The organism is Streptomyces sp. NPDC058464, assembly GCF_042721035.1.
Taxonomy (GTDB): domain Bacteria; phylum Actinomycetota; class Actinomycetes; order Streptomycetales; family Streptomycetaceae; genus Streptomyces.
Window position 1 is genome coordinate 283,538 of record NZ_JBHXMA010000004.1, and the last position, 105,509, is coordinate 389,046.

General features: G+C 71.3%; 96 protein-coding genes (1 of these 96 cut by a window edge). 43 read left to right on the plus strand and 53 right to left on the minus strand.

Features of this window, described 5'->3' with window-relative positions; translation table 11 throughout:
* Positions 1-1,350, minus strand: the 5' portion of a protein-coding gene (locus tag ACFWPQ_RS08310; RefSeq protein ID WP_384031190.1) for a carboxyl transferase domain-containing protein. 267 nt of this gene lie to the left of the window's left edge; 1,350 of the gene's 1,617 nt are visible here — the first part of the coding sequence; it begins with the start codon at positions 1,348-1,350; its stop codon lies off the left edge, out of view.
* 86 nt (positions 1,351-1,436) lie between these two features.
* On the opposite strand from ACFWPQ_RS08310, the gene ACFWPQ_RS08315 reads away from it, so the two are divergent.
* From ACFWPQ_RS08315 to ACFWPQ_RS08335, 5 genes are all read left to right on the plus strand, one after another.
* Positions 1,437-2,036 carry a TetR/AcrR family transcriptional regulator gene (locus ACFWPQ_RS08315; protein WP_384031192.1) on the plus strand — a complete coding sequence of 200 codons (600 nt, stop codon included), beginning with the start codon at positions 1,437-1,439 and terminating at the stop codon, positions 2,034-2,036.
* A 438-nt stretch (positions 2,037-2,474) separates the two neighbouring features.
* Complete coding sequence (locus tag ACFWPQ_RS08320; protein WP_384031385.1) at positions 2,475-3,632, plus strand: acyl-CoA dehydrogenase family protein; 1,158 nt, start codon at positions 2,475-2,477, stop codon at positions 3,630-3,632.
* A 35-nt stretch (positions 3,633-3,667) separates the two neighbouring features.
* Positions 3,668-4,534 (plus strand): acyl-CoA thioesterase II, encoded by an 867-nt coding sequence (gene tesB / locus ACFWPQ_RS08325; protein ID WP_384031193.1) that lies wholly within the window; start codon positions 3,668-3,670, stop codon positions 4,532-4,534.
* A 9-nt stretch (positions 4,535-4,543) separates the two neighbouring features.
* Positions 4,544-5,527, plus strand: coding sequence for a cation diffusion facilitator family transporter (locus tag ACFWPQ_RS08330; RefSeq protein ID WP_384031195.1), 984 nt, complete (start codon positions 4,544-4,546; stop codon positions 5,525-5,527).
* A gap of 146 nt (positions 5,528-5,673) precedes the next feature.
* Positions 5,674-6,009 (plus strand): hypothetical protein, encoded by a 336-nt coding sequence (locus ACFWPQ_RS08335; protein WP_384031197.1) that lies wholly within the window; start codon positions 5,674-5,676, stop codon positions 6,007-6,009.
* Between the two features lie 88 nt (positions 6,010-6,097).
* On the opposite strand, the gene ACFWPQ_RS08340 is transcribed toward ACFWPQ_RS08335, so the two are convergent.
* Positions 6,098-6,886 (minus strand): phosphatase, encoded by a 789-nt coding sequence (locus ACFWPQ_RS08340; RefSeq protein WP_384031199.1) that lies wholly within the window; start codon positions 6,884-6,886, stop codon positions 6,098-6,100.
* 65 nt (positions 6,887-6,951) lie between these two features.
* Positions 6,952-8,502 (minus strand): PucR family transcriptional regulator ligand-binding domain-containing protein, encoded by a 1,551-nt coding sequence (locus ACFWPQ_RS08345; RefSeq protein WP_384031201.1) that lies wholly within the window; start codon positions 8,500-8,502, stop codon positions 6,952-6,954.
* A gap of 124 nt (positions 8,503-8,626) precedes the next feature.
* Between ACFWPQ_RS08345 and ACFWPQ_RS08350 the strand changes: the two genes are divergently transcribed.
* From ACFWPQ_RS08350 to ACFWPQ_RS08360, 3 genes are all read left to right on the plus strand, one after another.
* Positions 8,627-10,090 carry a sodium:solute symporter gene (locus ACFWPQ_RS08350; protein ID WP_384031202.1) on the plus strand — a complete coding sequence of 488 codons (1,464 nt, stop codon included), beginning with the start codon at positions 8,627-8,629 and terminating at the stop codon, positions 10,088-10,090.
* Between the two features lie 66 nt (positions 10,091-10,156).
* Positions 10,157-11,125: an agmatinase gene (gene speB, locus ACFWPQ_RS08355; RefSeq protein ID WP_384031204.1), complete on the plus strand. Its 969-nt coding sequence runs from the start codon at positions 10,157-10,159 to the stop codon at positions 11,123-11,125.
* On the plus strand, positions 11,122-12,807 hold the full coding sequence (locus ACFWPQ_RS08360; protein ID WP_384031205.1) for a thiamine pyrophosphate-binding protein: 1,686 nt from the start codon (positions 11,122-11,124) through the stop codon (positions 12,805-12,807). The genes speB and ACFWPQ_RS08360 overlap by 4 nt, the downstream gene beginning before the upstream one ends.
* A 7-nt stretch (positions 12,808-12,814) precedes the next feature.
* On the opposite strand, the gene ACFWPQ_RS08365 is transcribed toward ACFWPQ_RS08360, so the two are convergent.
* Positions 12,815-13,801 carry an ArsR/SmtB family transcription factor gene (locus ACFWPQ_RS08365; RefSeq protein ID WP_384031207.1) on the minus strand — a complete coding sequence of 329 codons (987 nt, stop codon included), beginning with the start codon at positions 13,799-13,801 and terminating at the stop codon, positions 12,815-12,817.
* A 273-nt stretch (positions 13,802-14,074) separates the two neighbouring features.
* Here ACFWPQ_RS08365 and ACFWPQ_RS08370 point away from each other — a divergent pair, with 273 nt between their 5' ends.
* Both ACFWPQ_RS08370 and ACFWPQ_RS08375 read left to right on the plus strand, forming a co-directional pair.
* Complete coding sequence (locus tag ACFWPQ_RS08370) at positions 14,075-14,527, plus strand: hypothetical protein (protein WP_384031209.1); 453 nt, start codon at positions 14,075-14,077, stop codon at positions 14,525-14,527.
* A 64-nt stretch (positions 14,528-14,591) separates the two neighbouring features.
* On the plus strand, positions 14,592-15,467 hold the full coding sequence (locus ACFWPQ_RS08375; protein ID WP_384031211.1) for a hypothetical protein: 876 nt from the start codon (positions 14,592-14,594) through the stop codon (positions 15,465-15,467).
* 25 nt (positions 15,468-15,492) lie between these two features.
* On the opposite strand, the gene ACFWPQ_RS08380 is transcribed toward ACFWPQ_RS08375, so the two are convergent.
* From ACFWPQ_RS08380 to ACFWPQ_RS08390, 3 genes are all read right to left on the minus strand, one after another.
* A complete protein-coding gene (locus ACFWPQ_RS08380; protein ID WP_384031213.1) occupies positions 15,493-15,846 on the minus strand; it encodes a peptidase inhibitor family I36 protein in 354 nt (117 codons plus the stop codon).
* 138 nt (positions 15,847-15,984) lie between these two features.
* On the minus strand, positions 15,985-16,791 hold the full coding sequence (locus ACFWPQ_RS08385) for an endonuclease (RefSeq protein WP_361288897.1): 807 nt from the start codon (positions 16,789-16,791) through the stop codon (positions 15,985-15,987).
* 134 nt (positions 16,792-16,925) lie between these two features.
* Positions 16,926-19,283 (minus strand): ArnT family glycosyltransferase, encoded by a 2,358-nt coding sequence (locus tag ACFWPQ_RS08390; protein ID WP_384031215.1) that lies wholly within the window; start codon positions 19,281-19,283, stop codon positions 16,926-16,928.
* Positions 19,284-19,476: 193 nt separating this feature from the next.
* Here ACFWPQ_RS08390 and ACFWPQ_RS08395 point away from each other — a divergent pair, with 193 nt between their 5' ends.
* Entirely contained in the window at positions 19,477-20,262 is a 786-nt protein-coding gene (locus tag ACFWPQ_RS08395) for a calcium-binding protein (protein ID WP_384031217.1), read from the plus strand.
* A 144-nt stretch (positions 20,263-20,406) separates the two neighbouring features.
* On the opposite strand, the gene ACFWPQ_RS08400 is transcribed toward ACFWPQ_RS08395, so the two are convergent.
* On the minus strand, positions 20,407-21,462 hold the full coding sequence (locus ACFWPQ_RS08400) for an esterase-like activity of phytase family protein (protein ID WP_384031219.1): 1,056 nt from the start codon (positions 21,460-21,462) through the stop codon (positions 20,407-20,409).
* Between the two features lie 89 nt (positions 21,463-21,551).
* Positions 21,552-22,397: a serine hydrolase gene (locus ACFWPQ_RS08405; protein WP_384031221.1), complete on the minus strand. Its 846-nt coding sequence runs from the start codon at positions 22,395-22,397 to the stop codon at positions 21,552-21,554.
* A 114-nt stretch (positions 22,398-22,511) separates the two neighbouring features.
* Between ACFWPQ_RS08405 and ACFWPQ_RS08410 the strand changes: the two genes are divergently transcribed.
* Positions 22,512-23,009 carry a hypothetical protein gene (locus tag ACFWPQ_RS08410; protein ID WP_384031223.1) on the plus strand — a complete coding sequence of 166 codons (498 nt, stop codon included), beginning with the start codon at positions 22,512-22,514 and terminating at the stop codon, positions 23,007-23,009.
* Here ACFWPQ_RS08410 and ACFWPQ_RS08415 read toward each other — a convergent pair.
* The 5 genes from ACFWPQ_RS08415 to ACFWPQ_RS08435 form a co-directional block, all read right to left on the minus strand.
* A complete protein-coding gene (locus tag ACFWPQ_RS08415) occupies positions 23,006-23,578 on the minus strand; it encodes a S1 RNA-binding domain-containing protein (protein WP_384031225.1) in 573 nt (190 codons plus the stop codon). The two genes, ACFWPQ_RS08410 and ACFWPQ_RS08415, sit on opposite strands and share 4 nt — an antisense overlap.
* Before the next feature lie 31 nt (positions 23,579-23,609).
* Entirely contained in the window at positions 23,610-23,870 is a 261-nt protein-coding gene (locus ACFWPQ_RS08420; protein ID WP_384031227.1) for a hypothetical protein, read from the minus strand.
* Complete coding sequence (locus ACFWPQ_RS08425) at positions 23,867-23,992, minus strand: hypothetical protein (RefSeq protein ID WP_384031229.1); 126 nt, start codon at positions 23,990-23,992, stop codon at positions 23,867-23,869. Before ACFWPQ_RS08425 ends, ACFWPQ_RS08420 begins: the two co-directional genes overlap by 4 nt.
* Positions 23,993-24,134: 142 nt before the next feature.
* Positions 24,135-25,853: an MOSC domain-containing protein gene (locus ACFWPQ_RS08430; RefSeq protein WP_384031230.1), complete on the minus strand. Its 1,719-nt coding sequence runs from the start codon at positions 25,851-25,853 to the stop codon at positions 24,135-24,137.
* A gap of 156 nt (positions 25,854-26,009) precedes the next feature.
* Entirely contained in the window at positions 26,010-27,020 is a 1,011-nt protein-coding gene (locus ACFWPQ_RS08435) for a helix-turn-helix transcriptional regulator (RefSeq protein WP_384031232.1), read from the minus strand.
* A gap of 119 nt (positions 27,021-27,139) precedes the next feature.
* Here ACFWPQ_RS08435 and ACFWPQ_RS08440 point away from each other — a divergent pair, with 119 nt between their 5' ends.
* On the plus strand, positions 27,140-27,583 hold the full coding sequence (locus ACFWPQ_RS08440) for a VOC family protein (protein ID WP_384031234.1): 444 nt from the start codon (positions 27,140-27,142) through the stop codon (positions 27,581-27,583).
* Positions 27,584-27,643: 60 nt separating this feature from the next.
* Positions 27,644-31,471, plus strand: coding sequence for an ABC transporter ATP-binding protein (locus ACFWPQ_RS08445; protein ID WP_384031236.1), 3,828 nt, complete (start codon positions 27,644-27,646; stop codon positions 31,469-31,471).
* Positions 31,472-31,477: 6 nt separating this feature from the next.
* Here ACFWPQ_RS08445 and ACFWPQ_RS08450 read toward each other — a convergent pair whose 3' ends face one another.
* The 4 genes from ACFWPQ_RS08450 to ACFWPQ_RS08465 are packed head-to-tail and all read right to left on the minus strand — an operon-like array spanning position 31,478 to position 35,604.
* A complete protein-coding gene (locus ACFWPQ_RS08450; RefSeq protein WP_384031238.1) occupies positions 31,478-32,272 on the minus strand; it encodes an MBL fold metallo-hydrolase in 795 nt (264 codons plus the stop codon).
* Positions 32,269-33,894, minus strand: coding sequence for a zinc-binding dehydrogenase (locus ACFWPQ_RS08455; protein WP_384031240.1), 1,626 nt, complete (start codon positions 33,892-33,894; stop codon positions 32,269-32,271). Before ACFWPQ_RS08455 ends, ACFWPQ_RS08450 begins: the two co-directional genes overlap by 4 nt.
* Before the next feature lie 26 nt (positions 33,895-33,920).
* Entirely contained in the window at positions 33,921-34,481 is a 561-nt protein-coding gene (locus tag ACFWPQ_RS08460) for an ester cyclase (RefSeq protein ID WP_384031242.1), read from the minus strand.
* Between the two features lie 10 nt (positions 34,482-34,491).
* Positions 34,492-35,604, minus strand: coding sequence for a hypothetical protein (locus ACFWPQ_RS08465; protein ID WP_384031244.1), 1,113 nt, complete (start codon positions 35,602-35,604; stop codon positions 34,492-34,494).
* A gap of 99 nt (positions 35,605-35,703) precedes the next feature.
* Between ACFWPQ_RS08465 and ACFWPQ_RS08470 the strand changes: the two genes are divergently transcribed.
* Both ACFWPQ_RS08470 and ACFWPQ_RS08475 read left to right on the plus strand, forming a co-directional pair.
* Complete coding sequence (locus tag ACFWPQ_RS08470; protein ID WP_384031246.1) at positions 35,704-36,378, plus strand: TetR/AcrR family transcriptional regulator; 675 nt, start codon at positions 35,704-35,706, stop codon at positions 36,376-36,378.
* 152 nt (positions 36,379-36,530) lie between these two features.
* On the plus strand, positions 36,531-36,923 hold the full coding sequence (locus tag ACFWPQ_RS08475; protein WP_384031248.1) for a hypothetical protein: 393 nt from the start codon (positions 36,531-36,533) through the stop codon (positions 36,921-36,923).
* Positions 36,924-36,963: 40 nt separating this feature from the next.
* Here ACFWPQ_RS08475 and ACFWPQ_RS08480 read toward each other — a convergent pair whose 3' ends face one another.
* A complete protein-coding gene (locus ACFWPQ_RS08480) occupies positions 36,964-37,581 on the minus strand; it encodes a hypothetical protein (protein WP_384031250.1) in 618 nt (205 codons plus the stop codon).
* 103 nt (positions 37,582-37,684) lie between these two features.
* A complete protein-coding gene (locus ACFWPQ_RS08485) occupies positions 37,685-39,493 on the minus strand; it encodes a glycoside hydrolase family 3 protein (RefSeq protein ID WP_384031251.1) in 1,809 nt (602 codons plus the stop codon).
* 383 nt (positions 39,494-39,876) lie between these two features.
* Between ACFWPQ_RS08485 and aroA the strand changes: the two genes are divergently transcribed.
* The gene (aroA, locus tag ACFWPQ_RS08490; RefSeq protein ID WP_384031253.1) at positions 39,877-41,127 is read left to right on the plus strand and encodes a 3-phosphoshikimate 1-carboxyvinyltransferase; all 1,251 of its coding nucleotides are present in this window, start codon (positions 39,877-39,879) and stop codon (positions 41,125-41,127) included.
* 9 nt (positions 41,128-41,136) lie between these two features.
* Here the strand turns inward: aroA and ACFWPQ_RS08495 are convergent, their stop codons facing one another.
* On the minus strand, positions 41,137-41,937 hold the full coding sequence (locus tag ACFWPQ_RS08495) for a sugar phosphate isomerase/epimerase family protein (protein ID WP_384031255.1): 801 nt from the start codon (positions 41,935-41,937) through the stop codon (positions 41,137-41,139).
* Between the two features lie 17 nt (positions 41,938-41,954).
* Positions 41,955-42,890: a GNAT family N-acetyltransferase gene (locus ACFWPQ_RS08500; protein WP_384031257.1), complete on the minus strand. Its 936-nt coding sequence runs from the start codon at positions 42,888-42,890 to the stop codon at positions 41,955-41,957.
* A gap of 373 nt (positions 42,891-43,263) precedes the next feature.
* Here ACFWPQ_RS08500 and ACFWPQ_RS08505 point away from each other — a divergent pair, with 373 nt between their 5' ends.
* Both ACFWPQ_RS08505 and ACFWPQ_RS08510 read left to right on the plus strand, forming a co-directional pair.
* Positions 43,264-43,698 carry a hypothetical protein gene (locus ACFWPQ_RS08505; RefSeq protein ID WP_384031259.1) on the plus strand — a complete coding sequence of 145 codons (435 nt, stop codon included), beginning with the start codon at positions 43,264-43,266 and terminating at the stop codon, positions 43,696-43,698.
* A 129-nt stretch (positions 43,699-43,827) separates the two neighbouring features.
* Entirely contained in the window at positions 43,828-45,060 is a 1,233-nt protein-coding gene (locus ACFWPQ_RS08510; RefSeq protein ID WP_384031261.1) for an FAD-dependent monooxygenase, read from the plus strand.
* A 225-nt stretch (positions 45,061-45,285) separates the two neighbouring features.
* Here ACFWPQ_RS08510 and ACFWPQ_RS08515 read toward each other — a convergent pair whose 3' ends face one another.
* Positions 45,286-46,332, minus strand: coding sequence for a LacI family DNA-binding transcriptional regulator (locus ACFWPQ_RS08515; protein ID WP_384031263.1), 1,047 nt, complete (start codon positions 46,330-46,332; stop codon positions 45,286-45,288).
* Positions 46,333-46,583: 251 nt separating this feature from the next.
* Between ACFWPQ_RS08515 and ACFWPQ_RS08520 the strand changes: the two genes are divergently transcribed.
* Genes ACFWPQ_RS08520 through ACFWPQ_RS08530 form a run of 3 tightly spaced genes read left to right on the plus strand, consistent with a single transcriptional unit; the run spans position 46,584 to position 49,722 of the window.
* Positions 46,584-47,741 carry a Gfo/Idh/MocA family protein gene (locus ACFWPQ_RS08520; RefSeq protein WP_384031265.1) on the plus strand — a complete coding sequence of 386 codons (1,158 nt, stop codon included), beginning with the start codon at positions 46,584-46,586 and terminating at the stop codon, positions 47,739-47,741.
* Positions 47,738-48,892: a dihydrodipicolinate synthase family protein gene (locus ACFWPQ_RS08525; protein ID WP_384031267.1), complete on the plus strand. Its 1,155-nt coding sequence runs from the start codon at positions 47,738-47,740 to the stop codon at positions 48,890-48,892. Before ACFWPQ_RS08520 ends, ACFWPQ_RS08525 begins: the two co-directional genes overlap by 4 nt.
* Positions 48,893-48,924: 32 nt before the next feature.
* Complete coding sequence (locus ACFWPQ_RS08530) at positions 48,925-49,722, plus strand: sugar phosphate isomerase/epimerase family protein (protein WP_384031387.1); 798 nt, start codon at positions 48,925-48,927, stop codon at positions 49,720-49,722.
* 116 nt (positions 49,723-49,838) lie between these two features.
* Here ACFWPQ_RS08530 and ACFWPQ_RS08535 read toward each other — a convergent pair whose 3' ends face one another.
* The 3 genes from ACFWPQ_RS08535 to ACFWPQ_RS08545 are packed head-to-tail and all read right to left on the minus strand — an operon-like array spanning position 49,839 to position 53,487.
* Positions 49,839-50,171 carry a hypothetical protein gene (locus ACFWPQ_RS08535; RefSeq protein ID WP_384031269.1) on the minus strand — a complete coding sequence of 111 codons (333 nt, stop codon included), beginning with the start codon at positions 50,169-50,171 and terminating at the stop codon, positions 49,839-49,841.
* Positions 50,162-51,193, minus strand: a complete 1,032-nt coding sequence (locus ACFWPQ_RS08540; RefSeq protein WP_384031271.1) for a hypothetical protein — start codon at positions 51,191-51,193, stop codon at positions 50,162-50,164. Before ACFWPQ_RS08540 ends, ACFWPQ_RS08535 begins: the two co-directional genes overlap by 10 nt.
* Positions 51,194-51,210: 17 nt before the next feature.
* Positions 51,211-53,487 carry a glycoside hydrolase domain-containing protein gene (locus ACFWPQ_RS08545; protein ID WP_384031273.1) on the minus strand — a complete coding sequence of 759 codons (2,277 nt, stop codon included), beginning with the start codon at positions 53,485-53,487 and terminating at the stop codon, positions 51,211-51,213.
* Positions 53,488-54,020: 533 nt separating this feature from the next.
* On the opposite strand from ACFWPQ_RS08545, the gene ACFWPQ_RS08550 reads away from it, so the two are divergent.
* Positions 54,021-55,103 carry a MerR family transcriptional regulator gene (locus tag ACFWPQ_RS08550; RefSeq protein WP_384031275.1) on the plus strand — a complete coding sequence of 361 codons (1,083 nt, stop codon included), beginning with the start codon at positions 54,021-54,023 and terminating at the stop codon, positions 55,101-55,103.
* A gap of 260 nt (positions 55,104-55,363) precedes the next feature.
* Complete coding sequence (locus ACFWPQ_RS08555; protein WP_384031389.1) at positions 55,364-55,714, plus strand: hypothetical protein; 351 nt, start codon at positions 55,364-55,366, stop codon at positions 55,712-55,714.
* A gap of 304 nt (positions 55,715-56,018) precedes the next feature.
* Here the strand turns inward: ACFWPQ_RS08555 and ACFWPQ_RS08560 are convergent, their stop codons facing one another.
* The 14 genes from ACFWPQ_RS08560 to ACFWPQ_RS08625 form a co-directional block, all read right to left on the minus strand.
* Positions 56,019-56,336 (minus strand): hypothetical protein, encoded by a 318-nt coding sequence (locus ACFWPQ_RS08560; RefSeq protein WP_384031277.1) that lies wholly within the window; start codon positions 56,334-56,336, stop codon positions 56,019-56,021.
* Positions 56,337-56,459: 123 nt separating this feature from the next.
* Entirely contained in the window at positions 56,460-57,080 is a 621-nt protein-coding gene (locus tag ACFWPQ_RS08565; protein ID WP_384031279.1) for a methylated-DNA--[protein]-cysteine S-methyltransferase, read from the minus strand.
* Positions 57,077-57,583, minus strand: coding sequence for an RNA polymerase sigma factor (locus ACFWPQ_RS08570; RefSeq protein WP_384031281.1), 507 nt, complete (start codon positions 57,581-57,583; stop codon positions 57,077-57,079). Before ACFWPQ_RS08570 ends, ACFWPQ_RS08565 begins: the two co-directional genes overlap by 4 nt.
* A 46-nt stretch (positions 57,584-57,629) precedes the next feature.
* Positions 57,630-58,154 carry a methylated-DNA--[protein]-cysteine S-methyltransferase gene (locus ACFWPQ_RS08575; protein ID WP_384031283.1) on the minus strand — a complete coding sequence of 175 codons (525 nt, stop codon included), beginning with the start codon at positions 58,152-58,154 and terminating at the stop codon, positions 57,630-57,632.
* A 285-nt stretch (positions 58,155-58,439) separates the two neighbouring features.
* Positions 58,440-59,387, minus strand: a complete 948-nt coding sequence (locus ACFWPQ_RS08580; protein ID WP_384031285.1) for an ArsR/SmtB family transcription factor — start codon at positions 59,385-59,387, stop codon at positions 58,440-58,442.
* 12 nt (positions 59,388-59,399) lie between these two features.
* On the minus strand, positions 59,400-59,789 hold the full coding sequence (rbsD, locus tag ACFWPQ_RS08585) for a D-ribose pyranase (RefSeq protein WP_384031287.1): 390 nt from the start codon (positions 59,787-59,789) through the stop codon (positions 59,400-59,402).
* Positions 59,786-60,688: a ribokinase gene (locus ACFWPQ_RS08590; RefSeq protein WP_384031289.1), complete on the minus strand. Its 903-nt coding sequence runs from the start codon at positions 60,686-60,688 to the stop codon at positions 59,786-59,788. The genes rbsD and ACFWPQ_RS08590 overlap by 4 nt, the downstream gene beginning before the upstream one ends.
* Positions 60,689-60,761: 73 nt before the next feature.
* On the minus strand, positions 60,762-62,708 hold the full coding sequence (locus ACFWPQ_RS08595) for a substrate-binding domain-containing protein (RefSeq protein ID WP_384031291.1): 1,947 nt from the start codon (positions 62,706-62,708) through the stop codon (positions 60,762-60,764).
* Entirely contained in the window at positions 62,698-64,266 is a 1,569-nt protein-coding gene (locus ACFWPQ_RS08600; RefSeq protein ID WP_384031293.1) for a sugar ABC transporter ATP-binding protein, read from the minus strand. The genes ACFWPQ_RS08595 and ACFWPQ_RS08600 overlap by 11 nt, the downstream gene beginning before the upstream one ends.
* The gene (locus tag ACFWPQ_RS08605) at positions 64,263-65,300 is read right to left on the minus strand and encodes a LacI family DNA-binding transcriptional regulator (protein ID WP_384031295.1); all 1,038 of its coding nucleotides are present in this window, start codon (positions 65,298-65,300) and stop codon (positions 64,263-64,265) included. The genes ACFWPQ_RS08600 and ACFWPQ_RS08605 overlap by 4 nt, the downstream gene beginning before the upstream one ends.
* A gap of 288 nt (positions 65,301-65,588) precedes the next feature.
* Positions 65,589-66,482, minus strand: coding sequence for an MBL fold metallo-hydrolase (locus ACFWPQ_RS08610; RefSeq protein ID WP_384031297.1), 894 nt, complete (start codon positions 66,480-66,482; stop codon positions 65,589-65,591).
* Positions 66,483-66,611: 129 nt separating this feature from the next.
* Positions 66,612-67,394, minus strand: a complete 783-nt coding sequence (locus ACFWPQ_RS08615) for a VOC family protein (protein WP_384031299.1) — start codon at positions 67,392-67,394, stop codon at positions 66,612-66,614.
* Positions 67,395-67,491: 97 nt separating this feature from the next.
* Positions 67,492-67,767, minus strand: a complete 276-nt coding sequence (locus tag ACFWPQ_RS08620; RefSeq protein WP_384031301.1) for a hypothetical protein — start codon at positions 67,765-67,767, stop codon at positions 67,492-67,494.
* On the minus strand, positions 67,764-68,075 hold the full coding sequence (locus tag ACFWPQ_RS08625) for a hypothetical protein (RefSeq protein ID WP_384031302.1): 312 nt from the start codon (positions 68,073-68,075) through the stop codon (positions 67,764-67,766). The genes ACFWPQ_RS08620 and ACFWPQ_RS08625 overlap by 4 nt, the downstream gene beginning before the upstream one ends.
* Before the next feature lie 318 nt (positions 68,076-68,393).
* On the opposite strand from ACFWPQ_RS08625, the gene ACFWPQ_RS08630 reads away from it, so the two are divergent.
* The 3 genes from ACFWPQ_RS08630 to ACFWPQ_RS08640 are packed head-to-tail and all read left to right on the plus strand — an operon-like array spanning position 68,394 to position 72,416.
* Positions 68,394-71,051 (plus strand): DNRLRE domain-containing protein, encoded by a 2,658-nt coding sequence (locus ACFWPQ_RS08630; protein ID WP_384031304.1) that lies wholly within the window; start codon positions 68,394-68,396, stop codon positions 71,049-71,051.
* A gap of 29 nt (positions 71,052-71,080) precedes the next feature.
* A complete protein-coding gene (locus tag ACFWPQ_RS08635; protein WP_384031306.1) occupies positions 71,081-71,611 on the plus strand; it encodes a hypothetical protein in 531 nt (176 codons plus the stop codon).
* A gap of 22 nt (positions 71,612-71,633) precedes the next feature.
* Entirely contained in the window at positions 71,634-72,416 is a 783-nt protein-coding gene (locus ACFWPQ_RS08640; RefSeq protein WP_384031308.1) for a S1 family peptidase, read from the plus strand.
* 9 nt (positions 72,417-72,425) lie between these two features.
* Here the strand turns inward: ACFWPQ_RS08640 and ACFWPQ_RS08645 are convergent, their stop codons facing one another.
* Positions 72,426-72,806, minus strand: coding sequence for a YybH family protein (locus ACFWPQ_RS08645; protein WP_384031310.1), 381 nt, complete (start codon positions 72,804-72,806; stop codon positions 72,426-72,428).
* A gap of 109 nt (positions 72,807-72,915) precedes the next feature.
* Between ACFWPQ_RS08645 and ACFWPQ_RS08650 the strand changes: the two genes are divergently transcribed.
* The gene (locus tag ACFWPQ_RS08650) at positions 72,916-73,812 is read left to right on the plus strand and encodes a LysR family transcriptional regulator (protein WP_384031312.1); all 897 of its coding nucleotides are present in this window, start codon (positions 72,916-72,918) and stop codon (positions 73,810-73,812) included.
* Positions 73,813-73,819: 7 nt separating this feature from the next.
* Here ACFWPQ_RS08650 and ACFWPQ_RS08655 read toward each other — a convergent pair whose 3' ends face one another.
* Together ACFWPQ_RS08655 and ACFWPQ_RS08660 are read right to left on the minus strand one after the other, a co-directional pair.
* The gene (locus ACFWPQ_RS08655; RefSeq protein ID WP_384031314.1) at positions 73,820-73,942 is read right to left on the minus strand and encodes a hypothetical protein; all 123 of its coding nucleotides are present in this window, start codon (positions 73,940-73,942) and stop codon (positions 73,820-73,822) included.
* A 66-nt stretch (positions 73,943-74,008) separates the two neighbouring features.
* Complete coding sequence (locus tag ACFWPQ_RS08660) at positions 74,009-75,310, minus strand: amidohydrolase family protein (protein ID WP_384031316.1); 1,302 nt, start codon at positions 75,308-75,310, stop codon at positions 74,009-74,011.
* A 169-nt stretch (positions 75,311-75,479) separates the two neighbouring features.
* Between ACFWPQ_RS08660 and ACFWPQ_RS08665 the strand changes: the two genes are divergently transcribed.
* Positions 75,480-75,917: an Lrp/AsnC family transcriptional regulator gene (locus tag ACFWPQ_RS08665; protein WP_217545708.1), complete on the plus strand. Its 438-nt coding sequence runs from the start codon at positions 75,480-75,482 to the stop codon at positions 75,915-75,917.
* A gap of 32 nt (positions 75,918-75,949) precedes the next feature.
* On the opposite strand, the gene ACFWPQ_RS08670 is transcribed toward ACFWPQ_RS08665, so the two are convergent.
* Both ACFWPQ_RS08670 and ACFWPQ_RS08675 read right to left on the minus strand, forming a co-directional pair.
* Positions 75,950-77,122, minus strand: a complete 1,173-nt coding sequence (locus ACFWPQ_RS08670) for a trans-sulfuration enzyme family protein (RefSeq protein WP_384031318.1) — start codon at positions 77,120-77,122, stop codon at positions 75,950-75,952.
* A gap of 154 nt (positions 77,123-77,276) precedes the next feature.
* The gene (locus tag ACFWPQ_RS08675) at positions 77,277-78,131 is read right to left on the minus strand and encodes a PhzF family phenazine biosynthesis protein (RefSeq protein WP_384031320.1); all 855 of its coding nucleotides are present in this window, start codon (positions 78,129-78,131) and stop codon (positions 77,277-77,279) included.
* A gap of 310 nt (positions 78,132-78,441) precedes the next feature.
* Between ACFWPQ_RS08675 and ACFWPQ_RS08680 the strand changes: the two genes are divergently transcribed.
* Positions 78,442-79,584, plus strand: coding sequence for a cytochrome P450 (locus tag ACFWPQ_RS08680; RefSeq protein WP_384031322.1), 1,143 nt, complete (start codon positions 78,442-78,444; stop codon positions 79,582-79,584).
* Positions 79,581-80,327: an SDR family NAD(P)-dependent oxidoreductase gene (locus tag ACFWPQ_RS08685; protein WP_384031325.1), complete on the plus strand. Its 747-nt coding sequence runs from the start codon at positions 79,581-79,583 to the stop codon at positions 80,325-80,327. Before ACFWPQ_RS08680 ends, ACFWPQ_RS08685 begins: the two co-directional genes overlap by 4 nt.
* Here the strand turns inward: ACFWPQ_RS08685 and ACFWPQ_RS08690 are convergent.
* The gene (locus ACFWPQ_RS08690; RefSeq protein ID WP_384031327.1) at positions 80,324-80,728 is read right to left on the minus strand and encodes an ATP-binding protein; all 405 of its coding nucleotides are present in this window, start codon (positions 80,726-80,728) and stop codon (positions 80,324-80,326) included. The two genes, ACFWPQ_RS08685 and ACFWPQ_RS08690, sit on opposite strands and share 4 nt — an antisense overlap.
* Positions 80,729-80,929: 201 nt before the next feature.
* Between ACFWPQ_RS08690 and ACFWPQ_RS08695 the strand changes: the two genes are divergently transcribed.
* Together ACFWPQ_RS08695 and ACFWPQ_RS08700 are read left to right on the plus strand one after the other, a co-directional pair.
* Complete coding sequence (locus ACFWPQ_RS08695; protein ID WP_384031329.1) at positions 80,930-81,781, plus strand: helix-turn-helix domain-containing protein; 852 nt, start codon at positions 80,930-80,932, stop codon at positions 81,779-81,781.
* An 8-nt stretch (positions 81,782-81,789) separates the two neighbouring features.
* Positions 81,790-82,050 carry a DUF397 domain-containing protein gene (locus tag ACFWPQ_RS08700; protein ID WP_384031331.1) on the plus strand — a complete coding sequence of 87 codons (261 nt, stop codon included), beginning with the start codon at positions 81,790-81,792 and terminating at the stop codon, positions 82,048-82,050.
* Here ACFWPQ_RS08700 and ACFWPQ_RS08705 read toward each other — a convergent pair.
* The gene (locus ACFWPQ_RS08705) at positions 82,031-82,567 is read right to left on the minus strand and encodes a DUF4232 domain-containing protein (RefSeq protein ID WP_361289047.1); all 537 of its coding nucleotides are present in this window, start codon (positions 82,565-82,567) and stop codon (positions 82,031-82,033) included. The genes ACFWPQ_RS08700 and ACFWPQ_RS08705 overlap by 20 nt on opposite strands.
* A gap of 400 nt (positions 82,568-82,967) precedes the next feature.
* Here ACFWPQ_RS08705 and ACFWPQ_RS08710 point away from each other — a divergent pair, with 400 nt between their 5' ends.
* Together ACFWPQ_RS08710 and ACFWPQ_RS08715 are read left to right on the plus strand one after the other, a co-directional pair.
* The gene (locus tag ACFWPQ_RS08710; RefSeq protein WP_384031334.1) at positions 82,968-85,232 is read left to right on the plus strand and encodes an ATP-dependent RecD-like DNA helicase; all 2,265 of its coding nucleotides are present in this window, start codon (positions 82,968-82,970) and stop codon (positions 85,230-85,232) included.
* 197 nt (positions 85,233-85,429) lie between these two features.
* The gene (locus ACFWPQ_RS08715) at positions 85,430-86,719 is read left to right on the plus strand and encodes a citrate synthase (protein WP_217545718.1); all 1,290 of its coding nucleotides are present in this window, start codon (positions 85,430-85,432) and stop codon (positions 86,717-86,719) included.
* A 633-nt stretch (positions 86,720-87,352) separates the two neighbouring features.
* On the opposite strand, the gene ACFWPQ_RS08720 is transcribed toward ACFWPQ_RS08715, so the two are convergent.
* The 4 genes from ACFWPQ_RS08720 to ACFWPQ_RS08735 form a co-directional block, all read right to left on the minus strand.
* Positions 87,353-89,668, minus strand: a complete 2,316-nt coding sequence (locus ACFWPQ_RS08720; protein WP_384031336.1) for a heavy metal translocating P-type ATPase — start codon at positions 89,666-89,668, stop codon at positions 87,353-87,355.
* A 154-nt stretch (positions 89,669-89,822) separates the two neighbouring features.
* Positions 89,823-90,062 carry a heavy-metal-associated domain-containing protein gene (locus ACFWPQ_RS08725; protein WP_089105366.1) on the minus strand — a complete coding sequence of 80 codons (240 nt, stop codon included), beginning with the start codon at positions 90,060-90,062 and terminating at the stop codon, positions 89,823-89,825.
* A gap of 73 nt (positions 90,063-90,135) precedes the next feature.
* Positions 90,136-91,086 (minus strand): PrsW family intramembrane metalloprotease, encoded by a 951-nt coding sequence (locus ACFWPQ_RS08730; protein WP_384031339.1) that lies wholly within the window; start codon positions 91,084-91,086, stop codon positions 90,136-90,138.
* Positions 91,087-91,326: 240 nt separating this feature from the next.
* Entirely contained in the window at positions 91,327-92,007 is a 681-nt protein-coding gene (locus ACFWPQ_RS08735; RefSeq protein ID WP_384031341.1) for a TetR/AcrR family transcriptional regulator, read from the minus strand.
* A gap of 180 nt (positions 92,008-92,187) precedes the next feature.
* Between ACFWPQ_RS08735 and ACFWPQ_RS08740 the strand changes: the two genes are divergently transcribed.
* Positions 92,188-94,533, plus strand: coding sequence for an MMPL family transporter (locus ACFWPQ_RS08740; protein WP_384031342.1), 2,346 nt, complete (start codon positions 92,188-92,190; stop codon positions 94,531-94,533).
* 33 nt (positions 94,534-94,566) lie between these two features.
* A complete protein-coding gene (locus ACFWPQ_RS08745; protein WP_384031343.1) occupies positions 94,567-95,613 on the plus strand; it encodes a zinc-dependent alcohol dehydrogenase family protein in 1,047 nt (348 codons plus the stop codon).
* Positions 95,614-95,660: 47 nt separating this feature from the next.
* Here the strand turns inward: ACFWPQ_RS08745 and ACFWPQ_RS08750 are convergent, their stop codons facing one another.
* Entirely contained in the window at positions 95,661-95,861 is a 201-nt protein-coding gene (locus ACFWPQ_RS08750; protein ID WP_189261342.1) for an AlpA family transcriptional regulator, read from the minus strand.
* 329 nt (positions 95,862-96,190) lie between these two features.
* On the minus strand, positions 96,191-97,114 hold the full coding sequence (locus tag ACFWPQ_RS08755; RefSeq protein WP_384031345.1) for a helix-turn-helix domain-containing protein: 924 nt from the start codon (positions 97,112-97,114) through the stop codon (positions 96,191-96,193).
* A gap of 239 nt (positions 97,115-97,353) precedes the next feature.
* Between ACFWPQ_RS08755 and iolC the strand changes: the two genes are divergently transcribed.
* The 6 genes from iolC (at position 97,354) to ACFWPQ_RS08785 (ending at position 105,208) form a co-directional block, all read left to right on the plus strand.
* On the plus strand, positions 97,354-98,304 hold the full coding sequence (gene iolC, locus ACFWPQ_RS08760) for a 5-dehydro-2-deoxygluconokinase (protein ID WP_384031346.1): 951 nt from the start codon (positions 97,354-97,356) through the stop codon (positions 98,302-98,304).
* Positions 98,305-98,381: 77 nt separating this feature from the next.
* The gene (locus tag ACFWPQ_RS08765; protein ID WP_384031391.1) at positions 98,382-99,263 is read left to right on the plus strand and encodes a deoxyribose-phosphate aldolase; all 882 of its coding nucleotides are present in this window, start codon (positions 98,382-98,384) and stop codon (positions 99,261-99,263) included.
* Between the two features lie 10 nt (positions 99,264-99,273).
* Positions 99,274-100,089 (plus strand): 5-deoxy-glucuronate isomerase, encoded by an 816-nt coding sequence (gene iolB / locus ACFWPQ_RS08770; protein ID WP_384031348.1) that lies wholly within the window; start codon positions 99,274-99,276, stop codon positions 100,087-100,089.
* The gene (gene iolD / locus ACFWPQ_RS08775; RefSeq protein WP_384031351.1) at positions 100,086-101,963 is read left to right on the plus strand and encodes a 3D-(3,5/4)-trihydroxycyclohexane-1,2-dione acylhydrolase (decyclizing); all 1,878 of its coding nucleotides are present in this window, start codon (positions 100,086-100,088) and stop codon (positions 101,961-101,963) included. Before iolB ends, iolD begins: the two co-directional genes overlap by 4 nt.
* 14 nt (positions 101,964-101,977) lie before the next feature.
* Positions 101,978-103,480, plus strand: coding sequence for a CoA-acylating methylmalonate-semialdehyde dehydrogenase (gene mmsA, locus ACFWPQ_RS08780; protein ID WP_384031353.1), 1,503 nt, complete (start codon positions 101,978-101,980; stop codon positions 103,478-103,480).
* A gap of 330 nt (positions 103,481-103,810) precedes the next feature.
* Positions 103,811-105,208 carry an APC family permease gene (locus ACFWPQ_RS08785; protein WP_384031355.1) on the plus strand — a complete coding sequence of 466 codons (1,398 nt, stop codon included), beginning with the start codon at positions 103,811-103,813 and terminating at the stop codon, positions 105,206-105,208.
* Positions 105,209-105,509 lie beyond the last annotated feature (301 nt).

The window sequence follows — 105,509 nt, forward strand, 5'->3', positions numbered from 1 at the left end:
GCCGCCCATCACCGAGATCTTGGCGTTGGGCCACATCCACAGGAAGCGGGGGGAGTAGGCCCTGCCGCACATGGAGTAGTTGCCCGCGCCGTACGAACCGCCCACGACGACGGTCAGCTTCGGCACCCGCGTGCAGGCCACCGCCGTGACCATCTTCGCGCCGTGCTTGGCGATGCCGCCTGCCTCGTAGTCCTTGCCGACCATGAAGCCGGAGATGTTCTGCAGGAAGACCAGGGGGATGCCGCGCTGGTCGCAGAGCTCGATGAAGTGGGCGCCCTTCTGGGCGGACTCGGAGAAGAGGATGCCGTTGTTGGCGACGATGCCGACCGGGTGGCCGTGGATGCGGGCGAAGCCGGTGACGAGGGTCTGCCCGAACTCGCTCTTGAACTCGGCGAACCGGGAGCCGTCGACGACCCGGGCGATGATCTCGCGGACGTCGTAGGGGGTGCGGGGGTCGACCGGGACGGCGCCGTACAGGCCGTAGGGGTCGGCCTTGGGCTCGACGGCCGGGGTGACCTCCCAGGGCAGGGAGCGCCGGGCGGGGAGGGTGGCGACGATGTTCCGGACGATGCGGAGGGCGTGCGCGTCGTCCTCGGCGAGGTGGTCGGTGACACCGGAGACGCGGGAGTGGACCTCGCCGCCGCCCAGCTCCTCGGCGGTCACGACCTCGCCGGTGGCGGCCTTCACCAGCGGGGGGCCGCCGAGGAAGATCGTGCCCTGGTTCCGGACGATGACGGCCTCGTCGCTCATCGCCGGGACGTACGCGCCGCCCGCCGTGCACGAACCGAGGACGGCCGCGATCTGCGGGATGCCCGCCCCCGACATCCGGGCCTGGTTGTAGAAGATCCGCCCGAAGTGGTCGCGGTCCGGGAAGACCTCGTCCTGCATGGGGAGGAAGGCGCCGCCGGAGTCGACCAGGTAGACGCACGGCAGGCGGTTGTCGAGGGCCACCTCCTGCGCCCGCAGGTGCTTCTTCACGGTCATCGGGTAGTAGGTGCCGCCCTTGACCGTGGCGTCGTTGGCGACGATCACGCACTCGCGGCCGCTGACCCGCCCGATCCCGGCGATCACGCCTGCGGCCGGGGCCGCCCCGTCGTACATCCCCTCGGCGGCCAGGGGAGCCAGCTCCAGGAACGGGGATCCCGGATCGAGCAGGGTGTCCACCCGGTCCCGGGGCAGCAGTTTCCCCCGCGCGGTGTGCCGGGCGCGCGCCTTCTCACCGCCGCCCAGCGCGGCCGCGGCGAGCTTGGCGCGCAGCTCGTCCACGAGGACGCGGTGCGCCTCCTCGTTGGCCCGAAAGGCCTCCGACGCGGGGTCCGCCGCGCTCGTCAGCTCCGGTGCCTGGTCCATGCCGCGATCCCCTCACTATGTTAATGAGCGTTAACGCATTTCCTTCAGGTTAACGACCGCTAACCTCCCTGTCTAGAATTGCCTTCATGGTCACGAGAACCGACGCCCCGACCCGCCGCGAGCAGATCCTCAAGGAGGCCGCCCGGCTGTTCGCCGAGCGCGGCTTCCACGGCGTCGGCGTGGACGAGATAGGTGCCGCGGTCGGCATCAGCGGGCCCGGTCTCTACCGGCACTTCGCGGGCAAGGACGCGATGCTCGCGGAGCTGCTGGTGGGGATCAGCGGGCAGCTGCTGACGGGGGCCAGGCGCCGCCTGGCGGAGGCCGACGGGGAGACCGGGCCCTCGGCGGTCCTGGACTCCCTCATCGAGGGCCACATCGACTTCGCCCTCGACGACCGTCCACTGATCACCCTGCACGACCGGGAGCTGGACCGCTTGCGCGACAGCGACCGCAAGCTGGTGCGGCAGCTCCAGCGCCAGTACGTCGAGCTGTGGGTGGAGGTCCTCCGCGGCGTCTACCCGACGCTCGCGGAGCCCGCGGCGCGCTCCGCGGTCCACTCGGTCTTCGGCCTCCTGAACTCCACCCCGCATTTGGGCCGACCGGGTTCCCTCCCGGGCCGCGGAGCGACGGCGGTCCTGCTCCACCGGATGGCGAGAGGCGCGTTCGAGGCGGCGGGGGAGGAGTGAGGGCGGGGGCGGGGGAACGGCGACGCCTCGCCGCGCCCGCCCCGCCGCGCCTGCCTGCATGTGCCCGCCCCGCTTCGCCCGCCCCTTTGAATCGGCCTCCTTCAATCCGCCGCGACGGCGATGAGCCACGACGATGGTGCTCGGCGGTGCCGGAACTGCCTCGGGCCGGTTCGGCACCGCCGGTCCGCGCCGTCGTGGCCGATCGCCGTCGCGGCGGATTGTTGGTGGGTGGGGCTCGGGGGTGCGGTGGCGGGATCTCCGGTGGGCGGTGAGGTGAGGGGTGCGGCGGATTCCCCCCGGGTGCCCCCGGGTGGGTGGCGGCGTGACGAGCGTTACCCCCCTCGCTCCCCCTTCCACCCTGGACCCGTCGGCTACCCACCGGTACCTTGGGGTCTGAGCAAGCGCTTAGACATGCCGGAGTCCGTGGAGGTGGCGGCCGTGCGCCGTACGTTGTTCGACGAGGATCACGAGGCGTTCCGGGAGACCATCCGCGCCTTCATCGAGGCCGAGGTCGTACCCGTGTACGACGAGTGGTTCGCAGCTGGCCAGGCCCCCCGCGAGTTCTACTACAAGCTCGCCGAACTGGGCGTCTTCGGTATCCGCGTCGACGAGGAGTACGGCGGCGCCGGCATCGACTCCTACAAGTTCGAGGCCGTCCTGTACGAGGAGACCGCCCGCGCGGGCGTCGCCTTCGGCGGCTCCGGTGTGCACGTGCTGCTCGGCCTGCCGTACATAAAGCTGCTGGCGACGGACGAGCAGAAGAAGCGGTACCTGCCCAAGTTCGTCTCCGGCGAGGAGATGTGGGCGATCGCGATGACCGAGCCGGGCACCGGCTCCGACCTCGCGGGCATGAAGACCACCGCCAAGCTCAGCGAGGACGGCACGCACTACGTCCTCAACGGCGCCAAGACCTTCATCACGGGCGGCGTGCACGCCGACCGGATGATCGTGTGTGCCCGGACCTCCGCCCCGACCAAGGAAGACCGTCGGCACGGGATCTCGCTCTTCGTGGTGGACACGAAGGCGGAGGGGTACTCCGTCGGGCGCAAGCTCGACAAGCTGGGCCTCAAGACCTCCGACACCGCCGAGCTCGCGTTCGTCGACGTCAAGATCCCGGCCGAGGACCTCCTCGGCGAGGAGAACAAGGGCTTCTACTACCTCGGCCACAACCTCGCCTCCGAGCGCTGGGGCATCGCCTTCGGCGCCTACGCGCAGGCCAAGGCCGCCGTCCGGTTCGCCAAGCAGTACGTCCAGGACCGCGTCGTCTTCGGCCAGCCCGTCGCCGCCTTCCAGAACACCAAGTTCGAGCTGGCCGCCTGCCAGGCCGAGGTGGACGCGGCCGAGGCCGTCGTCGACCGCGCCACGGAGGCCCTGGACGCCGGTGAGCTGACCCCGGCCGAGGCCGCCAGCGCCAAGCTGTTCACCACCGAGGTCGCCCACCGCGTGATCGACCGCTGCCTCCAGCTGCACGGCGGCTACGGCTTCATGAACGAGTACCCGATCGCCCGCCTGTACGCGGACAACCGCGTCAACCGCATCTACGGTGGCACCAGCGAGATCATGAAGACGATCATCGCGAAGGACATGGGCCTGTAGGGCAACCGCAACAACCCGCCAGTAGAAAAGGTGCCATGAACCAGGCACTAAGTGTTCTCCTCGATCTGCTCGACCTGGAGCAGATCGAGGAGAACATCTTCCGCGGCCAGTCCCGGTCCGCCGTCGTCCCGCGCGTCTTCGGCGGACAGGTCGCGGCCCAGGCGCTGGTCGCCGCCGGGCGCACGGTCCCGGCGGACCGGCACGCCCACTCGCTGCACGCGTACTTCCTGCGCCCCGGCGACCCGGGCGCGCCCATCGTCTACACCGTCGAGCGCATTCGCGACGGCCGCTCCTTCACCACCCGGCGCGCGGTCGCCGTCCAGCACGGCCGGCCGATCTTCGCCCTGTCGGCCTCCTTCCAGCTGGCCGAGGAGGGCCTCGAACACCAGGCCCCGATGCCCGCCGCGCCCGACCCGGAGACCCTGCCCACCTCGGCGGAACGCTTCCGCGACTACGGCCACCTCGACCCCGCTGTCGTGGAGAAGTTCCTCGAGGCCCGCGAGGCGATCGACCTGCGCTACGTCGAGGAGCCGCCGTTCGGCAAGTACGGCGAGCCGCGCGAGCCGCACAGCCAGGTGTGGTTCCGGACGAACGGCAAACTCGACGACGACCCCTTGCTGCACGTCGTCCTCGCGACGTACGTCTCCGACATGACCCTCCTCGACTCCGTCCTGCTCGCGCACGGCCGCGGCGGCTGGGCGGTCGGGGACGTGGTGGGCGCCTCGCTGGACCACGCCATGTGGTTCCACCGGCCGTTCCGTGCCGACGAGTGGCTGCTCTACGACCAGGAGTCGCCGTCCGCGCACGGCGGCCGCGGGCTTGGCCAGGCCCGGATCTACACCCAGGACGGTTCACTCGCCATTTCCGTGATCCAGGAGGGTGTGGTCCGCGTCCCCAGGTAGAACTGGGGCATGGCCCAAGCCGAACACCTCGAACAAGCCCGGCAGGGCGGCGGCGAGAGCACCGTCACGGTGATCGTCGCCGCCGTCGCCAACCTCGGGATCGCGGTCGCCAAGGCGGTCGCCGGAGTCGTCAGCGGCTCCAGCGCGATGCTCTCCGAGGCGGCGCACTCGGTCGCCGACACCGTCACCGAACTGCTGCTGCTCACCGCCCTCAAGCGCAGCGAGAAACCCGCCGACGAGGAGCATCCGCTGGGCTACGGCCCCGAGCGGTACATCTGGGCCATGCTCGCCGCCGTCGCCACCTTCGTCGGCGGCGCGGTCTTCTCCCTCTACGACGGCATCCACACCCTGGCCGTGGGGGAGAAGCCGGGCGACCCGCTGGTGTCGTACATCGTGCTCGCCGTCGCCTTCGTGCTGGAGGGCTTCTCGCTGCGCACCGGGCTCAGGCAGGCGCGCGGGGAGGCGGCCCGCTTCAAGGCGCCGTTCAAGCTGTACCTCCGGCACACCCCGGACACCGCCGTGAAGGCCGTGGTGATGGAGGACTCGGCCGCGCTGGTCGGGCTGGTGCTCGCGGCCGGCGGCCTGCTCGGCGGCCAGCTGACCGGCTCGGGCCTCTGGGACGGCCTCGCCTCCCTCCTCATCGGCCTGCTCCTGCTGTACGTCGCCTGGGTGCTGGGCCGGTCCAACGCCGAGCTGCTCATCGGGCGGCCGCTGCCGAAGCCCGTGCGGGAGCGGATCCGGGCGGAGCTGCTGAAGTCCGAGCACATCGTGGCCGTACTGGAGCTGACCACGCTGGTGCAGGGCCCGGAGGAGGCGCTGGTCGCCGCCAAGGTGGACTTCCGGGACGTGTCGACGGCGGCCGAGATCGAGTGGGCCTGCGAGCGGGCCGAGCAGCGGCTGCGCGCCGCGTTCCCGGCGATCGGCCGGGTGTACCTGGACCCCACTCCGGGGCCGGCCGCAGGATCGGCTCCGGAGCCGACTTCGGGCCGGTGACCTGGCGGGATCACGGGCGGTGACCACCCGACGTGCCGTCCGTCTTGTCCGGATTTAAGCTCTATGAGTGAAATGCCGCACAGTGCATGTGCCGCATAGCGGACGTGCCGCGTAGCGGACGTAAGTCCGGCAGAAAGGTATTTCCCATGCGAGTACAGCGCGCGAGGCGCATCGCGGCGATGTCCGCCGCCGGCCTGCTGCTGGCCGGTGGAGCCGCGATCGGCGCCGCGGGAACCGCCACGGCGGTCCCCGCCTCCACTCATCAGAGCGCCGTCACCGGCGGCGGCGGTTACGGCGGCTGCAACGGCTTCCGGGGCGGCTTCAACAACTGCCGTTACGGCTACGGCAACTACGGGTACGGGTACTACCCGGTCGCCGTCGCCGTCGTCCCCGTCGTGGTCGTCCCCACCGTCGGGTACGGGGTGGCAGGCTTCGGCGGCCTGGGCTACGGCGGCTTCGGCTTCGGCGGCCTCGGCTTCTGAGCGACCGCCGTCAGCACACCAGGGAATCAGGGTCTAGGACCAGGCCACGATGTGCGGCTCCCGCTCCCGGGGGCCGCACATCGGCCGGTCAGGCCAGTCCCGCCCCGGCCAGCAGATACGCGGTCATCGGGTCGTAGTACCGCGGGCTGAGCACATGGTCGTCCAGCGGTACGGCCACCTGGAGGGTGCCCTCCGACTCGGCGAGGAACAGCGCCGGGTCGTTGCAGTCCGCGTACCCGACCGAGTCCAGGCCCACCTGCGCCGCGTAGCCCGCCCAGCCGTGGTCGGCGACGACCAGGTCCGGCAGCGGGCGGCCCTCGCGCTCGAGTCCGCCCAGAATGGCCTTCATCGGCTCCCCGGAGTGCGTGTGCCACAGCGTCGCACCGTGCTCCAGGACCGCCACGTCGGCGAACTGCATGACGTATCCCTCGTCCGTCTGCAGGCCGTCCGGGATGACCACGATCTCGCAGCCGGCGGTGCGCAGCGCGGCCGCCGTCGCCCGGTGCACGTCCAGCAGACCGCCCGGGTGACCGGTCGCGAACAGCACCCGCTGCCGCCCCTCGGCCGCCTTGCGCAGCCGCGCCGCCAGCCGGTCCAGGCCGTCCACGGTCAGCTCGGGGTCGATGGTGTCCTGGCCGTACCGGTACTCGGGGTCGTCGTTCACCCCGACCCGCTCGGCCATCACGGCCAGCACGTCCTGCTCGTCGGTCCAGCGGTCGCCGAGTTCCAGTCCCAGCCACCAGTTGCGCTCGCCGTTGGCCAGTTTGCGGTAGTGGAGCAGGTTGTTCTCGCGGGGCGTGGCGACATCGCCCGCGATACGGGTCTTCACAAGGTGCTCTACGAGCTCGGCGCGGCTGGGCGTCCCGGGTATCGGCATGGCTCCATTGTGAGGCAGCGCACTGCGCGATTTCCCTGCGTATCGCCCGCTGGGACGTGCGTCACTCACTCCTGCCGCAGCGCGAACCACAGCTCCATCCGCACGTCCGGGTCGTCGAGTTCGACGCGGAGGAGCTCCGCGGAGCGGGCGATGCGCTGCCGCACGGTGTTGCGGTGGACGGACAGGGCGACCGCCGTACGGTCCCAACTGCCGTGCAGGGAGAGCCAGGTGCGCAGCGTCTCGGTGAGGGCGGGGTGCTCCGCGAGGGGACCGAGGAGGTCGCGGGCGTGGGCCTGCGCTTCTTCCCTCGGGACGAGTTCGGCCAGGCCGGGGCGGCTGCCGTGCCTCAGCAGCGAGGTGCGGGTCGCTCGCGCTCGGGCCAAGACGCGTGCCGCTTGGGTGTCGGCGAGGGCCAGCCGCTGTGGAGGTGCGGGGGCGCTGACGCCGAGGGTCCAGCCGGGCTGTGGGCCGGGTTCTCGGTCGGTGGGGAGCAGGATGCGTACGACTTCCCCTACGGGGTCGATGAGAGTCGAGCCCAGTGCGGCGCTCAGTGCCGTGGCGGCCAGGAGGTCGGGCGGGTGCGGGTGCGTGGGGGCTGGTCGCGCCCCGCGGCGGAGCCGCATATCGATAGGGTCCCGCGCCCCTAGAAGAAGGTGGGGACGGTCGCGTTGGTTGTTCGGGGAGGCGTGGACGACGAACCAGTTGGTTCCCTTGCCCAGGAGGGGCGCCACCTCCTCCGGGCTGCCGCCCAGCAGGAGTCGTACGAGTGCCGAGGTGCGGGCCGCGCCCGAGCCGCTCTGTTGTTCGCCGGTGAGGAGGGTGAGCAGGACCGTGGCCACCGAGGTGATGGTGTGGTCGCCCGGTTCGCGGGCCGGGGTGGCCACGCCGAGTACGAAGCCGGTGCCGAGGGTGTAGGCCGCGAGGTGGGTGCCGGCGGTGGCGTGGGTGGCGGAGGTGGGGGTACCGGGGCCCGACGGCCGTACGACCTCCGCCAGCTCGGCCAGTGACTCGCGTACCGGCGTCGTCGGCTCCCGGCCCGCCGACGCGATCTCCGTGTCCTCCGGGCCGTACAGGGCCGCCCAGCCGCCCACCCGCTGGGCCAGCTGGCGCAGGACCGACGGGACCGGGTCGGGGCGGCCCGCGGCGGCCGCGAGGCTCTGCTGAGCCTCGGTGACGCGGCGCAGCTCGGCGAGGCGGGCCTGGGCCATCAGCTGCCAGACCGCGCGGGCGACCGCGGTGAACGTGGTCTGCGGCGGGACCTCGACGAGCGGGAGGCCGTAGGTGTCGCAGGCCTCGACCAGGGCGCGCGGGACCGTGTCGTGCACGGGGGCCACCCCGAAGCCGAGGGCCGCGCCGCCCGCCGCCACGATCCGCCCGACGTAGTCGTCGAAGTAGGTGCCCGAGCCCGCCGCCTCCGGGATGTGCACCCCGGCGCTCAGCAGCAGCTCCCCGCCCAGCAGGTACGGGTACGGGTCGGCCATCTCCGAGGTGTGCACCCAGTGGATCACCAAGGCGGGGTCGGACGGCCCGGCGATCAGGCGCAGGGCGAGGTCCTCCCGGGCCAGCAGGGCAGCGAGGGGCACCGGTGGCGTGGGGGGAACCGCGGGATCCGGCATGGTGTGCGTTTCCTCCATCCCGTGCCGCTCGAATGGATGAAACGTACACTTCGCAGCCGCTTCCCGGCCACCTAGTGTCGGTGACCGTCACCCGCCGGCGAGACCCCCAGCGAAGGAGGGCCCTGTGGCCGTCGACTACGCAGTGATCGTGATCTATCTGGCCGGCATGCTGGCCATGGGCTGGTGGGGCATGCGCCGCGCCAGGTCGAAGAGCGACTTCCTGGTGGCCGGGCGCCGGCTCGGGCCCGTCATGTACTCCGGCACCATGGCCGCGATCGTCCTCGGCGGCGCGTCCACCATCGGCGGGGTCGGACTGGGGTACCAGTACGGGCTGTCCGGCGCCTGGATGGTCTTCACCATCGGCCTGGGCCTGCTCGCCCTCTCCGTCTTCTTCTCGGCCCGGATCGCCCGCCTCAAGGTGTACACCGTCTCCGAGATGCTCGACCTCCGGTACGGCGGCCGGGCGGGCGTGATCTCGGGTCTCGTGATGTGGGCGTACACCCTCATGCTCGCCGTCACCTCGACCATCGCGTACGCCACGATCTTCGACGTCCTCTTCGACATGAACCGGACGGTCGCGATCATCCTCGGCGGCTCGATCGTCGTCGCCTACTCGACGCTCGGCGGCATGTGGTCGATCACGCTGACGGACATGGTCCAGTTCGTGGTGAAGACCATCGGGGTGCTGCTGCTCCTGCTGCCCGTCGCTGTGGTGAAGGCGGGCGGGTTCGGCGAGATGAGGGCGAAGCTGCCGACCTCGTACTTCGACCCGCTGGGCATCGGCGGCGAGACGATCTTCACCTACGTGCTGATCTACACCTTCGGCATGCTCATCGGGCAGGACATTTGGCAGCGGGTCTTCACCGCGCGCGGCGACCGGACGGCGAAGTGGGGCGGCACGGTGGCCGGCACGTACTGCCTGGTCTACGCCCTCGCGGGTGCGGTGATCGGGACGGCGGCCAGGGTGCTGTACCCGAGGCTGGGCAGCCCGGACGACGCCTTCGCGACCATCGTCAAGGACGAACTCCCGGTCGGTGTGCGCGGGTTGGTGCTGGCGGCCGCGCTGGCCGCGGTGATGTCGACCTCCTCCGGCGCGCTGATCGCCTGCGCCACCGTCGCCAACAACGACATCTGGTCGCGGCTGCGGGGGAGGGCCGGGTCCGGCGAACGGGAACACGACGAGGTGCGGGGGAACCGGGTCTTCATCCTGGTCATGGGGGTCGGGGTGATCGGCACGGCCATCGCCCTCAACGACGTCGTCGAGGCGCTGACCGTGGCGTACAACCTGCTCGTCGGCGGTCTCCTCGTCCCGATCCTCGGCGGGCTGCTGTGGAGGCGCGGCACGGTCCAGGGCGCCCTCGCCGCCGTGGTCGTCGGCGGCCTCGCGGTGATCGGCCTGATGGCGGGCTACGGCATCCTCGCCAACGAGCCGGTCTACTACGGCCTCCTCTCCTCCCTCGTCGCCTATGTCGCCGTCTCCCTGGCGACGCGGCCGACCGACGCGGCCGTGCTGGCCAACTGGCGGGAACGGCTCGCGGGCCGGGGCACCCCCGAACCCGTGTCCGAATCGGTTCCGGTCCACCAGTAGAGTCGTGGCAGAAGCAGCACATAGCGGTACGTACGCGATGAAGCGTAGGAAAGAAGGCACCCCCTCATGAGCGGCAACGAGACGCCCCGCGGCCCCGTCGACTCCTCCCGCATACCGCGGTACGCCGGTCCCGCGACCTTCGCCCGGCTGCCCCGCCTCGACGAGGTCGGCCGCGCCGACGTCGCGGTGGTGGGCGTGCCGTTCGACTCGGGCGTCTCGTACCGGCCGGGCGCCCGCTTCGGCGGCAACGCCATCCGCGAGGCGTCCCGGCTGCTGCGCCCCTACAACCCGGCACAGGACGCCTCCCCCTTCGCGCTGGCGCAGGTCGCGGACGGCGGGGACATCGCCGTCAACCCGTTCAACATCAACGAGGCCGTCGACACCATCGAGGCGGCCGCGGACGAGCTCCTCGGCACCGGCGCCCGGCTGATGACCCTCGGCGGCGACCACACCATCGCCCTGCCGCTGCTGCGGAGCGTCGCCAGGAAGCACGGGCCGGTCGCGCTGCTCCACTTCGACGCCCACCTCGACACCTGGGACACCTACTTCGGCGCCGAGTACACGCACGGCACCCCGTTCCGGCGGGCGGTGGAGGAGGGGATCCTGGACACCTCCGCCCTCTCGCACGTGGGCACCCGCGGGCCGCTGTACGGCAAGCAGGACCTGACCGACGACGAGAAGATGGGCTTCGGCATCGTGACCTCGGCGGACATCTACCGCCGGGGTGCCGACGAGGTGGCCGACCAGCTGCGGCAGCGCATCGGCGACCGCCCGCTCTACATCTCCATCGACATCGACTGCCTGGACCCGGCGCACGCCCCGGGCACCGGCACGCCCGAGGCGGGTGGTATGACGTCCAGGGAGCTCCTGGAGATCCTGCGCGGGCTCTCCTCCTGCAACCTCGTCTCGGCGGACGTCGTCGAGGTGGCCCCCGCGTACGACCACGCCGAGATCACCTCGGTGGCGGCCTCGCACACGGCGTACGAACTGACCACGATCATGACCCGACAGATTGCCGAGGCGCGCGCGAAGTGACCCACGACCACGACCTGGTGCTCCGCCCGACCGAGGCGCAGACGGCCGCAGCCCTGAACCCTCCCGCCGGCCGCAACGGCGGGGACCTGGTCGTGGAGACCCTGGCCGGGCTCGGCGCGACCACCGTCTTCGGGCTGCCCGGCCAGCACGCCCTCGGCATGTTCGACGCCCTGCGCCGCTCCTCGCTGCGCTATGTGGGCCTGCGGGTGGAGAACAACGCGGGCTTCGCGGCGGACGCCTACGGCAGGATCACCGGCGAGGCGGCCCCGCTGCTCCTGTCGACCGGCCCCGGTGCGCTGACCTCGCTGGCCGCGCTGCACGAGGCGGCCTCCGCCTCCGCCCCGGTGCTGGCGATCAGCAGCCAGATCCCGACCTCGGGCCTGGGCGGCGGCCGCCACGGCTACCTGCACGAACTCCCGGACCAGGCGGCCTCGTTCCGGGGCGTGGTGAAGTCGGTCCACACCGTCCGTACCCAGTCGCAGATCCCGTCCGCGCTCGCGGCGGCCTGGAAGTCGGCGCTGACCGCCCCGCACGGCCCGGTGTGGGTGGAGATCCCGCAGGACGTGCTCCTCGCCGAGACCGCGCTGCCCGTGGTGACGGCGGTCGACGCGACCCCCGACGAACTCCCTCCACGCCCCGAACTGACCGCGGTGGCGGCCGACCTGCTGTCCCGTGCCGCCCGTCCGGCGATCATCGCGGGCGGCGGGGTGGTCCGTGCGGACGCCTCCGGCAAGCTGCGGCAGCTGGCCGAGACGCTGAACGCCCCGGTCGTCACCACCTTCGGCGGCAAGGGCGCGTTCCCCTGGAACCACCCGCTCTCCCTCCAGTCCTGGCTGGAGGACCGGCACACCACCGACTTCCTGGAGGACGCGGACGTCCTTCTCGTCGTCGGCTCGGGACTCGGCGAACTCTCCTCGAACTACCACACGTTCAGGCCGCGCGGCCGGGTGCTCCAGATCGAGGCGGACCTCGGCAAGCTGGAGTCCAACCACCCGGCCCTCGGCATCCACGCGGACGCCCGCCTCGCGCTCCAGGCGCTCCTGGAGACGGTGACCCCGCGCGAGGACGACGAGGCGGCGGAGCGGGTACGGACCGTGCTCGACCGGGTCGCCGCCCGCATCGCCGCCCAGGAACTCACCCTGGAACAGGAGGTGCTGGCGTCGGTCCGGCGCGCCCTGCCGGCCGGCTCCCCGTCCTTCTGGGACATGACGATCCTGGCCTACTGGGCCTGGTCGGCGTTCGACGCCCAGGCGCCGAACCTCATGCACTCCGCCCAGGGCGCGGGCGGCCTCGGCTACGGCTTCCCGGCGGCGCTGGGCGCGGCGGTCGCCGACCCGACCCGCCCGGTCCTCGCGGTGTCGGGCGACGGCGGCGCCCTCTACTCCGTCGCCGAGCTGGCGACGGCCCGGCAGCACGACCTCCCGGTCACCTGGCTGATCGTCGACGACGGCGGCTACGGCATCCTGCGCGAGTACATGACCGACGCCTTCGGCGAGGCCACGGCGACGGAACTGGCCCGCCCCGACTACGTGGCCCTGGCCGAGTCCTTCGGCGTCCCGGCCGTCCGGACGTCCGCCGAGACCCTGGAGACGGACCTGGCCAAGGCCCTGTCCGCACCCGGTCCCTCGGTGGTCGTCCTCCCGGCCCTGCTGCGGATGTTCGCGCCGACGCACCTGGGCTGACCGCGGCTCAGGGCACCGGGGTAGCCGGCCGCTCCGCGCCCTGCAGCAGGGCGGCCCCGAGCGGGGTGAGCGTGTGCAGGACGCTCGTGCCGTACCGGAGGCTGCTGATGAGCCCCGCGTCCCGCAGGGCCGTGAGGTGCTCGCTCACCGTGGGCGCCGACACCCCGGCCAGCCGGGCCAGTTCGCCGGTGGTCGCGCCCGGCGCGATGCCGCGCAGCACCCGGGCCCGGGTCCGGCCGAGCAGCGCGCCGAGCGGCCGGCCCACGGCGGCCGGCCGGGTCTCGCGCAGCAGGGAGTAGACCAGCACGGGCGGCAGCGCCGAGTCGGCCAGCGCGATCGGCGGGCCCCAGCAGAAGTACGACGGCACGAACAGGAGCCCGCGTCCGTCGAGCCTGAGGTCCCGGTCCTCCGCCGGATAGTGCACGTGGAGCACCGGGGCCTCCCAGCGCATCTGCGGCCCCAGCCCGCCCAGCAGCCCGTCCACACCGTCGGCCAGCAGCACCCGCCCCCGGACCGAGCGGTCCGCCTCCACCCGGGCCAGCGCCCGCTCCCGGTAGGGCGCCACGGCGACCTCGTGGTACCGCCGCAGGGCGCCCGCCAGGTCCTGACGCGTCCCGCGGTCCACGAGGCGCGATGCCCACGGCGGCGCCCCCACCGACCTGAAGCGCGCCACCTCCCGGCGGACCCGGTCGGCGGGGGTGTCCACGATCGCCGCCAGACCAGCCGTGAGGCCCTGGGCGCCTTCCGGCGGGGTCAGGAAGTCCGGGAAGTACGCGGATCTGGGGAAGAGCGGCAGCAGGAAGTGGCGTAAGGCCGCCTCCAGACCCTCGTCCGCCAGCCGGCCGCGGGTGGTCCGGTACCACTCCGCGTGTGCGCTGCGCCCCTGCTGGGTCTGCAACCGGTGCAGGCTCAGGGCGATCTCCCAGAGCGGATCCGGCTCGGACGCCAGCCGGGTGCGGGCCAGATCGGCCTCGGTGAAATGGATGCGCAGCACGACGGTCCCCCCGTCCGGCCGCAGCACGGCGGCCGCCCCCCGTTTTCCGGCCAGTTGTGGCCGGACGAGTCATCATGGCCGCCACCGGACACGGCTGACAACACCTGTCACGGGCGTTATTCGGACATGTGTCCGTTCGCTGGTGAATCGCAGGTTGTGCCGGACTTACGGCGTCGACCTGGGCTTTTCGGCTGTGACCGCAAGGCATGGGAAAGCGGCTGATGTGCTGCCAGTGTTGTTCGGGCCACCTGAGACCGACATGAAAGGAATGTCATGTCTATGACACCACTGTCCAGATGGGCCCGGTCGCGCAGGGCGTTCGCCGCGACGGCGGCACTGGCCGCGGGGCTCGCCGTCGGCGGCGTCGTCACGGCGTCGCCCGCGTCGGCCGGTACCAACTGCGCCGGCGGCTACCACTGTGTGTTCTGGTCCAGCTTCAGCAGCGCGCGGCACTCGTACTTCAACAGCGACAGCAACTTCACGAACGACACCTTCAACGACACGACGTACGGCAGCAGCGGCTCCGGTACGACGGTCAACGACAACGCCTGGTCCGCCAGCAACTCCAGCACCGGCGGCTACTACTCCAGGTACTACCTGGACATCAACTACGGCGGCGGCATGCTCTTCTGCGTCAAGCCGGGCAGCCAGGTCGAGGAGTTGTCGGCCGCGCTGTCGGCCAGCTCCCTCTCGCTGACCACCTCGAACCCGGGCGGCTGCTACTGACCCGCGCTCCGTCACGGATCCGGCGGCTCGCCGCCGGATCCATCGCGCCGGGAGGAGGAAGACCTTGGTAACCCGTAAGACCGCCGCACTCGCGACCGCCGTGGTCGTCGTCGCCTGCGCCGCCTGGGTGTACGCCGGCCGGTCCGGCCCGGCCGCCACCGCCGGCCCGCAGCAGGCGACGGACACCGCCGAACTCAGCGCCCGCCTGCCCTTCTATCCCGTCCTGCACGCGCCCAGCGAGCGGCAGTGGCGGATCGCCGAGGCGGAACGGCGGCTGGCCATCCGGTGCATGGCCGCCCACGGCCACCGGTACACCCCGGCCGAGATCCCCCGGCCGGGCACCGCCGACGCAGACCACCCGCTGCCGTTCGGCCTGGAGTCGCCGACCACCGCCACCGCCACCGCGAGTCCCGGGCCGACCGCGTCGGAACAGCGGGAGAGCAAGGCCTTCCTCGCCGCGCTCTACGGCCCCGACGACCGTCGTATCTCCGCCCGGGGCAGGACCATCAAGGTGTCCTGGCCGGCCGAGGGCTGCCAGGCCGAGGCCGAGAAGCGGCTGCTGGGCAGCGAGCGCCTGCGGTGGCTCCGGACGACCATCCGGCTCGGCGAGGGCGAACAGCAGGCCCGCAAGGACCTGGACAGGGATCCGGCCTTCCGTGCGGCCGACGTCCGCTGGGCGCGCTGCATGCGGGCCGCCGGGGTCGAGACGGACGACCCGGTCAACCTGCTCGACAGCCTCCCCCGCGACACCGACTTCGCGACCAACCCCGTGGCCAAGGCCGACCTCCGCTGCAAGTCCGACACCGGCTACCTGCGCACGGCCTACGCCCGGCTGGCCGTCGTCCAGCGCGCCTGGCTCGACGCGCACCCCGCGACCCTCGCGACCTGGCGGTCCCTGATGCAGCGCCAGGACGGAGTCGCGCGGGACGTGCTCGGGTGACGACGGGGAGGGCGCCGTCCCGGGGTCAGCAGGCGCCCGCCCCCACCCCGTCGATGCGGCCGCCGAAGTCGCCGAGGTACTGGGAGCGCCAGTCGCCGTTGAAGACGTCGCGCTTCTCGGTGGGGGACCAGTTGACGAGGCAGGCTCGGGTGGAGGCGACGAAGGAGCCGACGTGGTCGTGGAGGCTCGGCGGCATGTCGCGGTAGCCGCTGCGGGCCGTCCACTCCCAGTAGGAGCCGCCGAAGCCCTCCCCGCTCCAGAAGCACACCGACCCGTCGGGACAGGAGGGGGCGGCCACGTGCGCGGAGGCGCTCTGCGCGGGGACGACGAGTGCGGTCAGGGCGAGAGCGGCGGCGAGGGACCAGGAACGCAGCTTCACGGGACTCTCCGGGAAAGGGAGTTGGGGACACCCCGGCGGAACTGCCGGGGCGCCCCCATGCTGCTGGGCGGTCACGCGGACACGCCCGAGCCCAAGATCGACTTCACCTGTGTGAGGTAAGTAGTACGACCGGATCCCCTACCAGATCGCGTCCACCCACTCCGGGTGGTCGATGAAGGGGTTCCGGTTGTGCTGGTAGGTGTCGTAGATGACCTGGTTGCGGTTCTCCTCGAAGGAGTCCGGCGGGTCCTCGTCGTTCCACTGCTTGAGGACCGAGAGCTTGCCGATGTACGGGGTGGAGCCGTTGCCGACCTTGTCGTCGGGCTCCAGGTTCGCGAACCCGTCGTCGCCCTCGTAGCGGACGGCCATGTACAGGATCATGCGGGCCACGTCGCCCTTGACCGCGTCGCGGGGCTCGAAGGAGTCCGAGTCGACCTTGCTGCCGCCGCTGTTGGTGAAGGTGGAGCCGCCCTCGTCGAAGTCGAGGTTGCCGCGCTTGCCGTTGACCGCCACGTCCTCGGGACGGATGTGGTGCAGGTCCGTGCCCGGGCCGGTGGACGTGGTGAGGTCGCCGTGCGAGATCGCCCACACGTGCTCACGGTTCCAGTCGCCGCTGTCACCGCCGTTGAGGGACTTGCTGCGCGAGATGCCCGAGTACAGCAGGATCACGTTGCTGCTGTTGTTGGGGTCCTGGTCGGTCTTCTTCAGGGCGTCCCAGAGGGCCGAGTACGACAGCTTGGTGACGTTCGCGCTGATGATCGTGTGCAGGGACGACTTGAGGCTCGTCCCCGTCTTGCCGATCGCGTTCTTGTAGTACGTCGAGTCGTACGCGGTCGTGGTCGCGGCGGCCGGGGTCGCCGTCAGCGCGGGGGCGGTGAGGCCCACCAGGACGGCTGCGGTCGTCAGGGCCACCGACTTCCAGCGCCGGATGTGTGTCGCCAGCATAAAGAGTTTCCCATCTACGCGGGTTGACGAGGCGGCAAGAAGGAGGGTGACATGAACATGAGGACGCGGAGGTGAACGGGGCGTAAAAAGAGGCCCCCGACCGTGCGGTCGGGGGCCTCGGTGCTGCCGGTGCGTCAGCTGACGTCCGACGGGTCCAGCCGGTAGAGGGACGAAGTGGTCGACTGCGTCGAAGAGGCCGAGCCCGACGACGAGTTGGAGGAGGAGCTCGTCGAGGAGGAGCTCGAACCGGAGCTCTTGCTGTACGCGCTCTCCTTCACCGCCGTGCCGTTCTTCTCCACCCAGGAGGTGACCTGGGAGCTGACGCTGTCGGTGCCGCCCTGGCCGCCGCCCATGCCGCCGCCGAGCTGGATGTAGTGCAGCTTGCCCGCCTTCACCAGCTCCTTGAGCTTGGCGACGGTCATCGCGTTGTCCTGGCCGGTGAAGCCCCACATGGAGATGACGGGTTCGTTCGAGCTCAGCTCGATCTGCGCCGAGGACTGGGAGTTGGAGACCGCGAGCAGCCAGGTGGCGCCGTCCTTGTGCTTCTTCAGGTAGGCGATCAGGTCGCTGCTCACGCTGCCGCCCATGCCGCCGCCACCGCCGAAGCCGCCGCCACCCGTGCCACCGCCGGGCTGGCCGGTGCCGGTGCCGGTGCCGGTGCCGGAGCCCGTCCCGGCACCGGTGCCCGTGCCGCCGGGGGCCTCGCCGCCGCCGAAACCGCCGCTCGGCAGTTCGCCGTTGCCGCCGCCGGGCGTCACCTGACCGTTGCCGCCGCCGGGAGCCTGGCCGTTCGTGCCGCCGGTCGGGGCCTCGCCGTTCATGCCGCCGGGGAAACCGCCGCCCGCCTCGCCGCCGGCCTGGTTGTTCTGGCCGCCACCCTGCTGGCCGGCGCCCGGCAGTTCGCCGCCGCCGGGGAAGCCGCCCCGGTTGCCGCCGCCACCGCCGGGTCCGCCGCCGAAGCCGCTGCCCGTCGAGGGGCCCGCCGTCGGGTTCGTCCCGCCCATGCCGCCGCCGGCCGAGCTGCCGAACGGATCGGCCGCCGCGTACGCCGTCGGACCCGCGAGCGCCGCGACCACGGCCGCCGCCAGGGAGGCCGCCAGCAGCCGGGCCTTGTTGCCCGAGCGGAAGAGGATCATGCCCACGATGCCGGCCACGGTCAGCACGCCGATCGTCGGCCACAGCCAGGTGTTCCAGCCGGAGGCCCGGCGCAGCAGCACGATCGCCCAGATGCCGGTGACGCCGAAGGCGGCCGGGAGCACCCAGATCCATCGCTTGTCGGTGCGGAACGCCTCCAGCAGCATCGCGCCACCGCCGCCGCAGAGCACCGCGATGCCCGGGGCGAGCGCGGTCGTGTAGTACGGGTGCATGGTGCCCTGCGCGGTCGCGAAGATCACGTAGTGCAGCAGGGTCCAGCCGCCCCAGAGGACCAGCGCCATCCGCTTGAGGTCGGTGCGCGGGGCGCGGCCGCACAGCACCAGGCCGCCGACGAGCGCGATCGCCGAGAAGGGGAGCAGCCAGGAGATCTGGCCGCCGAGGATGTCGTTGAACATCCGGCCGAGGCCCGCGGAGCCGGAGAAGCCGCCGCCTCCGCCGCCGCCCCCGCCGTTGCCCTCGCCGCCGAAGACGCGGCCGAGACCGTCGTACCCCATGATCAGGTCCCAGGCGGAGCCGTCCGTGGAGCCGCCGATGTACGGCCGGTCGGAGGCCGGGACGAGGGAGACGGCGATCGCCCACCAGAAGCTGGAGACGGCCAGGACGACCGCTGCAAGGGCCAGGTTGACGGCGCGCTTCGCCCAGGTGGCCTTCGACGCGTAGAGATAGAGCGCGAAGACGGCGGGGAGCGCGATCCAGCCCGCGAGCAGCTTGGTGTTGAAGGCGAGACCGAAGCAGGCCGCCGCGCCGAGCAGCGGGAGCAGCTTCTCGTCACGGGTGGCGCGGAACGCGAGCGCTGCGCCCGACACCATGAGGAAGACGAGGATGGTGTCCGGGTTGTTGTCGCGGTTGATGGCGACGGTGATGGGGGTGAGCGCCAGCACCAGCGCGGCGACGGTCGCCGCCCCGTGTCCCCACACCCGCTTCACGGTGGAGTGCAGGATCCAGATCGTGGCGAGCGCGACCACGACCTCGGGCGCCATCATCTGCCAGGTGCCGAAGCCGAAGATGCGGCAGGACAGGCCCATGACCATGAGCGCGAACGGCGGTTTGTCGACGGTCAGGAAGTTGCCGGGGTCGAGGGAGCCGAAGAACCAGGCCTTCCAGCTCTTCGTACCGGCCCAGATCGCGCCGCTGTAGAAGGTGTTCATGTTGGAACCGGAGAGGTTCCAGGAGTAGAGCACCGCCGCCAGGATCAGGATCGCGATCAGCGCGGGGAGCGACCAGCGCGGTGCCTTGTCCGGCAGGGGAGCCGCAGGGGTCGCCGCGGGCGTCGCCGTGGGCGGGCCCCAGTCGGGGGACACGGGCGGGTGGGGGGTGGGATCGGTGGCAGATGTCACCAGCCCACCATGCGGGCGGCCGATGGGCGAGGGCTGTGCCGATCCTGGGCGCAGGCTGTGCGTGGGTGAGATGTGGGTAAGAAGCGCCCGGGGCCGCTCCCCCTCGGTAATCAAGTGGTAAACCGTTGGTCAAAGCCGTAGTCTCCCGGTGCTCGATCAGACTGATCGAACAGAGACTTCCGGGGGGATGTCCATGCGCGCGACCACGCGCCTCGCCCTGCTCAGCACCAGCGCCGCACTCGTCGCCACCGCGACCTGTGCCACCGCCGCCCAGGCGACGGACGGCGGAGCGGGCGACATCACGATCGACAAGGTCGTCGTCAACGGCGGCAAGCCCGTCGTGGTCGGTACCACCAAGGTGGTGTCCGCCAAGGTCTCCGTGACCGCGTCCGACGATTCGGGCATCGCCGAGACCACGTACATCTACGCCGTCGGCCCGAAGCCGAACTACGCGCAGATCTGGTACGACGACGGCGACATCACCTGCGTCAAGGTGAGCGCCACCACGTCGACCTGCACCGGCACGCTGACCTTCGACCCGCAGGCGGCGACGGGCTTCGTCGACAACACCGCGGCGGCCACCTGGAACCTCTCCACCCTGGTCTCCGCCAACGACCACGACTACATCCACCGGGACGCGGCCACCACGTTCAAGGTGCAGCGTCAGTCGTCGCTGACGGTCAACGCCGCGCCGGAGCCGGTGAAGAAGGGCAGGACCCTCACGGTCACCGGCAAGCTCTCCCGGGCCAGCTGGGACGACAACAAGTCCCACGGCTACGCCGGCCAGTCGGTGAAGCTGCAGTTCCGCAAGAAGGGCAGCAGCACCTACACCACGGTGAAGACCGTCAGGACCAGCTCGACGGGCACCCTCAAGACGACCGTCACCGCCGCCCGTGACGGCTGGTTCCGCTACAGCTTCGGCGGTACGGCGACGACCGCGCCGTCCACCGCGACCGGCGACTACGTGGACGTCCGCTAGGGCCTGTCCGGCGGATCACGCCGCAGACGCGGGGCGTGCCACGCGTCTGATCCGCCGGACAGGCCCTAGCCGCCCGGCGCGTGCCTGGCACCGGGGGCCGCTCCTGCCCATGGCGGGAGCGGCCCCCGGTGGTGTGCCGGCGGGTCAGTGCACCCGGACCGACAGCCGGTAGAACCGCGTCGTCTGTACGGCGTTCTGGTTGTCGTCGCTGACCAGGAGGACCTTGTACGCGCCCTTCGAGCGGCCGGTGACGACCATGCCCTCGATGTTGTCGAGGAGCGGGTTGGGCTGCGGCTGCTTGGCCGTGGCACCGAGCGACGGGCAGCTCGCGATGTCCGTGAGCAGGGTCTTCTTTATCAGCCGTACGCCTGCCTGCCCGGTGAGGTTCTCGATGCCGCTGGTGTCCGTGGCGCGGTGCGGGTCGGCCAGGTACAGGCGGACGGTGTTGCCGACGCCGGAGGTGAAGCCGCGCTCCAGGACGAGGAGGCGGCCGTCGGGCAGCGCCTGCACCTCGGGGACGCCGAGGGTCGGTCCGTCGGTGCGGTAGGCGTACTGGGCCGACAGCTCGAAGTGGTCGTCCTTCGTCCGCGTCCAGGTCTGGAAGCGGACGATCCCGGCGGTGTCGCCGGCGATGGCGTACTCCATCGAAGCCAGCAGGGTGCGGCCGCCGTTGAGGAAGGTCAGGCCCTCGAAGGTCTGGTTGGAGGTGGCCCGCCCGGCGGGGGACACGAGCAGCGACGACGGCACGGGGAGGCGGTCCAGGATCTTGCCGTCCACCGAGTAGCGGCGGATCGACGGCTCGGTCTCGGAGGTGATGAGCCGGGTCCCGTCCCGGTCCACGACCAGGCCCTCGGAGTCGAGCGCGGCGCCGTTCTCGTCGGCGAGCCCGACGACCGACTTCGGCGCGAGCGTCTTCGCGTCCAGGTCGAAGAGGTAGGACCGGTCGGCGAGGGCGGCCAGGGATCCGTCCTTGTCCACGGCGAGCGCGGAGAGGTTGCCGACGAAGTAGCCGCCGAAGGTCGTCTTGTCGAGGGCGTCGGAGAAGCTGTCGAGGGAGACCGAGGACGAACACGCGTGAGCGGAAGCGGTGTTGGTCGCGTCGGTGCCGGTCGCGACGGCGTTGGCGGACCCGGCGGCGGACAGACAGGTGGCCGCCGCCAGGCCGGCGGTGACGGTGGCGAGTACGGTTCGCAGGCGCATGGCGGTCACCGTAGGGCGGATCGGTGACGGGGTGGAGACCGCCCCGTGAAGGACAGGGGCGATTTCCGGCCGCCGTGGACTCTTCGAACTCAGGAGGCCGCGAGGTCCTTGTGGACGACCTTCGCGACGGCCTGGATGGTGTTGATGCCGTAGCTCATGGTGCTGTTGTCCTGCGTCAGCACGGTCATCTGGTAGTCGTGGCCGCCGCCGGTGAACGTGCCGAGGCTGTGCACCCGCCAGCCGTGCGTGGCCCGCTGCAGCCAGCCGTTCTTGACGTGCACGGAGACACCGGACGGGGCGCCGTACGGCGTGCCCCACCGCTGGGACGAGATGACCTGCCCCATCAGCTTCAGGATGTAGGCGCGCGAACTGTCGCTCAGCACAGTGTTCTTGGCGGTGACGAGCGCGAGCAGCTTCTGCTCGTCGTGCACGTCGATCTGGGTCAGGCCCCAGTAGCCGTTGGCGCCCGGGGTGGTCTGCGTCATCCCGGCGGCGCTCAGGAAGCCCTTGATCTTCGTCAGGCCGAGCTGCTTCCACAGCTTGGTGGTCGCGTCGTTGTCCGACTTGGTGATCATGGCCTTGGCGAGCGTCTGCTCGGTGGTGGTCAGATACCGGTTGTGCTTCTTCGCGTCCCACAGGAGCGTGGCGAGGACGGTGACCTTGACCGTGCTGGCCGAGTCGTAGTGCGTGGTGGAGCGCAGGGTGCACGTCGTCTTCGTCGAACGGTCGTACAGCCCGACGGCGATCGTCCCCTTGCGGTTCGCGATGGCCGCGGTGATGTCCTTCTTCAGCTTCGTGGCGAGCGCCGCCTTGGACGACGTGCAGCTGACGGTGGGCGTGGCGGCCGAGGCGGGCGCGGCGACGGTCACGCCGGCTATGAGAAACCCGGTGCCGAGCGCGGTGGCGACCAGCCCTCTCCTTCGTCTGTGAGTCATACCCGTCCTGACACACAGGTTCGCGCGAATGGTTGTACGAGCGGTCAGGGCTTTAAGGAACCGTCACCTGGGCCGACCTCCGCCCGGTCCCACCCGTGCCCGAGGATGGGGCCCATGAGAATCCCGAGTGCGCCGGCGAGGGCGACAGCCGCGGCCGTGGTCGTGCTGTTCGCCGCCGTCGGCTGCAGCGGTGGCGGCTCCGGCCGCGCCGCACCCGCCCCCGCGACCTCGTCGCCCGCGCCCGTCACGGCGACGCCGGCCGCCGACGCCGACACATCGGACTCCGTCACCAAGGCCCCGGCGTTCCCCGACGGCGAGGTCGTCGCCCAGGCGGCGAACGCCACCGGGGGCCGGGAGATGGACATCAAGGGCGGCGTCGGGAGCGGCACCCTGTCCGTCCAGGTGCACTGCGAGGGCAAGGGCAGGCTGACCGTCACCGTCGAACCGCTGGGCTTCAACTTCCCGTTCGACTGTGTCGCCGGCCAGGTCAACACCATCGACAACGAGACGAACATGAACGGCGGCTCGGCGCGCCCCCACACCCCGGGCACGGTGCAGGTGACCGCGACGGCGGGCGTCCGGTGGGCGATCACCGTCGGGCGCCAGGGCTAGTTCCGCAACTGGTCGTTGCGTTCTGACGTAGCGAGGAGCACCCGGCGTCGCGACCGATCGATCTCCACGACGACGACGGACATCTCCTCCCCGGTCCGGAACGCCTCCGGTGAACCGGCCGCAGGTCTGCCGTGGACCTCTCTGAAGGGCACCAGCCCGACGATGTCGTCCCCGACGGTGACGAAGGCGCCGAAAGGGAGCACCTTTTCGATCGTTCCGTGCAGGATCCGGCCGACTTCCGTGCGGTCGGCGAAGACCTGGAAGGGATCGGGCTGCAGCGCGCACAAGGACAGTCGGGCCTCGGCGTTGTGGGTGTCGAACTGAAGGAACTCGCACGAGATGCGTTGCCCGACCTCGACGACATCGGTGGCGGCCTCGATGCGCCGCCAGGACAGTTCGGGGATCGTGATGAACCCGACGCCGGGAAACATGGGATGGGCGGGCCCGTCGTCCAGGGCCACGAAAACCCCGAACCGCTCGATCGCCGCGACGGTTCCGGAAAGGATCTCACCGGGGCGCAGCGACTCCAGGAACGCCCAGAGCTCCGGGCTCTCGAACTGCCAGTCCATGCGCGCCACCCTGGCATACGCCGCCGCCGGGCTACAGCCGTCGGCTCTCCGCGATCCGCAGCACGTCGGTCAACGCCTCTCTCATCCGGGCCACCAGGAAACGGAGTTCGGCCTTCGTGACCTGCCGCTCTTCGAGCAGGGCGGCCGAGTGGTCGAGGAGCCTGGCGGCCATCTCCACCTGCACGGACTCGACGGCGTCGGCGGCCCGGGAGAGACGGCCGTCTCCGTCGGTGACCAGGAAGCAGGGCTTGCCCTCGGGACCCGCCCACGGAAGCAGACGCGGAACGCTCACCGGGTGACCCTCGCGTCCTTCGCGAGCATGCCGCACGAACCCATGCCGATCCCGTACACGCCGATCGGATCGACAGGACGCCGGAACAGCGAGCGGAGGAAGCGGGTGATGCGGTGGGCCATGGCGGCAACTCCGTTCTGTAGTGATCCGCTCACAGAGTGGGACGGGCGCGGCTAGCCCGACCAGGGGGTGGAGTGTGACCAGGCATTTGTCACAAGGGAGTTGGCCATGGCTCCCGTTCGTCGCGGCCCTGAAAGCCACCCCCTAGAGATCGAGGACGACCTCCGTCGCCGGTGTGGTGCAGCAGACCAAGGTCGTGCCGGGCTCGGGGAGTTCGAGGGGTGGGGTGGTGTAGGTGACGTCGCCTGTCATCAGCGGTGTGACGCAGGTGTGGCAGACGCCGGTGCGGCAGGACCAGCGGGTGGGGATGTCGCAGGCCTCGGCGAGTTCGAGGAGCGAGGCGTGGGCGGGTGACCACGGGGTGGTGATGCCGGCGCGGGCGAAGGTGACCAGGGGGCCCGCGCCCGGTGGGCCGGGTGGCTGGTGCGGGCGCACCGCGGCGGTGGCGGTGACGCCGGGGTTGACCGCGGCGACCGCGCCGAACCGCTCCGTGCGGATCCGCTCGGGGCGCAGGCCGAGCTCGCGCAGGTGGCCGGAGAGGTCGTCCATGAAGGCGGTCGGCCCGCAGAGGTAGGCGTCGGCGTCGGCGGGGATGCGCAGGGCGGTGAGCGAGGCGGCGGTCGGGCGGCCCCGGGTGACACGGTCGTCGCCGGGCGGCGGCGCTTCCGCGGTGTAGTGGATGTGCTCGCGGGCGTGGGGGAGTCGCGTCAGGAGGGCGTGGGCCTCGTCGGCGAAGGCGTGGTGGGCGCGGTCGCGGGCGGTGTGGATCCACCAGACGGGGCGTGGGTCCCGTACGGCTGCCAGCCGGTGGAGCATGGCGAGCACGGGAGTGACGCCGATGCCCGCCGAGAGGAGGACGACCGGACCGGTGCCCTCTTCGAGTACGAACGTTCCGCGCGGGCCGGCGACGTCCACGAGGTCCCCGGCGCGGAGCCGGGTGTGGATGTAGCCGCTGACCTTGCCGTGGGGCTCGTGTTTGACGCTGATGCGGTAGGTGCCGTCCGTGGGTGCGGTGGACAGGGAGTAGCTGCGTACGGCGCGGGCGGTGCCGTCGACGGCGAGGCGCAGGGAGAGGTACTGGCCGGGGCGGGCCTCGGCCAGGGGCGTGCCGTCGGTGGTGCCGAGGTGGACCGAGGAGACGTCGGGGGTCTCGGGGACGATGCGGGTGACACGGAGGGGCCTGAAGCCCGGCGGTCCCGCCCCCGCCTCGGGACCGGACCGCCCGGCGGCGGCGAGTTCGCGGAAGGACTGCTGCCAGCCGGGGCTGAGGGCGGGGATGTCCAGGGCGGTGCGCAGCTTCGCGGGGTCGCGGTCGGGCAGGTAGAGCAGTGCGTCGGTGTCGGCGACGCTGAGCTCTCCCGGGCCCCGGCGGGTGCGGGTGATCCCGTCACCGGCCTGGACCCGTCCCTCGGTGATCACCCGCAGGTAGAAGCCCGGACGGTGGTGGGCGACCAGGAGCGAGGCCATGGCGGGCTCGCCCAGCCGCATGCCGACCCGGTAGCAGGTGACGCGGGGCTGGGTCACCTCGAACTCGGCTTCGCCGATGCGGTACCGGTCGCCGATGCACACCTCGTCGTCGGGCAGGCCCTCGACGGTGAAGTTCTCCCCGAACATCCCGAAGTCCAGGTCGTCGCGGCCGAGCCGCTCGCGCCAGTACCGGTACGACTCCAGCTGGTAGACGAGGACGGCCCGGATCTCCCCGCCGTGCCCGGCCAGGTCGCCCTGGCCGTCCCCGTCCACGTTCAGCCGCCGCACCATACGGCGGCCGGGCACGGGCGACTTCCACGCCCCGGTGCGGACGGTTCTGCCCTGCCAGGAGACGTCCTTGGGCATCCCCACGTTGACGGACAGCAACCTCGCCATGCGGACCTCCAGTGGCGGCCGGTCCCGCCGGGCTCCCCTGCCACGCATCCTCGTGCCTGCGCGGGGAATCCGCGAACGGGGACCCGGGACCCGGGGACCCGGAGGGCCGGGGCGCCCTCGTCGTGGATGTCGGGTCGGGTGTCGCCGGTGGCCGCGTCAGGCCTGGCGGGCGCGGGACGCGAGGCGGTCGGCGAACGCGGCGACGAGGGTGCGCAGTTCCGCGGGGTGCTCGATGACGAACGGCCGGTCGAGGGCGGCGAGTACCGGGGGCAGCCAGTCGAGCCGCTCCGCCCGCAGCCCGACGCGCAGCCACCGCTCGGCCGCCGCGCCCTGGTCCGCCGCGGCCCCGTCCGGGTCCGCCGCGGGCTCGTGCTCCTCCACGGTCGCGACGCCGGCGGGAAGGCGGGCGCGGATCTGCTCGACCGTCCCGTGGATCCGCAGGGTCACCTCGTGCCGGTACTCGGCCGCCGCGAACCCCGACAGCACGCGCTCGGCCGGACCGGGACCCGCGGGCGCCTCGAAGGAGCCGGGCAGGGTCCGCGCGTCCGCGATGCGATCGAGCCGGAAGGTCCGGTCCTCGCCGATCCCGGGATCCGTGCCGGTGACGTACCAGCGGCCCGAGTGGGCGACGATCCCGTACGCGTGCAGGGTGCGGTCGGTGCGCCGTCCGTCACGGTCGGTGTAGCGGATCGAGACCGGCCGGCGGTGGCGCACGGCATCGGCGACGGTGAGCAGGACGCCCGCGTCCGGGATGTCGAACCCACCGGGCCGGTCCGTGAAGGCGAGGGCCTCCAGGAGCGTGTCGAGGCGACGGGCGAGGTGCTTGGGCAGCACCCGCCGGATCTTCGCCGACGCCGTCTCGCTCGCCGTCCGCTCCGCCGCCGTCAGCCCGGTCCGGCGGCCGGCGACCAGGCCGAGCAGCACGGCCAGCGCCTCGTCGTCGCTGAGCATGAGCGGCGGCAGCCGGTATCCGGCGGCGAGCCGGTAGCCGCCGTAGCGGCCGCGCACCGACTCCACGGGCACGTCCAGGTCGATCAGCTGGTCCACGTACCGCCGCACGGTGCGCCCTTCGACGCCGAGCCGGTCGGCGAGTTCGGCCATGGTCCGGGTGCCGCCCGACTGGAGCAGCTCCAGGAGGGTCAGCACGCGGCCGGTGGGGCGAGGCATGGGCACAAACCTAACGCGGAAAGCCGTGAATACCGGACCGATTCTGTCCACTATTCCTCCTAGCCTGCGCAGTGCACGCATCCAGTGCTCAGCGCCGTACTCACTGCCAGGGAGATCCCATGGACTTCGTCTCGATCCGCATCATCACCGGCGACGTGGCGCGCCTCGTCGCGTTCTACGAGCGGGCCACGGGGGTGCGGGCGGCCTGGGCCACCGAGGACTTCGCCGAACTCAGGACCGCGGCCGCGACCCTCGCGATCGCCGGCACCCGCACCGTCCCGCTGTTCGCCCCGGGCTCCGCCCGCCCCGCGGACAACCACAGCGTGATCACCGAGTTCCTCGTCGACGACGTGGACCGCGTGCACCGGAACCTGACCGGCTTCGTGACCGACTTCGTCACCGAGCCGACCACGATGCCCTGGGGCAACCGCTCCCTGCTGTTCCGCGACCCCGACGGCAACCTCGTCAACTTCTTCACTCCCGTCACCCCGGCGGCAGCGGCCAGGCAGGCCGGGCAGGCCGGGCAGGCCGGGCAGGCCGGTCCGATTGTTGCGGAGGGATGAAATCCGCTCCGTTCCGTGTTGTGGCCATGCGGAAGAACAGGGCGAACGGAGGGCACCCGCGTGGCAGCGCAACAGGGGGAGCGGCGGCAGGGGGAGCGGCAGCAGGACGGCTGGGCGCGCAGGCTGGCGGGATACGCCTGGCGGCATCCCAGGGACGTCGTGCTCGCGCTCGGCTCCTCGCTGGCCGGCATGGCCGTGCTGGCCGTCGTACCCCTGATCACCAAGGTGATCATCGACGATGTCATCGGTGCTCACAGCCGGTCCATGGGGCCCTGGGCCGGTGCCCTGATCGGCGCCGCCGTCCTCGTCTACGCGGCCACCTTCGTCCGCCGCTACTACGGCGGCCGGCTCGCCCTCGACGTCCAGCACGACCTGCGGACCGAGATGTACGGGACCATCACCCGGCTCGACGGGCGGCGGCAGGACGAGCTGTCCACCGGCCAGGTGGTGGGCAGGGCCACCAGCGACCTCCAGCTGATCCAGGGCCTCCTCTTCATGCTGCCGATGACCATCGGCAACGTCCTGCTCTTCCTGATCTCCCTCGCGATCATGGCCTGGCTGTCGCCGCCGCTCACCCTGGTCGCCCTCGCGGTCGCCCCGGCCCTGTACTGGATCGCCAAGCGCAGTCGCAGCAAGCTCCACCCCGCCACCTGGTACGCCCAGGCCCAGGCCGCCGCCGTGGCCGGGGTGGTCGACGGCGCGGTGAGCGGCGTACGCGTGGTCAAGGGGTTCGGGCAGGAGGAGCAGGAGACCGGGAAGCTGAGGGAGGTCGGGCGCCGGCTCTTCGCCGGGCGGCTGCGCACGATACGGCTGAACAGCCGGTTCACCCCGGCCCTGCAAGCCGTCCCGGCCCTCGGCCAGGTCGCCATGCTGGCGGTCGGCGGCTTGCTCGCCGTCCGCGGGCACATCACCCTCGGCACCTTCGTCGCCTTCTCGTCCTACCTCGCCCAGCTGGTCGGCCCGGTCCGGATGCTCGCCGTGGTCCTCACCGTCGGCCAGCAGGCCCGCGCCGGCACCGAGCGCGTCCTGGAACTGATCGACACCCGGCCGACCATGCAGGAGGGCACCAAGACCCTCCCCGCCGACGCGCCCGCGACCGTCGAGTTCGACGACGTGTCGTTCGGGTACGACCAGGCCCCCGGCAAAACCAGCCCGGTCCTGAGCGGGCTGAGCTTCGAGATCCGGCCGGGCGAGACCCTCGCCGTCGTCGGCTCCTCCGGCTCCGGCAAGTCCACGGTCTCCCTCCTCCTGCCGCGCTTCTACGACGTCACCCACGGCGCCGTCCTGATCGGCGGCCACGACGTCCGCGAGCTGACCTTCGACTCGCTGCGCGCCGCGATCGGCCTGGTACCGGAGGACTCGTTCCTCTTCTCGGACACGGTCCGCAACAACATCGCGTACGGCCGTCCCGACGCGACCGAGGACGAGATCCGCGCCGCCTCCCGCGCCGCCCAGGCCGACCGTTTCATCGCCGAGCTGCCCGACGGCTACGACACCAAGGTCGGCGAGCAGGGCCTCACCCTCTCCGGCGGCCAGCGCCAGCGCATCGCCCTCGCCCGCGCCCTGCTCACCGACCCCCGCCTCCTCGTCCTCGACGACGCCACCTCGGCCGTCGACGCCCGTGTGGAGCACGAGATCCACGAGGCCCTCGCCCATGTGATGCGGGGCCGCACCACCCTCCTCATCGCGCACCGCCGCTCCACCCTCAACCTCGCCGACCGCATCGCCGTCCTCGACGGCGGCCGGCTCGCCGACATCGGCACCGACGAGGAGCTCCAGCAGCGGTCCGCCCTGTACCGCAGGCTCCTCACCGACCCCGACGAGCTGGGCGGGGTCTCCCCGGGGCACACCCTCCCGGCCGTCTCGCGCGAGGACACGTCCGTGCGGGACGAGCTGGACGCCGAGTTCGACGCCGAGCGCGGCGTGACCCCGCGGCTGTGGACGGGGGACCGTACGCCCCGGGACCTCGCCCTCGCCGGCACCCCCGCCACTCCCGAACTCCTCGCCGAGGTCGAGGCGCTGCCCCCGGCGACCGACACCCCCGACATCGACGAGGCCGGCGCCGTACGCCCCGAGGACTCCTACGGCCTGCGCCGCCTGCTGCGCGGCTTCGGCGCGCCCCTGCTGGTCAGCCTCGGCCTGGTCGCCGTGGACGCCGGCATGGGCCTGCTGCTCCCGGTCCTGATCCGGCACGGCATCGACCAGGGCGTCAGCAGGATGGCGCTCGGCGCGGTCTGGGCGGCCTCGCTGCTCGGCCTGTTCGCGGTGCTCGCCCAGTGGGCGGCCCAGATCGGCGAGACCCGGATGACCGGCCGTACCGGCGAACGGGTCCTCTACTCCCTGCGCCTGAAGATCTTCGCCCAGCTCCAGCGGCTCGGACTCGACTACTACGAGCGGGAGCTGACCGGCCGGATCATGACGAGGATGACCACGGACGTGGACGCGCTGTCCACCTTCCTGCAGACGGGCCTGGTCACCGCCTTCGTCTCGGTCGTCACCTTCTTCGGCATCATGGTCGTCCTGCTGGTGATCGACGTGCAGCTCGCCCTCGTCGTCTTCACCACCCTGCCCCCGCTGATCCTCGCGACCTTCTTCTTCCGCCGGGCGAGCGTGAAGGCGTACGAACTCGCCCGGGAGCGGGTGTCGGTGGTCAACGCCGACCTCCAGGAGTCGGTGTCGGGCCTGCGGATCGTGCAGGCCTTCCGCCGCGAGCGGGACAGCCGCCACCGCTACACCGAGCGCAGCGAGAGCTACCGCCGTGCCCGTATCCGGGGCCAGTGGCTGATATCGGTCTACTTCCCGTTCGTGCAGCTGCTGTCGTCGGTGGCCGCGGCGAGCGTGCTGATGGCGGGCGCCCACCGGGTGGAGGCGGCCACCCTCACCACCGGCGCGCTGGTCGCCTACCTGCTCTACATCGACCTGTTCTTCGCCCCCGTCCAGCAGCTCTCCCAGGTCTTCGACGGCTACCAGCAGGCGACCGTCTCCCTCGGCCGCATCCAGGAACTCCTGCGCGAGCCGACGTCGACCAAGTCCGCGGCCAAGCCCCTCGACGTGACCTCGCTCCACGGCGACATCGCCTTCGAGGGCGTGCACTTCGCGTATGGCGCCGCCGACAAGGGCGACGCGGCGTTGGGCGGGATCGACCTGACCGTCCCCGCCGGGCAGACCGTCGCCTTCGTCGGCGAGACCGGCGCCGGCAAGTCGACCCTGGTCAAGCTGGTGGCGCGGTTCTACGACCCGACGAGCGGCCGGGTGACCGTCGACGGCACGGACCTGCGCGACCTGGACCTCACCTCGTACCGGCACCGGCTCGGGGTCGTCCCGCAGGAGGCGTACCTCTTCCCCGGGACCGTCCGGGACGCCATCGCCTACGGCCGCCCGGACGCGACCGACGCCGAGGTGGAGGCGGCGGCCCGCGCGGTCGGCGCCCACGAGATGATCGCCACCCTCGGCAACGGCTACCTCCACGAGGTGGCCGAGCGCGGCCGCAACCTCTCCGCCGGCCAGCGCCAGCTGATCGCCCTCGCCCGCGCCGAACTGGTCGACCCCGACGTGCTGCTCCTCGACGAGGCGACGGCCGCCCTGGACCTGGCGACGGAGGCCCAGGTCAACATGGCCACCGACCGCCTGACGGGCCGCCGTACCGCCCACCCGTCGCCCGACCACCACCCCTCAACGAGCGCTTACGCGCGCACCACCTTGATTGTCGCCCACCGGCTGACCACCGCGGCCCGCGCCGACCGGGTGGTGGTCATGGACCACGGCCGGGTCGCCGAGGACGGCACCCACGACGAGCTGCTGGCCCTCGACGGCCGGTACGCCGAGCTGTGGCGCACCTTCATCGGCCAGCCCGAGGAACCGGAGGAGCCGGTGGCCGCGGCCCGCTGACCTCTCTCACCCGGCCGCCCGGGCCGCGGCGAGGAGGCCCGGGTCGTGGGCGTTGACGAGCAGGAGGTCATGGTCGGCGGCCTGCCACAGTTCGGCCAGCCGCTCATGGTTGGCCCGCACTCTGCGCCAGTCGTGGGCGACGGCACGTTCCATGGCGAGCAGCGACTTCGGCGCCCTGCCGACACCGTCGACCTGGCCGTGGTGGTAGAACGCGTCGCCGGCGTGGAGCACCCAGTGGTCGCCGGCGTCGACGGCGACCGCGGCGTGCCCGCGGGTGTGTCCGGGCAGGCCGATCAGCACGATGCCGGGCGAGATCCCGGTGAGCTCGGTGGCGGCCGTGAAACCGCGCCAGGCCTCGCCCGCCTCGGGTGTGTGGCGGACGAACGCCGGGGCGTGGGCGCGCTGCGCGGGCCTGTACCGCCCCTTCTCGACACGGGTGACCGGGTGGAGCGCCGCGGTGGCCTCGGCGTCGGTGAGGTGGACGCGTGCCCAGGGGAAGTCGGTCAGCCCGCCGACGTGGTCGGCGTCGTAGTGGGTGAGCACGATGTCGCGGACGTCCGCCGGGTCGAGGCCGAGCCTCTCGACCTGCCGGACGGCCGTCTCGGACTCCTCGAACACGGGGCGCACGAAGTGCCGGGCCGGTCCGAACCGCCGGCCGGGTGCGGCCCTGTCGAGAAGACCGAGACCGGTGTCGACGAGGGCCAGTCCGGTGCCGGTCTCGACCAGCAGCACATGGCAGACCAGCCCCTCGGGCGCGCCCCAGGGACGCATGGTGCCGCAGTTCAGGTGGTGGACTTTCACCCGAATGCCTCCATCATCGCGGTCATGGCAGCGGGGTCGCCGCCGATGAGGCCGGCGTCGATCTCCTGGATCGGGTGGGTGCCGTCCCAACGGGCAGCAGCCAGCCTGATCAGGTCGAAGACGAACTTCTTGGTGCCGCCGGTGTCGGAGATCTCGATGACGGTGCCGGGGTGGTGCTCGGTCTGCAGATAGGCGAACCGTCCGTCGGATCCGCCGATCCGGCCCTCCTGGCCGACGGTGAATCCGGCGGCGAGGGCGCGGTCGTAGAGGTCCTGGTAGTTCTCGCTCCAGTAGGCGAGGTGCTGGACGCCTTCGTGGCCGGCGGCGAGGAAGTCCCGGTACATCGAGGGCGCGTCGTTGACCGGGGTGATGAGCTCGATCTGGATGTCGCCGCTGTTGGCGACGGCCACGTCCATGACCAGGTCGGAGGGCTTGCCTTGGTAGGTGAAGTCCCCGGGCCGGACGTCCCTGAGGTGGAACCACGGGCCGATGCCGGCCTTGGCGAAGTTCTCCATCGACGCGCGGATGTCGCGGACGACATAGCCGATCTGCGCGATGCTGCCGAACATGTTCGCCACCGGGCTGGGGGCGGGTGCCGGTCCGGTGTGGGCGTCGGCGAAGGAGATCACGACCTTGCCGGTGGCGTCGCCGGTGCGGAGCCGGCGGGCGGCCTCGTCGGCCCTGGACACCGGGTGGACGGTGTCCAGGCGGGGGGCGATCCTTCCGTCGGCGACCGCGGGCAGCACGTGCTCGCCCAACGCGGCGACCACGTCGCCGAGTTCGGCGCGGGTGCGGATGCTGAAGGTGGTGCCGACCAGCTTCTGGCGGCGGAAGGCGACGGTGTCCAGGTCGAGGGCGGTCACGGGTCCGGCGAGCCGCCCGATGCTCATGATGGTGCCGCCGATCGCGGTGGCCGCCGGGAGCACGGCGAACAGCTCCCCGCCGACGTGGTCGAGGGTGATGTCGGCGCCCTGCCCGTCCGTGGCGGCGAGGACCGCGGCGGCGAGGTCCTCGGTGGCGGTGTTGACGGCGATGTCCGCGCCCGCGTCCAGCAGGGCGGCCCGCTTGGTGTCGGCGGTCGTCGTGGCGATGACGGTGCCCGCTCCGAGTGCTCTGGCTAGCTGGATGCCGATCAGGCCGATCGAGCTGGTGCCGCCGACGATCAGGACGGACTGCCCGGCGGTGAACCCGGCCTGGGTGACCAGCGCGTCGTGCTCGGTGACGAGACCGACGGGGAGGGTCGCGGCCTCCTCGAAGCCGAGCCGGTCCGGGATCGGGACGACCAGCCGTGGATGGCACAGGGCGTAGTCGGCGAACGCGCCGACCGTGATGCCCATGACCCGGGTTCCGGCGGGCAGGTGGGGTGCCAGCGGGCTCCCGGTCTCGACGACGCCCGCGACCTCCATGCCGGCGGTGAACGGCCCCTCGGCCTGCGAGTTGGCGGTGTAGGTGCCTTCGAGGGCGTAGAGGTCGGCCCGGTTCAGGCCGGCCGCGTGGACCTGGATCCGGACGGCTCCCAGTTGTGCGGGCAGTTCGGTCTCTTCGAGGCTCCAGGTGGCACCCTTGCCGCCGACGAGCGCGCGCATGGTGGCCGGAGCCGTGACGGTGGTCGTCGGGGGCATCGGTGAACTCCTCTGGTCGGTGGTCTTCAACGGACGAAGTCGGGCGGCGTGGTCGTGAGCAGCCGCGGGTCGGGTGCGGCACCGGACATCGAGCGGAGACCCCTGAGGATGCGGAGCAGCTTGAGCAGGCCCCCCGGGGTGCGCTTGTCGACGCCGCGGACGAGTTGCCCGAGGACGGTGAGCCGGTCGAAGTAGATCCGCTCGGTGACGAGGTGCTCGTGCTCGTCGAAGATGAAGTACGCCGTCATGCGGGTGCGGTGCCTCGACCCGGTCGGGGGGATCCCGCCGAGCGGCCCGTGGTGGGTGCCCAGCAGCCAGAACTCCACGATCACGGCGTCGGTGCTGTGCCGGAACGCGATGATCTCGTGGTCCTGGTCGGGGAAGGCCACGCGGGTGTCCTGGTAGTACTCGCGCACTTCTCCGTCGCCGTCGTGGACGGTCATCGGGGCGATCAGTTCGTAGTGCGGATGCGGGAACGTCGACAGCGTGGCGTCCCAGTCCTGGCGGACCTCGTCGTGGAAGTGGTCGAGCACGAGCTTCTCGCGGGCGCGCAGCACGGGTTCGGGCGGCAGGGTGAATCGCGACATGGTGGCTTCCTCAGACCGGCTGGACGCCGTGGGTGATGTGACCGTGGCTGAACGTCGGCGTCGTGCCGGGGTTCGTCCAGGCGCCGGTCAGCTCGCTGGAGGGGAAGAACTGCAGGAAGCGCGGGTCGGCCTGGCTGCGGTCGGCCAGCGTCTTCTCCAGGACGGCGGAGTTGTACTGGTCGGCGGTGGTCTCGATCGTGTTGGCGTTGAGCACCACCTCCTGCTGCCACTGCTGCGCCCACCTGGCGATGCCCGGCAGCCGGGAGTGCTCGGGGGTGAGGGCCTCGGCGGCGATGACGTTCTCGCTGCTGACCCAGATCCCGGTCGACGTGTTGACGACGAGGCTCTGGTTGCCGAAGACGTGGCCCGGCGTCTTGACCACGGCCACGCCCGGACCGAGGACGACCGAACCGTCGATCGGCAGGAACGCCTCGGGCGGGACGTCGCGGTAGGTGTCCGGCTGGTACCAGGGCCGCTGCAGCGGATGCAGCTCGGCCATGCCGGCCAGCTCGTCCCGCTGGACGACGACCTTGGCGCGGGGGAACACGGCCCGCGGGCGGGCGTCGAGATCGTCCTGGTGGGCGGTCGTGCCCACCCAGCGGCGCAGGTCCTGCGTGTGCAGGTGGTCGAACATCAGGTAGTCGACCTCGTCCGGCCGGATGCCGAGCCGGGCGAGGTGCCCCGGCACCGTGCCGTGCTCGCGGACCATCCGCCGCTCCAGGACACCCGGCGTCCTCCGGGCGAGGTTGTCGAAGTAGGGCGTGTAGCGGCCCAGTTCGACGTCGCTCGGCTCGAAGAGCAGCACCCGCGGGCGGCCGTCGCTGTCCCGCCACCGGATGACGAGCATGCGGTTGGTGATCGACAGGAACGGGGCGATCGCGCGCGAGGCGCGGAACAGGCCGAACCGCGTGGGGTAGGGCAGCGTGACCAGGTCGCAGGTGACGACGGTGTCCGGCGTACCCGTCGGGGCGAACTCGGCACGGAACGCCCTGGCCTGGTCACGTGCCGTCCGCAACCGGACGCCCGGCGGCTCGTCCGACCTCGATAGGTCGGACAGGGTGTCGATGCCGGTGCCGACCGTCGGCAGGTCGGCCACGTCACCGGGACCCCACGGAAATCGCATCGCGGCTCCTTCCCTCTTTACCCACGTCGTGGGTATTAGCTGGGTTGAAGCAAATATACCCACGGTGTGGATTAATTCAACGGCGGGCATCATGGTGTGATGACCGAGACACGAGAGCCCCGACGGGGTCGCCCGCCCAAGGGGGCGCCGCTGCTGAACCGCGACGCGATCGTCAAAGCCACCCTCGCGGTCATCGACCTGGACGGCATCGACGCGGTCTCCATGCGCTCGGTCGCCCGCGTCCTCGGCGTCGACCCGAAGAGCCTCTACAACCACGTCGCCGGCAAGGACGGCCTCCTCGACGCGGTGGCCGAACAGATCCTCGGATCGATGAGCCTGCCCGAGCCCACCGGGGACGTGCGCGGCGACCTGTGCGCCATCGGCCACGCCTTCCGTGACCGCGCCCTCGCCCACCCCCGGGCGGCGCAGCTCGTACTCACCCGCCAACTCGCGTCGCTCGAAGGGCTCGCCCCGGTCGACGCCGTCCTCGCCGCCCTCCGCGCCACGGGCTGTCCGCGGCGCGAGGCCGTCTCGATACTGCGCAGCCTGGTCGCCACGCTGATCGGCACCCTGCTCCGCGAGGTGCACGCAGGACCCACGTACGGCGTGAGCGACGCTCCCGGCATCGCGCAGCGCCAGGCCGTGCTGGAGCGCTCGGGCCTCCCCCGAGTCGCCGAAGCCGCCGCCGACCTGGCCCGCTTCGACAGCGACGCCGAGTTCGAGTTCACCCTCGACCTCGCCCTCGACGCCGTCATGGCCCGCCTCGCCGCGTAGCGCGGCGCGGCGCGACGCGGCGCGACGCGGCGCTGTCCGCGGGCCGGGAGGGTGCGTACCTGACGGCCGTGCAACCATCCGACATACGTCGGGCGTCCGTACATCAGTACGGTCATGGTGGGTGCACAGCTGCGGTACGGGAGGGGACGACTGTGGACAGTGGTGCGATACGTCGGCGGCTGGCGTTCGGTGCGGCCGTGCTGGCCGCCTCCGGGGTGTTCGCCCTCGTGGCGCCGGCCGAGGCCCAGGCCGTGACGGCCGCGAACTGCGCCGGGCGCGAGGTGCGGACCCTGTCCTTCGCCACCGGCACCGTGCACGTCTACCGGCAGGGCGGCTACGTCTGCGCGATCACCCTCCCCAGGAAGTCCGGCGGCAGGCGGACGATGTCCGTCAGCGTCCAGGCCCGCGGCAACCGCCCGGTCGTCGACAAGGGCAAGTACAGCCACCGCGCGGGCCCGGTCACGGTCCACGCCGGGCACCGCTGCGTGTGGGTGCGGGGCGCGGTGGGGCGGAGTTCGGTGAGCTCGGGATGGATCCTCTGCTGAGGGGCGCCTCGTTACCGCGCTTCCGGTGACCCGGCCGCGTTCACACGCGGCGGGCGCAGCCCACCGGGTGCTCCCCGCCGAGCTGGACGTACAGGGCGGTGGCGGCCGGGCAGGCGTCCCGCGAGGTCACCGCCCGCACCACCCGGTACTGCGGCTGCCGCTTCCCCGAGCCGTCGCAGGCGGTCTCCCGGACCTGGCCGTGGCCGGAGCCGTAGACGCAGTCGCCGACGATCGTGCGCGGTCCGCCGCCCCCGCCGGGGTCACCGGGGTGCGGCGGCTCCAGGTTGCGCATGCAGGCGTAGCCCTGCGGGATCGTTCCGTCGCCGTCCTCGTCGCCGTCCGTGCGCTGGGCGCCGATGTGCAGCACGAAGTCGGTGGTGGCCGGGCACAGCGGCCCGTCGGCCACGGCGCCGTCGTACCGGGCGATCACCCGGGCCGCCGCCCGTTCGCCGGTGCAGGGCACCTCGGTGAAGCTGGCGGTCCCGAACGAGCTGCACTCGTCGACCGCGAGGAACTGCGTGCCGTACCCGGGCAGTGTCGGGCTCGCCGTCGACCGGGCGCTGCCCGCCGGCGCCCCGGACGAGGACGTCCGGCAGCCGGCCGGCAACAGCACGACGGCCAGCGCCACCAGAACCCCCGCAAAACGCCTGCTGCGCATACCGACCCCCCTTGCCAGCGTGGCCCGCGATCAGGGTCCACGCCAGCTGTCCGGGAGGCTTTCCGCCTGATGTGGGTGTTACGCCCGGTTCCGTGACGTACGTCTAGTACGTCAGCCCGTGGCCGATCGGATACAGCACCTGCGCCGGATCGTCCGCCCGCGGTACGGGCACCGGCAGCCTGCCGTGCGGTGCCACCTGGCCCGCGATCACCCGTGCCGCGGCCCGCAGTTCGACGTCGGTCCACGAGTAGGTCGCCAAGCAGGCCTTCACGGAGGGGAGTTGGGCGACATCGTAGGGATTGCGCACCGCCACCGCCACCACCGGGACGCCGGTCGCGACCAGCCGCTCCACGAGCCGCTGCTGCCCGCCGCCCGCCGTCACGTTGTACGTCCCGACGACCACCGCGTCCGCTCCGCGCGCCGCCGCGACCGCCTTGTCGACGTCGGCGGCGGAGGGGTCCATGCCCGTGGTCAACGCGGTCGCGGCGAAGCCCAGTTCGGTGAGGGCGGCGGCGAGCACACCGGTCGGCGGTCCCGTCGTGCCGGACGGGGAGGCCGGGTCGGCGCCGACGACCAGCACCGTGCCGTGCGTACGGCGGGACAGCGGGAGCAGACCGCCCTCGTTGACCAGCAGGGTGGTGGTGCGCTCGGCGATCCGGTCGGCGGCGGCGAGGTGCTGCGTCGTGCCGACAACCCGGCCGACGTCCTTCTCGTGCACGTACGGCCGGTCGAGCAGCCCCAGCCGGGACTTCAGCCGCAGGATCCGCAGGATCGACTCGTCCAGCCGGGCCTCGGTCAGCTCGCCGTCCCGTACGGCCTTCAGGACGGCGTTCCAGGCGACGTCCAGGTGGGGCGGGTCGAGGAGTTGGTCCACGCCTGCCTTGAGAGCGAGCACGGGCACCCGGTCGTCGCCGTACTTCGTGCGGACCCCCGCCATCCCGAGGGAGTCGGTCACCACGACCCCGTCGTAGCCGAGTTCGCCGCGCAGGATGCCGGTGAGGACGGGGTGGGAGAGGGTGGCCGGGTCGCCGGAGCCGTCCAGGGCCGGGAACTGGATGTGCGCGGTCATGACCGAGTCGACGCCGGCCGCGATCGCCGCCCGGAACGGGACCGCGTCCAGCTTCTCCCACAGCTCCCGGCTGTGCGTGATCACCGGGAAGCCGGTGTGGCTGTCGACGGCGGTGTCGCCGTGCCCCGGGAAGTGCTTGACGGTGGCCGCCACGCCCGCCTCCCGGTACCCCTGGACCTCGGCGGCGACCAGGGCCCCGACCGCGTCCGGACCGGCCCCGAAGGACCGTACGCCGATGATCGGGTTGGCCGGGTTCACGTTGACGTCGGCGTCGGGGGAGTAGTCCTGCCGGACGCCCATCGCGCGCAGCTCCGCGCCGGAGATCCGGCCGAGGGCGCGGGCGTCGGTCCGGGAGCCGCCCGCCCCCATGGCCATGGCGCCGGGGAAGAGGGTGGCGGGCCTGCCGATCCGGCAGACGGCGCCGTGCTCCTGGTCGGTGGCGATCAGGACGGGCAGGCCGCGCGGCTGCGCCAGCGAGGCCCGCTGGATCCCGTTCGACAGCTCGGCGATCTGCCGCGGGTCCCGGGTGTTGTGCGTCCAGGTGAAGTAGATGATCCCGCCGACGCGGTACTTCGCGATCAGCTCGGCGGCGGTGCGGACGCCGATCTCCTTGACGTTGGCGTCGATGTCGGCCTGGTCGGGGTCGGTGGCCGAGTGCCCGTAGACCCGCGCCACGAACAGCTGGCCGACCTTCTCCTCGATCGTCATCCGCGCGACGAGCGCCTGGAGCTTCCTGTCGTCGGAGTTCGTGTCGCCGGTGCCGAAGGCATCCGTGCCGGTGCCGACGGCCAGTCCCGCGGTGACGCCCGCGGTCGCTGCGAGAACGGTGCGTCTGGAGGGCACGTGCGCTCCTTCTGGTGGGGAATGCACAGTAACCAGAAAGGGGCCGCCATCGGCGCATTGGAGGGGGGCACGTCGATGGCGGCGGGCCGACGGCCGTGGTGCGGCGGAGAGGGTAGGTCGGCGATCGCAGCCAGCAGCGAGGGCCGACACCACACCACGGAGACTCTTCCGGCAGCCTGCGGGTTGGACGGGCGGAGCGTGGGGCGGGTTCCCGAGTTCCTGAAGTTGGGAGCGGAGGGATTGCAGCTACGTATGTGAAGCGCCCCGTCAGGGGCGCGGGGAACTGCGCGACAAGCCCCCACCGGCCCGCACGCATCGAACAACCTGTTCCACCCCATGGACAAACACCCCCGCACCCCCGGGAAACCAGAGATCATCGGCCCATGCCCCTCGTCGCGATCCCCGGTTCCAAGTCCGTCACCGCCCGCGCCCTCTTCCTCGCGGCCGCCGCCGACGGAGTCACCACCCTCGTCCGCCCCCTCCGCTCCGACGACACCGAGGGCTTCGCCGAGGGCCTGGCCCGGCTCGGCTACCGCGTCGGCCGGACCCCCGACACCTGGCAGGTGGACGGCCGCCCGCAGGGCCCGGCGCTGCCCGAGGCCGAGGTCTACTGCCGGGACGGCGCCACCACCGCCCGCTTCCTGCCCACCCTCGCCGCCGCCGGCCACGGCAGCTACCGCTTCGACGCCTCCGAGCAGATGCGCCGCCGCCCCCTCGCCCCGCTCACCCGCGCCCTGCGCGACCTCGGTGTCGACCTGCGGCACGAAGGGGCGGAGGGGCACCACCCGCTGCGCATCGAGGCGGCCGGGGTCGAGGGCGGCGAGGTGACGCTCGACGCCGGGCAGTCCTCGCAGTACCTCACCGCCCTGCTGCTGCTCGGCCCGCTCACCCGCAGGGGCCTGCGGATCCGGGTGACGGACCTGGTGTCCGCGCCGTACGTGGAGATCACGATCGCGATGATGCGGTCGTTCGGGGTGGAGGTGGCGCGGGAGGGCGAGGTCTTCGTCGTCCCGTCGGGCGGCTACCGGGCCACCACCTACGCGATCGAGCCCGACGCCTCCACCGCGAGCTACTTCTTCGCCGCGGCGGCCGTGACGGGCCGCGAGGTCACCGTGCCGGGGCTCGGCCGGGGCGCGCTCCAGGGAGACCTGGGGTTCGTGGACGTCCTGCGGCGGATGGGCGCGGACGTGGAGATCGCCGAGGACCGGACGACCGTGCGCGGCACCGGCACGCTCCGTGGCCTCACCGTCGCCATGCGGGACATCTCCGACACCATGCCGACCCTCGCGGCCATCGCGCCCTTCGCGGACGGCCCGGTCCGGATCGAGGACGTGGCCAACACCCGGGTGAAGGAGTGCGACCGGCTGGACGCCTGCGCGGAGAACCTGCGCCGGCTGGGGATCGAGGTCGCCACGGGGGACGACTGGATCGAGATCCGGCCCGGCGCCCCCGCCCCGGCCGAGATCAAGACCTTCGGCGACCACCGGGTCGTGATGTCCTTCGCGGTGACCGGCCTGCGCACCCCCGGCATCTCCTTCGACGACCCGGGGTGCGTGAAGAAGACCTTCCCGGGCTTCCACGAGGCGTTCGGGGAGCTGGCCGAGGGGTGGGGGATCCCGGTCGCCGGCGTGTGAGCGCGGAGGTCAGGCCGACTCGTTGAGCAGCCGCGCCAGGTGCTCCCGCCCCGCCGCCAGCAGTCCGGGCAGCGGGGCCGCCGCCTCGTACCAGCGCTTCTCGTACTCCCAGCACAGCCAGCCGTCCCAGCCGTGCCGGGAGAGCACCTCCACGCACTCGGACAGCGGCAGGATCCCGGCGCCGAGCGGCAGCGGGGTGGTGTCGTCGGCCGAGGCGATGTCCTTGACCTGGACATAGCCGAGGTGCGGGGCGAGCGCCGCGTAGCTCTCGGCGGGCTGCTCGCCGCCCAGCCAGGTGTGCATGACGTCCCAGAGCGAGCCGACCATGCGGTGGCCGACCGGACCGAGGATCCGGATCGCGGCGGCGCCGGTGCGGTGCGAGTCGTGGGTCTCCAGGAGGACCCGCACACCGAGCGCGGAGGCGTCCTCGGCGACCGTGCCGAGCCGCCGGGCGGCGATCGCGTCGGACTCGGCGGCGGGCAGGTCCGGGTCGGCGCCCGGGAAGACCCGCACGTAGGAGGCGCCCAAGTCGTGGGCGAGCTGGAGGAGTCGGCGCGTCTCGTCGAGGACCGGGGCGTCCTCGCCGGGCGCCGCGACCCGCGCGTACCCGGCGACGCCCAGCACCTCCACGCCGGCCGCCTTGAACTCGGCGGCCACGTCGGCGCGCGCGGCCGGGCCGAGGCCGGGATGCACCGGCTCCTCCGGGTGGGCGCGCAGTTCCACGCCGTGGTAGCCGTGGGTCGTGGCGAGCGCCAGCACGTCGGGCACCGGCAGACCGGGTACCCCGAGGGTGGAGAAGGCGAACCTCATGTCCACCAACCTACTTCTCACTCGCCGGTCGTGTGCAGGTCCAGCCGCCAGTCCTGGCCGACCAGGTCCTTGCCGAAGGAGCGGTGCGGTTTCTCGGCGGTGAGGACGAAGCCGTGCCGCTGGTAGATGCGGCGGGCGGCGGACAGGACGTCGTTGGTCCACAGCACCAGCTCCCGGTAGCCGACCCCGCGCGCGAAGTCGGTCACGGCGGTGACCAGCCGGTCGCCGACGCCGAGCCCGCGGGCCTCCGGTTCGACGAGCAGCAGCCGCAGCCGTGCGGTGCCCGGGGCGTCGTCCCGTACGCACATCACGCAGCCCACCGGCCGCCCGGCCCACTCGGCGATCCAGGTCCGCTCCAGGTGCGGATCGTGGTCCTCGGCGTAGTCGGCGACGATCCGGGCGACGAGCCCCTCGTAGTCGGCGTTGAAGCCGTACTCGGCGGCGTACAGGGCGGCGTTGCGCTGCACGATCCAGCCCAGGTCACCGGGGTGCGGCTCGCGCAGCACGACCTCGCCGGAGCCCTCGGGGGCGTGCCCGTCGCCGAGGATCGTGCGGATGGTGCGCATGGCCTCGGCGAGGCGTGTCCGCTCACCGGGGTCGACGGCGTCCAGCAGCGAGCCGACCGATTCCCGGGCCCGCTCGTCCAGCAGCCCGGCGGCGGCCCGGCCGGCCGGGGTGAGCGAGACGCGGCGCCGCCGCGGGTCCTTCTCCGAGGGGGCGCGCTCGATCAGCCCGGCCTCCTCGAACTTGTTGAGGATCCGGCTCAAGTACCCGGCGTCGAGTGCGAGATCGGACCGCAGGTCGGCCGCGTCGGTGTCGGCGGAGTGCGCGAGCTCGTACAGCACGCGGGCCTCGGTGAGGGTGTACGGGGCGTAGAGGTGGCGGCCGTAGTCGAGGGCGCCGATGAGGTTGGTGTAGAAGCGGTTGAAGGCGCGGATGTCCTGGACGGTCATGGCTGGACCCCGATGGTTGACTGAGTCAGAGATACCGTGATTCCGAGGCTATCCCGGCACCCCCTCCGGCCGGAAGGCGTCGGCCCGAACGGCGGTTCCGCGGGCTTTACTTGTTCTTTTTTGCCTGGGCCTGGTCCTGCTTTTGACTTCGTCGCGCCAGCGCCGTAGGTTTATACACGAACGTCACTTATGTCCGTTTCAACGAGGACGTGACGTGGTCCGCCGGAGAGCCCGGACGGGTGCGGAGAAACCCGGAATCGCGGGCGGCGGACGCGCTCGGAGCTGCGCGCAGGCTCCGGAGCGCACGCAGGGCGGCCCCCACTGAGGCGGCGGCCGTCGTAAGACAACCACACCCTCGGAGAGGGGCGAAACCATGCGCGCGCACACCACACGTATGAAGAGGGTCGCCATCGCTGCGATTTCGGCACCCGTTCTGGCGCTCGCCGCCGGAGCCGGAGTCGCCAGCGCGGCCACCCACGCGGCGCCCGCCCACGTCGTCTCCTACCAGGACAACGGCGGTGGCGGTGGCGGTCACGGCGGCGGTGGCGGGGGCCACGGCGGCGGCGGTGGCGGCCATGGCGGCGGAGGCTACGGCGGCGGTCACGGTGGCGGCGGCTACGGCGGCGGTCACGGCGGCTACGGCGGTGGCGGCTACGGCGGTCACGGCGGCTACGGCGGCTACGGCGGCTACGGCGGCTACGGCGGTCACGGCGGCTACGGCGGCTGGGGCGACAACTACGGCTGGGGCGGCCACAACGGTGGCGGCTGGGGCGGCGGCGGTGGCTGGGGCGGAGGTGGCTGGGACTAGCCAGGTCACAGCGTTTGAAGCTCCCTGACAGCAAAGGACGGATCCGGGTGCCCGACCCAAGGGCACCCGGACCCGTGCATCCCAACCCCTGCGGGCCCAGGGTCCCGCGGCCGTGGAGGCGGTGACCGGATGAGGATCGTCTGCGTGGGCGGAGGCCCGGCCGGACTGTACTTCTCGATCTCGGCGAAACTGCGGGACGCCGGGCACGAGATCATCGTCCTGGAGGCGGACCCGCCCGAGGCCACCTTCGGCTGGGGCGTCGTCTACTGGAGCGACCTGCTGGACATCCTGTACCGCAACGACCCCGAGAGCGCACGGGCGGTCAGCGCCGGCTCGGTGCTCTGGCAGCAGCAGGACATCCGCGTGCACGGCAACCGGCACGACGGCACCGCGTACTTCGGCGGCTACGGCTACAGCATGGGCCGCGCCGCTCTCCTCGACATCCTGACCCGGCGCGCGAAGTCCCTCGGCGTGGACGTACGGCACGGAGAGCGCCTCGCCGACCCCGCCGACCTGCCCGACGCCGACCTGATCCTGGCCGCCGACGGGGCCAGGAGCCGGATCAGGCAGAGCCGCACCGAGCACTTCGGCACCCGCCTGGAGACCGGCCGCAACCCGTTCATCTGGCTCGCCACGGACCGGCAGTTCGACAGTTTCGTGTTCGCCTTCGAGGAGACCGAGGCGGGCTGGATCTGGTTCCACGCCTACCCGTCGTTCAAGGGCGTCAGCACCTGCATCGTGGAGTGCTCCCCGGAGACCTGGCAGGGCCTCGGCCTGGACACGCTCGACGAGGAGGACGCCCTGCCCCTGCTGGAGAAGATCTTCCACCGCGCGCTCGACGGCCACTCCCTGATCAGCCGGTCGCGCGGCGCCCCCGCCAAGTGGCAGCGGTTCACGCACATCACCAACCGGACCTGGGTCGACGACCACGACGGCCGCCCGGTCGTCCTGGCCGGCGACGCCGCGCACACCACCCACTTCACGCTGGGCTCCGGCACCCGGCTGGCGATGATCGACGCGATCGTGCTCGCCGAGGCCTTCAAGGGCTTCCCGGACCCGCGGGTCGCGCTGCGCGAGTACGACAGGCGGCGGCGCGCGGAACTCCACCCCGTCCAGGCGGCGGCGCGCACCAGCATGGCCTGGTTCGAGCGGCTGGACGACTACCTGGACCGCGACCCGGTCGAGTTCGCCTACGCGATGTCGGTCCGCCAGGGCGGCCATCAGTCCCCCTGGCGCTACCAGACCCACCTCGCCATCCAGCGCAGACCGGTACGCAGCGCCCGCCGCGCCTACGACACGGGGGTGCGCTGGTACCAGGACCGCAAACGCGGCGAGGCCGCGCTGCCGCTGCTGGGCCGATGAGGGTCGTCGGTCGGCCGCGGGCCGGTGGGGGCTTGTCGCGCAGTTCCCCGCGCCCCTAAAGACAGGGCGCTGCGCAACCCCCTGTTTTTCAGGGGCGCGGGGAACTGCGCGAACGACCCCCACCGGCCCGCAGCCGGAACACGACCGTCGGGACGAGGACGAGGGATGGTCGGGGGCACCTGAGCCGCGCCCCCCGGTGTCGGGGTTCTCGTCGCCGGCGGGCGGTCAGCTGCGCGGCACCCCCGACGACCCCCGCACCATCAGCTCCCCCCGCACCGTCGCGATCCCGCCCGGCGGCGGCTCCTCGCGGCCCATGGCGATACGGCCGGCCCGCGCCCCCGCCTCCGCCAGCGGCAGCCGCACCGTCGTCAGCGACGGCACCGCGTCGATGCTGAACGGCAGGTCGTCGAAGCCGGCCACCGACACGTCCGCCGGGATCCGCAGCCCCGACTCCCGCAGCGCCGCGCACGCGCCTAGCGCGACGGAGTCGTTCGCCGCCACCACCGCGGTGAGCGACGGGTCCCGGCGCAGCAGCTCCAGCGTCGCCTCGTACCCCGCCCGGCGGTCGTAGCGCCCGTGCACGGTCCAGCGCGGGTCCTCCTCGATGCCCGCCTCGGCCAGCGCGGCCCGGTGGCCCTCCAGCCGGTGCCGGGTGGTGGTCCGCTCCTCGGGTCCCGCGATGTACCCGAGGCGCCGGTGGCCGAGCCCGATGAGATGCTCGGTCAGCTGCTTGCCGCCGCCGCGGTTGTCGAAGGTCAGCGCCACCGCGTCGGTGTCCGGCGCCGGCGGCCGCCCGCACAGCACCACCCGGGTCCCCGCGTCCGCCAGCTTGCGCAGCTTCGCCGCCACCGCCGCCGCGTGCGGCGCGTTCTCCATCGCCCCGCCGGTCAGGATCACCGCTGCCGCCCGCTGCCGCTGCAGCAGGGTCAGGTACGTCAGCTCCCGCTCCGGCGACCCCCCGGTGTTGCAGGTCACCGCCAGCCGCTCGCCGCCCGCGCGCCCGCCCGGACCGCCGATCTCGGCCTGGATCGCGCTCGCCATGATCCCGAAGAACGGGTCGGCGATGTCGTTGACGAGGATGCCGACCAGGTCGGAGGTGGCCGCCGCGAGCGCGCTCGCCGGCCCGTTGAGGACGTAGTCCAGCTCGTCCACCGCCCGCAGCACCCGTTCCCGGGTGGTCGCCGCCACGGGGTAGTTGCCGTTCAGTACGCGCGACACCGTCGCGGGCGAGACCTGGGCGCGGGCCGCCACGTCCGCCAGGGTCACCGTCATCTCGTCGTCCTCCGGTCGCGCATCTCGTCGTACGTCGTCGTACACAGCCTGATCGACAGGCCGATCCACAGACTGTTCAAAGGAAGCCCCCTTGCCGTGCAGACCATAAGGCCATTCACTCCTGTTGTTCGCCCCCTCGAACAACTCGACCCCATCACGGTCTTGTACAGACCAGGGTTCAAAGGCTAGCTTCTGACCATATAGAAAGCGCTTGCTGCGTTGCTGAGACGCACGCGGACGAAGGGAATCACGTGAACCGCAAGACGGTGCGTATCGCCATGAACGGCGTCACCGGGCGCATGGGCTACCGCCAGCACCTCGTCCGCTCGATCCTCGCCCTGCGCGAGCAGGGCGGACTCGACCTCGGCGACGGCACGGTGCTGTGGCCGGAACCGGTCCTCGTCGGCCGCCGCGAGTACGCGCTCCGCGAGATCGCCGACCGGCACGGCCTGTCCGACGAGCACATCTCGACGGACCTGTCCGCCGTGCTCGCCGACCCCACCATCGACATCTACTTCGACTCCCAGGTCACCTCCGCCCGCGAGGAGGCCCTCCAGCAGGCCATCGCGGCCGGGAAGCACATCTACACCGAGAAGCCGACGGCGACCGGCCTGGAGGGCGCCCTGGAGCTGGCCAGGCTCGCGCACGCCAAGGGCGTCAAGTCCGGCGTCGTCCAGGACAAGATCTTCCTGCCCGGCCTGCTGAAGCTGAAGCGGCTCATCGACGGCGGCTTCTTCGGCCGGATCCTCTCCGTCCGCGGCGAGTTCGGCTACTGGGTCTTCGAGGGCGACTGGCAGGAGGCGCAGCGCCCGTCCTGGAACTACCGCGCGGAGGACGGCGGCGGCATCGTCGTCGACATGTTCCCGCACTGGGAGTACGTCCTGCACGAGCTGTTCGGCCGGGTGAAGTCCGTCCAGGCCCTCACCGCCACCCACATCCCGCAGCGCTGGGACGAGAACGGCAAGCCCTACGACGCGACGGCGGACGACGCCGCGTACGGCGTCTTCGAGCTCGACGGCGGCGCGATCGCCCAGATCAACTCCTCCTGGACGGTCCGCGTCAACCGGGACGAACTGGTCGAGTTCCAGGTGGACGGCACCGAAGGCTCAGCGGTCGCCGGCCTGCGCAACTGCCGTGTCCAGCACCGCAGCGCGACCCCCAAGCCGGTCTGGAACCCGGACATCCCCGCCACCTACGCCTTCCGCGACCAGTGGCAGGAGATCCCCGACAACACCGAGTTCGACAACGGCTTCAAGGCCCAGTGGGAGCTGTTCCTCAAGCACGTCTACGCCGACGCCCCCTACCACTGGGACCTGCTGGCCGGCGCCCGCGGCGTCCAGCTCGCCGAGCTGGGCCTGAAGTCGTCGGCGGAGGGCCGCCGCCTCGACGTACCGGAGATCGAGCTGTGACCCTCCACCTCCCCGCCCCGGACGGGTCGCTGCGGGCGTACGAACCCCGCAGCGAGCCCCTTGCCCTCACCCCGGGCACCCCCTTCACCTCCCGTACGGTCTTCTCGGCGGCGCACGTCGTCGCCGACCCGTTCGCCGACACCAACCCCGACGCGCCCGCCGCCGTCGACTGGGACGCCACCCTCGCCTTCCGCCGCCACCTGTGGTCGCACGGCCTGGGCGTCGCCGAGGCGATGGACACCGCCCAGCGCGGCATGGGCCTGGACTGGGCGGGCGCGGCCGAGCTGATCCGCCGCAGCGCCGCCGAGGCCCGTGCCGTGGGCGGCCGGATCGCCTGCGGCGTCGGCACCGACCAGCTCACCGGCGGCGGCACCCTCGCCGAGATCCGGGCCGCGTACGAGGAGCAGCTCGCCCTCGTCGAGGAGTCGGGCGCCCAGGCCATCCTGATGGCCTCCCGGGCGCTCGCGGCGGCCGCCTCCGGCCCCGAGGACTACCTCGACGTCTACGGCCACCTGCTGCGCCAGGCCGCCGAGCCGGTGGTCCTGCACTGGCTCGGCCCGATGTTCGACCCGGCGCTGGCCGGCTACTGGGGCTCGGCCGACCTCGACACGGCCACCGACACCTTCCTGGAGGTCATCGCCGCCCACCCCGACAAGGTCGACGGCATCAAGGTGTCGTTGCTGGACGCGCAGCGCGAGGTCGACCTGCGCCGCCGCCTGCCGCAGGGCGTCCGCTGCTACACCGGCGACGACTTCAACTACCCCGAGCTGATCGCGGGCGACGAGCAGGGCTTCAGCCACGCCCTGCTCGGCATCTTCGACCCGCTGGGGCCGCTGGCGGCGGAGGCGGTCCGGGTCCTGGACACGGGCGACACGGCGGGCTTCCGCACCCTCCTCGACCCCACCGTCGAACTCTCCCGGCACCTCTTCCAGACCCCCACCCGCTTCTACAAGACGGGCGTGGTGTTCCTGGCCTGGCTGGCCGGCCACCAGAGCCACTTCACCATGGTCGGCGGCCTCCAGTCGGCGCGTTCCCTCCCGCACTTCGCGCGCGCCTACGAACTCGCCGACGGCCTCGGCCTGTTCCCGGACCCGAAGCTGGCCGAGGACCGTATGAAGACCCTCCTCGCCCTGTACGGAGTCAACCAGTGACCGGCGACCTGTCCCGCTTCTCCATCAACCAGATGACCGTCAAGCAGCTGACGCTGCCCGAACTGGCCGACGCCTGCACGCAACTGGGCGTGCCGGGCGTCGGCCTGTGGCGCGAGCCGGTCCAGTCCTACGGCGTCGACGCCACCGCGAAGCTGGTCCGCGAGGCCGGCCTGACCGTCACCACCCTGTGCCGCGGCGGCTTCTTCACGGCGATCGACCCGGAGGAGCGGGCCGCCGCGCTCGCCGACAACCGGCGGGCGGTCGAGGAGGCCGCGACCCTCGGCACGGACACCCTGGTCCTGGTCTCCGGCGGACTGCCCGCGGGCTCCAAGGACCTGCACGGCGCCCGTGAGCGCATCGCCGACGCCCTCGCCGAACTCGGCCCCTACGCCGAACGGCACGGCGTCCGCCTGGCCATCGAGCCCCTGCACCCGATGTACGCCTCCGACCGCTGCGTGGTCTCCACCCTCACCCAGGCCCTGGACCTCGCGGAACGCTTCCCGGCCCACCAGGTCGGGGTCACGGTCGACACGTACCACATCTGGTGGGACGACCGGGCGCCCGAGCAGATCGCCCGGGCCGGGGCGGGCGGCCGGATCCACACCTTCCAACTCGCCGACTGGACCACCCCGTTGCCGGAGGGCGTCCTCAACGGCCGCGGCCAGATCGGCGACGGCGCGATCGACATGCGCGAGTGGAAGGGGTATGTGGAGGCGGCCGGTTACACCGGTCCCATCGAGGTCGAGCTGTTCAACGACGGGCTGTGGGCGAGGGACGGCCGCGAGGTGCTGGCGGAGACGGCCGCCCGGTTCCTGGCGCACACGGCGTAGTCCGGCCCGGCGGCCGAAGAAGCGAACCTGCTCTCCGGCCGCCGGTCGTACCTCGGTCCCTCTCTGCCCTGCCCCGGGCCACGCACCCGTCCGGCCAGGCCACTCCGCACTCCTGGTCAGGCCGAGGCCTTCCGGCTGGCATGGACGATGAGCTCACCCACGAGCGTCAGGACCACCAACGCCAGGCAGCACAGGACGCCGAGCAGGCCGGCCGCGATGACGTAGACCGAGCGCAGGTCCGTGCACTCGAAGGCCGGTGAACAGCCGAGGGTCCGCGGGTCCGTCCGCGGCCCCATCGCGTTCCAGCCGATGACGAGGCAGAGCACGGAGACCACGGCCGCGCCGGACAACCCGACCCACCGGATGCGCCGGGTCGCCCACCAGGACGCGATCCATCCCACGAGGATCACCGCCGGCAGGATGAACACATAGTCGGGGACTACGCCCATGTGGAATCGCTCCGCGACATCGTGGTGCGGCCGGTCAGCCGCTGGGAAACGTGGTTGCCCATGTCAATCAAGTTTACCGTCGGGTGCTTGACGGTCGGCAGGTCGCCCGTCGGCCTGCGGGTCCTCACCGCCAGTTCCAGGTCGAGCCGGTCGCCGGCCTTGAGCTTCACCCTCGTGACCCACCGGGTCTCGAACAGCGACGCGGTCCGGGTGTCCGAGAGGAGCCGCACTCCCGCGTCGTGCCTCTTGTCGTTGAGCCGGGCGCCGACGATTTCGACGTCCGAGACGACCTGGGGGTCCAGCGCGACGGAGAAGGACGCGGCCACCGGGGTCGTGCCCGGTCCGACGCTGCTCAGCGTGATCCGCGTGGGGTAGTAGTACCAACGCTTGCCGCCGGCCCACTCGTAGCGGTTCCACACACCGCTCACCTCCAGGCCCCACGGTGTGGCGGCTCCGCCGAAGGCGTGCGGACGACTGGGCCGCAGGCTCCGCCGACCGCCCGGCTTCGTGTCCTTGTGGCCCACGGCCGCAGTGGCGTCCGCGGGTCCGGCGACGAGGTCGCGGGGGTACAGCACGGGAGACGCGGTCCCCACGACGACCACCGGGTCGCTGCCCGCCGGGAGCGCATCGGCCAGAGTGATCGTGCAGGTGGTGACCAGGCTCTTGGGGTCGGTGGCGATGGTGCTCGTCGTGCGCAGCCGCCGGGTGCCGACGGTGGCCACCGCGCTGGGCAGCGGAGCGTAGACCCGGGGGTCGTAGCTGATGGCGACCTGCGTCCCGGCAGGCAGATCCGTACCGGAGTGCTGCACCTGGACCGCGAGTTGTCTGGGGAACGCGGCCGGTTCGGTGCCGACTTTCGCGAGGACGGCGACCGGGCTCGCGGCGACCGGGACCAGTTCCACACCGGCGGCCGCGGTGCCGGCCCACGCCGGGCCCGGACCGGCGAACGTGACGGCGCCGACGCCCAGCGTCAGACCTCCCAGTACCAGCACGCGCCGACGGGTGACGTTCGAGTCGGTCATGTCGAATTCCCCATTCCTCATGAGCAGTACTGGACGACGGCGTCCTTGAAGGCGGTCGCCACACCGGACAGCGCGGCGTCGGACATGAACCCGGGAGTCGGGCAGGTCACGGACTGGGTCGTCTTGAGCCAGAAGGCATCCCGGATACCGGCCATCTGCGGGTCGGCGGTGTTGCTGGTCATGGCGCTGAGGGCGGCGGCCGCCACCGTGTCGGGGGAACTGCCGAAGCGGATCGAGTAGAACGAGGCCCGGCGTGCCGCAGCCGCGTCGGCCGACGCGTAGCCCGCCTTGAAACCCGTCGACAGCGGTTGGCCGGAACCCTGCCTGACGGGAAGCCCCAGGACGTAGGAGTCCATGTCGGCGAGGAGGTCGTCGAGCGAGAAGTACGTGCTGTCGCCCTTTCCGGCGATCTGGTCCGCGGCGTAGAGGTACGCCTGGTCGTCGGAGAGCCCGCTCAGGTAGAACTGCGCCAGCACGCTGACGAGGTCGCCGCCCCAACTCCCGAAGTCCGTCAGGTTGGCCGATGTGAGGTCGCCCGGCACTCCACTGGTGATGACCGCGCCGCAGGACGCGCCGAAGTGGTCGATGTCGGCGTCCCACAGCAGGCCCGGGTCGCGGAGCGGGCCCGCGTACGGCTCGTCGGGATAGGTGTTCACGAAGTCGACGAAACCCTGGTCGAGTTCGCCGAAAACCGTGTCGGAACCGGTGAACACGTACTTCGACGTGCGGGCCCGAAGGTACTGCGCGACCAGTTCCTGCGCGGAGCGCGAGGTGTTTCCCTGGTCGATCCACTGGCCCGCTCTGGCCTCCACCCAGATCATGTACGTGTAGAAGGCGTCGTTGGGGTCGCGCGGCCGGGTGACGCTGTTGATGCCCGGGTCCATCCCGGAGGCGATGTCGTTGTCGATCTCGACGGCCCCACTGGTGCCGGTGGCCAGGGTGAAGTCCTTGATCTGGTCGAAGGCCCAGTTGTCCGGGAGCGGATATCCGAGATTTCCGCTGTAACCGGTGGACATGCCGCTGACGAAACTCCGGGTGGTGAGGCCCTCGGCCTCTAGGCGGAGGCAGGTGTTGCGGCATCCGTACACACCGATCGCGTACTGGCTGCCCATCGCGCTGATGCCGTTGTTGACTCCCCGGAAGTGCGGAATGATCGCACTCGTGATGTCGTCGTCGGTCGCGTCGAAATCGACCGAGAAATAGATGACCGTGCCGTACGGTATACCGAAGGTGATCGCGGCCTCGGCCGCGTCGTTTCCGGCCTCGGTCCCCAGCGGTCCGCTGAAATCACTGATCGTGTTCCCCTCTTCCTGCCAGATCGGGAAGAGGGAAAGACCGCTGTCGAAGATCAGCGCGATCTCGGAATTCGTGAGGACCTTGTTCGTGCCGCCGGTGAGATAACGGCCCACTATGGAGTAGCCGTTGTCCTTCACCGTCTGGATGGTGGTCGTGTTCAGCGGGTACATGCAGTCGAACGCGGTGCCCTTTCGGTCCGGGTCACCGGTGGACACCAGCAGCGACATCCAGGTCGCGTAGTCGCCGGCGCCGGAAGCCGAGAGCGAGCTGAACCGCTGGAAGGCCTTCACCGTGGCCGCCAGATCGGAGCCGAACGTCCCGCCGCCGTCGCCCCAGTGGGCGTCGTAGCCGTTGAACGCGACGGCGCACTGGAACAGCCGCACCCAGCCGGCCGAGCCCGAGTCCTGCGAGCCGTCGGCGACGTACGCCGTCGTCTTGAGCGCCCCTTCGGTGGTCGGACCGATGGAGCCCGTCACCTGGCTGTCCGTCAGGCCCATCTGGTACTGGATGCCCAGGACCAGGGCCTGCTGGACGTTGCGGGAGAAGTGCCCGTCGCACGGGCCGATGAAGAACTGGCCCTTTCCGTAGTACGCGTCGTTGAGCCATCGCTGACAGGTCTGGATCATGCTGGAGCCGCCGGACGTGAGCACGTACGCGTCCATGGTCAGCAGCGCCTTGAAGACCTTCGGCTCCACGTCGTAGAGCTGTGAGCCGGGAACTTCCGGGCCGGGCAGGCCCATGTCGGCCACCAGCGCGGTCAGGCCGGCGCCGGTGGACACGTTGAAGCCGCCGTCGATGTCGCCGCCGCTGTAGCCCTTGCAGTAGAGGGCGGCCTCGGCGATCGTCCGCATGTTGATGTTGCCGGAGTCCCGCCCGACCGGACCGTACGCGTTCAGGTCCGCCCATGTCGTCGGCCCGAAGTTGTCGGACAGCGTGGTGATGCCGAGTTCGTGCTGGAGCGCCCGGGTGAGGCAGTAGATCGTCTCCCAGCCGGTCATTCCGTTCTCGGTGCACGGGTTGTATCCCGATACGCCCGCATACGTTGCGTTGACCCATTGCTGCGCCTTGAGAACCATCTGATCCACAGAGGGGCCCTTCTGGTTGTCGGCACCCTGGTACTTGCGTTCGCGGTCGAAGAAAGCGTCCTCGCGGCCCATTCCGACTGCCCGGACCAGGGAAGATCGATAGTCAGTCTTTAATCGCTCTTTGTTGCGCTCGATATGGCGTCCGTGACTCCTGGATCAGTCACCGCTCCCTCTGAATCCACTTGCGTGGGGACGGCCACCGGGGAAGTCGGCGAATTGCAACCCGAGCGGCTCGAACGAAGATCACCATACGGCGCGACGGAGCCTTTTGTGGCGAGCGGAGGCATGAATATTAGGCGGGCCGAATCTCATATTCCGCATTCAGGCGACTTCATCCGTCCTGCGGTACCCGAGGGCGGTGACGAGTTGCCCGTGCCATTCCGTGCGGTTGCCGGGTTGACCCTCGACCTTGTGCAGGGCCCAGAGTGCCGGGTGTGGAGAACGACATGCGCAGCATCGGGGAGACGGCCCGTGACAGCGGGCTGGGGGTGAGTGCCCTGCGGTTCTACGACCGGGCCGGTGTGCTGGTGCCTGCCTGGGTGGATCCGGTGAGCGGATACCGGTGGTACGACCCTGGGCAGGTGGAGGAGGCCCGGGTGCTGGCCCGCCTGCGCCGGGCCGGGATGCCGCTGGCGGACATCCGGCTGGTGCTGGCCGGCTGGTGCGGCCCGGACACCGGTCTGGTCCGGAAGCTGCTCACGGCACACCTGTGCCGTCTCGAACAGGGGCTGTCCGATGCCCGCGCCGAGTTCTCCGCGCTCCGAGCGCTACTCGATCACCGGGAGAATGCCATGACCTCGTTCCGCAGTGCCCCCGTCCGCCTGTCCGTCGCCGCACCGGAGCTGGCAGCCGCGCTGGACGCGGTCCGTTTCGCGGCGAGCACCGACCCCGAGCTGCCGATGCTCGGCGGGGTTCTGTTCGACATCGAGGGCGAGAGTCTTCGTGCCGTGGCCACCGACCGGTACCGGATGGCGTGCGCGCGGGCCGGTGTCGCCGGGCACGACGGGGGTCGGGTGCAGGTCATCGTGCCTACTCCGCTCGCCGACGCGATGCGTGCGCTGTTGGACGGTGAGGGGCCTGTGCGGCTCTCTCTCGACGGTGACCGTGTGACCCTGGAGGCCGGGGACCGGCAGGCGGCCGGCCGGTGCCTCGACCACGACTTCCCCGACTACCGCCGGCTCCTGCCCCGGGCCGGCGGACGCCGCACCGTCGTCGAGGTGGCGGCCTTCCGGCACGCTCTGGAGACGGGTCCGGTCCGCTCCGGGGAGGCCGGGGAGCCCGACCTCAGCGTGCTCGGGGTGGCGGACGGCGGCACGGTCACCCTCTGCGCCGATGCCGACGGAGCCGATGTCGGCGAAGGCCCGGACCGCGTCGCCGTCAACCGTGAGTTCCTGCTGGCCGCGCTGGCCGCCGGGGCCCGTGACCGGCTGATTCTGGAGTTCGGCGCGCCCACGGCGCCGATCGTGATCCGCCGGCCCGAGAGCGAGGAGGCCTTCTCGCTCCTGATGCCGGTCAGGTTGGAGAACTGACGGTGCGTTCACGCTGCCGCAGGCAGCCAGAACCTGTGTGAGGAGTTCTTCACACAGGTTTTCCTTATATCCGCTGCTCAGCGATTTCCGTGTTTCACATTTGCTGTGGCTCACCTGTCAGTTCAGGTTTTTTTCGATCGCCTGGAACCGGGTCCGGCCAGGCCGTGTCTATAGGATTCGAGTCGGCCGCAAGGGGCGAGCAAATGGCCCAACATTGCGGCTGGAAAAGGTAATTAAAAACCAAGGAGTTCTCTGTGAACATGCGTATCGCCGCCGTTGCCGTGGCCTCTGCCGCACTCGTCGCCGCCGGTGCCACCGCCGCCGTCGCCGCCCCGGCCCCGGCCTCCTCGATCACCCTCAAGGCGAGCAAGAGCACCGTCAAGTCGGGCGATGTCGTCACCTTCACCGGCCAGGCCGACGGCCTCAAGGAGGGCAGCAAGGTGACCCTTCAGGTCAAGGACGGCTCGAAGTGGGTCTCGCTGCCCGCGACGGCGAAGGTCTCCAAGGCGGCCTACAAGCTCACCGACAAGTTCGACAAGAAGGGCGTCGAGGTCCTGCGGGTCAAGGACGGCAGCACCGTCTCCAAGAACGTGTCCGTCACGGTCCGCTGAATCCGTCCGCGGCGTGCCGCGGCTGAACGCGCCGGTTTCCCCTGACCGGCTGCCCTGAGATCCTGCCCCACCCCGTCCGATCCGGGGTGGGGCAGGTGTCGTCGGGGCGCCTGCGCGCTCGCCGAATCCTATGGATCCTATGGGTCACCTGTCCTCACGGCTTTCTTAGATTGTGGTTAATTGGCACGCTCACGGCAGCCGGGGCGATGCGGGGCGCGGGGCGCGGGGTTCGGGGTTCGGGGTGCGGGGTTCGACCGAGGATGGGGTGGGCGGCCGCGGGCGTTGACCGCCCACCCCGGTCGGGTCACTTCGCGAACTTGTCGTTGAACGCGAAGTAGTCGATGGCGCCGACCATCGGCGTGTACAGACCGGCGAGGAACGAGCGGGCCGCATCGAAGGCGCCGGTGTAGGCGACCTGGGCGATCGCCGTGCCGGCGGAGTACCGGGAGACACCGGCGTCGCGGAGCTCTTCGGGCGCGGGTGCGCCGGGCAGCCACATGGCGTTGATCTTCAGTCCGGTCTCGCGCGCGACGGTGCCGAGTGCGTTGGGCAGCACGAGGAAGTCGTCGTGCAGGCTGCGGAACTGCTCGGCGCGCTCCTGCTGGGTGCGGATGTCGGACATCGTCGTCTCCTTACGGACCGGATCTCGGTCCTGAAGGGAAGACGTCCCAGCGCCCCCGAACGTGAGACGGGGGATGCGGGAGGAGAGACGAGGGAGGTGAGATCGGGGTGCTGCGGAGGTTCGTCATGCGGCCTCCTTCTCCAGGTCGAGCAGGAGGGTCTTCGCGGCCAGTCCTCCGACATACCCGCCCAGGCCGCCGTCGGTGCGCAGCACCCGGTGGCAGGGCACGACGACGGGGAGCGGGTTGGTCGCGCAGGCGGTCCCGACGGCGCGGACCGCCTTCGGGCTGCCCGCCATCTCGGCCACCTGCTTGTAGCTCAGCGTGTGCCCGTACTCGATGCGCGGGAGCAGCAACTGCACGGTCTCCCGGAACCCGGACGACAGCCGGTGGTCCAGCCGCACGTCGAAGGCGTGCCGGGTGCCGGCGAAGTACTGCTCGATCTGCCGGGCCGTCTCGTCCAGGCGCACCGGAGCGTGCAGGACGCGCGGGCTGATCTTCGCCGCGAGGACGCCGAGGACGTCGTCGAAACCCTCCCTCGCGTAGGCCACGCGGACCAGGCCCTGGTCGGTCGCGGCCAGCAGCAGCGCTCCGACGGGGGTGTCGATGGTGCGGTAGGCGACATCGACCATGCCCGCCTGCTCGGCCCGGGCGGTCAGCCGGGCCCGGAGCTCGGCCAGATGCTCGACGGTGCTGCCCGTCACGGCGGTGAGTGCGCTGATGCCCGAACCGTCGGTGCTGCTCATCGGAGCTCTCCTTCCCAGGTCTCGCCCGCGAACAAGTGGTGGCGCCGCAGTGCTCTGATGCCGTCGGACGCGGCGCGGCGTGCCGCATCCGTGGTGCCCCCGATCAGTTCGGCCACCTCGGCGTAGGGGAGCCCGCCGAGATAGTGGTACGCGACCGCCTGCCGTTGCCTCAACGGCAGTGCCTTCACGGCCGCCCAGGCTTCGAAGTGGTTCTCGTCCGGGCGGCTGAGCGGCGAGGCCCGTTCGGGAAGCTCGTCGGTGGGGACGGCGTGGCGCTGCCGCCGACGGGTCACGTCGATGGCCTTGCGGTGCGCGGCGCGTACCAGCCACGCCTCCACGTTGACGTCGTCCGGCAGCCCCGGCCAGGCCTCCAGCGCGGCGAGGAACGTCTCGGACCAGGCGTCGTCGGCGTCGGCGTGGGGCCCCAGAACGGCCCGGCACACGCGCAGCACCGTCGGCCCGTGCTGCTGCACGACCACATCGAAAGGTTGCTTCATGCTCATCGGCCGGTAAGCGTGCACCCCCGTCGGAACGACGTGAGGTCGCGGCTCAGAACAGCCTTCCCGCCTTCACTTCGGTCGGCTCCTCAAGCTCCAGCAGAGCCTGCTTGCGCGCCAGCCCGCCACCGAACCCCGTGAGCTTCCCGCCGGCGCCCACCACCCGGTGACAGGGGATGACGATACTCACCGGATTGCGCCCCACCGCCTGCCCCACGGGCTGCGCGAGCGTCTTGTCCCCCAGTTCGACGGCGATGTCGCCGTAGGTGATCCGCTCACCGAACGGAATCTCCCGAAGCAGCGCCCACACCCGCTCCTGAAACTCGTCACCGTCCGTCACGGCCGGAACCCCGAACACGCGTCGGCGCCCGGCGAAGTACTCGCTCAGCTCGCTCGCCGCCTGCGCCAGGACCGGATCCGCCGGTGCGTCGACGCGGCGCCCCAGGGACCACGCGGGGGGCGTGTACCGGTAGCGCGGAAAGTACAGCCCCACCAGCGCGTCACCGCCGGCGGCCTTGCCGGCGACGAGCGTGAGCCCACCCAGCACCGTCTCCACCAGCGCGTGGCGCGTATCCATCCCGGTCTCCTCCGCGAGTGCTACCTGTGCCGGAAAGAAGACGCGCGAGCGGCCGGAAACGTGAGACGCGTCCTGCCGGAAAAATCTTGGAGTGCCGTACAACCCTCTCCCCATCCTGCCGGTCGTACTTGGCATCAGGGCTTTCGGAGGGGGATCCGGGGGGATCTACGGGGGTTCTGATACGGAGGGGGTAAGCCGAGGGGGTTCGGTCGACGGACCGGGCCCCCTCGAAGCATGCCCAGCCCCAGCGCGGCGCGGCCGGCCCCGGCGGCCGCCGCACGAGGGTCACTGGCCGCCGGGTCCGGTTCGCAGCAGGGCGGCTCCGAGTGGGGTCAGGGTGTGCAGCACGGTGTTGGCGTGGCGGTGGCTGGTGATCAGGCCCGCGTCCCGCAGTACGGCCGTGTGATGGCTTGCCGTCGTAGGCGTCACACCGGCCCGGCGGGCGGCCTCGGTGGTGGTGGAGCCGGTCGCGCTGGCCCTCAGGATGGCGGCGCGGGTGGGGCCGAGCAGCGCGTTCAGCGGTGGGGAGCCGGCCTGCGGGGTCATCGCCGGCAGGTGGTGGAGGGGGTAGAGCAGCACGGGCGGGAGGCCGGGGTCGGCCAGGGCGATGGGGGCGTGCCAGCAGAAGTGGGAGGGGATCAGGAGCAGCCCCTGCCCGTCGAGGTGGACGTCGCGGTGGGCCGGATACGGATCGATCTCCAGGACCGGTGGCCGCCAGTGGATCGTGGGGCCGAGTCCGGTGAGCAGGCCCTCGGTCCCGGCGTGGAACAGGGTGTGGGCGTGCCGGGCCCGCTCGGCGTGCAGCCGTTCCTGGATGACCTCCTCGTGCGGCGCGATCACGGCACAGTGGTAGGCGCGCAAGGCGCCCACGAGTTGTTCGCGCATGTCCCGCTCGGTGAGCCGGCCTGCCCAGGCCGGGGCACCGACAGCTCGGGTGAGCTTGCCGACCTCGCCCGCGATCCGCTCCCGCGGCGTCGCCAGGACGGCGTCCAGTCCGGCGTCCAGTCCTTGGGTGCCCTCCGGTGGCGTCAGGAAGTCGGGGAAGTAGCTGGCGAGCGGGAAGAGCGGCAGCAGGAAGGTCCGCACCGTCCGTTCGAGCCCGTCCTGGCGCAACGCGGCACGTGCGGTACGGAACCAGGGCGCGTAGGCCCAGCGGCCCTCGCGGGTCTGGAGCCGGTGCAGACTGACCGCGATCTCCCACAGCGCGACCCGCCAATCCGTGCTGCTCCCCACTGGGGCGGACTCCTAGAAGAACACCCCGCACCGCAGCAGCACGTTCGCGTACGGCCGGGCCTCGCCCGTGCGGACCACCAGGTGGGCGCCCCACGACAGCTCCTTCAGCCGTTCGTGCGGGACCAGGGCCAGGTCGGGGAAGCGGTCGTCCAGCAGCTCGGCGGCGGCCGGGTTGGCCTCGCGTAGCTCCGTCGCGGCCGTCGCGCCCTCCACGACCAGCTCCGCCAGCAGCCCGTCCAGCACCTCCGCGAAGGACGGCACCCCGGCCCGGAAGGCGAGGTCCACGACCCGTGGGCCCTGCGGGATCGGCATCCCGGCGTCGCAGACCAGCACCCCGTGCCCGTGCCCCAACTCGGCGAGCGCGCCCGCGAGATGACGGTTGAGGATGCCCGCCCTCCTCACAGCGCTTCGACCTCCGCCGCCGTCGGGTACGACTCCTGCGCACCCCGCTTCGTCACCGCCGCAGCCCCGACCCGGGCCGCGTACGCCGCCGCCTCCGCGAGGCCGGCGCCCCCGCCGAGCCGTACCGCGAGGGCAGCCGTGAACGCGTCCCCGGCGCCCGTGGTGTCCACCGCGTCCACCTTCACGGACGGCACCGGCACGACCCCGTGGCCGTCGGCCACCAGCGCACCCTCCGCGCCCAGGGTCACGACCACCGACTTCGGGCCCTTGGCGAGCAGGAGCCGCGCCCAGTCGGCCGGTTCCTCGCTCACGCATGCCGCGCCGAGGAGCACCTTCGCCTCGTGCTCGTTCACGATCAGCGGGTCGCAGGCCGCCAGGACCTCACCGGGGAGGGGGCGCGGCGGGGACGGGTTGAGGACGAAACGGCTGTCGGGGGCCAGGTTCCGGACGACCTCCAGCACCGTCTCCAGCGGGATCTCCAGCTGGGTGGAGACGACCCGGGAGGCGTGGAAGAGGCTGCCCGCGGCCCGTACGTCCTCCGGTGCGAGACGGCCGTTCGCGCCCGGGGACACCACGATGCTGTTGTCGCCCGAGGGGTCCACGGTGATCAGCGCGACGCCCGTCGGCGCCCCGCCCACCAGCACGCCCACCGTGTCCACACCGGCCGCCCGCTGCGAGTCGAGCAGCAGTCTGCCGTGCGTGTCGTCGCCGACCCGGGCCAGCAGCGCGGTACGGGCACCGAGCCGGGCGGCCGCGACCGCCTGGTTGGCGCCCTTGCCGCCGGGGTGGGTGGCGAGGTCGCCGCCGAGCACGGTCTCACCGGCGGCAGGGCGCCGCTCGACCCCGATCACCAGGTCGGCGTTGGCCGAGCCGACGACCAGCAGGTCGTAGTCGTACATCACGTGACTCCCTAAACAAATGGGTCGAGGCGGCCGGGGCTCCATTCAAGCGCCCGGCCGCCTCCCTGGTGTCTCAGCCCGTGAACCCGGCCACGTTGTCCTTCGTGACCACCTTCACCGGGACCTTGATCGCCGACGGGATCTTCTGGTCCTTCACCGCCTTGAGGGCGTTGTCCACGGCGATCCTCCCGAGCTGGCTGGGCTGCTGGGCCACCGATGCGTACAGCGTGCCGTTCTTCACGGCGGTCAGGCCGTCCGGGGTGCCGTCGAAGCCGACCACCGACACCGACGAACCGGCCTTGGAACCCAGCGCCTTGATCGCGCCGAGGGCCATCTCGTCGTTGGCGGCGATGACGCCCTGGACGTCCGGGTGGGCCTGGAGCAGGTTCGACATCACGTCGAGGCCCTTGGTGCGGTCGAAGTCGGCGGGCTGCTGGGCCACCACCTGGATGCCGGGGTAGGCCTTCAGGCCGTCGGCGAAGCCCTGCGCGCGCTCCCGGGCGGCGGAGGTGCCGGCCTGGCCCTGCAGGATCACGATCTTGCCCTGGCCGCCCAGCTTCTCGGCGATCGTCTTCGCGGCCAGCTCGCCGCCGGCGACGTTGTCGGAGGCGACCAGGGTCGCCGTCGTGGCGTTGTTGACGCCCCGGTCGACGGCGACCACCGGGATGCCGGCCTTGTCGGCGGCCTTCACGGAGTTGCTCGCCGCGTCCGAGTCGACCGGGTTGACGATGATCGCGCCCAGTCCCGAACTGGTGAAGTTCTGCAGCTGGTTGGCCTGCTGCGAGGCGTCGTTCTGGGCGTCCGTGACGGTCAGGTCCACGCCCAGCTTCTTCGCCTCGGCCTGGGCACCGGCCCGGATCTGCACGAAGAAGGGGTTGTTGAGGGTGGACAGGGACAGGCCGATCTTCGGGTTGGCGGAGGAGGAACCGGTGTGCAGGAGGGAGGTCGCGGCGACCAGGGCCACGGTGACCACGGCCGCGAGCGCGTACGTCCCGGCCTGCCTGCCCTTGCCACCGCCCCCGCCGGTGACCACCGAACCGGCCCCGGCCTTGCGGCGCACGGTGTCCAGGAGCACGGCCAGCGCGATGACGACACCGATGACGACCTGCTGCCAGAACGCCGACACGTTGAGCAGGTTGAGGCCGTTGCGCAGCACCGCGAGGATCAGCGCGCCGATCAGCGTTCCGGACGCCTTGCCGGTGCCCCCGGCCAGCGAGGCGCCGCCGATCACGACGGCCGCGATGGCGTCCAGTTCGTAGCCGTTGGCGGCCTGCGGCTGCGCCGAGGAGAGCCGGGCGGCCAGCACGATGCCGGCGACGGCCGCGAACAGCCCCGACAGGGCGTAGATGGCGAGCTTCTGCTTGTTCACCCGCAGCCCGGAGAGCCGGGCGGCCTCCTCGTTGCCGCCGATCGCGTACATCGAGCGCCCGATGTACGTCCGGCCGAGGACGAAGGCCGCGATCAGCCCCATGAGGACCATGACCAGCACCGGCACCGGCAGCCAGCCGCCGAGGGTGTCGCCGAGGTGCGAGACCGAGTCGGGGAAGGCGATGGGGGAGCCGCCGGAGATCACCAGCGCCAGACCGCGGCCCACCGACAGCATCGCCAGCGTCGCGATGAACGGCGGCAGCTTGCCGTACGCGATGAGGAAGCCGTTGACGAGACCGGCCGCGATGCCGGTGGCGACGGCGAGGACGACGGCCAGGAACACCGGCACCCCGTGCGAAGTGGCGGTCCACGCCAGCACGGTGGCCGACAGGGCCGCCACCGAACCGACCGACAGGTCGATGCCCGCCGCGACGATCACGAAGGTCGCACCGAAGGCGAGGATGGCCGTCACGGCCGCCTGGACGCCGACGTTGAGCAGGTTGTCGGTGGTGAGGAAGTCCCCGGACAGCGCCGACATGGCGATGACGAGAACGATCAGCGCGGTGAGCGCGCCGTTGTCGAGGAGCAGCCGGCGCACGGCCGCGGCGCCACCGGCGCCCGTGCTGCTGTTCTTGAGCGTGTCAGTGGCCACGTCCGGCCTCCTTGTCGGTTGTGGTGGGGGTGGCGGGGGCCGTCGGGGCGGCGGGGGTGGCCGGGGCGGCCGGGGTGCTTACGGCCAGGGACATGACGGCGTCCTGGGTGGCCTCGTCCGCGGTCAGCTCGCCCGCGATCCGGCCCTGGGCCATGACCAGCACCCGGTCGCTCATCCCGAGCACCTCGGGCAGGTCGCTGGAGATCATCAGCACGGCGGCTCCGGCGGCCGTCAGCTCGTTGACCAGCTGGTAGATCTCGACCTTGGCGCCGACGTCGATACCGCGCGTCGGCTCGTCGAGGATCAGCACCTTGGTGTCGGCGAGCAGCCACTTGCCGATGACGACCTTCTGCTGGTTGCCGCCGGAGAGCGTGCGCACGTGCTGACCGAGCCCGGCCATCCGCACGCCCAGCTGCCCGGCGATCCGCTCGGCGGCGACGCGCTGCCCCTTGAGGTCGACGATCCCGGCCCGGGTCGCCTTCCGCAGCGTCACCAGCCCGAGGTTCTCCTCCACGGAGGCGTCCAGCACCAGCCCCTGCCCCTTGCGGTCCTCCGGGACGAGCCCGATCCCGGCGGCCATCGCCGCGTTCACGTCGTGCCGCCGCAGGGCCGAACCGGAGACCTTCACGGCCCCCTTGTCGTACGGATCGGCCCCGAAGACGGCCCGTACGACCTCTGTACGGCCCGCACCCACCAGCCCCGCGATGCCGACGACCTCCCCGGCGTGCACCTCGAAGCTCACGTCGTGGAAGACGCCGTCCCGGGTCAGCCCCTGGACGGAGAGCAGCGCGGCGCCGGTCTCTCCCCGCTCCCTCGGGTACTGCTGCTCGATGGAGCGTCCGACCATGAGCCGTACCAGCTCGTCCTGCGGGGTGGTGGCGGGCACCTGGCCCACGCTCTTCCCGTCCCGGATCACCGTCACCCGGTCCCCGAGCGCGGCGATCTCCTCCAGGTGGTGCGTGATGAAGACGATCCCCACCCCGTCGGCCCGCAACTGCCGCACGATCGCGAAGAGTTTCTCCACCTCCTCCGAGGTGAGCACGGCGGTCGGCTCGTCCATGACGAGCACGCGCGCGTCCAGGCTGAGCGCCTTGGCGATCTCCACCATCTGGAGGCGGGCGATGCCGAGTTCACGGACCCGTGCGCGAGGCGACACGTGCACGCCGACCCGCTCCAGCAGGACCTCCGCGTCGGCCTCCATCCGCTTCCGGTCGATCATCCCGAAACGGCGCGGCTGCCGCCCCAGGAAGATGTTCTCGGCGACCGTGAGATCGGGGACGAGGTTGAACTCCTGGTAGATGGTGGCGATCCCGAGCCGCTCGGAGTCCTGCGCACCGTGGATGCGCACCTCCTCGCCGTCGGCCAGGATCCGCCCCGCGTCGGGGGTGTAGGCGCCGGAGAGCATCTTGATGAGGGTGCTCTTGCCCGCGCCGTTCTCACCGAGGAGCACGTGCACCTCGCCCCGGCGCAGATCGAAGTCGACGCCGTCGAGCGCGACCACGCCGGGGAAGGACTTGCGTATGCCCTCGATGCGCAGCAACTCGTCCGGGTCGCTCACGACGTGCTCCTTTGCACAGGGGAGAGGGAGTGCGGGGGCTCGGGGTTCTCGCCGCACGAGCGGCGGACGACGAGCCGGGCGGGGAGGGTGACGGACTGCGGGGGCCGGCCCTCGATCCGGTCGACCAGCGCGCGTACGGCGGCACGGCCGAGCTCGCCGGTGGGCTGGGCGATGGCGGTGATGGGCGGGTCGGTGTGGACGAACCAGGGGATGTCGTCGAAGGCGGCCAGTGCTATGTCACATGGCACCCGGAGCCCCCGCGCCCGCACCGCGTCCAGCGCACCCAGCGCCATCAGGTTGTCCGTGGCGAACACGACCTCGGGCGGCTCGGGCAGGTCGAGGAACCCCTCCGTGACCCGCCGCCCGCTCTCGGCCTGGAAGTCGCCCTGGCCTATGTAGGCGTCGGGGAGGGGGACGCCGTACTCGGCGAGGGCCTCGCGGAAGGCCTGGACACGCTCACTGCCGGTGGTGGTGGCCGCCGGGCCCGCGATGATCGCGACCCGCCGGTGCCCCAGCCCGCACAGGTGGGCGACGAGATCGCGGATGGCGGCCCGCCCGTCCGCCCGCACCACCGGGACGTCGACGCCCGGGATCCACCGGTCGACGAAGACCATGGGCGTCCCGGCCCGCGCGGCCTCCAGCATCAGCGGCGAGCCGCCGTCGGTGGGGGAGACCAGCAGTCCGTCGATCCGCCGGTCGAGCAGCGTCCGTACGTGGTGGTCCTGCAGTTCCGGCCGCTCGTCGGCGTTGCCGATGATGACGCTGTAGCCGAGGGCACGGGCCGCCTCCTCGACCGAGCGGGCCAGCTCGGTGAAGTAGGGGTTCATCACGTCGCTGATGACCAGGCCGAGGGTGCGGGTCTGGTCGGTGCGCAGGGAGCGGGCGACGGCGTTCGGGCGGTAGCCCAGCGCCGCGACGGCGGCCCGTACGCGGGTACGGGCGTCGTCGCTGACCGACGGATGGTCGTTCAGGACCCGGGACACCGTGGCGACGGAAACGCCCGCCTCGGCGGCGACGTCCTTGATGCTCGCCATCGCCGCTCCACCTCCTCGTGGAACTCGTGCACCGCGTGGAATCGATTACACGGTTGCGTGTACCGAGGATTGGAATCGATTACACGGGCGCCGGGCAAGAGCCCGGAGGCGGCCGAAACCCAATCGTGACCGAGGGGGGAACCGGAGAGGACCGGCCCACGCGCGGCCTGACCTGTGGACTCTCCACCGCCTGGGCGGTCACGGTCGCCGTCGTCTACCTGGTGTTCCTGCTGACCTACGTCCGGGGCCTGGTGCGCCGCAGGCGGGCCGCGGGCCGACCCCCGGCCGTCACCACCGCACCGCCCCGAAGTCGACCGGCCGGGGCCGGAGGGCGCGGGTGCGGGATGCCAGTCGGTGGATGCGGGCGGCCATGTCGTCCGGGGGCAGGCGGCGGCGGTCGCCGTGCCCGGGTAGCAGCCACTCGAAGCGCAGCAGGTCGGCGGCCCGGGTCAGCGAGGCGGCCAGTTCCCGGATGGAGTACCAGGTGATGCTGTCGACCACCTCGACGTCCGCCGTCGTACGCGACCAGTAGAAGCTGTCGCCGCTGAAGCAGTACCGCTCGTCGGCCAGGTAGAGCACGCTGCCCCGGGTGTGCCCGGGGCAGGGGAGGGCGAGGACACCGTCGGCGATCTCGGCCGGCTCGGTGCCGCGCAGCACCCGGTCGGCGTCCGGGGCGGCGTCGAGATCGCCCTCGTGGATCCAGAGGCGGGCGCCGAAGCGGTCGGCGTAGCGGCGGCCGTGTGCGGCGTGGTCGCGGTGGGTGAGGAGTACGTCGGTGACGGGACCCGGCGCCTCGTACCGGGCGGCGAGCGCCGGGCTCCAGCGTGGGGTGTCGATCATCATCGACGTGCCGTCGGGGCGGCGCAGGAGGTAGGAGTTGGCGCCGGCGGTGTGCGGGGAGTTGTGCCCGCACAGCTGTACCGTGCCGGCGTCGTCCAGGGCCATCGGGAACGGGTCCCGTGCCGGGTCGAGCCGCCCGCCCGGGGGACGGACGGAGCGGGTGGGGCAGGCGTGCGCCGCCGCGTGCAACCGGTCCGCCTCCGCCGTGTCGCGCGGCTGGCGCAGCACGGCCGAGTGTCCCTGCACCTCCCCGACGAGCCCCGGGGCGAGCTGCCGCGACACATCGCAGTTCGTGCAGCGCCCGTCCACCCGCCAGCCGTGCCCGGCCTGTCCGGTTCCCATGACCCCGTCCCCTTCCGTTCCCGTACTGCCGGTCGTCTCAGGGGTATCCGGGGCCGTACGGAAAGCGGAAGGGGGTCAGGACCTGGTGGTTACGGCGAGGAGCTGCTCTGTCGCTGCTCTGCGGTCGGCTCACATCTCCTTCGGCTTGAACACCGCGAAGGTCGCGCCCTGCGGGTCGGCGACCACGGACATGCGGCCGGCCATCATCTCGAACGGCGGTGCGAAGACCGTGCCGTTGCGCTTGACCAGGGCGTCCACCGTGGAGTCGACGTCGTCGACCGCGAAGTAGGTGAGCCAGTGCGGCGGGACGCCGGGACGGTCGTCGCCGAGCCGGGCGGCGCCGCCGACGCCGCGGTTGCCGACGTTCAGCGACCAGTAGTTCCCGCCGGCGCCCTCCATCGGCTGGATCTCGATCCCGAAGCACTCGCCGTAGAAGCCGGTGGCGGCGGGTACGTCGGTGGTGTTCAGCTCGTTCCAGATCAGCGCGCCCGGCTCGTTGACGATCCCGGCGCCGTGGAACTCGCCCGGCTGCCACACCCCGAACACCGCGCCCTGCGGGTCGGCGGCGATCAGCATCCGGCCGATGTCGCCGACGTCCATCACCGGGGCGATCAGGGTGCCGCCCGCCGAGATGATGGTGTCCTGGGTGGCCTGCGCATCGGTGCTGGCCAGGTAGGTGGTCCACACCGTCGGCGGCTCCGGCTGCCCCTCGGGTGCCATGGCCGAGCCGATGCCGGCCACCGGCTTGCCCTGCAGCGTGCAGACCGCGTACCCGCCGAAGTCGGCCCCGCCGACCTCGCCCTGCCAGCCGAACAGGTCACGGTAGAAGTCCAGCGCCGCCTGCTGGTCCTGCGCCATCAGATCGACCCAGCACGGGGTGCCGGCCGGGTACGGAGTGGTGATCTCGGGCATGTGCATTTCTCCCTGCGCGCGAAGAAGTTCCCCGCCGCCCACCTTCACCGCCCCGCTCCTTTCCCGCCACCCGAACGGCCGGAGTTTTACGCTCGGCTCACCCGGGAGTGGCCGCGAGCCCCAGCCGCCCCCGGGTCACCACCAGGACGACGGCCGCCGCCAGTACCGAGGCGAGCAGGAAGGCGTGGGTGGTGTTCTCGACCGTGCCGTGCGGGAACAGGTCGGTCCAGGCCACGGAGAAGTAGTTGTTGACGCTGGTGTGCAGCAGCATGACCAGCGGCATGCTCTCGCCGGAGCGGTTGAAGACCCAGGTCATCACGTAGCTGAAGGCGAGCGTGGTGACCATGAACTCCAGCGGCCACACGGGGCTCACGCCGGGCCCGCCGTCTTCCCGGTGACGAACAGCGCCGACGCGATGGGGCCGAGGTAGGCGCCGGGCAGCCCCCCGAGCAGTTGACTCCCGGTCGCGCTGCCGGGGAAGGTCCAGTGCCACACCCCCAGCCCGTTCCCGGACAGGATGTACGGCGTCCAGGCCGGCCGGCGCATGCCCATGGCCAGGGCGAAGAACCAGGTCGGCGGAGGACGGCGGACACGGGCCCGCAGCGGCGTGCCGGCCTCCGGTTGCGGGGGCTGGTGGTGACGATCACCAGGGGTGTTCGGGAGGCATGCCTGCGATGCCACCAGCACATCGATTCCGAGCTCCGCGATCACTGCCGTGCGCGCCCCGGCTCCCGGTACAGAAGGCTGTACCGGGGCGTACTCGCCGGTGGCGCCGCCGACGTCGTGCAGTCCCGGAGTTCGGCCCGCCCGCCGCATGGATCGTGTACTCGACGGATCCGGTGCCCATGCAAAGAGGTGGTCAACTCTGTTGGAGATGTGGGGATTTGGTGTTGCTCAAGAGTTGGTGTGCCCACTTCACTTGCGGCCGTCACGGTGGATATGGCGGCGGGGGATTCGATGCGTACCACGCGTTATTTGTCATGCTCCAGAACCCTACGGATGGCCGCACGGACGGCCGCGCTCGTCTGCGCACTCGCCTTGCTTGTCCCAGGCGGTTCCGTGGTCGCTGCCGCGGATGCGAACGACACGTCCAGCGGTGCCACGGACTCGCCGGGCGCCTCGGATACGGCCTCAGCCCGAGCTCAGGCCGAAGAGCAGGGCAAACGGGTCGAGATCACCAGCAAGCGCACCGAGGACTCGACCACGTGGGCCGACCCGAACGGCACGCTGACCACCGAGGTCTTCCAGGAGCCGATCCGGGTCCGCCAGGGCGGTTCCTGGACGCCCGTCGACACGACGCTCGCCGACACGGGAGCCGCGGTCACACCCGGCGCGACGGTGGCGGATCTGAACCTCTCCGACGGCGGGGCGGGCCCCTTCGCCAAGGTGGCGGACGACGGGACCTCGCTGGCCCTGTCCCTCGGGGATGACCTGCCCGTGCCGACCCTGCACGGGAACACGGCCACGTACGCCGACGCGGTACCCGGCGGCGGTGACCTGGTGGTGACGGCGCTGCCCGGCGGCTTCTCGGAACAGGTCGTACTCCACGAACGGCCCGACGGCCCCATGACCATCCGGATGCCGCTCACCACCTCCCAGGGCCTGCAGGTCTCCCAGACCGGTTCCGGGCATCTGCTGCTGACCGACGCGAGCGGTAGGACCGTCGCCGACGCCCCCGCACCCCACATGTGGGACTCGGCCGTCGACCCCGCCTCCGGACTCGCCGCGCACGACGCCCCGGTCACCTCTCGGATCGAGAACACCGATCAGGGCCAAGTCCTCGTTCTCACCCCTGACTTGAGCTTCCTCGACTCCGCCGACGTCAGCTATCCGCTGACCATCGATCCGACCACCACCCTGGCGGTCAGTACCGACACCTGGCTGGAGAGCCCCAACTACACCGACTCGCAGCGTTCTTCGGAGGAGCTGCGGGTGGGCACGTACGACGGCGGCACCCACCGGGCCCGTGCCTACCTGAAGTTCGACGTCTCCGACATCGTCGGGACGCACATCGTGGACACCAATCTGTCCCTGTACTCCTACTGGTCGTCCACCTGCTCCACGTCCGGCTCCGGCATCAGGGTCCGCCGGGTCACCTCCGACTGGGACTCCGCAGCCGTCACCTGGGACACGGTGCCGACCGTGACCAGCGCTGGCGAGGTGGTCAACACCGGGGCCCACGGCTACTCCTCGTCCTGCCCCGCCGCCTACAGCAATTGGGACATCGACGCCATCGTGCAGGCCTGGGCGGACGGCGCCCCCAACTACGGCATCCAACTGCGCGCGGTCGACGAGACCGATTCCCTGACCTGGCGGCGTTACCGCTCCGCGAACTACGTCTCCGGGGACGATGCCGAGGAACCGCATCTGACCATCACATACGAGGACTCCGAGCTCGCGGGTATCACCGACTCGTCGAGCCTCACCACTCCAGTGGTCAGCAGCGGTACGGTCAAGGATGCCGACGGAAACCTCGCGGCCGGTGCGGACGTGGTGCTGTACGCCTGGCCGGACAACGAGTCTGACGACGCCCTCGAAGAAGGGGACTCGGTGAAGCTGCAGCCTGTCGCGAAGGCGGTCTCCGACAGCAGCGGCGGGTACGCGCTACGAGTGGCCTCCGCTGCCGCGCTGACTCCGGAGGCCGCGGCGGACGGCACGGTGAACTTCGAAACCGTCGCCTACTCCGGCAGCAGGCAAGCGGTGTTCAACTTTCCTCGCACGCTGGTTACTTCATCGAGCGCTACGGCGTACCTGGCGGCGACTGCGGGCGCGGCTACCTCGGACACAGACACCACGTCCATCGCTGACACCACCCCAGTGGCCGCCGACCTGGTGTTGGACAACGCGCTGTCCACCTCCGAGTATTCAAGCTCCACTGTCGACGCCAGCAACGGCGTTGACGAGGAGAGCAGTTCGGCACCCGAGTCTCTGACGGATGATCCGAACAGTGCGAACGCCTCTGCGGCGGATGACACCGCGGCGGCCGAATCCGACGCGAGCGACACGGGCGTCGCCAAGGCGTGCAACGGCACACTGGTGAAGAAGCTGGGCGCGAAATGGGTGATCGCCGGCCAGACCTACAGTGCGACCTCGGGCGTCAAGCACACCTTCTCCTACAGCAAGGGCGCGGACAGTTCGCTGGGCGTCGGTGTCTCCGCCACAGGCACCTACGGCAGCTTCACCGGCAGTGGTTCTATCTCCAAGTCCAGCTCGATCACCATGGAATACCCCACCTACGGCAACAACAGGGGCGTCTACTACAAGACCGAGTACAGCTACGGCAAGTACCTGGTGGCCTGCCAGAGCCCCGGCCGGGGATCCCCGGTCACCCATCACTACGAGGTGCGCGCCAGGGGCTATTACGGTGGCGCGAACACGAGCACGGCCTACATCCCCACCGCCAAGCACTGTGCCTACCAGCTCAACGGCAGTAAGTTCACCCGCACCAGCTCCCACGCCATCACCTGGACCGACGGCGCCAGCCTCTCCGATGCGATCGGCCTGGACCTGTCGGCCTCGACCGGCTACTCCAGTGACGCGACGGTGGTGTACACCTTCAACGCCAACCGCTATATCTGCGGCACGGGCGGAGCACCGGGCGGCTCACATCCGTACAACTTCGTCGCCACCACCACGAGCAGCGGGCACACCCGGTGAGCGTGCGGCGGTCGCTTCCGGTCCTGGCATTGCTCGCGTCCCTGGTGACGGGCTGCTCCGCGGCCCATCACCAGGATTCCGCCGACGGGCCATTGAACGGGCCCGACTACGCCGATGCCGGATCGGGCGAGGAGTGCATCCCGGAAGAGGAGGGCGGCAGCGTCACCTTCGGTATGGACGAGTTGCACAACTACGGCAGCAAGACTGTCGTCATCGACAAGGTCACGCTGCGCAAGGCCAGCGGTCTGCGGCTGGCCGAGGCGGTCATCGTGTCCACGTCGACCGCTTTCATCGGTGTCAGCACCGGGTACCCTCCCGTCCCGGAGGCCCGCAACCAGCCCGGCATCGACTGGGCCCACCGTCGTAAGGCTGTGGGAGCGAGCATCTCTCCCCAACCGGACAACGCGAAGGTCGCGAACAACCTGGTCCTGCACATCCAGGTCACCGCCTCCAAGGCGCACGCGTCCGGAGTCCTGGTCCACTACCACGTAGGCGACTCCACCTACGTATGGCACAACGTGATGGGCCTGACCGTGGAGACGAAGAAGAAGAAATGCTGAACCGCTCATGCCCCGTCGGGTCATGACGACCGTCCCGGCGGCGGTGCTGATGATCCTCATCGGCCTGCTGCCGGGCGGCTCGGCAAGCTCTCATGCGGGCTCCTCGAATCCGGGACCTGGCACCAGCGCGGTCGTAGCGCTGGTCAACGCGTCCTCCCCCGCCGGAAACCTCTTCAACGGGCAGTTCTGCGGCGGTGTCCTGGTCGCCCCCACCCTGGTACTCACCGCGGCCCACTGCGTACGAGACAGGCGTCCCGCCTCCGTGGACGCCGTCGTCGGAGCCGACAACCTGTGCCGCGGCGCGCCCGTCCCGGGGCAGCGGCTCCACGTCCGCGCGGCTCTCCTGCATCCCCACACGCCACAAGGGCAGGCTGTAGACGCCGCGCTCTTGGTACTGGCAGGCAGAGCCACCGCCGCGCCTGCCCACCTGGTGGATGCGAGCGGCCAACCTCCCGCCACAGGTGTCGAGTTCGGCTGGGGCCGTGACGGCTACGGAGGGGTGGCCCCCTGTCGTCGCACCTCCGTGCCTCTACGTTTCGTACCCGGCGAGCGATGCACACGCGCCCAGCTCAACCTGGACATCGCTCCCAACCCCGCGTGGCAACTGTGTGCCGTGCCGACCGCCGACGCCACCCGCAACACCTGTACGGGCGACTCCGGCAGCCCGGTCCTCGCCACGAACACAGTGTGGGGCCTGGTCAGCTGGGGCCCGAGTTGCCGTATCGACGACGTGGGTGTCTATGTGAGTGCTCCCGCGCTCAGCACCTGGGTGGCCGGAATCGGCCGCACGGTCGCGCATTCGTGAAGGGTACGTTCAGTCGCCCTGCGCGGCGGTCGGCGCGGGTACGAACTCGGGCTGGTCGAGCAGGCGCAGCCAGCTGCCGTCGGGCTGGCGCCTGACGACCTGGGCCCGGGCGCCGGTGCCGTCCTTCGGCGGGGTCGACGTGAGGGCGATGCCGCCGCTGAGCAGCGTCGGCAGCGGCTGCTCCGGCTCGAAGCGGGGACCGCCCGCCAGCACCTTCTCCCACAGCGCGCGGATCGCCTCCCGCCCGACCGTCAGCTCGCCGGGCGGGAACGCCATCACCGCGTCCTCCTCGTAGAGCGCCGCGACCCCGGCCGCGTCACCGGCGTTGGACCGCTCGACGAACAGACGGGTGATGTCCTCGGGCCGCATGGCCTTCTCGTACTCCGGCACGGGGTACCTCCTGGATCTCCGACTCCGTTGCCTGCCTTGCCCTACAGCCTGGTTGGCGGTCAGTCAGAAGTCCAACAGATGGATCTTCTGCCAACTAGAATCGACAGTCATGGAGTTGAGGCAGCTGGAGTACTTCGTCGCCGTCGCGGAAGAGCAGAACTTCACGCGTGCGGCCGAGCGGGTGCACATCAGCCAGTCCGGTGTCAGCGCCCAGATCCGCCAGCTCGAACGCGACCTCGGTGCCGAGCTGTTCGACCGGTCGGCCCGGACGGTCACGCTCACCGTCGCGGGGAGGGCCGCGCTCGAACACGCCCGGGCCGCACTCGCCGCGGCCGGGGCGGTCGGCCGGGCGGTGGGTGACGTGACCGGACTGGTCCGGGGCCGGCTCACCGTCGGGATGGTCGTCGGCTGCACCCTCACCCCGCTGTTCGACGCCCTCGCCGCGTTCCACGAGGCGCATCCCGGTGTGGAGATCCTGCTCCTGGAGGACGGCTCCGACCGGCTCGTCGAGGGCGTGCGCAGCGGCGCCGTGGACCTCGCGCTCGTCGGGGTCGCGGCCGCCGTGCCCGACGGGCTGGACGCGCTGACCATCGTCAGCGAACGGCTCGTCGTGGCGGTCCCGGACGGGCATCCCCTGGCGGGACGGCGGCGGGTCGTCCTGCGTGACCTGATGAGCCACCCGATCGTGTGCATGCCGGCCGGCACCGGCCTGCGCGCGGTGTTCGACCGGGCCTGTGCCGCGCAGGACCTCCGGCCCGCGATCGCACTGCAGGCCAGTGCCCCGGACGCCGTCGCCGGTCTCGCCGCCCGCGGGCTCGGCGTCGCCGTCCTCAGCGAGTCGATGGCCGCGAACCACCGTGACCGGCTCGTCGCCCGCACCATCGACGACGTCGGGACACCGGCACTGCTGGCCCTGATCTGGAAGGGCGCGCACAACCCGGCGGTGCGCGAACTGCTCCTGCACAGCCGACAGGCGTTCACCGGCTCGCGCTCCGCCCCGGGGTAGGGGCCCCCTACGCGCTCCGCACCGTGTTCCGCAGGGTGCCCAGGCCCGTGACGGCGCATTCGACGACGTCGCCCGGGGCCGCGCGGCCGAGCGCCACCCGCCCGGATTCGGTGAACGTCACCAGTTTCATGAATCAACCTCCGCCTTGCTGCGGCGAGTTGAGCTTCCTGCGATGAATTGAGCCGTGCGGGGGCGGTCACGCCGTCTTCGGCTGCGGGCGCCAGGTGCCGTCCAGCGGGACGCCGGCGGCCGCCGCGACCCGGTCGCGGGACTCCAGCAGGCGGGTCCGCAGCGCCCGCAGGTCCACGTCGACCAGTACGCCGTCCCGCTTCACGACGCGGCCCGCGACGAGGACCGTGTCGACCAGGCCGGGGTGACCGGCGGCGACGATGGTGCCGGCGGGGTCGGTGACCGGGAAGACGGTGAGGTCGTCGGTGCGCAGCAGGATCACGTCGGCGTCCTTGCCGGGCGTGAGGCTGCCGGTGCGGGCGGCGAGGCCCAGGGCGTGGGCGCCGTCGACGGTGGCGAACCGCAGCAGGTCACGGGAGTCGAGGCCGCCGTCCAGGCCGCGCTGCACCACGTAGGTGGTGCGCATGGTGGAGAACATGTCGCCGCCGACCGACGGGACGTCGTCGATGGAGAGCGTCGGGCGCAGACCGGCGGCCAGCATCCGGCCCGTCATCGGCCAGCCGAACCCCATCTTCAGCTCGACGTCCGGGCTGATGGACACCGAGGCGCCGGCGTCGGCGAGCATCCGCAGCTCGTCGTCGCCGAGACCGTTGGCGTGCACGAAGGTCGTGGTGTCCCGCAGCAGGCCGTGCTCGTGCAGGTCGGCGACCGGGCGCCGGATCCCTTCGGACTCGACGTGCAGGCTGCTCCGCAGGCCCAGCTCGGCCGCCAGCTTCAGCTCGTCGGCGACGGTCCCGAAGGAGGTGTCCTCCGCGCCGCGCAGCCCGAACGACATGGTGAGCAGGCCGTCGTCCGAGGAGAGCACGGACCGTACACGGCGGATCTCGGCCTCGACCGAGTCGGCGGTGCCCCAGCCCGCGCCGTGGCAGAAGACGGACCGTCCCGGTGCGTCCCGCAGCGCCGCGACGGCGGCATCCGCGTGCTCCGGGCTCTGCGCGCAGTGGAACCAGTCCAGCATCGTGGTCACCCCGGAGTGCAGGGCCTCCAGGCGGCCGAGCAGGGTGCCCGCGTAGACGTCCTCGGGCCGGTACTCGGGCTTCAGCGTGCGGTGCATCGCCTGCGCCCACTCGGGGAACGTCCAGTCCGCGCCGATGCCGCGGAACGCGGTCTGCCAGGTGTGCCGGTGGGTGTCGACGAAGCCGGGCATGACGATCCGGTCGGTCGCGTCGATCACCTCGGCGTCCGGGGCGTCGACCGCCTCGGCGACCTCGACGATCACACCGTCCTCGATCAGCACGTCACCGCGTTCGAGATCGCCGACGGCCGGGTCCATGCTGACCACGGTGCCGCCGGTAAGCAGGATCCTCATCAGAAAACTCCTCCAAGAAAAATGGCTTTTTGTCCGCATTCGTGATGCGGGCAAGTCTTCCCGGGCGGCACGCGGATGTAAGCCGATCCTGGCAACGTTGGCAGGAAATTGCGCCGCAGCGGGGCATCGGATGGTGGTAGGGGAGGCAGGCGGGCAATAATCTGCTCCCATGGATGATGTGGATCGGTCGATCCTCGCCGTGCTCGAGAAGCACGGGCGGATCAGCAACGCCGAGCTCGCCGCGCGGGTCGGCCTGTCGCCGTCACCGTGCCTGCGGCGCGTGCACCGCCTTGAGGAGACCGGGGTGATCCGCGGCTACCGGGCGGAGATCGACCCCGCGGCCGTCGGCCGCAGCCTGCGTGTGTTCGCGGGTGTCCGGCTGATGCGGCACAACCGCGGTGACGTGGCCGCGTTCGAACGCGCGGTGGTCCAGCTGTCCGAGGTGGTCCACGTCCACCACGTCACCGGCAACTACGACTACCTGCTCCAGGTCGAGGTCGCCGACCTGCCGGCCTACGAGGACTTCCACGCCAACCGGCTGGCCGACCTGCCCGGCGTCGCCACCGTCAGCAGCTACGTCACGATGAAGACGCTCTCCGCCCCCTGAGGCGCGGGCGGTTCAGCTGAGGCACGGGCGGTTCAGCCGCCCGCGCTCGCGTCGGCCGCCGCGACCACGTCGGCGACCAGGTCCTCCGTGTCCTCCGTACCGGCCGCCAGCCGGACCAGGCCCGGCGGCACCGACGCGGCGATCTGCTCGTCGTCGAGCATGCCCCGCCACATGGACGCCGGATGCACGGCCAGCGACTCCACGCCGCCGAGGCTGGCCGACCGGCGGGCGTAGCGCAGCCGGCCGAGGAACGCGTCGGCCGCCTCGTAGCCGTCGGTGAACTCGACGCTCAGCACTCCGCCGAACCCGCTCATCTGCTCGGTGGCCAGCTTGTGCTGGGGGTGGGAGGCGAGGCCGGGATAGTGCACCCGGCTCACCGCGGGGTGGGCGTGCAGGGCCTCCGCGAGCGCCTGGCCGTTGGCGTTGTGCCGGGGTACGCGCAGCGGCAGGGTGCGCATACCGCGCAGCAGCAGCCATGCGTCGAACGGGCCGAGCACGGCACCGGTGAGGAGTCCTGCGTCCCAGACCTTGTCCAGGAGTTCGGCCGGACCGGCCAGCACCCCGGCGGACACGTCGGTGTGCCCGTTGAGGTACTTGGTCGCGCTGTGCCAGACCAGGTCGATGCCGAAGTCCGCCGGGCGCTGGTTCAGCGGGGTGGCGAAGGTGTTGTCGGCCATGGTCAGGACGTCGTGCGCGCGGGCCAGGTCGGAGACCGCGCGCAGGTCGGTGATCTGGAGCAGCGGGTTGCTCGGGGTCTCCACCAGGATCAGGCGGGTCTGCGGGGTGAGCGCCCGCGCGAACGCCCCGGGGTCGGTCTGGTCGACCAGGGTGGTCGCCACGCCGAACCGGGGCAGCAGGTTCAGCAGGACCGACGCCGTACCGCCGTAGGTGGACCGCTGCCCGATGACGTGGTCACCGGCGGACACCAGGGCCAGTACGGCGGTGGTCAGCGCGGCCATCCCGGACGCGGTGACCATGGCCGCCTCGGTGCCCTCCAACTCCGCGACGACGGCCGCGACCTGGGCGTGGTTCGGGTTGCCGAAGCGGGTGTAGAAGTCCTTGCCCCGCGGTTCGACGGCGCCCCGCGCGAACGTCTCGCCGTCGGGGGCCGAGAAGGCGGCCGTCTGGTAGATGGGCGGTGCGACGGCGCGGTTCGGAAGGACCTCGCGATCGGCGTGGACGGTGACTGTGGTGCTGCCCGGCATGGTTGCGTGCCCTTCCGTGGTCCGTCGGTGCGACGTCGTCAAGCGTGACCGACGGACATGCGGATGTGAGCGAATCGCGGCAATATTGGCAGCAAGTTGCGCCCATGTACGGGTGCACGATTGTGCTAGAGGATCGATTCGCGCAATTTCATGCTCACGCGTCGATGGTGCCGCGGATGCAGACGGTCGTCGCGCCGCTCACCCAGACCGTGCCGTCCGCGTCGGCGGAGACCCCGATGGCCGCGGCCCGACCCACCCGCGCGCCCTGGGAGACCCGGTAGGCGGCGGGGGCCGCGCCGGTGCCGGTGAGCCACTGCCCGACGCCGGCGTTCATGCTGCCGCAGGCGGGGTCCTCGGGCACCCCGCAGCGAGGAGCGAAGGTCCGCATCTCGAAGTCGTACGGGGAGCCGTCGGGGTAGGCCCCGATCGCGCCGACCATCGCGTCCGGGATGCGGGAGAGGTCGGGTTCGAGGGCGAGCACCTCCTCGGCCGTGGCCAGCCGGAGCACGGCCCAGCCCGGCCCGTTGTCGACCCACTGGTGAGCGAGGACCCGGTCCCGTCCGATGCCGAACGCGGCCACGATCCGCTCCAGGTACGCGTCGTCGAGCGCGCCGTCGCGCACGAGGGGCGGCGCGGCGAAGGACAGTGCGCCGTCGGGACCGCGGCGCACGGTGACCAGGCCGGCGCCGCACTCCTGCACGATCCGGTCGGCCCGCCGCGGCACACCGCCGCCGTCCAGCCAGCCGCACGCGGAGCCGAGAGTGGGGTGCCCGGCGAACGGCAGCTCGCCGTCGGGCGTGAAGATCCGCAGCCGGTAGTCGGCCTCCGGGACGGTGGGGGCCACCACGAACGTGGTCTCGGACAGGTTGGTCCAGTTCGCCACGCGCTGCATCTCCTCGTCCGTCAGGTCCGCCCCGTCGAGGACGACCGCGACCGGGTTGCCCTGATAGGGGCTAGTGGAGAACACATCGACCTGGACGAAGGAACGGGTGCGCGGCGGCATGGTCATCACGGCCTCTCGGTGCGGGAGTCAGCCCCATCACAACGGGTGCCCGGGCGGTCGGGACATGGCCAGTCGCAACAAAGTGGACTGTCTCGTGCCGCGGCCCACCCGGTACGAACGGGAAGGCGTGGGTGTCTCTTCGTACTGATCGTTCTTCCCCGTCCCGTTCCCGCAGCTAGCTTGATCGCGGCCGTTCCGAAGCGAACAGGGGTGATCGGTGTTGTCCGGCGAAAGCACCTTTGGAAGTGGACAGAAGGGACCGGGTTGCCCCTTCGGCTTCACCCCGGAGACGGCCCGGTCGCGGACCGAGGTCCCGATGGCCAAGGTCGCCTGCCCCACCGGCATCGACGCCTGGCTGGTCACCCGGTACGCCGACGTCCGCGAAGTGTTCGCGGACTCCGCGCGGTTCAGCTCCCAGCCCGGATCCATCGCCCATCGCGTCTACGGCATGAACCCCGACGCCCCCGTCATCGAGGGCGACTTCCCGCGGATGGACGGTGCCGAGCACGAGCGGTTCCGCCGGGCCATCGCGCCCGAACTGTCCCCCCGGCAGCTGGAGATGTTCCGCCCCGCCGTCCAGCGGATCGTCGACGACGTGATCGACGAGGTGGCCGCGGCGCCGGGTCCCGTCGACTTCCACGACCGGCTGGTCATGCCGATCGTCACCCGGGTCATCGCCGCGCTGCTCGACGTTCCGTACGCCGACCGCGAGTTGTTCCAGAAGATCACCATGACCCTGCTCGACACCAGGTCCACCGCGGACGAGGTGATCGAGGCGGGGGCGCCGTTCTTCGAGTACGCGCTGAACCTCGTACAGGACAGAAGGAGGAATCCCGGTGAGGACGTCCTCAGCCGGATCATCGCCCACGGAGAGCGGGGCGAACGTCCCTTCAGCGACGCCGAGTTGGCCGTGACGAGCGCCGCCCTGCTGGTGGGCGGCTTCGCCATCACCGCCGGCGTCGCCTCCTTCGGACTGCTCGCCCTGTTCGAACAGCGGGCCCAGCTGGACCGCCTGCTCGCGGAGCCCGAACTCCTGGGAAGCGCCGTCGAGGAGCTGATCCGCTACGGCACCAGCAGCCTCCCCGGCACCGTCCTGCGCAGGGCCGCCGAGGACACCCGCATAGCGGACCTGCCGGTGTCGGCAGGCGACTACGTCGTCACGGTCCTGCACGACGCCAACCGCGACCAGGCCCTCCTGCCCGACCCCGACGTGCTGGACATCGGGCGGAAACCGGTCCCGCATCTCGGCTTCGGCCACGGACCGCACCAGTGCGTCGGGCAGCAACTCGCCCGCCTGGAGCTGAAGGTGGTCTTCGAGACGCTGCTGCGCCGGATACCCACCGTCCGCCCGGCGGTCCCGCTCGACCAGATCGTCTACCGGGAGGACTTCGTCGTGCCGGGCCCGGTGGCCCTGCCGGTCACCTGGGACGCCGTGCTGCCCGCTCAGGCGGCCCGGTGACGCTGCCCGTGGCCCTGGTGACCGGGGCCTCCTCCGGCATCGGGGCCTGTGTCGCGGACCGGCTCGCGGCGAGCGGCCGGTGGCGGCTGGTCCTCAACGGCCGCGACGAGGAACGGCTCGCCCAGGTCGCCGACCGCACCGGCGGCCTCACCCTCCCCATGGAACTCGACACCATCGGCGGCGCGGAGAAGCTGGCCGCCGCCACGCTCGACCTGGTCGGCGAGGTGGACCTGCTGGTCGCCAACGCCGGGATCGGCTGGGCCGGGCCCTTCGCCGACACGCCCCCCGAGATGATCGACCGCCTGCTCGCGGTCAACCTCCTGGCCCCCCTCCACCTGTCCCGGGCACTGCTCCCGGGCATGGTCCAACGCGGGCACGGACACCTGCTGTTCGTCTCCTCGATCGCGGGGAGCGTCGCCGTCGGCGGCGAAGCGGTGTACTCCGCCACGAAGGCGGGCCTGAACACCTTCGCCGAAAGCGTTCGCCACGAGGTCGGCGCCGACGTGAGGGTCTCGGTCGTCGTACCCGGCGCGGTGGACACCCCGTTCTTCGCTCGCCGGGGAGTCCCGTACACCCGCACCTTCCCTGCCCCGATTCCCCCCGACCGGGTCGCGGACACCGTCCTCCGCGCGGTCGGCGGCCACCGCGACGAGTCCTTCGCCCCCGCCTGGATGCGCTTCCCGGCCCGCCTGCACGGCGCCGCCCCCGCGATCTTCCGCCGCCTGGCCGCCAGGTTCGCCTAGGCCGCGGCCAGCTCGCACCACACGTACTTCCCCCGATTGCCGAACCTCGACAGCGGCTGCCAGCCCCACAGATCCGAACAGGCCCGCACCAGCGCCAGCCCCCGCCCGTCCTCCACCTCCCCGAGCCGCTCCAACGGCACGGGCGGCTCGGGCGGTTCGGGGTCCGCGTCCCACGCCCCGATCCGCAGCGTCCCGGGCGGCGACCAGCGCACGCGCAGGGCCGCGGGGCCTTTCGTGTGCCGTACGGCGTTGGACACCAACTCGGTGGCGAGCAGTTCGGCGACGTCGAGGAAGCGGGCGAGTCCGTGCGCGGTGAGCACCAGCCGCAGAGTGTGACGGCTGACGGTGACCGCGCGGGGGTCGTTGGGGATGGTGAGCGTGTACTCCCAGGCTTCGGGCATGCGTCATCAACTCCGGTGGATGTGGGGAGTTTCACGCAGGGTGGCGTTGCCGCGGCCGCCGTGGCAGGGCGGGTCGGTGCACTTCCGCTGCGTGAGCGTCGTGTCACCGACGGTAGACCTAGATTTTTATGTTTCGCAAGCCGGTCGCGTAATCTGACCCCGAACGAGTCGCGCTTGCGGGTGCGTTGGGAGGAACATGCGATGGCGCTGAGGCAACAGCCGACGGCACGTCAGATGCGGTTGGCGGTCGAGTTGCGCAGGCTTCGCGACGCGGCCGGACTGACGGCCCGTGAGGCGGCGGCTCGGCTCGGGGTGGGTTCTGCACAGATCAGCCAGATCGAGTCGGGCCTCACGGGCGTGAGCGAGAAGCGGCTCCGCCTTCTCGCGGGGCACTACATGTGTGCGGACGAGGAGTTCATCGACGCCCTGGTCGCGATGGCCACTGACCGAACCCGAGGCTGGTGGGAGGAATACCGAGGCCTGCTTCCTGCGTCGTTCCTGGATCTCGCCGAGTTGGACCACCACGCTCGGTACCAGCACAACGTGGCCATCCTGTTCGTGCCGGGCCTGCTTCAGACGGAGGACTACGCCCGTGCCGTCTTCTCCAGCCGGGTCCCCAAACTAACCGAAGACGAGCTTGAGTTGCGGGTGCGTCATCGCATGGCGCGCAGCGCAGTCATCGAAGGCCCCTCGCCGCTCTCCTGCGATTCGGTGATCCATGAGTCGGCACTGCGAATCCGGGTCAGCGACCGGGCTGCGTCACGAGCCCAGCTCTTTCGCATCCTGGAACTCTCCGAAGCGGACCACATCACCGTGCGTGTCATCCCCTTTGATCTGGACGGATTCTCCATGGCGAGCAGCACGATGACCTACGTGGGCAGTAGCGTGCCCAAGCTGGACACCGTGCTGCGCGACCACCCGCACGGCGCGATCTACTTCGATGAAGCCGCTCAACTGACTATGTACCGAACGCGCTTCCAGGACGTGAAAGCTGCGTCACTCACACCGGAACGGTCTCGCGACTTCATCCACGGGCTGACGAAGGAGCTGTGAGGAACCGCATGGACAACTGGCGTAAGTCGTCCTACTCCGAGGGCGGCGACGGCAACGAATGCGTGGAGATAGCCACCACCCCCACCCGCACCTCCGTCCGCGACTCCAAAGCCCCCACCCGAGCCACCCTCACCTTCCCCACCCCCACCTTCGCCCTCTTCCTCGAAGCCCTCAGGACCTCCCCGTCGGCGCCTCCTGGACAAGGCCGGCGCCGGCCACCGAATCGTGGCCGGTGCCTGCTGCGGTCGGTTACTTCCCGATCGGGTTGAGGTAGGTGGCGGGGTGGGTGGCGCCGTCCTGCTTGAGGATCTGGCCGCCGAAGGGCCACTTCAGGGTGAAGGACTTCGTCTCGTTCGGCGGGGTGACGACGAACTTCGCCGGGACGAACTTCTGCTTCTTCGGCGTGGACTTGGCCACCGGCTGCAGGGTGATGCTGAAGTCCACCGTGTCCCCCTTCTTCAGGGTGACCTTCCCGACCGTCTTGGAGGAACGCGCCAGCGACCAGGTGCCGTCGGTCGACTGGGCGCCGACCATGTCGACACCGGCGAAGCCGGACAGGGTGCAGGTGCGGTTGCTCTTGTTGGTGAACCAGACGAACGCCTGGGTCTGGTGGCTGGTCTGCTTCATCTCCGGCGCCGCGTCGCCCCCCGTGGCGAAGCCGGCCTTCAGGTCGGCGGTGTGGCAGCGGGTCGGCTGGGCCGTGGCGGCCGAGGCCGGGATGACGGTGGCGGCGGTACCGGCGGCGGCGACGGTCGCGATGATCACGGCGATCAGCTTGTTCTTCATGGTGTTTCGGGTTCCCCTCGGATACGGAAGTCGCGGATACGAAAGTCGCGTGGCACCGGTCGTCGTGCATCACGCTGTCCGACGACCACAACCTTGCAGCGTGATCCGTTCCAGCTGCCACACCTCCGGGGATTACGGGACGCTGGAACGCTCGCACCCGCTCTGACCTGCGTAAACGCCATGCCCTTGGAACGCCCGGCTGGGACGGGGGGGACGACTGTCAGTCCGCACCAGTACCGTCGGATCATGGCTCAGCAGACGGGGACTCCCACCGGCGAACACCGACTCGCCACCGTCGAAGGCGTGCTCGAGCGGATCCCATGGTTTTGACAAGCCGGTGATCGGGCTGGAGGGAGCGGGAGCTGCTCCCGCTGTCGGACCCGGCCGGTACCGTCGGATCATGTCCAGGCAAGAGGCAGAAGCGGACCGCCGTTTGGCGACGTTGGACGGCGTGCTGGAACGCATCACGTATGCCAACGAGGAGAACGGCTACACGGTTGCGCGGGTCGACACCGGCAGAGGCGCCGGCGATCTGCTCACGGTCGTCGGCGCGCTGCTCGGTGCCCAGGTGGGGGAGTCGCTGCGGATGGAGGGCCGCTGGGGCTCGCACCCCCAGTACGGCAAGCAGTTCACCGTCGAGAACTACACGACCGTACTGCCGGCCACCGTGCAGGGGATACGGCGCTATCTCGGATCGGGGCTGGTCAAGGGCATCGGGCCGGTGTTCGCCGACCGGATCACCCAGCACTTCGGGATGGACACCCTGCGGATCATCGAGGAGGAGCCGAAGCGGCTGATCGAGGTGCCGGGGCTCGGGCCGAAGCGGACGAAGAAGATCGCCGACGCCTGGGAGGAGCAGAAGGCGATCAAGGAGGTCATGCTCTTCCTCCAGACCGTCGAGGTGTCCACGTCTATCGCCGTGCGGATCTACAAGAAGTACGGTGACGCCTCGATCTCGGTGGTGAAGAACCAGCCGTACCGGCTCGCCGCCGACGTGTGGGGCATCGGGTTCCTGACCGCCGACAAGATCGCGCAGTCCGTCGGGATTCCGCACGACAGTCCGGAGCGGGTGAAGGCGGGGTTGCAGTACGCGCTGTCCCAGTCCGCCGACCAGGGGCACTGCTACCTCCCCGAGGAGCGGCTCATCGCGGACGCCGTGAAACTCCTCCAGGTCGACACCGGGCTCGTCATCGACTGCCTCGCCGAGCTGGCGGCGCCGCCCGAGGACGGGGAGGACCCGGGCGTCGTACGGGAGAAGCTGCCCGGTGCCGCTCCGGACGCCGAACCGGTCACCGCCGTCTACCTCGTCCCCTTCCACCGGGCCGAAGTCGCCCTCGCCTCCCAGCTGTTGCGGCTGCTGCGCACCGGCGACGACCGGATGCCGTCGTTCCGGGACGTCGCCTGGGACAAGGCGCTCGCCTGGCTGAAGGACCGCACCGGCGTCGACCTGGCCCCCGAGCAGGAGGCCGCCGTCAGGCTGGCGCTCACCGAGAAGGTGGCCGTGCTGACCGGCGGGCCCGGCTGCGGCAAGTCGTTCACCGTCCGGTCCATCGTGGAGCTGGCGCGGGCGAAGAAGGCCAAGGTGGTGCTCGCCGCTCCTACCGGCCGGGCCGCCAAGCGGCTCGCCGAGCTGACCGGCGCGGAGGCATCGACCGTGCACCGGCTGCTGGAGCTGAAGCCGGGCGGGGACGCGGCCTACGACCGGGACCGCCCGCTCGACGCCGACCTGGTCGTGGTCGACGAGGCGTCCATGCTCGATCTGCTGCTCGCCAACAAGCTGGTGAAGGCCGTGCCGCCCGGCGCGCACCTGCTCTTCGTGGGGGACGTGGACCAACTGCCCAGCGTCGGGGCGGGGGAGGTGCTCCGGGACCTGCTCGCCGACGGCAGTCCCGTCCCCGCCGTCCGGCTCACCCAGGTCTTCCGGCAGGCCCAGCAGTCGGGGGTGGTGACCAACGCGCACCGGATCAACGCGGGGCAGCAGCCCGTCACCGACGGCATGAAGGACTTCTTCCTCTTCGTGGAGGACGAGACGGAGGAGGCGGGCAGACTCACCGTGGACGTCGCCGCCCGGCGTATTCCGGCCAAGTTCGGGCTGGACCCGCGGCGCGACGTACAGGTGCTGGCGCCGATGCACCGCGGCCCGGCCGGCGCCGGTGCGCTCAACGGCCTGCTGCAGCAGGCCATCACCCCGGCCCGCCCCGACCTGCCCGAGAAGCGGTTCGGCGGCCGGGTGTTCCGGGTCGGCGACAAGGTCACCCAGATCCGCAACAACTACGAGAAGGGCGAGAACGGCGTCTTCAACGGCACCGTCGGCGTGGTCACCGCGCTCGACCCGGTCGACCAGCGCCTGACCGTACTGACGGACGAGGACGAGGAGGTGCCGTACGAATTCGACGAACTGGACGAACTCGCCCATGCCTACGCGGTGACCATCCACCGTTCACAGGGGAGTGAATATCCCGCAGTGGTGATCCCGGTCACCACCGGAGCGTGGATGATGCTCCAGCGGAACCTGCTCTACACGGCGGTCACCCGGGCCCGGAAGCTGGTCGTGCTCGTCGGTTCGCGCAAGGCGATCGGCCAGGCGGTGCGCACGGTCTCGGCAGGCCGGCGCTGTACGGCACTGGACTTCCGGCTCGGGTCGGGGCGATCTCCGGAAAAATGATCGATCAAATGAGTCGTGAAGGTCACAGAGCCCTTTCCGATTGGGAAACAAGGGGGCAGGATGAGCAGGTTGGCGGCACTGAGTGCCGCCGATGGGCCCAACGGTCGACCCCGAGTGCACTCTCCTGAGCCAAATGGGGGATGGTAGAGACAGTCAGGGCACCTCGAAGATGAGGCACTACGTCGGTGAGGGAAGACGTGAGCGACAACTCTGTAGTACTGCGGTACGGCGACGGCGAGTACACCTACCCGGTGGTCGACAGCACCGTCGGCGACAAGGGCTTCGACATCGGGAAGCTCCGCACCCAGACCGGTCTCGTGACCCTGGACAGCGGCTACGGCAACACCGCTGCCTATAAATCGGCCATCACCTACCTCGACGGCGAGGCGGGCATCCTCCGCTACCGCGGTTACCCGATCGAGCAGCTGGCGGAGCGCTCCACCTTCCTGGAGGTGGCCTACCTGCTGATCAACGGTGAGCTGCCGACGGTGGACGAGCTCACCACGTTCAAGAACGAGATCACGCGGCACACGCTGCTGCACGAGGACGTCAAGAACTTCTACCGGGGCTTCCCGCGGGACGCCCACCCGATGGCCATGCTGTCGTCGGTCGTCTCCGCGCTGTCCACCTTCTACCAGGACAGCCACAACCCGTTCGACGCGAAGCAGCGCGACCTCTCCACCATCCGGCTGCTCGCCAAGCTTCCGACCATCGCCGCGTACGCGTACAAGAAGTCGGTCGGCCACCCGTTCGTCTACCCGCGCAACGACCTCTCCTACGTGGAGAACTTCCTGCGCATGACGTTCTCGGTGCCGGCGCAGGACTACGAGCTCGACCCGGTCGTCGTCGCGGCCCTCGACAAGCTCCTGATCCTGCACGCGGACCACGAGCAGAACTGTTCGACGTCGACGGTCCGCCTGGTGGGCTCGTCGCAGGCGAACATGTTCGCGTCGATCTCGGCCGGTATCTCCGCGCTCTGGGGCCCGCTGCACGGCGGCGCCAACCAGTCCGTCCTGGAGATGCTGGAGGGCATCCAGGCCAACGGCGGCGACGTCGACTCCTTCATCCGCAAGGTGAAGAACAAGGAGGACGGCGTCCGCCTGATGGGCTTCGGCCACCGGGTGTACAAGTCCTTCGACCCGCGCGCGAAGATCATCAAGTCTGCCGCGCACGACGTCCTCTCGGCCCTCGGCAAGTCCGACGAGCTGCTGGACATCGCGCTGAAGCTGGAGGAGCACGCGCTCTCCGACGACTACTTCGTCTCGCGCAACCTCTACCCGAACGTCGACTTCTACACCGGCCTGATCTACCGCGCCATGGGCTTCCCGACCGAGATGTTCACGGTCCTGTTCGCCCTCGGCCGGCTGCCCGGCTGGATCGCCCAGTGGCAGGAAATGATCAAGGAGCCGGGTTCCCGCATCGGCCGCCCGCGCCAGATCTACACGGGCGTCGTCGAGCGCGACTTCGTGCCGGTCGAGGAGCGCTGACACCAGCCGGTCACCGGGTCAGGGGGCGCTGTCTTCATCGGCGCCCCCGCCGCAGGCGCACAGGCGCCGCAGGCGTAGAGACGCGGCAGGCGTGCAGACGCAGCAGAAGGCGCCCTGGAGCGCCGGTCCCCCCACGGGCCGGCGACCAGGGCGCCTTCCCGTGTCCCGGTGCGGATTCCCCCCACGGGATCCGGCCGGGCGCTCGGTACGGCAGCGCCTGAATCGCTGCGTTGAGCACAACGAGCAGAACTCGCCGTACTTGATCCAGTGATGCGGTGCGATCTGCCGGGACCCGTACGGCACGGGAGGGCCGCTCAAAGCTTCCCGTCGTACGTGCCCCGGCAACGCATCTCTGAGGAAGTCCCCCAAGACATCCCCAGATGCCAGGTCAGCGCCCCCCAAGACGCCTCTCTGACATCGCCAACTTAGACCGTCGAAGCCCTTCGATGGTTACGTTCACACCACTGTGATCTGCGTCTCTTGCATCCGTCCGATAGATGCGCAAGAGCCCCGATACGGTGATCGGAGCCCAAGCGTAAGGATGATGCGCGAGCCTTGTGAAGAGCTTATGTGAGGTGCGCGTTGGACTCCAGGGGGACTCCTACATCCACTGTGCCGAACCGCCGGTAACTTTCAGCGGAAGGTGCGCAGCCGCAGACTGTTGGTCACCACGAACACCGAGGAGAAGGCCATCGCGGCCCCCGCGATCATCGGGTTCAGGAGTCCGGCGGCGGCCAGTGGGAGCGCGGCCACGTTGTAGCCGAAGGCCCACACGAGGTTGCCCTTGATGGTGGCGAGGGTCCGCCGGGACAGCCGGATCGCGTCCGCCGCCACCCGCAGGTCCCCGCGCACCAGGGTCAGGTCGCCGGCCTCGATCGCCGCGTCCGTCCCGGTGCCCATCGCCAGCCCCAGATCGGCGGTGGCCAGCGCGGCCGCGTCGTTGACTCCGTCGCCGACCATGGCGACCGTCCGCCCCTCGCCCTGCAGCCGCCGTACGACGGCCACCTTGTCCTCGGGCAGCACCTCGGCGACGACCTCGGTGATGCCGACCGCCCGGGCGACCGATTCGGCCACCGTCCGGTTGTCCCCGGTCAGCAGCACCGGCGTCAGCCCGAGCGCGCGCAGCTCGCGGACCGCCTCGGCGCTGGTCTCCTTGACCGCGTCGGCGACGGCGAGGACCGCCCGGGCCCGCCCGTCCCACCCGGCCAGGACGGCCGTACGCCCCTCCTGCTCGGCCCGGGAGCGCGCCAGGGCCAACTCCTCGGGCACCACGTCGAAGAGGCGTCCCACGGCCACCTGGCGGCCGTCCACACGCCCGCGTACGCCCCGCCCGGGGACGTTCTCGAAGTGCTCGACCGCGGGCAGCGTCCCGACCCGCTCCCGCGCCCCCGCGGCGATCGCCCGGGCGACCGGATGCTCGGAGGCGTGTTCCAGGGCGCCCGCGAGCCGCAGCACCTCGGCCGTGACGTCCTCGGCCGCGTCGTCCTTGCCGGCGGCCTCGGCGACGTACACCTCCTGGAGGCGCATCCGCCCGGTGGTCACCGTCCCGGTCTTGTCGAGGACGACGGTGTCGACCCGGCGCGTGGACTCCAGCACCTCCGGACCCTTGATGAGGATGCCCAGCTGGGCTCCCCGGCCGGTGCCCACCATCAGCGCGGTCGGCGTGGCCAGGCCCAGGGCGCACGGGCAGGCGATGATCAGGACGGCGACGGCGGCCGTGAACGCGGCGGCCGTGTCCCCCGTGACGCCGAGCCAGACCCCGAAGGTGCCGAGCGCGATCAGGATGACGGCCGGGACGAAGACGGCGGAGATCCGGTCGGCGAGGCGCTGCACCTCGGCCTTGCCGTTCTGCGCGTCCTCCACCAGCCTCGCCATCCGCGCGAGCTGGGTGTCGGCGCCGACCCGGGTCGCCTCGACGACCAGCCGCCCGCCCGCGTTCACGGTGGCGCCCGTGACGGCGTCGCCGACGGTCACGTCCACCGGCACGGACTCGCCGGTCAGCATCGACGCGTCCACCGCGGACGCCCCCTCGACCACGGTCCCGTCGGTGGCGACCTTCTCCCCGGGCCGTACGACGAACCGGTCGCCGACCGCCAGCGCCGCCACCGGCACCCGCACCTCACGGCCGCCCCGCAGCACCACCACGTCCCGGGCGCCCAGCTCCAGCAGCGCCCGCAGGGCCGCCCCCGCGCGCCGCTTGGAACGCGCCTCCAGGTAGCGGCCGAGCAGGATCAGCGCGACGACCCCGGAGGCGACCTCCAGGTAGATCGTGGACGCGCTGTCCATGCGGGAGACGGTGAACCGGAACTCGTCGTGCATCCCGGGCATGCCGGCGTCGCCGAAGAACAGCGCCCACAGCGACCAGCCGAACGCGGCCAGCGTGCCGACCGAGACCAGGGTGTCCATGGTGGCCGCGCCGTGCCGGGCGTTGGTCCAGGCGGCCCGGTGGAACTGCGCGCCGCCCCAGACGACCACCGGCGCGGCGAGCGTCAGCGACAGCCACTGCCAGTTGTCGAACTGCAGCGCCGGAACCATCGCGAGCAGCACGACCGGGACGGCCAGCAGGCCGGAGACCAGGAGGCGGTGGCGGAGGGCGGCGAGCTCGGGATCCGGCGCGGCCTCGGGCGCGTCGCCGTCCGGCTCGGGTTCCGGGGGTGCGGGCTCCTCGGCGGTGTACCCGGTCTTCACGACCGTGGCGATCAGGTCGGCGACCTGAACCCCCTGGGGGTATGTGACCTTCGCCTTCTCGGTCGCGTAGTTCACGGTGGCGGTGACGCCGTCCATCCGGTTGAGCTTCTTCTCGACCCGGGCGGCGCAGGATGCGCAGGTCATGCCGCCGATGAGCAGCTCGACCTGGGAATCGGTCTGCGAATCGGTCTGCGAATCGCCGGCCGGTCGCGGCGGGGCTATCGGTGTCTGTGCGGTGCTGGTGGTGGTGCTGGTCGTCATGTCCGGACTCCAGACAACGGACCGGACCGTGCGGAGCCAGTATCAGCTGGTCGGCACGGCCCGGCGGAGAGATGTGTTTCCGTCGTACGTACGGCTCGTGGCGCTGGTGATTCCTGCTCGCCCCTGCTTGCTTTCCTGTTTGCCTTCCGGGATGTCAGGCGCGGCCGGCGAGCTCGAAGCCCGCCTCGTCGACGGCGGCGCGGACCGCCTCGTCGTCGAGCGGGGCCGCGGAGACGACCGTGACCTCGCCGCTCGCCGCGACGGCCTGCACCGAGCTGACGCCGGGGAGCCCGGAGAGCTCGGCGGAGACGGAACCCTCGCAGTGTCCGCAGCTCATGCCGGTCACCTTGTAGACGGCGGTCACGGAGCCCGGGGTGTCGGTCTGGGCGGTCATGTGGTTCTCCTCGTCGAGGCGTGTGGGGCCGGTGGGGCCCACGAGGGAACCCCACTGTTGTCAGACTATACCCCTAGGGGGTATTTCTCCAAGAGGGGTCCCGGCGCGCCAGCGAGTGCACCCAGGTGACCCCGAGCAGGGCGACCAGTACCAGCAGGCCGACCGAGAACATCGTGAAGAGGTGCTCCTGTGCCGCGTCGGGGCGCGGGATGTACCCCTCGGCGAACAGCTGCCGGTCCGGTCCGGTTCCCGCCAGACGTGCCACCAGCCAGATCGCGACGCCGTGCGCGGAGTCCCACAGGGCGTGCAGCAGGGTGACCCCGAGGCCGGCGGCGACGACCTGGGCGGTGAGGCGGAATCGGCCGTTCGGGCGGCGCAGGGCGAGCAGGACGCCACCGGCGATCGCCGTCCACAGGCCGTGTCCGAAGGGGGCCGGTACGCCGCGCAGGAGCTCCGTCTCGATCAGCGCGCGCAGGTCGATCCCCTCGGTGGAGACGGCCGCGTCGAACGCGTATCCGGCGCTCTCCAGGGCCGCGAAGCCGAAGCCGACCGCGCCGCCGAGCACCAGCCCGGCCCGGATGCCCCGGATCCCGGGCATCCGGCGCAGTACGAACATCAGCGCGCCCAGTTTCGCGGTCTCCTCGATCAGGCCGACGGTGACGAACATCCCCCAGGAGGGGCGGACGAGGTAGGACTCCATCAGCGAGGCCCCCAGCACCCCGAGCGCGCCGCCGGCCAGGAAACAGCCGAGGATGGCGCTGACCCCGAGGTCGCGGCCGTGCCGCTCGTAGGCCCACAGCACGAAGGCGACCGGCACGAGAAAGCTGCCGAGCAGGATCAGCGTCGGCAGCAGCGTGGTGTTCCTCGTCGCGTACGTGACCGCCGCCGTCAGCGCCCACAGGGCGAGCCCGCCGCCGAGGCAGCGCTTCCACAGGCCGGCGCGGATGCGGGGGTACGGCGGTGGCGGCTGCAGCGGACCGGGGATGCGGGCCTTCGGCCTGCCGGGCGGCGGAGAGTGGGTCACGGCGGGTCCCCTTGTGCTCCTGCGGGTGCGGGCGGCGCTCGTCGGATCGCGATTGGGGCGATTTACCCGCACCTTAGGCAGATGTTCCGCGTGTCGCAGTCCGGGTGGCTCGGGGGAGTGGCTGTCCGGTTCGCGGGTGGGCGGCCATGGGGTGGCGGCCGGTCGCAGGCGGGCGGGCGGCGGTGGGGTGGTGGCCGGTCGGCGGGCGGGCGGGCGGCGGGGTGGTGGGGTGGCGGCCGGTCAGCCGGCGGGCCGGCCGAGGCGGTCGCCCACCAGGGGCTCCAGGTAGCGCGTGAGCACGTTCTTGATCTCCTGGACGTACGCCTGGCGCTCGGCGCCCTCGTGGCTGAGCACCAGCTCCAGGCCCGCCTTGTAGATGCCGAGTGAGACGTGTGCCGTCCGCGTGACGTCGGCCTGGCCGGTGCCCGGCGGGAGGAGTGAGGCGAGCAGGCCCTCGATGCGGCCGAGCAGGTTGGTGTGCAGGGCGTCGTGGGCCTCGGTGATGCCGCCGGGCATGTCGGGGCCGTGCATCAGCGCGAAGAACACGGGGTGCTCGGTGTTGAAGGCGGTGAGGCGGTCCACGACGGCGGCGACCGCGTCCGCCAGCGGGGTGGCGGGGTCGACCGGTGCGAGCGCCTCGCCGTAGGTGTTCCGCAGGTCGTGCAAGAGCCGGTCGCCCAGCTCGATCGCGATCGCCTCCTTGTTCGGGAAGAACTGGTAGAGCGTGCCGGGGGAGACGCCGGCCTCGCGGGCGATGGCGTTGGTGCTGGCGGCCGTGTAGCCCGTGGTGCAGAAGACCGAGGCGGCGGCTTCGAGCAGCTGCTGGATGCGCCGCTCGCCGCGAGCCTGCCGCCGGCGCGGCTGCTCCTTGCCCGTGGCCGTGGCCTCGGGCTGCTCTGGTGTGTCGGGCTTGTCGGGCACGCGTTATCCCCAGCTCTTCGAACGCGATTGACAAACACGAGCGGTCGCTCGCATTCTGATGGAACGCGAGCGATCTCTCGTGTTTGCCAGTCTAAATGGCAATGGCCGACCCATGCTGCCCCGCGCACGCAGCGGATGCGCACCGGCAGGCAGTGGTCACGCTGAAGGGGACACCGCAGGATGACCGAAGTCAACAAGCCACCGCAGGCCGCGGGCGGGGCCCGCCCAGGGGGCTGGACCCGGTTCGTGACCGCCCGGCCCCGGCTCTCCCTGCTGCTCGCCCTGGTGATCACCGCGCTCGCCGTGCTGGCCGGCAGCGGGGTCGCCGACCGGCTGGGCAGCGGCGGCTGGGAGGACCCGGCAGCCGAGTCGACCTATGCGACGAAGGCGCTGGAGCGCGAGTTCCCGGACTCCCAGCCGAACCTGCTCCTCCTGGTGCACGCGCCGGGCGGCTCGGTGGACACCCCGGCCGTGGCGGCGGAGGCGAAGGCCCTTGTCACCCGCCTGTCCGGCGAGAAGGGCGTCACAGGGGTCGGTTCCTACTGGCAGACCAAGTCGCCGTCCCTGCGCGCCGAGGACGGCCACGAGGCACTGATAGCGGCCCGCATCACGGGTGACGAGAAGACGGCGGCCGACACCCTGGACCGCATCGCCCCGCACTACCGGGGCACGCACGGACCCGTGACCGTCAAGGTCGGCGGCATGGTGGCGGTCCGCAGCGACATGCAGACGATCATCAAGGAGGACCTGACCCGCGCCGAGCTGATCGCGCTGCCCGTCACGCTGGTCCTGCTGGTGATGGTGTTCGGCAGCGCGATCGCGGCCCTGCTCCCGTTGGGCATCGGCATCGTCGCCATCCTCGGCACGAACGCGGTGCTGCGCGGCATCACGTCCTTCACGGACGTCTCGGTCTTCGCGATGAACCTCACCACGGCCCTCGGCCTCGGCCTGGCCATCGACTACGCGCTCTTCATCGTCCGCCGCTTCCGCGAGGAACTGGCCACCGGCGCCGACCCGCTGACGGCGATCGGCACGACACTGCGCACCGCGGGCCGCACCGTGCTGTTCTCGGCCCTGACGGTGGCCGTCTCCCTCGCGGCGATGCTCGTCTTCCCCCAGTACTTCCTCCGCTCGTTCGCCTACGCCGGCATAGCGGTGGTCCTGCTGGCCGCGGCGGCCGCCCTGATCCTGCTTCCGGCCGCCCTGGTCCTGCTGGGCAACCGGGTCAACGCGCTGGACCTGCGCCGGGCGTTCCGCAGGGGCCGGCAGTCCCGGCCGTCCGGCGCGGAGGGCACGGCCTGGGCCCGCGCCGCGACCCTGGTGATGCGCAGGGCCCCGCTCTTCGCCATCGCCACCACCGGCTTCCTGATCGTCCTCGGACTCCCCTTCCTCGGCGTGAAGTTCGGCACCGCCGACGACCGCCAGCTCCCGGCCGGCGCCGAGTCCCACGTCGTCCAGCAGCACATCCGGGACGACTTCCCCGGCAACCCCGGCGGCGCCCTCGAAGTCCTGGCCGAGGGCAGGGCGACCCCGGCGCAGTACGCGGCGTACAAGGAGCGGGTGGCGGCCCTGCCGGAGGCGGCCGGGGTGAGCGGTCCCCTGGTCAAGGGCGATGCGGCGTACTTCACGGTGCAGCCGAAGGGCGAGTCGGTGGACGACGGCGCCCAGCGCCTGGTGGGCGAACTGCGCGCACTGAACACCCCCTTCGACACGAAGGTGACGGGCACGGCGGCGGTCCTGGTCGACTCCAAGCACGCCATCGCCGAGCGCCTGCCCTGGGCGGCGGCCATCATCGCGATCGTCACCCTGCTCCTGGTCTTCCTCCTCACCGGCAGCGTCCTCATCCCCGTCCAGGCGGTCCTGCTCAACGCGCTCAGCCTCACCGCGATGTTCGGCGCGGTGGTCTGGGTCTTCCAGGACGGCCACCTCTCGAACCTGCTGGGCTTCACCAGCCCCGGCTCGATCGAGACCACCCTCCCGGTCCTGATGTTCTGCGTGGCCTTCGGCCTCTCCATGGACTACGGGGTGTTCCTGCTCTCGCGCATCAAGGAGGAGTACGACAGGACGGGCGACCACGAGCGGGCGGTCCGGCTCGGCCTGCAGCGCACCGGGGGCCTGATCACCGCGGCGGCGATCATCCTGGCGGTGGTGATGGTGGCGATCGGCACGTCCCGGGTCACCAACACCAAGATGCTCGGCCTCGGCATCGCCCTGGCGGTCCTGATGGACGCGATGGTCGTCCGCAGCCTCCTGGTCCCGGCCATCATGCGCCTGACGGGGAAGGCCACGTGGTGGGCACCGGCCCCCCTCCGCCGCTTCCACGCCCGCTTCGGCCTCAGCGAGGGCGAACAGCCGGCACCCGAGCCGCACGCGCCCGAGCCGGACGCGCCTCAGCAGGACGCGCCTCAGCAGGACGCGCCCCAAAGGGGCGCGGGGCTGAATTCGATATGCGGCTGCCGCCGCGTGGGCGCGACCAGCCGCGACGAGCCGGAACTGACACTGCAACCGGACTCCCACGGCGCATAGCCTTTCGCGCAGCCCCCGAAAGGAGCCCCCGCGATGCGCGCCGTCGTCTTCGACCACTACGCCGCCCCCGCCGAGGTACGGGACGTCCCCGACCCCCACCCGGCCGCCCCCCACGCAGTGGTCGTCCGCGTGGAAGCCACCGGCCTCTGCCGAAGCGACTGGCACGGCTGGTCGGGCCACGACCCGGACATCAGGCTCCCGCACGTGCCCGGCCACGAACTGGCCGGTGTCGTGGAGTCGGCCGGCGCCGGGGTGACCGCATGGCACCCCGGCGACCGGGTCACCGTCCCCTTCGTCTGCGCCTGCGGCAGCTGCCCGTCCTGCGCCGCCGGCGACCAGCAGGTCTGCGAACGCCAGACCCAGCCCGGCTTCACCCACTGGGGCTCCTTCGCCCAGTACGTGGCGCTGGACCACGCGGACGTGAACCTGGTGGCGATCCCGGACGACATGTCGTACGCGACGGCGGCCTCCCTGGGCTGCCGCTTCGCCACCGCGTTCCGCGCGGTGGTCCAGCAGGGCAGGGTCGCGGCGGGGGAGTGGGTGGCGGTGTACGGCTGCGGGGGCGTCGGCCTGTCGGCGGTGATGATCGCGGCGGCGTCGGGGGCGCGGGTGGTGGCGGTCGACGTGTCGCCCCGAGCGCTGGACCTGGCACGGAAGTTCGGCGCGGTCCACGCCGTGGACGCGACGGACACCGACGACCCGGCGGCCGCGGTCCGCGACCTGACCTCCGGCGGCGCCCACCTCTCCCTGGACGCCCTCGGCTCCCCCGCCACCTCGGCCGCCTCGGTCAACTCCCTGCGCCGTCGCGGCCGGCACGTCCAGGTGGGCCTGCTGCCGTCCCCGGACGGCAACACCCCGGTGCCACTGGCCCGCGCGATCGCCCTGGAGCTGGAACTCCTCGGCAGCCACGGCATGGCGGCCCACACCTACCCCGCCATGCTCGAACTGGTCCGCGCGGGCACCCTCCGCCCCGACCTCCTGGTCACCTCGACGATTCCCCTGGACGCGGCCCCGGCAGCCCTGGCGGCGATGGGCGGGGCACCGGCGGCGGGGGTGACCGTCATCGAACCCTGGGCCTGACGTGTGCGCGCCCCGCCCTCGGCGGGCGGGGCATTCCGCGACAGGGCTCAGATGTCTCTGCGCCCTCGGTTGCCCGGCCGGGAGGCGACCCAGGCGCGGACCGTGTCGGCGTACCAGTAGGGCTTGCCGCCCTCGACATGGTCCGGCGGAGGAAGCAGTCCGTGCTTGCGGTAGGAGCGGACGGTGTCCGGCTGCACCCGGATGTGCGCCGCGATCTCCTTGTAGGACCAGAGCCGTCGGTCGGTCATGGGATGCACCTCCCTGCGCGCACCGCGGGGGCGACCGGAGGCGGTCGTCGGGGGAGCCGGGCGCTGCGCTGGCGATCACAAAGCCTGTGCCCGGTGAACGACGGAGAGTGACTGTGGGCAAGCGGCTGTCGACCTGGTGTGACCGAGAACCCGCGTAGGCGCGACATGTGTGACACAAGGGGGGTGTTTGTGACACAGCTGGGGCACAGGCGCACACCGGCTTGTCGGCGGGGCGTGTTGACATCCGTGTGCACGGCGCCCGCGCGACCGGAGGCGAGCAGGACGGGCCGGACCCGCTGCGCCAGGTCCGGCCCGTCGGCTTCCCCCACTCAAAGGCTCTGGTGATCAGCGTGCACAACCCCGCCCGCGCCGGTCTTGGAGAAAACCGCACTCCCTCCGCCGGGTCCCAGCACCAGGCTCGTCGCCTGCCCCGACATCCGGTCCGCCGGCGCCGCGGCGGCCGCCGCCCGCGCCGCCGCGAACTCCCCGGGCGTGCACCCGGTCATCGCCTTGAACTCCCCGCTGAGATGCGCCTGGTCGTAGAACCCGCACACCGCCGCCGTCTCCGCCTGCCCCCGCCCCGCGGCCAGCATCCGCCGCGCCCGCTGCAGCCGCAGCACCCGCGCCGCGGCCTTCGGCCCGAGCCCGATCCGCTCCCGGAAGCGGTTCTCCAAGTGCCGTACGCTCCACCCGACTTCGTCGGCCAGCCGGGGCACGGGTACGGCACCCCAGTCGCGCCGCAGCAGCTCCCACGCGCGCTCCACCTGCGGCGAGGCCGGAACACCGGCCCGGCTCCACCGCAACAGCACGTCGTCCAGCAGCCGGAACCGATCCGCCCAGCGCGGCAGGGCGCCGAGAGCGGCGGCGAGTTCCCCCACCCCGTGCCCCAGTGAGTGCGGCAACTCGTCCGGATCCACCGACCTGTTGGCCAACTCGTACTGCGGGATGCCGAAGAGCGAGAAGGCGGCCCAGGGCATCAGCAGCACCTCGATCCCCGAGATGCGGCCACCGTGCTCACCGATGGCGGGCGTGGTGGTGAGCCCGTTGCAGACGCAGACGAGGGTGACGGGCGCCCGCCCGTCCCGCAGGATCCGTACCGGCTCCCCGAACCCCAGCAGCAGGGTGGCGGCCCCGATGGGCGTCTCCAGACGCCGACGGGGCCGGTCGAGCGCGATCCGGATCCCCCGATAACTCAGAATTCCCGGCCGCAACGCCGGGTGCGGAAGTCCCTCGACGATCTCCCAGCTCGCCATCGCCCTATCGTCCTACGGCCGGGCAGCGCCCCGTAAGGGGCGCGGGGCCGTATCGATGTGCGGCTCCGCCGCGTGGGCGCGACCAGCCACAACCGGCCCGCATCCGCCGCACCACCGGTACCACCACCCTCATGGGCGCCCTCACCCCCACCCTCTCGTCCGAATGTCCGGACAAACCATTGACACGACCTCCTCTCCCGGACTACAAACCACGGGAGAGCCATGACGAAGGGAAGCCGATGGCGTACGACCTGATCACCATGGGGCGGATCGGGGTGGACCTCTATCCGCTCCAGACCGGTGTCCCGCTCGCCCAGGTGTCGTCCTTCGGCAAGTTCCTCGGCGGGTCGGCGACGAACGTGGCCGTGGCGGCCGCCCGCCTCGGCCGCAGCACCGCCGTCATCACCCGTACCGGCGAGGACGCCTTCGGCGCCTACCTGCACGAGGCCCTCCAGGGCTTCGGCGTGGACGACCGCTGGGTCACCTCGGTCCCCGGCCTGAACACCCCGGTCACGTTCTGCGAGATCTTCCCGCCGGACGACTTCCCGCTGTACTTCTACCGGCAGCCCAAGGCCCCGGACCTGGAGATCGACGCCCACGAGCTGGACCTCGACGCCATCCGCGACACCCGCATCTTCTGGATCACCGGCACCGGCCTGAGCGAGGAGCCCAGCCGCACGGCGACCCTCGCGGCCCTCGCCCACCGCGCCAAGGCGGGCACGACCGTCTTCGACCTCGACTGGCGCCCCATGTTCTGGAAGGACCCCGACGCGGCCCGGCCCTTCTACGCCGAGGCGCTCAAGCACACCACCGTCGCCGTCGGCAACCTCGACGAGGTGGAGGTCGCGACCGGCGTACGGGAGCCGCAGGCCGCCGCCCAGGCCCTGCTCGACGCGGGTGTCGAGATCGCCGTGGTCAAGCAGGGCCCCAAGGGCGTCCTCGCCGTCAGCCGGGACGGCGCCTGTGCCGAGGTCCCGCCGCTGCCCGTCGACGTCCTGAACGGGCTCGGCGCCGGAGACGCCTTCGGCGGCTCCCTCTGCCACGGCCTCCTCGAAGGCTGGGACCTGGAGAAGATCATGCGGCACGCCAACGCGGCCGGCGCCATCGTCGCCTCCCGCCTCGAGTGCTCCTCCGCGATGCCGACCAGCGAAGAGATCGACGCCGCGCTCGCCGCCGGAGCGGTGCTGTGAGGGCCGGCCGCGTCGCGGGCGCGCGCCCCGACGAGGGCGCCGGCGCGGGCGCCGGCGCGGGCGCCCCCGCCCAGCAGGTGAAGGTCGACGTCTCCGCCCTCGTCCACACCCGCACCCACCACCCCGAGGCCATCGCCGAGGCGGCCACCCGGCGCGCCCGCCGTCCGCTCCTCAACGAGGACGGCAAGCTGATGATCGTCGCCGCCGACCACCCGGCCCGCGGCGCGCTCGGCGTGGGCGGCGACCGGCTTGCCATGGCCAACCGGGCGGAGCTGCTGGAGCGCCTCTGCCTGGCACTGTCCCGGCCCGGCGTCGACGGTGTCCTCGCCACCGCCGACATCCTGGACGACCTGCTCCTCCTCGGCGCCCTCGACGGCAAGGTCGTCATGGGCTCGATGAACCGCGGCGGCCTCCAGGGTGCCTCCTTCGAACTCGACGACCGGTTCACCGGCCACCGCGCCGAGGACATACAGCGTCTCGGGTTCGACGCGGGCAAGCTGCTGCTGCGCATCGACTACGACGACCCGGGCTCGCTGACCACCCTGGAGTCCACGGCTCGCGCCATCGACGACATGGCCGCGCGCCGGCTGCCGGTCTTCGTCGAGCCGTTCATCAGCCGCCGCACCCCCGAGGGCAAGGTCAAGAACGACCTGTCCCCCGAGGCGGTCACCAAGTCCATCGCCATCGCCTCCGGCCTGGGCGGGAGTTCGGCCTACACCTGGCTGAAGGTGCCGGTCACCGACGACCCCGACGACATGGCCCAGGTCATGGAGACGTCCACGCTCCCCGCCGTGCTGCTGGGCGGCGAGGTCGGCGACGACCAGGACGGGGCGTACGAGAAGTGGCGCAGCGCCCTGCGACTCCCCACCGTGCGTGGCCTGGTGGTCGGCCGCTCGCTGCTGTACCCGGCGGACGGCGATGTGGCCGCCGCCGTGGACACCGCCGTCGGACTGCTGTGAGGGCGAGAAGATGACGACCAACGAGCTGCATCTCACCAAGGGTTCGACCGCGAACGCCCAGTACGCGCTCGACATCGACCCCAAGCGGGCCGGTTGGGCGCACAGCAGCCTCCGGATCGTCGAACTGCCGCCTGGTGGTACCCACTTGTTCACCACCGGGGACAGTGAGTGGATCGTGCTTCCGCTGCAGGGCGGTTGTACGGTGCAAACAGAGGGAACCGAGTTCCAGATCCTGGGCCGGGAGAGCGTGTTCAGCGGAGTCTCGGACTTCGTGTACGTGCCCCGGGACGCCCAGGTCCAGATCGCCTCCGGCGCGGGAGGCCGCTTCGCCCTGGCAGGAGCGAAGTGCGAGCGACGACTCCCCGCCCGCTACGGCCCCGCGCCGGAGGTCCCCGTCGAAGACCGCGGCAGCGGCACCGCCGCCCGGCAGGTGCGCAACTTCGCCTCCGCGGACGCCTTCGACTGCGACAAGCTCATCGCCGTCGAGGTGATCACGCCCGGCGGCAACTGGTCCTCGTACCCCTCGCACAAGCACGACGAGTACCGGCCCGGCGAGGAGTCGGAGCTGGAGGAGATCTACTACTTCGAGATCGACGGCGCGAACGGATTCGGGTATCAGCGCGTATTCCCCTCCCGTGAGGGCGGTACGGACGTCCTCGCCGAGGTCCGCTCCGGCGACGCCGTGCTCGTTCCCGACGGATGGCACGGCCCGTCGATCGCGCAGCCCGGGCACGACATGTACTACCTGAACGTCATGGCGGGGCCGGGTGCGACGCGGGAGTGGCGGATCTGCTTCCACCCGGACCATACGGAGGGTTACCGATGACGATTCGGTTGACCGTCGCGCAAGCGCTTGTCCGCTTCCTCGCCGTCCAGTTCACCGAGCGGGACGGCGAGCGCCGCCGCCTGATCGGCGCCACCTGGGGCATCTTCGGCCACGGCAACGTGGCCGGCCTCGGGCAGGCGCTCGTCGAGTACGCGGACGAGATGCCGTACCACCAGGGCCGCAACGAACAGGCAATGGTGCACGCGGCGGTCGGCTACGCGCGTCAATCGAACCGTCTCGCCACGCACGCCGTCACCACCTCCATCGGCCCCGGCGCCACCAACCTGGTCACCGGTGCCGCCCTCGCCACCGTCAACCACCTCCCGGTCCTGCTCCTGCCCGGCGACGTCTTCGCCACCCGCCCCGCCGACCCGGTCCTCCAGCAGCTCGAGGTCCCGTACGCGGCCGACGTGTCCGTCAACGACTGCCTGCGCCCGGTGTCGAGGTTCTTCGACCGGATCAACCGCCCCGAGCAGCTGATACCCTCCGCCCTGGCCGCGATGCGGGTCCTCACCGACCCGGTGGAGACCGGCGCCGTCACCCTCGCCCTCCCGCAGGACGTGCAGGCCGAGGCGTACGACTGGCCGGAGGAGTTCTTCGCCGAACGGGTGTGGACCGTACGCCGGCCGGGCGCCGACCCCGTCGAACTCGCCGCGGCGGTACGGGCGATCAGGGACGCGCGCAGGCCTCTCGTCATCGCCGGCGGCGGGGTGCACCACAGCCGCGCCGAGGCCGTCCTCGCCGAGTTCGCCGAGGCCACCCGCATCCCGGTCGCCTCGACCCAGGCGGGCAAGGGCTCGCTGCGCTGGGACCACCCGCAGGACGTCGGCGGCATCGGCCACACCGGCACCGCCACCGCCGACGAGCTCGCCCGCACCGCCGACCTGGTGATCGGCGTCGGCACCCGCTACACCGACTTCACCACGGCCTCCGGCACCCTCTTCGAGAACCCGGACGTCCGCTTCCTCAACCTCAACATCGCCCCGTACGACGGCCACAAGCTCGCCGGCCTGCCCCTGGTCGCCGACGCCCGCGGCGCCCTCGCGGAGCTGACCGAGGCACTGGTCATGCACGACCACCGGGTCGCCGACCCGTACGTCACCGAGTACACCGAGGACAAGGAGCGCTGGGAGCAGCGCGTCGACGCCTGCTACGAGGCCGACGAGCCCGACATCCGGCCGACCCAGCCGCAGGTCCTCGGCGCCCTGGACGCGATCGTCGACGAGACGGACGTACTGATCAACGCGGCCGGTTCGCTCCCCGGCGACCTGCACCGGATGTGGCGGGCGCGCTCGCACGACCAGTACCACCTGGAGTACGGCTACTCGTGCATGGGCTACGAGATACCGGCCGCCATCGGGGTGAAACTCGCGGCGCCGGAGCGGAACGTGTGGGCGCTGGTCGGCGACGGCACGTATCTGATGATGCCGACCGAGATCGTCACCGCCGTCCAGGAGGGGATAGCCGTCAAGGTGGTGCTGGTGCAGAACCACGGCTACGCCTCCATCGGCGGCCTCTCCGAGTCGGTGGGCGGCGAGCGGTTCGGCACCGCGTACCGCTTCACCTCGGACGACGGGACCTTCACGGGTGCCCCGCTCCCCGTCGACCTGGCCGCCAACGCCGCCAGCCTCGGCATGCGCGTCCTGCGCGCGAAGACTGTCCGGGACCTGCGCACGGCGCTCGCCGAGGCGCGGGCCGCCGACACTCCCACATGTGTCTACGTGGAGACCGAAACGGCCGACACTGTGTCGGGCCCGCCTCCCGCGCAGGCCTGGTGGGATGTACCTGTGGCCGAGACCGCGACCCGATCCTCCGCGGTCAAGGCACGTGAGCTCTACGAACGGCACGTCTCCACCCGACGCCGCCATCTGTGAAGGAGTAACCGGTCATGACGAAGATCGTCAACCACTGGATCGGCGGCAAGTCCGTCGAAGGCACGTCGGGCAACTTCGGGCCGGTCACCGACCCGGCCACCGGCGCGGTCACCACGAAGGTCGCGTTCGCGTCGGTCGACGAGGTCGACGCCGCGGTCGCCACCGCCAAGGACGCGTACCTCAGCTGGGGCCAGTCCTCGCTGGCCAAGCGCACGGAGATCCTGTTCCGCTTCCGTGCCCTGCTGGACGCCAACCGGGACGCGATCGCGGAGCTGATCACCGCCGAGCACGGCAAGGTGCACTCCGACGCCCTCGGCGAGGTCGCCCGCGGCCTGGAGATCGTGGACCTGGCCTGCGGCATCAACGTGCAGCTGAAGGGCGAGCTGTCCACGCAGGTCGCGTCCCGCGTGGACGTCTCCTCGATCCGCCAGCCGCTCGGCGTCGTCGCCGGTATCACGCCGTTCAACTTCCCGGCGATGGTCCCGATGTGGATGTTCCCGATCGCCATCGCGACCGGCAACACCTTCGTCCTGAAGCCGTCCGAGAAGGACCCCTCGGCCTCCATCAAGATCGCCGAACTGCTGGCCGAGGCGGGCCTGCCCGACGGCGTCTTCAACGTCGTCCACGGCGACAAGGTGGCCGTGGACCGCCTGCTGGAGCACCCGGACGTCAAGGCGGTCTCCTTCGTCGGCTCGACCCCGATCGCCCGCTACATCCACACCACCGCCGCCGCCAACCACAAGCGGGTGCAGGCGCTGGGCGGCGCCAAGAACCACATGCTGGTCCTCCCCGACGCCGACCTGGACGCCGCGGCCGACGCCGCCGTCTCCGCCGCCTACGGTTCGGCCGGCGAGCGCTGCATGGCCATCTCGGCCGTCGTCGCGGTCGGCGCGATCGGCGACGAGCTGGTGGAGAAGATCCGCGAGCGCGCCGAGAAGATCAAGATCGGCCCCGGCAACGACCCGACCTCCGAGATGGGCCCGCTGATCACCGCCGTCCACCGCGACAAGGTGGCCTCCTACGTCTCCGGCGCCGCCGCCGAGGGCTGCGAGGTCGTCCTGGACGGCACCGGCTACACGGTCGAGGGCTTCGAGGACGGCCACTGGATCGGCATCTCGCTCCTCGACAAGGTGCCCACCACCGCCAAGGCCTACCAGGACGAGATCTTCGGCCCCGTCCTCTGCGTCCTGCGTGTGGACACGTACGAGGAGGGTGTGGCGCTGATCAACTCCTCCCCGTTCGGCAACGGCACCGCGATCTTCACCCGGGACGGCGGCGCGGCCCGCCGCTTCCAGCTGGAGATCGAGGCCGGCATGGTCGGCGTGAACGTCCCGATCCCGGTCCCCGTCGGCTACCACAGCTTCGGTGGCTGGAAGGACTCGCTCTTCGGCGACCACCACATCTACGGCAACGACGGCACGCACTTCTACACCCGCGGCAAGGTCGTCACCACCCGCTGGCCCGACCCGTCCGAGGCCCCCGCGGGCGTCGACCTGGGCTTCCCGCGCAACCACTGAGAGTGACCGCTTGACCCCGTTGAGGTCGTCCGGATATCGGACGGCCTCAACTTTTTTTGTAAGCCGCGCTGCGGTTCTCGTTTGTCGGGGATGAAACGGGTGACTTAAGTTCTTTGCGTTCATGACCTTCGAAAGCAAGGTCATGCGAAGAAAAGTCTTGATGATTGCCTCGCCTGGCCGCTCAACCCTACGAAAGCGATGTGACGACCGTCGCCTTAAGGGTGCGGAATCCGAAGGTAAACAGCCATTGACGCGACGGTTTTCGTCGGGGTTCCATGCAGCACAGCCCAACCGCCGGAGGCATCCGCACAAGTCGATCGGAACCGCCGCATGACCGACACGCTCCGCCCCGTCGAGAACGCCGTCACAGAGGCGTCCGACAGCCCCAAGACGCTCAAGCGCTCCATCGGAGTGGTAGGCGGCACCCTCCTCACCCTCTCCTGCGTCACACCGGCCTCCACGCTGTTCGTGGTCGTCCCCGATCTGTTCGGCTCCCTCGGGACCGCCACCGCCCTCACGATCGCCATCGGCTCCCTCCTCTGTATCGCCGTGGCCTTCTGTTACTCGGAGCTGGGCACGCTCATCCCCAGCGCGGGCGGCGAGTACGCGATGGTCTCGACGATGGCGGGCCGCCTGGCAGGCTGGCTGGTCTTCGTCCTCTCCCTCCTCGTCGTGATGATCGTGCCCCCGGTGATCGCGATGGGCACGGCCGACTACCTCTCCCCGATCGTCCACCTGGACCCGGCCATGACGGGCGCCGGCGTGATGCTCCTCGCCACCCTCGCCGGTCTCCTGGACCTGCGTGCGAACGCCTGGATCACCGGCATCTTCCTGGTCCTGGAGGTCATCGCGGCGGGCGTCGTGGCCGTCCTCGGCTTCTCCCACAGCCACCGCGGGGTCGGAAGCCTCACCTCCATGCAGGTGGCGGACACGGGCGGCCACACCACCACGGTCACCGCGATGCTCGTCGTCTCCGGCCTCGCCATCGCCCTCTTCGTCACCCAGGGTTTCTCGACGGCGGTCTACCTCTCCGAGGAACTGGAGAACCCGCGCCGCAACGTGGCCCGCACGGTCCTCGCCACCCTCGCGATCTCCACGGTGGTCATCCTCGTCCCGGTCGCCGCGATCACCATGGGCGCGACCGACCTCAAGGCCCTCACGGGCGGCGACATCAGCGCCATGGTCACCGCCTGGTCCAACTCCGCGGTCGGCACCTTCGTCAGCCTCTGCGTGGCCCTCGCGATCATCAACGCGGGCATCGTCATGGTCATCCAGAACTCCCGCGTGCTGTTCGCCTCGGCCCGCGACAAGGCCTGGCCGGCCCCGGTCAACAGCGCCCTCTCCCGCCTGGGCCGCTTCGGCTCCCCCTGGGTCGCCACCCTCGCGGTCGGCGTCCCCGGTGCCGTCCTCTGCTTCGTCAACCTCGACACCCTCTACGGCGTCACGGGCGTCTCGGTGACGGGCATGTACCTCCTCGTCGCCATCGCCGCCCTCCTCTCCCGCCGAGGCCACCACAAGCACACCCCCGCCTGGCGGATGCCCCTCTGGCCGGCGATGCCGATCCTCCTCATCGCCGTCCTCGCCTACATCCTCACCCAGCAGGAAACGACCTACCTCCTCTGGACCGGCGGCATCACCGCCGTCGCCACCCTCTACTGGGCCTTCTACCTCCGCCCCCGCAAGAACACCCACTGGGTCGTCTCCATCCCGGACGACACCCAGGCCTGACGGGACCCACTCGGGGCGCCCCGCTTGAGGCGCCCCGCAAGGAGCGCCCCGCAAGGGGCGCGGGGAACTGCGCGCCCAGCCCCCACCGGCCCGCCGGGACCCACCGGCCGGCCAGGCGGGAGGCGTGGGAATCGTGCCCGGCGTCAACCCCGTGTACCGCGCCCGAAGTACACGGCGACGTGTCCGTACTCCTCGGGGATGGCCGGGGGTTCACCCCAGCGTCGGCATCGGATGTCGGTCCTGCCACGTACCGTTGAAGCATGGATCTTCGACCCCCCGGCCTACGAGCCCTGCTTCGGCG

What these genes read in the sequence shown, in the direction of transcription:
- ACFWPQ_RS08330 (WP_384031195.1), top strand. Translation starts at nt 4,544, where the DNA reads ATGGCCCAAGCCGAACACCTCGAACAAGCCCGGCAGGGCGGCGGCGAG.
- ACFWPQ_RS08755 (WP_384031345.1), bottom strand. Translation starts at nt 97,114, where the DNA reads ATGGCGAGCTGGGAGATCGTCGAGGGACTTCCGCACCCGGCGTTGCGG.
- ACFWPQ_RS08395 (WP_384031217.1), top strand. Translation starts at nt 19,477, where the DNA reads ATGCGCGCGACCACGCGCCTCGCCCTGCTCAGCACCAGCGCCGCACTC.
- ACFWPQ_RS08425 (WP_384031229.1), bottom strand. Translation starts at nt 23,992, where the DNA reads ATGGCCCACCGCATCACCCGCTTCCTCCGCTCGCTGTTCCGGCGTCCT.
- ACFWPQ_RS08655 (WP_384031314.1), bottom strand. Translation starts at nt 73,942, where the DNA reads ATGAAACTGGTGACGTTCACCGAATCCGGGCGGGTGGCGCTCGGCCGC.
- ACFWPQ_RS08370 (WP_384031209.1), top strand. Translation starts at nt 14,075, where the DNA reads ATGTCTATGACACCACTGTCCAGATGGGCCCGGTCGCGCAGGGCGTTC.
- ACFWPQ_RS08535 (WP_384031269.1), bottom strand. Translation starts at nt 50,171, where the DNA reads ATGGGCGTAGTCCCCGACTATGTGTTCATCCTGCCGGCGGTGATCCTC.
- mmsA (WP_384031353.1), top strand. Translation starts at nt 101,978, where the DNA reads ATGACGAAGATCGTCAACCACTGGATCGGCGGCAAGTCCGTCGAAGGC.
- ACFWPQ_RS08415 (WP_384031225.1), bottom strand. Translation starts at nt 23,578, where the DNA reads ATGGACTGGCAGTTCGAGAGCCCGGAGCTCTGGGCGTTCCTGGAGTCG.
- ACFWPQ_RS08665 (WP_217545708.1), top strand. Translation starts at nt 75,480, where the DNA reads ATGGATGATGTGGATCGGTCGATCCTCGCCGTGCTCGAGAAGCACGGG.
- ACFWPQ_RS08335 (WP_384031197.1), top strand. Translation starts at nt 5,674, where the DNA reads ATGCGAGTACAGCGCGCGAGGCGCATCGCGGCGATGTCCGCCGCCGGC.
- ACFWPQ_RS08785 (WP_384031355.1), top strand. Translation starts at nt 103,811, where the DNA reads ATGACCGACACGCTCCGCCCCGTCGAGAACGCCGTCACAGAGGCGTCC.
- ACFWPQ_RS08710 (WP_384031334.1), top strand. Translation starts at nt 82,968, where the DNA reads ATGTCCAGGCAAGAGGCAGAAGCGGACCGCCGTTTGGCGACGTTGGAC.
- ACFWPQ_RS08705 (WP_361289047.1), bottom strand. Translation starts at nt 82,567, where the DNA reads ATGAAGAACAAGCTGATCGCCGTGATCATCGCGACCGTCGCCGCCGCC.
- iolD (WP_384031351.1), top strand. Translation starts at nt 100,086, where the DNA reads ATGACGATTCGGTTGACCGTCGCGCAAGCGCTTGTCCGCTTCCTCGCC.
- ACFWPQ_RS08460 (WP_384031242.1), bottom strand. Translation starts at nt 34,481, where the DNA reads ATGTCGCGATTCACCCTGCCGCCCGAACCCGTGCTGCGCGCCCGCGAG.
- ACFWPQ_RS08400 (WP_384031219.1), bottom strand. Translation starts at nt 21,462, where the DNA reads ATGCGCCTGCGAACCGTACTCGCCACCGTCACCGCCGGCCTGGCGGCG.
- ACFWPQ_RS08605 (WP_384031295.1), bottom strand. Translation starts at nt 65,300, where the DNA reads ATGGCGAGCATCAAGGACGTCGCCGCCGAGGCGGGCGTTTCCGTCGCC.
- iolC (WP_384031346.1), top strand. Translation starts at nt 97,354, where the DNA reads ATGGCGTACGACCTGATCACCATGGGGCGGATCGGGGTGGACCTCTAT.
- ACFWPQ_RS08565 (WP_384031279.1), bottom strand. Translation starts at nt 57,080, where the DNA reads ATGAGCAGCACCGACGGTTCGGGCATCAGCGCACTCACCGCCGTGACG.
- ACFWPQ_RS08540 (WP_384031271.1), bottom strand. Translation starts at nt 51,193, where the DNA reads ATGACCGACTCGAACGTCACCCGTCGGCGCGTGCTGGTACTGGGAGGT.
- ACFWPQ_RS08725 (WP_089105366.1), bottom strand. Translation starts at nt 90,062, where the DNA reads ATGACCGCCCAGACCGACACCCCGGGCTCCGTGACCGCCGTCTACAAG.
- ACFWPQ_RS08465 (WP_384031244.1), bottom strand. Translation starts at nt 35,604, where the DNA reads ATGCGATTTCCGTGGGGTCCCGGTGACGTGGCCGACCTGCCGACGGTC.
- ACFWPQ_RS08345 (WP_384031201.1), bottom strand. Translation starts at nt 8,502, where the DNA reads ATGCCGGATCCCGCGGTTCCCCCCACGCCACCGGTGCCCCTCGCTGCC.
- tesB (WP_384031193.1), top strand. Translation starts at nt 3,668, where the DNA reads ATGAACCAGGCACTAAGTGTTCTCCTCGATCTGCTCGACCTGGAGCAG.
- speB (WP_384031204.1), top strand. Translation starts at nt 10,157, where the DNA reads ATGAGCGGCAACGAGACGCCCCGCGGCCCCGTCGACTCCTCCCGCATA.
- ACFWPQ_RS08695 (WP_384031329.1), top strand. Translation starts at nt 80,930, where the DNA reads ATGGCGCTGAGGCAACAGCCGACGGCACGTCAGATGCGGTTGGCGGTC.
- ACFWPQ_RS08315 (WP_384031192.1), top strand. Translation starts at nt 1,437, where the DNA reads ATGGTCACGAGAACCGACGCCCCGACCCGCCGCGAGCAGATCCTCAAG.
- ACFWPQ_RS08750 (WP_189261342.1), bottom strand. Translation starts at nt 95,861, where the DNA reads ATGACCGACCGACGGCTCTGGTCCTACAAGGAGATCGCGGCGCACATC.
- ACFWPQ_RS08700 (WP_384031331.1), top strand. Translation starts at nt 81,790, where the DNA reads ATGGACAACTGGCGTAAGTCGTCCTACTCCGAGGGCGGCGACGGCAAC.
- ACFWPQ_RS08615 (WP_384031299.1), bottom strand. Translation starts at nt 67,394, where the DNA reads ATGCCCGAGATCACCACTCCGTACCCGGCCGGCACCCCGTGCTGGGTC.
- ACFWPQ_RS08590 (WP_384031289.1), bottom strand. Translation starts at nt 60,688, where the DNA reads ATGTACGACTACGACCTGCTGGTCGTCGGCTCGGCCAACGCCGACCTG.
- ACFWPQ_RS08430 (WP_384031230.1), bottom strand. Translation starts at nt 25,853, where the DNA reads ATGGCGAGGTTGCTGTCCGTCAACGTGGGGATGCCCAAGGACGTCTCC.
- ACFWPQ_RS08640 (WP_384031308.1), top strand. Translation starts at nt 71,634, where the DNA reads ATGACGACCGTCCCGGCGGCGGTGCTGATGATCCTCATCGGCCTGCTG.
- ACFWPQ_RS08480 (WP_384031250.1), bottom strand. Translation starts at nt 37,581, where the DNA reads ATGCGCAGCAGGCGTTTTGCGGGGGTTCTGGTGGCGCTGGCCGTCGTG.
- ACFWPQ_RS08560 (WP_384031277.1), bottom strand. Translation starts at nt 56,336, where the DNA reads ATGTCCGACATCCGCACCCAGCAGGAGCGCGCCGAGCAGTTCCGCAGC.
- ACFWPQ_RS08340 (WP_384031199.1), bottom strand. Translation starts at nt 6,886, where the DNA reads ATGCCGATACCCGGGACGCCCAGCCGCGCCGAGCTCGTAGAGCACCTT.
- aroA (WP_384031253.1), top strand. Translation starts at nt 39,877, where the DNA reads ATGCCCCTCGTCGCGATCCCCGGTTCCAAGTCCGTCACCGCCCGCGCC.
- ACFWPQ_RS08510 (WP_384031261.1), top strand. Translation starts at nt 43,828, where the DNA reads ATGAGGATCGTCTGCGTGGGCGGAGGCCCGGCCGGACTGTACTTCTCG.
- ACFWPQ_RS08690 (WP_384031327.1), bottom strand. Translation starts at nt 80,728, where the DNA reads ATGCCCGAAGCCTGGGAGTACACGCTCACCATCCCCAACGACCCCCGC.
- ACFWPQ_RS08545 (WP_384031273.1), bottom strand. Translation starts at nt 53,487, where the DNA reads ATGACCGGCTGGGAGACGATCTACTGCCTCACCCGGGCGCTCCAGCAC.
- ACFWPQ_RS08650 (WP_384031312.1), top strand. Translation starts at nt 72,916, where the DNA reads ATGGAGTTGAGGCAGCTGGAGTACTTCGTCGCCGTCGCGGAAGAGCAG.
- ACFWPQ_RS08675 (WP_384031320.1), bottom strand. Translation starts at nt 78,131, where the DNA reads ATGACCATGCCGCCGCGCACCCGTTCCTTCGTCCAGGTCGATGTGTTC.
- iolB (WP_384031348.1), top strand. Translation starts at nt 99,274, where the DNA reads ATGACGACCAACGAGCTGCATCTCACCAAGGGTTCGACCGCGAACGCC.
- ACFWPQ_RS08720 (WP_384031336.1), bottom strand. Translation starts at nt 89,668, where the DNA reads ATGACGACCAGCACCACCACCAGCACCGCACAGACACCGATAGCCCCG.
- ACFWPQ_RS08740 (WP_384031342.1), top strand. Translation starts at nt 92,188, where the DNA reads ATGACCGAAGTCAACAAGCCACCGCAGGCCGCGGGCGGGGCCCGCCCA.
- ACFWPQ_RS08630 (WP_384031304.1), top strand. Translation starts at nt 68,394, where the DNA reads ATGGCCGCACGGACGGCCGCGCTCGTCTGCGCACTCGCCTTGCTTGTC.
- ACFWPQ_RS08440 (WP_384031234.1), top strand. Translation starts at nt 27,140, where the DNA reads ATGGACTTCGTCTCGATCCGCATCATCACCGGCGACGTGGCGCGCCTC.
- ACFWPQ_RS08610 (WP_384031297.1), bottom strand. Translation starts at nt 66,482, where the DNA reads ATGGGAACCGGACAGGCCGGGCACGGCTGGCGGGTGGACGGGCGCTGC.
- ACFWPQ_RS08515 (WP_384031263.1), bottom strand. Translation starts at nt 46,332, where the DNA reads ATGACGGTGACCCTGGCGGACGTGGCGGCCCGCGCCCAGGTCTCGCCC.
- ACFWPQ_RS08530 (WP_384031387.1), top strand. Translation starts at nt 48,925, where the DNA reads ATGACCGTCAAGCAGCTGACGCTGCCCGAACTGGCCGACGCCTGCACG.
- ACFWPQ_RS08555 (WP_384031389.1), top strand. Translation starts at nt 55,364, where the DNA reads ATGCGTATCGCCGCCGTTGCCGTGGCCTCTGCCGCACTCGTCGCCGCC.
- ACFWPQ_RS08575 (WP_384031283.1), bottom strand. Translation starts at nt 58,154, where the DNA reads ATGGATACGCGCCACGCGCTGGTGGAGACGGTGCTGGGTGGGCTCACG.
- ACFWPQ_RS08495 (WP_384031255.1), bottom strand. Translation starts at nt 41,937, where the DNA reads ATGAGGTTCGCCTTCTCCACCCTCGGGGTACCCGGTCTGCCGGTGCCC.
- ACFWPQ_RS08455 (WP_384031240.1), bottom strand. Translation starts at nt 33,894, where the DNA reads ATGCCCCCGACGACCACCGTCACGGCTCCGGCCACCATGCGCGCGCTC.
- ACFWPQ_RS08660 (WP_384031316.1), bottom strand. Translation starts at nt 75,310, where the DNA reads ATGAGGATCCTGCTTACCGGCGGCACCGTGGTCAGCATGGACCCGGCC.
- ACFWPQ_RS08500 (WP_384031257.1), bottom strand. Translation starts at nt 42,890, where the DNA reads ATGACCGTCCAGGACATCCGCGCCTTCAACCGCTTCTACACCAACCTC.
- ACFWPQ_RS08680 (WP_384031322.1), top strand. Translation starts at nt 78,442, where the DNA reads ATGGCCAAGGTCGCCTGCCCCACCGGCATCGACGCCTGGCTGGTCACC.
- ACFWPQ_RS08745 (WP_384031343.1), top strand. Translation starts at nt 94,567, where the DNA reads ATGCGCGCCGTCGTCTTCGACCACTACGCCGCCCCCGCCGAGGTACGG.
- ACFWPQ_RS08435 (WP_384031232.1), bottom strand. Translation starts at nt 27,020, where the DNA reads ATGCCTCGCCCCACCGGCCGCGTGCTGACCCTCCTGGAGCTGCTCCAG.
- ACFWPQ_RS08405 (WP_384031221.1), bottom strand. Translation starts at nt 22,397, where the DNA reads ATGACTCACAGACGAAGGAGAGGGCTGGTCGCCACCGCGCTCGGCACC.
- ACFWPQ_RS08505 (WP_384031259.1), top strand. Translation starts at nt 43,264, where the DNA reads ATGCGCGCGCACACCACACGTATGAAGAGGGTCGCCATCGCTGCGATT.
- ACFWPQ_RS08470 (WP_384031246.1), top strand. Translation starts at nt 35,704, where the DNA reads ATGACCGAGACACGAGAGCCCCGACGGGGTCGCCCGCCCAAGGGGGCG.
- ACFWPQ_RS08570 (WP_384031281.1), bottom strand. Translation starts at nt 57,583, where the DNA reads ATGAGCATGAAGCAACCTTTCGATGTGGTCGTGCAGCAGCACGGGCCG.
- ACFWPQ_RS08670 (WP_384031318.1), bottom strand. Translation starts at nt 77,122, where the DNA reads ATGCCGGGCAGCACCACAGTCACCGTCCACGCCGATCGCGAGGTCCTT.
- ACFWPQ_RS08410 (WP_384031223.1), top strand. Translation starts at nt 22,512, where the DNA reads ATGAGAATCCCGAGTGCGCCGGCGAGGGCGACAGCCGCGGCCGTGGTC.
- ACFWPQ_RS08550 (WP_384031275.1), top strand. Translation starts at nt 54,021, where the DNA reads ATGCGCAGCATCGGGGAGACGGCCCGTGACAGCGGGCTGGGGGTGAGT.
- ACFWPQ_RS08385 (WP_361288897.1), bottom strand. Translation starts at nt 16,791, where the DNA reads ATGCTGGCGACACACATCCGGCGCTGGAAGTCGGTGGCCCTGACGACC.